Origin of the sequence: Demequina pilifera (assembly GCF_048814985.1) — a bacterium.
Taxonomy (GTDB): Bacteria; Actinomycetota; Actinomycetes; order Actinomycetales; family Demequinaceae; genus Demequina.
In genome coordinates this window covers 277,984-374,789 of the sequence record NZ_JBMDTW010000002.1, presented here as the reverse complement: position 1 = coordinate 374,789, position 96,806 = coordinate 277,984, and the positions used below count along the sequence as shown (strand labels likewise).

The following is a 96,806-nucleotide window of genomic DNA, read 5'->3' as shown; positions in this document are numbered from 1 at the left end:
CCCCCCCCCCCCCCCCCCCCCCCCCCCCCCCCCCCCCGCGTTGATGCTCATCGGTGCGAGCAACCTTGCTACCGGAGTGAGATCGGTGAACATCGCCGATACAGCCTGTATGCCGCAGGTGCCCCTGATCGCGCCGTTCGGCGTCCACCTCGATCTGTTGGTCGAGTCCGAGCTGTGCCCAGAGCACAGCTACCTGCCAGGGCTGAACTTCGGACGCTTCGCACAGTCCTTCATGGTGCTCTCAGCAACCACCTTGATCGCCGGCCTGGTCGTTCTGCTGCTCGGGCTCGGCGTGGGACTCTACGCCCGCCAGGCAGCAAAGACGGCCCGCGACTGGTTCCGGACACGCCTAAGTGATGCCAGGCCGGCGACCCTTACCGTGCCTACCCACGTTGCCGTCACGGCCCTCGTGGTGGCCACCCCCGGACGTCGCCCCTATCACCCGCTTCAACGCCGAGGCCCACCCGCCCTGTCCTGCTGATCGACTCAACTCGCACCCGTGCGCAGACGAGCGCCCTTTCGGTGAACGCCGAGGTCCTGGTGCTCGGCGCGGCGCTGCGGTGCGTCCGAACGACGACAGACAGGTCCAACCACCTTGACCACATCAGACGACCTTTTGGAGCGCATCCACCGTTTCAGACAGACCGACAGGTGGATCTTCTCCACCATGCTCTTCTCGGCCTGCCTCAGCCTGTACGCCTCCTTCGTCCTGTCAACCGACGCCATCCGGCTAGCGGCCAACCCCAAAGTCGGACTCCCATGCAACCTCAACGAGGTCATCAACTGCAGCGCAGTCGCCAGATCCTGGCAGGCCGGACTGTTCGGATTCCCGAACGCGTTCCTCGGCCTGATGGCCGAGCCCGTAGTCATCACCATCGCGGTCGCCAGCCTCGCCGGCGTCAGGTTTCCGCGAGGCTTCATGCTCGCCGCCCAGATCGTCTATGGCCTGGGCTTCGTGTTCGCCTACTGGCTGTTCTTTGAGTCCACTTTTGTCATCGGGGCGCTGTGCCCCTGGTGCCTGTTGGTGACTGTGTCCACCACCTTGGTGTTCGCATCACTCACCCACGTCAACCTGCGCGACAACAACCTGTTCCTCCCAACGAGCCTGCACAAGACCTTGACCAAAGGGCTTCGCCTGGGAGTCGACAACCTGCTCGTCGTGCTCTGGCTCGGAGCGATCACCACCTTGGTGCTCGCCAAATACGGTCCAGCCCTCTTCGGGTAAGGACCCCAACCAAACGACCTGCCCACACACCGCGTCGCCGCCAGTCAGCACGCGTCCTACCCACATCTTCCGGCAAGGAGCCCTACATGCCCAGCAATCAGAAGCCCAAGAAGCCAATCGTCGACGAACGCCCCGAACCAGGGGAACGTGGCGCCCGAAGAACCATCATCTTGATCTGCGCGGTGCTGGTGATCTCGGTGGTCATCTTCGGCATCATCCAAGCCAGTCGCCAGCCCGCCGCCGTCGTCGAGCCGTCCACACCCGTCCCCACCGAAACCTCCGGCGCGCTCGTGGTACGCGAAGACTCCCGCCGACTCAACGACGTGCCAGATGCCACTGTGACCTTCGTAGAGTTCCTGGACTTCGAGTGCGAGGCCTGCGCCGCGGTCTTCCCGGCGATCGAGCAACTCCGGCAGACCTACGGCGATCGAGTGTCCTTTGTCATCCGGTACTTCCCGCTACCCAGCCACTTCAACAGCGAACGCGCGGCCAGAGCGGTCGAAGCCGCCGCTCAGCAAGGAGAACTTGAAGCGATGTACACCAAGATGTACCAGACCCAGACCGAGTGGGGTGAACAGCAGATACCCAAAGACGACCTGTTCCGCCAGTACGCCCAAGAACTCGGCCTCGACCTTGAGCAATGGGACGCCGCGTACAACTCTGAGGCCACGCTCCAGTTCATCCGCAACGACTTCAACGACGGTGTGGCCCTGGGCGTGACTGGTACGCCAACCTTCTTCCTCAATGCAGAGTTGATCAGTCCTGAGACCCTTGATGACCTCACCACCATGCTCGACCAGGCGCTCGCTGAGTAGACCGCTGCGGGTGCGGTACTGCCTACATGTCTGAGCCACTGCGGGTCGGCAGCGACTACTGGCCGGTTTGGGCATGCACGTACGCCGGCTCTCGCCCCATCGGCCCCGCGGCTCTCGATTGTGTCAGAGTCATCGTGATCCGTAGTGGTAGCGCACTCCTCGTTGGCGAGTTGGGGCAAAGGCTTGTGAAGACGGGGGATGTGGTCCTCCTTGCAGCAAACGTCCTGTGCGGAAGCGAGCCTGAGGGCCACATCACCTTGACCACGATCCATGCGGATACGGACTATGTGATCGATCAGGTCTACTGGCAGCACGCTGGGCTCGTGCGGGATCGGCTTGATGCTCAGGACTTCGCGGCGACCATCTACGCCGAGCCAGCGCAGGTTCTCAGCCTCGGTGAAAGGCAGGCCGAGACACTCACAACTTGGCTCGACGAGATGGTCGCGCTGAGCGCCGAGCGGCCCGTTGCTCGCTACTTCTTCCGGATGCAGGCCCTGTGGTTTTCCATAGCACACGTCATTGCCCCGTTCATCAAGGCGTCCCCGGTGCGGATATCAGCCGCCCGGCCGAGTCATGTCCGGCCAACCTTGCCGAGGGAACGACGGTTCGCTCCCATCAGGGAGGAGGCCCGCAGAGTTGCTGAGCTGTTGCGGACATCACCCGAGCGGCGATGGACTCTCGCCGCTTTGGCCATGGAAGTACACCTGTCGCCTGCTCAGCTAGGCAGGGTGTTCGTCGACGCCTTTGGCAAGACACCGCTCGCGTTCCTAACGATGGTGCGAGCCGAACGCTTGGCAAGGTACCTGCGCGAGACGGACCTCACTGTCACCGAGGCAATGTGGCGGGTCGGATGGCGCAGCCGAAGTCACGGCACGGAACTGTTCCGTCAGTACGTCGGACTGACGCCGGGTGCCTACCGACGACGCCAAGGGTCGTGTGGGCGCAACTGATGTACCCGATCTCGTCGTGTTCAGTGCCCGATTTCGGGACGTCTGTCTTCCCTGGGCCTCTCATAGCCGGTCGGTGATGTAGTCCGGTAGGGACTCGTCAGGTTCGTGTTGTCGCCTGGCGGTCTTGGTCGCACCCCTGGCCCGCCGTGCTTCTTGATGTTCCTGGCGTACCTCACGGTCACCGACGATCGGGTGATCTCGGCGGAGGGAAGGTCCAGGATGACTGCGACGGAGGAAGTACGAGCCAAGCGGGACGCGAAGCTCGATGAGCTGCACGAGAAGCTGACTGGCGCGGTGGAGACGCTGGTCTCCGGGCGGGACTGGGCCCGCGCGTTGGCGTTCGCGGCCCGGTTCCGATCGCGCTCGTTCAACAACGCGCTGCTGATCTGGGTTCAGCACGAGGCTGCGTTCGAGGCTGGCCGGGTGCCCGGGCCGGTGCCGTCGTATGTGGCTGGGTATCGGCAGTGGCAGCAGCTTGGCCAGCAGGTGCAGAAGGGCCAGCCGGGTTACATGATCTTCGCTCCGGTGACCGGCCGGTTCGCCTCGTCGAATCCTGGTGATCCGTCGTCGTGGCGTCGTTTGGGTCCGCGCGAGAAGCACAAGGTCAACGAGGTAGTGCGCACGAAGATGGTGGGCGCTCGGCCCGCCTATGTGTGGGACGTGACGCAGACCGAGGGCGATCCGATCCCTGAGCCACTCGCACCGAAGCTGCTGGACGGCGAAGCCCCGCAGGGACTGTGGGATGGCCTGGCCATGCAGGTCGAAGCGTTGGGGTTCGAGGTGCTGCGTGTCCCGGATGACGGGCGGATCGGCGGCGCGGACGGCCTGACCGACTACGTCGCTCGGCAGGTATCGGTGCGTACCGATGTGACGGAGGTCAATCAGATCGCCACGTTGGCGCACGAGCTGGCGCATGTGCTGATGCACGACCCCAAGGATGAGGACGCTCGCCAGCATCGGGGTGTTCGTGAGGTGGAGGCCGAGAGCGTGGCGTTGATGGTCGGTGCTGCGCACGGGTTGGATACCAGTGGTTACACGATTCCGTATGTGGCGGGGTGGGCGTCGTCGGTCAAGGACGCTGAACCTGTGGAGGTCGTCAAGGCGACCGGTGAGCGGGTGCGGAGGACGGCGCTGGGCATCCTCGACCAGCTGGACACGTTCCAGGTCGCCGATGGCACGCCGCCTGGTCTTGCGCGTGATGTTCCCACTGCTGAGCCGAAGGCGCTGCATGTGCCGCCGCAGTCGGATCATCGGCCGGCGGTGAGGGTGCCGGTGGTGGCGGGTCGGGGGTTGTGATGCCCGCGCGTGCCGACTTCACCAGGGCGTTGCTGCGTGCCAGCGGTGCTTCGACGCTGGCGGCGTCGGCCCGGCATCTCGCGCAGGCGGGGGTGCCGGTGTTCCCCTGCCAGCCGAGTGGGAAGCGTCCGCTCACGACGCGGGGGTTCCACGATGCCACCACCGACATCGGCCGGGTCGAGGCGTGGTGGTCGCGGACGCCGGAGGCGAACCTGGGTGTCCCGACTGGTGCGGTGTCGGGGATGGTCGTGGTGGATGTGGACGTGCATGGCCCGGTGGATGGGCGGCAAGCGTTCGCCCGCGCCGAGCGAGCCGGGCTCGTCGATGGCTGGGGTCTGCTGGTGGAGACCCCGACGGGTGGCCTGCACGCCTACTTCGCTGCGACGGTGGGGGTCGAGCAGCGGTCATGGCAGGCCGCTCGCGCGGGGGTGGACTTCCGGGGTGATGGCGGCTACATCATCGTGTCGCCCTCGGTTCGCATCGTCGGCGGTGTCCCGATCCGCTACGAGGTCGCCAACGTCGGCGACCAGCCTGCCGCCGCGCTGGACTCGCGTCGGCTGCGGGACTTCCTCGATCCACGCCCCGGACCAGTGCGGCAGGGTCGTGGGTTGGTGCGGTTGGCGGATATGAACCGGCTGGCGTCCTGGGTCGCTGGGCGTGGTGAGGGTGAGCGGAACCGGGGACTGTTCTGGGCCGCGTGCCGCTTGGCCGAGAGTGACGTCTCTGCCTCGGATGCGCTCGATGTCCTCAGCGCAGCCGCCAGCCAGGCCGGGCTGGGCGAACGCGAGATCGCCACCACGGTGCGCTCCGCCTACCGGATCGCGCACCCCGCGCCCGAAGCCGGTGGCCCCGGCCTCGGTGGCGGCGCCTGGTTCGAGCGAGCCAACGCCCCGAACCCAGGCATGGGTGGGCGGAGGCTGTGATGAAGACGACCGGTAGGCAGTGGGCGGGGCGCACCGCAGTGGTGGGGACGGTGTTCATCGCGCTGGGTGCGTTCTGGCTGAGCTTTACCGCGCTCGCCGATCTGGCGGCGCGTTCCGGGGTCGACCGGGGACAGGCGTGGGCGTGGCCGTTGATCGTTGATGGGATCATCGTGGTGGCGACGGTCGCGGTGGTGGCGCTGGCTGGGCAACGCTCAGCCTGGTATCCCTGGTCGCTGCTGGTCGGCGGGGCGCTGGTGTCGGTGACGGCGAATGCGATCCACGCTGTGGTCGCTGCGGACGCCGATGTGCCCGGCCTGCTGGCTGCCTCGGTGGCCGCGGTACCGCCGGTGGTGCTGCTGGCGATCACCCATCTCACCGTGATCCTCACCCGCACCTTCCCACAGGAGTTGCCGGGGCAGCCTGAGGTGTTGTCCGAGATCCCGGAGATGCTGTCCGAGGTGTATGCCGGACCGCAGGGTGTTGTCCACTCAAAGTCGTTGTTGTCCGTTGCCTCTGAACCTCTGGCCGATGAGCGGGAGTTGTCCTTAGCCTCGGATGAAACCCCTGGTCGTTCTGATCGCCGGGCTCGTGCTGCGGCGTTGCGGGCCGCGGGCTGGTCGAACAAGCGGATTGCCCGCGAGGTGCAGGTGCATCCGGCAACTGTGGGGAGATGGTTCGCCGCCGCGCACCTTCCCGACACCAATGATGACGCCGCCGGCGAGCGGGAGGAGACGCGTCAGCGCCAGCCCTCCCCTGACGACGCCGACGGCCCCCGCCCAGCACCGGCATTCGTCGAATGGCTCATGGGCCTGCCGACTGGATGGGTCACCGATAGCGGCGGCCTGACGCAGAATCAACAGATCACCGCCCTCGGCAACGGATTGCTACCCCTCCAGGCTGTGTCCGCGCTGTCACTGCTCGCCGCGTGAACGTGGGCTACGAGAGAGCGGCGTCCTCCGGTGCTCCCGGTGTCGTTCCCAGAGCGGCGAGCAGGCGGACCCGGACTCGCTGCTTGCGCTGCTCGAAGAACGAGGTGAAGTCGGCCAAGTCGAGCGGAAGGCCGTCGAGGTCGTCCTCGGCAAGGTACGTAGCTCGCTTGTCCTTCGCTCGGGAAGGCGGTGTCCATCCACTCCGCAGGCAGTCCATCCTGCTTCTCGATGTTGGCGGCCCCACTCAGCAACTGAAGGTTCGGCAGCAGGCATGCGGCGGCCAAGTAGTCGTCGACCTTAATCGAGCGGGACGCCGGCACGGAGGAACGGGACATATTCTCCACGACGGATCTTCGAGCACTTCGCCACGCTCGCTGGTAGGGAGCTGTCAACTGACTCGCCGCTCATGAGGACACCTGGCGCCGACTGTACGTCGTACAGTGTATAGTCATCGTATGCTGACTATTTCCGATCGACTCGACGTGATGAACCGGCTCGGCCGAGCTATGGCCGACCCGACCCGCTCCCGCATTCTGCTGACCCTGCTGGCCGGGCCGAGCTACCCGGCGGTGCTGTCCCGCGAGCTGGGGTTGTCGCGCTCGAACGTGTCGAACCATCTGACATGCCTGCGCGGGTGCGGGATCGTGGTGGCCGAGCCCGAGGGCCGACAGACCCGCTACGAGGTGGCAGACCCGCACCTGGCCCGCGCGCTGACGGCGCTGGTGGATGTCACGCTCGCGGTCGACGAGAGCGTGCCGTGCATGGACCCGGACTGCGGGGTCGAGGGTTGCCAGGCGGGGGAGGTGCGGGCGTGAGCGCGGTCACGGGTTCGCAGGTCGAGCATGTCGACCTCGACGACCACGATGATGACGATGACCGGCCGTGGTATCGGAGCCCGAGCGTTCTGATCCCGATCGCCTCCGGCGTCGCGTTCGCCGCCGGCCTGGTGTGCGAGTGGACCGGCGCGGAGACCGCGGGCCTGGTGCTGTTCTGGATCGGCCTGCTGCTGGGCGCGTACACGTTCGTGCCGGGCGCGCTGCGCAAGCTGTTCACCAAGGGCAAGCTCGGCATCGGGCTGCTGATGACGATCAGCGCGACCGGCGCGGTGATCCTCGGCTACGTCGAGGAGGCCGCCGCGCTGGCATTCCTGTACTCCATCGCGGAGGCGCTGGAGGACAAGGCGATGGACCGCGCCCGCGCAGGGTTGCGGGCGCTGTTGAAGCTCGTGCCCGAAACCGCACTCGTCAAGCGCGGCGACGCCACCGCCGAGGTCGAGGCGAAGGAGCTGCGCGTCGGGGATGTCCTGGTGGTCCGGCCGGGCGAACGGATCGCCACCGACGGCACCGTGCGGGCCGGGCGGAGCAGCCTGGACACGTCCGCGATCACGGGTGAATCGATCCCGGTCGAGGTCGAACCGGGCACCGACGTCTCGGCCGGGTCGATCAACACCACCGGCGTGCTCGAGGTCGAGGCCACCGCCGCCGGCACCGACAACTCGCTCACCACCATCGTGGAGCTGGTCGAGCAGGCGCAGGCCGAGAAGGGCGACCGTGCCCGCCTGGCCGACCGGATCGCCCGCCCGCTGGTGCCCGGCGTGATGATCCTCGCCGTGCTGGTCGGCGTGCTTGGGTCGCTGTTGAGCGGCGACCCTGAGCTGTGGATCACCCGCGCTCTGGTGGTGCTGGTCGCAGCCTCGCCGTGCGCGCTGGCGATCGCCGTCCCGGTCACCGTTGTTTCCGCGATCGGCGCGGCGTCGAAGTTCGGTGTGGTCGTGAAGTCCGGGGCCGCGTTCGAGCGGTTCGGCGGCATCCGCCACGTCGCCGTCGACAAGACCGGCACGCTGACCCGCAACGAGCCCACGGTGACCCGCGTCGTCACCACCGGCGCGACCGAGAATGAGGTGCTGGCGTGGGCGGCGAGCCTGGAAGGTCACAGCACGCACCCGCTGGCCGCCGCGATCACGAAGGCCGTCCCCGACGCCCCGACCGCGCACGACGTCACCGAGACCGCCGGGCGCGGCATCACCGGCACGCTCGGTAGTGCCCGTCTCGCCGTCGGTAGCCCCCGCTGGCTGGACGCCGGCACGCTGGCCGACCAGGTGCAGGTGATGGAATCCGAGGGGATGACCGTCGTCATCGTCCACCGCGGCGACCGGCCGGCTGGCGCGATCGGGGTGCGTGACGAACTGCGCCCAGAGGTTCCCGAGGTCATCGCCACGCTGAACCGCCGCGGGATCGGGGTGACGATGCTCACCGGCGACAACGCCCGCACCGCCGCAGCGCTGGCCGGCCAGGCCGGCATCATGGACGTGCGCGCCGAGCTGCGCCCCGAGGACAAGGCCACCGCCGTCGCGGAGTTGTCGAAGTCTCAGCCCACTGCCATGATCGGGGACGGCATCAACGACGCTCCCGCGCTGGCGGCCGCGGATGTGGGGATCGCGATGGGAGCCAAGGGCGCCGATGCTGCGATCGAGTCGGCCGACGTCGCGTTCACCGGCCACGACCTGCGCCTCATCCCACAGGCCCTCGCCCACGCCCGCCGCGGCCGCAACATAATCAACCAGAACGTCGTGTTGTCGATCGCGATCATCGTGGTGCTGCTGCCGCTGGCGATTACCGGAGTCCTCGGGCTCGCCGCGGTCGTGCTTGTACACGAGGTCGCTGAAGTCGTCGTCATCCTCAACGGGCTCCGCGCGGCGCGGCGCACGAAGGCATGACCGATCCCCTTGACGGCTCCGCTCCCTCCCCGGGAAAAGCGGATGCCGTGGAAGCGAGTTCTGTCGGCCCGGCGGCGGCGCGCGTCCGGCTCCGCTGGTTCCTGCTCGCGTGCGCCGTCGCCGCTGGCGCGGTGCTGATCGATCAAGGCAGCAAGGCACTCGCCCTCGCTCAGCTCAGCGAGGATGACCGTATTCCGCTCTTGGGAGACTGGCTCGGCTTGCAGCTCGCGTTCAACCCCGGCACCGTGATGTCCCTCGGAGCCGGCGCAACCTGGCTGCTCACCGTCATCGCCGCGGCGGCCTCTGTCGCTCTACTCGTCGCCGCAACCCGCGCCCGCACCGTCGGGTGGGCGGTCGCGATCGGCCTGGTGTGGGGAGGCGCGGTCGGCAACCTGCTGGACCGGCTGTTCGCCCCTCCCGAGTTTGGCCGCGGTCACGTCACCGACTTCCTCGCCTACGGCAACCTGTTCATCGGCAACCTTGCCGACGTCATCCTCGGTTTCGGCGTCGCCCTGGGCGTCCTGCTTTACCTCCGAGGCCCACACCACACCAGGAACGGACAATGATGGTCGCAGAGTATCAACGGCACGCGGCTGCCGGAACCGCTGGGTCGCCAGGCGGCTGTAACGCGGCGGTGGGCGCATGATCCTGTCCTCCGTCCTGCAGGCGATCGGCCTATTCATCGCCACGAACATCGATGACATCATCGTGCTCTCACTGTTCTTCGCCCGAGGCGCGGGCCAGCGCGGGACCACCGCCCGAATCCTGGTCGGACAGTACCTCGGGTTCGCTGGCATCCTGGGCGCTTCCGTGCTGGTGACGCTCGGGGCGGGAGCGTTCCTGCCGCCAGAGGTCATCCCCTACTTCGGACTCATTCCGCTGGGGTTGGGACTTTGGGCTGCGTGGCAAGCCTGGCGCAACCGCGGTGCCGACGATGACGATGAGGCAAAGGTCGAGGGCAAGAAGGTTGGGGTGTGGACGGTGGCCGGGGTGACCTTCGCCAACGGCGGGGACAACATCGGCGTCTACGTCCCGGTCTTCCTCAGCGTGGGCCCAGCGGCCGTGGTGGCGTACTGCATCGTGTTCCTCGCCCTGGTCGCCGCCCTCGTCGGCCTGGGCAAGTTCGTCGCCACCCGCCGACCGATCGCCGAACTCCTGGAACGCTGGGAACACATCCTGTTCCCGATCGTGCTCATCGGCCTGGGCATCTTCATCCTCGTCAGTGGTGGTGCCTTCGGCCTCTGAACTCGTAGCCGACTGCGTAGATGGCAGCGTGCTGTGGTTGCTACCTGGCGGCTGAGTGTCCCGGTGCGCTGCGCGTGTGAGCGGCCCAGACGACGTGCTCGGCGCCGCTGCCTCAACTGAGCCCACGCTGACCGCGTAGGCGTCGATCACGCGGTCGGTGCCGGTGTTGAAGGCGTCGCGGATATCACTTGGATCACCACATCGCTGGGCCCGGCTCTTGTGTCAGGCGCAGCAGGAGGTGGGGAGTTCGTTGCGGAAGAGGTTCGCGGTGAGGCGGATGCCTTCGGCCATGGTGAGGTAGGGGGCCCAGGTGTCGGCGAGTTGGGTGACGGTGAATCCGGCGGTGATGGCGTAGGTTGCGGCGAGCATCATCTCCCCAGCGGTGTCGGCGAGGGCGTGGATACCGAGGACTTTGCCGGTGTCGGCGTCGGCGACGACCTTGATGCCGCCGCGTGTGTCGTGGTTGGCGATGGCCCTGGGCACGTCGGAAAGTCGTAGGAATCGGCAGGCGCACCGGTATCCGGCGGCGATGGCGCTGGCTTCGGTGATCCCGGCGGAGGCCAGTTGGGGTGAGGTGAACAGCACAGACGGCAACCCGGTGTAGTCGACTCGCTCGTCGTGACCCAGGGCGTTGTGCGCGGCGATCTTCCCAGTCCTCGCGGCGACGTACACGTACTGGGGCACGTCAGTGACGTCACCGGCGGCGAACACAGCCGGGTTCGTGGTCCGCTGCTGCTCGTCTACGATGACGAAGCCGCGCTCGTCGGTCGCGATACCCGCAGCAGGAAGGTTGAGCCCTTCGGTGCGCGGGGTGCGACCGGTGGCAACGAGGACACGTTCACCGGTCGCGTCCTTCCCGTTGCGGGTCGTCACCTGGACCAGGCCCTCGTGCTGGGTGATCGTGGCTGCGCGGTCGCCGATGACGCTGATCCCCTCGGCCAGGAAGGCCTTGCGGAGCTCGGATGACAGTTCCGGTTCGGCGTGCGGGGCGAGCCGACCGATGACGGTGACCTCTACTCCGAGCCGGGCGAACAGCTGCGCCTGTTCCAGGCCGACGAAGCCACCGCCGATCACCACGAGCGACGCGGGCAGTTCCGTCAGTTCCATCGCTGTGGTCGACGTGAGGTAATCAACCTGCTCAAGCCCAGGGATTGCCGGCACGTGCGGCTCGGCGCCGGTGGCGACGAGATACGACTTCGCGCGCACCGGTCGTCCATCCACGAGCAGGGTTCCCGCGTCTGTGAACGTTGCAGTGCCCGGGAGGATGTCAAACCCGTAGGCAGCGGCGATGTCGGCGTACTTGGTCTGGCGGAGCATCCCAACCAGATCATCCTTCTGCTCGATGAGCGCGCTGAGATCGACCATCCCAGCAGAGCTGGGGACGCCTGAGAACCGGTTCGTGAGGGCGGAGTGCCGGGTGTGCGCGGCCGCGAGAAGCGTCTTGGACGGCACACAACCCACGTTCACGCAGGTACCGCCGAGGGTTCCCGATTCGATGGCGACCACGCTGGCCCCCTCGAGGCGCGCGTGGATCGCTGCGGACATCGCCGCCCCGCCCGTCCCGATCACCACGAGATCAACCTCCGTGTGCCATGTCACGATGCCTCCTCCAGTTCGAACCGGCCACTCATGCGGCCACTCCTGAAAGAATGGACCTTAAAGTATGCTTGAAGGTCAAGTCGGTGGCCGAGGTGACGATGCGGATCGGAGAACTCGCGGGGAAGGCGAAGACGAGGGCGTCCACGCTGCGGTACTACGAGGAGCGCGGGCTGCTCCAACCGCCGGAGCGCACCCCGGCCGGGTACCGCAACTACGGCGACGAGGCGGTGCAGCGGCTCGAATTCATCGACCGGGCCCGCGCAGCAGGGCTCACCCTCGCGCAAACCGCCGAGATCCTCGAAGTACGTGACGCGGGCGGGTCGCCGTGCGGTCATGTTCGAGACCTCCTCGACCGGCGACTGGTCGAGATCGACGAGCAGCTCGAGCAGCTCCGCCTGCTCCGTACCAGCGTCGCCGAGCTCCGCGCGAACGCAGCACAGACGCCGCCGGAGGCCTGCACACCCGAGTCGATCTGCCGGTACCTCTGACCAATCGGCTGAAGGGTCTTGCTGCCCGGAGGGAACCGTTGTCTTGTCCGCGTAAGGTTGTCGCGCTCGCGGTAGTTCGTCAGGAACTCGTAGAACGTGTACGACTGCGCGGTCTCGGGCTTGAAGTTCCAGAGCAGGAAGGAGCCGACAGGGTATCCGTGCCTCAGACAAATTCACGATGGATAGCTGGCATCAGATACTCGCGCTTGCGGATGGCGGTGAGCATCTCCTCGATGCTGCACGGGGTCTAGAAGTACATGCGGCTCTCTCGATTCGGGCTGACGGGTGGTCAGACTGCGGTCTCGTCGTTGACGGCGACGACGGTGTCGTAGAGGCCGTAGCGGCGCAGGCCCTTGTGGGACTCGATGCCGGTGTAGGACAAGGAGGAGTCCTCGTAGCGGCGGAAGGCGAAGACGGCCTGGTTCATATGGGTGGCGTTAAAGACGCCGAGATTCACGAGGAGGTGGAAGTCCTCGACGGTCAGTCCGGTGACGGTGCGGAACAAGCCGGGTTCGAGCTTGGTGATGACGTCGGTAAGAGTGTTCTCACGGAAGTCGGTCAGGTACATGAACGCAGGGACGCGGGTGGCGAACTTGACCAGCTTCTCCTGAATCTGCGTCCGCTTGGACTTGTACTCCTTCTCCTCCTCCGTCAACTCCTTCTTCTCCGCCGGAGTAATGTCGTCGCCCTTCTCCTTCTTCGCCTTCTTCACGGCGTCGCTCTTGTTCACGACGGTCTCGAAAATGTCGCTGCCGAGCGCGCGGAAGCCTTCGATGTTCATGACGGCGTTGAGGGCGTCGGGGTTGTTCATGATCTTGCGCAGGGTGTCGTTGTCGACGTTGACGAGGATTGCGGACTCCCACTTGCGGGCCAGGAGGGTCGCGGAGGTGCCCGACATGGCGATGTCGAGGATGCCGCCGGCATCGACCTGGGTCATATTCGACCCGTCGTACGCCAACACGGGCAGGAACTTCACGAGCTCCTCGACGGCTTGCTCAGGGTTCGGCGTCTCCGGCGAGAGACCGGCGCCGTAGTCGGCGATCTGACGCAGCGCGCGAGTGGGCGCGAAGTCGAACACGAAGCACACAGGCTTGAGGACTGCTTCGGCGCTCGGGTTGTCTCCGTCGGGATTCTTGATCGACCACGGTGACTGTACGCGGAACGCTGCCTGAAAGTAGGTCTCGGGTGAGTTGAGGTTGCGCAACATCAGGATCGAGGACCACTGCTTGACGGTGACGCCCGTGGTGAGCTTGCCGCACGACAGGGTGATCGTCTTGGTGTCGTGGCCGTCGCCGATCGCCGCCCGCACTGGCGGGAGAGCATCCAGCCCGATGCCCGCGCCGGGACCCGCGACGACGAGGACCTTGTAGTCGTGCCAGAACACGTTCTGCTTCTCCGCGAGCAGGTTCGACATTGCCTCGCAGGCAGCAACGTTGGGCAGGAACCAGAACGAGTGCTGAAGGTACGGCAGGAGTCGGACATCGGAGTACGGGAATGGCGGGCGGGTGCCCATCCGCATCGCGTCGACCTGGGTGGGAAGGTGAGCGCCGCGGACGAGATCGAGCCACTTCTGCACGTCGGTCTTGTGGGTGAACTCGGCGTCCTTACCGATGCCCTTTGCCTCGAAGAACTCGTTGAGGTCGAACTCGTCGAACTCTCCCTGATTCGCAACGGCAATCAACTCGTCAGGCATCTGGTACGTGAACAGACGCATCTCCGGGAGCGACCCGTACGGGTTCCAGGCGTCCGGTTGCGCGACGGCGTACTCGGCCTTGGCGCGCTGCTCATCGGTGTAGGTCCAGTTGAAGATTTGCTCCTCGATGAACTCACCGGTTGCCAGCGCCTTGAATGGCGTGCCCGACAGGTACAGGTAGGCGCGGGTGGTGATCGGCAGGAAGTCGTCCTCGTCGTTGCCGAGTTCGTCAAGCTCCTCGTCGAAGGCCACGAGGCCGTCGTTGTACTCCGCGGCCAGTTCCTTCTGCTTGACTTTCTCGTCCTCGCCCTCGAACAGCTCCTTGGCGGACTCTCGCCACGCACCGAAGTGGTATTCATCGAAGATGACGAGGTCCCAGTTGGTGGTGTGGACCCACTCGTTCTTCGCCTTGATGAGGCCGGTCTTCCGATCTCGCCCGAGCAGGTCCTGGAACGATCCGAAGTAGACCAGTGGCCGAGTCTTGTCCGCCTCATCTGGGCTGCCCCCGGTGGCCGAGGAGAGGTACTGCCAGCCGTCGAAGTCGGCGTGAGACTCCAGGTCGGTCTGCCAGGCGTCCTCCACTGCGGGCTTGAAGGTGACCACGAGGATGCGTTTGGCGCCGAGCCGCTTCGCGAGTTGGTAGGAGGCGAAGGTCTTCCCGAAGCGCATCTTGGCGTTCCACAGGAACCGTGGCACCGCGTGAGAGTCCTCGGCCCAGATGGACTTGTAGTAGCCCTCGGCCTTGTCCACGGCGCTGGCTTGCTCCGGGCGCATCGGAAACTTCTCATGATGGGTTCCACTGAGCTTCACGCCTGTGCGAAGCTCAGTGATCGCCGTGCGCACATCGTCTGGGGTGCACCACATCCACTCTCGCGCTGAGCCGAAGATCGGGTTCTCGAAGCCCTTGTCGATCAGCCGTTGGCGCACATCTGAGTCGCGAAACACCGTCCCGTCGCCTCGTTCGGCGAGCTCATCAACGTGCAGCGTGTATGCCTGCTGCATCTGCCCCTGAGACTCGCGGATGCGCGCGTTCACATCCGCCTTCGTCGTCTGGCCCACCTTGAGAAGCCCCGCGTAGCCGACTGGTGGATCGTTCGGCGACCATGCGTAGATTCGCAGTCGCGCCTCGGGCTTCTTGGGGAGGAGTTCGTCAATCTCCCGCTTCACTCGTCCGCCTCCATCGGGCGAACGATCCGCTCGACGAAGTCGATCTCGTCTTCCGAGAGTCCGTACTTCTCGTAAAGATCATGATCGTTCCAGTCTCGCGTCCAATCCTGGGTCGGAACGAAGGCATAGACCTTCCGCGTGGTGTCTTGCGAGGGCTTGTGAAGGAGGATGAGAAAGCGCGTCAGACGGCAGCGGAGGTACGACAGCGCGCTCTCCGCCTCTCCTCGTGTATCGAAGGTTCCGATGCAGAGGTACGTCTCGGAGGAGATGCTCCCGCTCTCGCCAAGGAAGGGAGTGCTGATGATCCGATGGGGATAGGTGTCCTTATTTCCCGTGCCGGGCGCGGCGCGGCCAACGTAAACCTTCCAGCCATCGATGAGGTGAGCGCCCGAAGGGATCGATGCTCGGTCCACATACCCAGTCCCACCGTTCTGGTAGATGAGCACGTCGCCAGGCGCCTTTGACGCTCTGCCCTTGAACGTGGTCTCAAATCCAAAGGGCTTACGGGAGCTGACCAGCCTTTCGAAGCGCTTGCTCTCCGGCAGTGCCAGCGAGTGCTCCTGCCCGGTGAATTGGCCTGGGTTTCGTTCCGTCTGATCGACAAGGATGGAACCCATGACTCGATACACGCCGGAGATGCGTGAGCGTGCCCTGCGGATGCTCGCTGAAGCGCTTCCGGATCACCCGAACCTCACCAGCGCCACGCGGCACGTGGCCGGGATGCTGGGGATGAGCCCCGAGACCCTGCGGCTGTGGCAACGCCAGATGGAGGCCAACACGGGAGGCAAGGTCGCGAACGTCAGCGAGGCTGCGGCGGAGATCAAGCGTCTCAAGCGCGAGAACGCCGAGCTTCGCAAGGCCAACGAGATATTGAAGGCTGCGAGCGTGTTTTTCGCCAAGGAGCTCGACCGGCCCTGACCGAGATGATCCGCTTCATCGATGAGCACAAGGATCGCTTCGGGGTCGAGCCCATCTGCCGTGTCTTGCGTCCGGCAGTCCAGGGATTCCTCACCTCTCGCGGCTATCGCGGTGCGAAGACCAAGACGCCATCGGCACGCGCGCTGCGTGACGACCTGCTCGTGCCGGAGATCGCTCGCCTGCATGCGGAGAACTACGGCGTCTACGGACGGCGCAAGATGCATGCGCTGATGCGCCGTCAGGGCTGGGACATAGGACGTGACCAGACGGAGCGGCTGATGCGGCTCGCGGGCGTGCGCGGGGTGAAGAAGTCCAAGCGGGTCTTCACGACGAAGTCCGACCCGGCCGCGGCGCTGCCGAAGGACCTCGTGAAGCGCCACTTCAGGACCGACGCCCCGCGCCGGCTGTGGGTGTGCGACATCACGTACGTCGCGACGTGGTCCGGATTCGCTTACGTCGCCTTCGTGACCGACGTCTTCTCACGTCGGATCGTGGGCTGGAACGTCGCCTCGACGCTGAAGGCCGAGATCCTGCCCCTGCAGGCCCTCGACATGGCTGCCTGGGACGCCGGCGGTGACCTCGACGGATTGATCCATCATGCCGATCACGGGTCGAACTATCAGGCGATGGTCTACACCGACCGCGTCGTCGAGCTCGGCGCGAAACCGTCGACCGGAACCGTCGGCGACTCCTATGACAATGCCCTCGCGGAGGCGATCAACAACCTCTACAAGACCGAACTGATCCGCCAACGCGGCCCCTGGCGCACCGTCGAGCAGGTCGAGCTCGCGACCCTCGAATACGTCTGGTGGTGGAACCATCAGCGCCTTCACGGCGAGCTCGGCATGCGCACTCCCGAGGAGGTCGAAGCCGAGTACTACGCTGACCTCGCAGCCGCCCAAGTGGCGTCTGTCGGACAAAGAAACTGAGCGGAACGAAACTCAGGCCAGTTCACGGTCTCGACGGCAATCACCTTGCGCAAGATTGACAGAGCCTCGTTGAACCGGATGAAGACATCCGCGCCTGGTTCGAGCAAAGAGCGAGTGGCCGTGGTCGTCGGCCAATCCTTGAAGTGGGTGGTGACCTCGCAGAGTCCGGGGTGGTCGCGATCCCAGAGGAAGTAGCACACCCCGCCCTTTAGTCCGACGCCTGGGAACACGTCCGAAGCGCTCAGGTAATCGTTGATTGCCCGCACGCGGCTGTCGGTCAGCATTGACTCCCTGAACTCATCGAGGCCTTTTCCTCCCGCAAACCAACGCGAGGGAACGATCATGGACAAGAAACGCGGGTCGAGTTTCTTGGCCTGCTCTACGAAGAGTTGATAGATCGGGGCGGCGCTGGTCCCATGACCGCCGTCGCTGAGCTGGTAGGGCGGGTTGCCGATGATGACGTCGAACTGCATGGTGTCTCCGAACAGCTCCGCGATGCGGGCTTTGATGTCGTCGGTGTGGATGAAGGCGTAGGCGTGAGTCTCAAGGTCGTCACCACGGGCGTAGTCATCCTCGCCTGCGCCGCAGTAGATGCACTTGCGGTTGGTATAGACGGCGACTTCCTCGCTGGTCAGTGGATCAGCACGGAACTCCCGCTTCCCGCCGCCCCAGGTGTGCTCGGTGCGCTCGAACCAGATGTTGCCGTCCTCGGTCGTGAATGACCTAGCGATCGAGTGCGGGCCGTTGGCGAACTTCGAGCAGTAGACGCTCCGGCGCGCGAGCAGCGCCGTGAGCTGGGTGATCCCGATGCCGAACACTTGGTGGGTGAGGATGTGATCGACGCGTTCGGTGAGGTCGGGGATCGTCAGGATCAGGCCGTCGGTGAGTCGGCGCACGATCTCGCGGAGGAACACACCAGACTTGGTGAACGGATCGAGGAACGTGACATCGGGGTTGGCCCAGATGTCGGCGCCGTCGTTGGCGTCTGCCCACGCGGCGGCAAGCGTGTCGAGCATCTGGTTCGCGAACTCCGGCGGGGTGAAGACCTCATCGTTGGAGAGGTTCGCGATGCAGGTCAAGACATCCGGGTTGTGCCCTCGGAGAGTCAAAGGTGCAAGGGTCACGCGGCGGCCTCGGCGATCTGAATGACGGTCATCGTCGGGTAAGTCTGCGCGGGGACGAACAGGTCCTCGTCATCGAGCTCGCCGAATAGGGTTCCCTCGTACGAGGCGCGCTGAGTGAGGTCGTCGTAGCGAAAGTCGCGCCTCTGGAACTTGCCTTTGCCGAGGTAGCCCCACTCAGGAAAGGTGATCGGCTGGCCGCTTGGCACGGTCATGGTCAAGGCATCGCCCTGGACGATGTTCACGGTGAGAACCGCGCGGGCCGCTCGTGCCCACTGGTCATCGTTGCCGATACCCAAGAACGTGTTGAACACCTCGGCGAGATTGTGACGGCACTCTTCGGCGTTGTCTGCGAGAAGTTCGATACCGTAGGTGCACATGAGCGCGAACAATGCGTAGTGGCGCTTCTCGAACTCGCTCTTGCCGTGCCGAAGCTCGACCGTGGCGAGCTTGCGAGCCAGGACGGGGATGAGGAAGTTGCCCGAGCCGCAGGCGGGTTCGAGTACGCGGGAGTCGATCCGCTCAGACTCGTGCTTAACGAGGTCGAGCATGTCCTCGACCATCCACGCCGGCGTGAACACCTCGCCGTGGTCCGCAACGCGTTGCTTGGACTTCACCAAGCGCTGGGCGTCTTTCAGGTTCATCTTCCCCCCTCCCGGTGCTCGTCGTTGTCATGAGCGTAGGAGCGTCCACCGACACCGGGATGGGCTACGTGGAGCTCTTGGTCACTGGCCGCCGCACCCGCGCGCACCCAGTCGTCTATCTCGCTGGCTTGGAACTTCCAGAGGCGTCCGACCTTGTGGGCGGGCATGGCCTTCTCGGCGATCCAGGTGTAGACGGTGTCTTTGGTGACCCCGAGGTGGGCGGCGATGTCGTCTGCGGACAGCCACGGCTCAGCCACGTTGGTCCTCCCTCGCTCAATGGCCCAGGCAGGCCAACACCCACGATGATACCGGCTGAGGTACGGCTTGAGTTGGGTTTCTCCGGGCGTGGCCGAACGAGACGGGTTTCGAGAGTGGCCGCTGCGTTCTGCCGATCAGCGTGGGATGCGCACCTTGAGCCAGGCGGTCACCGTGTTCCGCCAGCGGTCCAGATCGCTGTTCCAGCAGAGGGTGTGGCCGGCATCGAAGGTCTCAAGCTCAACGAGGTCCGGGCGAGCGTCTCGGAGTGCTTGTGAGAGCCGGATCGGCACGGAGTCGTCTCGGGTGCCGTGGAGGATCAGGGTCGGCGTGTTGAGCTCTACGGCTCGGGATGTCCAGTCGAAGGTGGGAAGTGGGATGCGTCCTGGCAGGCCGACTGTGCGTGCCAGTGGGTCGAGGGTGAGCCACGGGATCGCGAGGTGCCCGGCTGCTGCAGGCCATCCGCTGCGGGCGCAGTTGGACTTGATGACTTCGGTCCAGTTGAGGACTGGGGAGTCGAGTACGAGCGCGGCGATCAGTCCCGGATGTCGCGGGTGGTCGGCGAGCTGGAGAGCGACAGCGGCACCCATCGACCAGCCGAAGATCACGACCTGTTCGGCTCCTCGTCGGACGGCGTACCCGATGGCCTCGTCAACGTCGCTCGTCTCTGCGTAGCCGAAGGTCGTCCGGCCGGTGCCAACTCGCGGCCCTTCTGCTGTGTTGCGGTAGCTGACGACGAGGGAGGTGTAGCCGAGTTCGGTTGCGGCGAGGACGCCGCGGAGGGTGCCGGCGCGGGTGCTGCCGAGGCCGTGGATGTGGATGGCCCAGGTCGCGAGGTCGCCGTCGATGCGCCAGGCCGGGCATGGTCCTGCGGGGGTCGTGATGGTGATGTCGCGTGTGTGGAGTCCGGCGTCGGCTGGGGTGGCGTAGTAGATGCCGCTCCAGGAGGCGCAATCGCCGGTCTTCGGAGTGAAACCCGATGTGGTGCCCGTGATCCTGCGAGCGACGCGGGTGGGTCCTCGATCGACGCTATCTGTGGCGAGCTGCGCCCAGCCGCCGTGCTCGAACCAGAGATTGTAGATGCCTGGCGCGGCGGCCTGGTCGGTGCGGTCGAGCACGATCAGGTCGCCGTCGTCGGTGTACTCGACGCCTCGAACGGTGAGGTCGAACATTCGTGGGCCGACGGGTGCGGTGAGCCGCCGCGCGATGGCCCACCCGACCCCGGCAACCGCTGCCGCCGCGGCCCCAGCGCCGAGAGCGATGCGGCCTATCACGACTCCCGCTCCTCGACGTAGGGAACGGGCGAGGTCGTCGCGAGGGCACTGTCGCTTCCGACGAGGTGGCTCTCGGCGCGTTCGAGCAGGTCGCGGTCGTCGGTGCTGATGTCGAAGGTGATGCGAGGGTCGATCATCGCGTCGCGGATTTCGACGATCACTCGGTGGAGGTGCCCTTCGGGGTCTTCGCTACTGGCGGCGAGTGGGTCGGCCTGGCTCAGCCCGGGCCGTGCGCGCGTCGCCTGGTGCCAAAGCGACTCCAGCTGCGCTGTGAGGGCGACGGTCTGCCTCTGCCGGGCGCGGTGCTGAGCGCGACGGACGGCAGGCTGGATCGCGAACCCGGCACAGAGGAACACGAAGGTCAGGACGGAGAGCGGATCGTAGGCGGACTGGATAGTGTGCATGAGGTCGAGGTGGCCCGTGGCGTGGGCAACGTCCATGACGATCACGGCGAGGCAGAGCGCGACGCCGAACGCCGACCCCAGGCTCAACAGTGCCGCGGGGAGGTGCTGGATGCCGGTGTTGTGCCGGTACTGCCTTATGGCGAGGACGAGCATCGCCACGACAATGACGAGGCAGTAGGTGAAGTTGATGATCGAGTAGACCGCCGCCGCTGGCTGTGCGCCGAGGTCGATCATAAATCGTGTGGTAGTGGTGCCGCGGTCGATGAGCAGGAACGATGCGGTGATCGCGAGCAGCGCGACGAGCAGGACGGGGATGCTGACGGCGGCTCGGACGAGCCTGGGCCGGTACTCGCCGGTCTTCATGACGCCGCGGCCGAGGAAGAACAGCCCGGTCATCAGGAGCGCGTCCGCGATCAGGGTGGCGAGGTTGGTGCCACCGAGCAGTCGATCGACGGCGCTGTAGGCGGCATCCACGTTGAGCGTCATCGCGATGGCGATGGTGAGGGCGGCGTAGGTGATGCTTCGGTCGGTGCGTTTGCGTCGGAAGATGAGCAGGCTCGCCACGAGCGCCCACATGAGCGTTGCGACGAGCGTCTGGATCATCCGAATATCTCCGAGTATCTGGACTCTGCGAACACCGACCCTCGGATGCCGGCGGCGAGCCGGTCGGCGAGGGACTCGGCGGCGATCTCGGTTTCGCTGTCGAGGTCTTGCCGCCTGAGCAGGCGACCTCTGGTGTACGGCGGGATGTTGGGCAGCAGTACCTCCCCGACTGCACAGCCGTCGCCTTCGCCGTGGCCAAGGATCATGTGGGCGAGCTCGTGGAGCACGAACTGCTGGCGATGCAGCGCGGAGTCGCTGCGGGCGTGAAGCACGACGTCTTCGGCATCGGTGGAGAGCCAGAGCGCGCAGAGGCCGTCGTGGGTGTCGAGGTCTGCGAGTTCGACGACGCGGAGCCTACGGTGCCGCCGGTCTTGGACGGTGTGGAGGAGATCGTCAAGGGCGAAGGTATTGCCGAGCTCAAGGCCCGCGACGGCCGCCGATACGGTCTGTTCGATCTTCACGGTTCGCCCCTTCTCTGTAGGGAGCAGGGACCGGTGGCGGCTCCATCGTGCGGTACCGGTCAGTGCTCGGGCATGTGTGTCATTTCCTCGTCCAGGAACTTGGTGATGGCGTGGAGTGCTTTCGGCGAGATATCGCCGAGGGTGCGGGCAGCGTAGGACTTCACCTTCGCGGCACGCATGGACCGAACCAGGTCGAGCTGCGCAGAGACCTTCTCGGGAGTGGCAGCACCGTCCTCGCCGAGCAGGAACGCGGCGTCCACGTCGAAGAACTCCGCGAGCCCTTCGAAGACGGCGGGGTCTTGGACGTAGCGGTGGCCGTTGACCATGTACGTCCAGCGCGACCGCGACAGGTTGGTGCCTCGTTCTTGGAGGTAGCCGGCGATCTGCGAGTAGGTCGGCTCCGTGCCGGACTCGGCGACGGCGACATCCATCAGGAGCCGCAGACGTTTGGCGAGGTCTTCGGCCGCAGCCTGGCTCTCGTCTTCGGTCATGACGGTGACCCCCTTCCCTTCGCAACGGGCAAGGCATCGATGTAGTCCACCCAGAAGGTGGTTGTGCATGCTCAACCGTACTCGTTGAGCATGCACAAATCAAGGCTTGCGCATGCTCAACGGTCAGTGTTAGAACAGGACTCCGGGGCATTTTGAGCATGCTCAATGTTGCGTCCCGGTCTCGGCTCGGGCTGCCTCAAGGAGGTGAACGATGTCCAGCTCACGGTCTGGGCGCGGGTGTTCGCGCCTACCTGCCAGGTGTACCGCCGCGCGCAGCCGCGTCGCGGCCCGCCGAAGAGGAGGCCGGAGCATGGCATCGAACGAGGACGCCCGCGCGGCGCGAGAGGCGAAGCTCGACGAGCTGCACGAGAAGCTGACCGGCGCGGTCGAGTCGCTGGTCTCGGGTGACGACTGGCGCCAGGCGCTCGCCTTCGCGGCGCGGTTCCGGTCGCGGTCGTTCAACAACACGATGCTGATCTGGGTGCAGCACGAAGCCGCGTTCGAGGCAGGCCGCGTGCCCGAACCCTTCCCCACCCTGGTTGCCGGGTACCGGCAGTGGCAGGGGCTCGGTCGGCAGGTGATGAAGGGCCAGCCGGGCTACATGATCTTCGCGCCCGTGACGGGCCGGTTCGCCACCGCGACCCCTGCCGATGCGGGCTCGTGGCGGCGGCTCGGGCCGAGGGAGACGCCGAAGGCCGGCGAGGTGGTGCGCTCGCGGATGGTCGGAGCCCGGCCGGCCTACGTGTGGGATGCCTCCCAGACCGACGGAGAACCATTGCCAGTTCCGCCCGCTCCGACGCTGCTGGAAGGCGAAGCACCCTCGGGGCTGTGGGACGGGCTGGCCGGGCAGATTCGCGGCGCGGGGTTCGAGGTGCTGCGGGTGCCACACGAGGGGATGATCTCCGGCGCGAACGGCATGACCGACTATGAGGAGCGCACGGTAGCGGTGCGGGAGAACATGGACCCTGCTGCGCAGGTCAAGACGCTCGCGCACGAGCTGGCGCACGTGCTGATGCACGATCCCGACGACGAGGAAGCACGTCAGCATCGCGGCATCCGCGAGGTCGAAGCCGAGTCCGTCGCGCTGATGATCGGTGCCGCGCACGGCATGGACACCACCGGGTACACGATCCCGTACGTCTCGACCTGGGCCGCCCGCGTGGACGGCCAAGAGCCCGTCCAGGTGGTGCAGTCCACCGGCGAGCGGGTGCGGAAGACCGCGCTGGCGATCCTCGACCAGCTCGACACGCTCCAGGTCGGCGACGGCACCCCGCCCGGACTCGAACGCGACGCTCCCAGTCCGCGCACCTCCCGTACGGCTGCGAACTCGGTGGAGACCGATCGTCCGCGTGCTGCGTCGGCGCCAGCGCTGGCAGGGCGGAGGCTGTGATGCCCGAAGCATTCGATGTCCTGGCGGCGCTCATTCGCGTGGATCGTTCACCGAGCCTGGGGCTCGCGGCGCGGAGCCTCGCGGCGGCTGGCGTGCCCGTGTTTCCGTGCGTCGTCGAGGGGAAGCGTCCGCTGACCCGCCGTGGGTTCCTCGATGCGCGCAGCGACCCGGAACAGGTTGCCGCGTGGTGGTCGCGCACACCGAACGCGAACATCGGCATCCCGACCGGCGCTCCATCCGGCGTTGTCGTCGTCGATGTCGATGTCCACGGCCCCCACGACGGCCGCGCGGCGTTCCAGCGCGCCACCGACGCGGGGCTCGTCGATGGCGCGGGTCTGCTCGTGCGCACACCCACCGGAGGCGCGCACGTGTACTTCCCGGCGACCCCGGGCCGCGAGCAGCGGTCGTGGCAGGCAGCCACCGCGGGCGTCGACTTCCGGGGCGACGGCGGCTACATCATCGCTCCTCCCTCCCGGCGAATCATCGACGGCAGTGTGTGCCGCTACGAGGTCGCGGACATCGCCGCGCACTCGGTCGGTCATGTGGACGCGGCCCGTCTGCGGGACTTCCTCGACCCGCGCCCCGTCGCTCCACTACGCGCCAGCAGCGGCTCGATGGATGAGGATGCTGAGCGGTTGGCGACGTGGGTCGCTGGGCGGGGTGAGGGCGAGCGGAACCGAGGCCTGTTCTGGGCTGCCTGCCGCCTCGCAGAGAACGGCGTCTCGCCCGCCGAGGCGCTCGATGCGCTGGGTGCTGCGGCACAGTCGGCGGGTCTGGGTGATCGCGAGATCACCACGACCGTGCGCTCCGCCTACCGAGCCACCCAGCCCGCATCCGAAGTGACGCCCGGCGGCCGGAGCCAGAGCGCGGGTCGGTGGTTCGGTCGCTCGGCGAGCCCACCGTCCGCAGCCTTGGGGAGGGCTGGGCTGTGAGGCGTGAATCGGGAGGGCGGCGCTGGGCCGCGATGACGGCGGTCGCGGGGACGGTGTTCATCGCCGCCGGGGCGTTCTGGCTGTCGTTCACGTCGTTGGCCGATCTGGCTGCTCGCTCCGGGATCGGGGCTGGGCAGGCGTGGGCGTGGCCGCTGATCGTGGACGGCATCATCGTCGTCGCCACGGTTGCCGTCGTCGCGCTCGCCGGGCAGCGCTCGGCCTGGTATCCGTGGGCGCTGCTGGTAGGCGGCGCGCTCGTGTCGGTGACGGCGAACGCCATTCATGCTGTCGTCGCCGCGGACGCCGACGTGCCAAGGATGCTCGCGGCCTCGGTCGCCGCGGTGCCGCCCGTCGTGCTGCTGGCCATCACGCACCTGACCGTGATTCTCACCCGCACCACCGACCCCCATGCGGAACCCGCCACTGCCGACTCGTTCTCGACGAACACCGCGGATTCGATGCCTGCGCTGCCGCCTGGCGAGATGGAGGCCAACCGTCGCGATGAGGGTGTGGCGGATCGGCGGGCGCTGGGGTGGGAGCTGCGCGAGGCGGGCTGGTCGAACAAGCGGATCGCCCGCGAACTCGGGGTGCATCCCTCGACCGTGGGCCGCTGGTTCGCCGTCGCGCACCTCACTGACACCACTGACACCGCCGACGAGCGGGAGGAGACGATCCCATGAACACCACTGAGAACCCCCAGCGCAACGATTCCGCGAGGCCCGATCCCGCACGGCTGGTGCCCGAGGAGCCGCGGGAGCGCCCCGAGTCGGTCGAAGTGATGAGTACGCCGGAGGCGGTGCGGGCCGCGCCGGTCGCCCGCGACGACAAGCGGCACGCGCTCGTTCGTGGGCGAGGCGTGGAGTGGGTGCGCCCCACTGACTTGATCGCCCGGCACTCGGCGCACGCGGCCGGGCGGGGTCTCGACTTCCAGGCCGAGCTGGCACGCCGCACCCGCACCCCGCTCGGTGCAGGTGTTCGTCGTCTCGGGGATCGCGCCCGGCGGTTGCCGCCGATCTCGGCGTTCGGGTGCAGCACCGCACCTGCCTCGCAGGTGTCCCGCTCCGGGGTCTCGATGAGTTGACGGTGGTGACAGGTCATGGCTGCGACGGCATCGGCATGCAGGACGCGCTCGTGGGAGCGAGTGCGCACCTGCCTGCCAGGAGGTGCCGACACCATGACCAGACCAACCAGCACCAGCACCGAGCAGACGGCCGACGGGGCTGAGGACTTCACCACCGGCGAGGGCCTGCGTGCCCTGCTCAATCGCCTCGCCGAGGGCGGCGAGGATGCCTGGGTTCACGACCCGGTGGCCCGCGACCTGATGGAGTTCGCCGCCGACAAGTACCGCGCTCTCGCGAGGAAACACAGGCTCGACACCTGGGAAGCGGTGACGGCGGCGTTCGACGCGATGCAGTACCGCTCGACCCGCGAGGCCAACGATCCGTGGGCGATCATCACCCACGCCGTGCGGATCACCTGCGTCTACGAGGAACGCGCCCAAGGCCTGCTCTGCTCGGTGCACCAGGCTCGTCGCGCGCACGTTTCGGCGTTCCACGATCCTGAACGGTTCTCCGAACGCGACACCGCGCTGGCCGACTATCATCCCGCGTTCCACACCACCGACCTGCGTCCCAGCGACCTCGAACCGGAACCGCGCGACAGTCTCGGGTCAGCGCAAGCGTGCATGTCCGCTGGATCGGCGGCCGAGGACGCCATCGCGATGCTGTGCCTGCTCGACTGGCCCGCCGACACCGCACGGGCCGCGGTCGAGCACGTCTGCGGGGCGTTGACGAAAGCCGGCACCCGCCAGTCCGCCTACGAGACGCTGCGCCGCGACCGGCACGCGCGGGCACTGCTCGACCTCCCGCGCCGCTCCTGGGCCGCACTGCTGAAGGCGCTGCTCGGGAACCCGCACCCGGCCTACGTCGCCACCAGCAGCGGTCGCGGCATCCTGCTCCGGCTGCTGCTGGGCGAAACGCTCGACCTACTGCTCCGCGACGACGATCTGATCCTCGCGCTCGCTCTGGCCGCTCCGAGTGGTGGAGGCGGTGAGTCGTCGTGACCGAGCCACAGATCGGCAGCATCCAGCTCGACCGCACCGTCGAGTCGATCCTCGTCGGCACCCGGCACCGCGCCGACCTCGGCGACATCGACGCCCTCGCGGCATCCATCGGGCGCGACGGATTGCTGCAACCACTCACCATCACGATCGACGGCGTACTGGTGTGCGGGGCACGACGCCTGGCCGCGATCAAGAAGCTCGGCTGGCGCACCGTCAACGTGTGGGTGCGCAGCGGCCTGTCCGACCGGCTCGGGCAGCTCCTCGCCGAGCAGGACGACAACATGCTCCACAAGCCCTACACCCAGCTCGAAGCCGCCGGCCTCTACCGCGAGATCAAGCAGGTCATGGCCGAAGACGCCGCCCGTCGCAAGAGCGCGACCCAGTTCAGCAGCGAGAACCAGCCAGGAAACGACGGTGGTGCAAAATTTGCACCACCGTCGAGCGGGCCGCTTGGGAAGGCCCGGGAGCAGGCGGCGGCGATGATTCCGGGTGGCGCGTCGCACACGACGCTGGAGAAGATCGGCTACCTCGAAGACATCGCTGGCAACCCTGCTCTGCCAGAGACTCTGCGCGCCGAGGCCGCCGCCGGGTTGGGTCGGATCGAGGCCGGTGACGCGGTGCATCCGATCTATCAAGCGATCCGCGATGCCGACACCGCTGCGCGGGAGCGGCGCGAGGCAGAGATGCACGCTCGCGCCGAAGCAGCCGTGGCCCAGGCGAAGTCGATCAAGAAGGGCAAGCGCACCCCACCCAAGCCGTTGCCGCTCGTCACCGGCGACGGCCAACCCGTCCGCTACCCGCTTCGCGCGTTCGTGCAGACCTGGGGCGAGCTCACCAACTGGTGGACCCACTACGACGCCGACACACTCGCCGCCGAGTTAACCGACGAGCAGTTCGAGAACTTCCTCACCACCACCGACGGCACCGTCCGGTTCGCCGACGCCCTCCGTGCCGCACGCGAAGACGCGGTGGAGCGGCCACGACTCCGCGCGCTCTGACCGCTGGCATGGGTGTCGGATGTGCACCTGCTCGGCATGAGCCCTGCACCCACCGATCCCCGGAACCGCCGCCGACTCGTCGCCCTCATCGCCGCCGGCATCGTCCTGCTGCTCCTCGCCAGTGTCGGCGTCTACGGACTCCTCACCGGCCCCCGCACCAGCACCAGCACCGATCCCGGCCCGGAGCCTGGCCCGACCACGACGGCACCGCCGACCGTGGCACCGAGCACGCCCCGGACACCACGGGTTCCAGCGGTTCCGCGTTCGGTAGACCCCGAGACCTTCGCTCGCGGCGTCGCGTCCACGCTGTTCGCGTGGGACACCGCCTCGGGGCTGTGGCCGCTGGACTACAGCCCGACGATCCTCGCGGTCGGTGACCCCAGCGGGGACGAACAGGCGGGGCTGGCCTCCGACGTAGCCGTCTACCTGCCGACCCGAGACGCCTGGATCGAGCTGCGGCAATACGCCACCCGCCAACACCTCACCATCGAGGCCGCGTACGTCCCCGACGGCTGGGCCGACGCAGCAGCGCAGGCCCAGCCGGGGCAGCTCGCGGCAGGAACGACGGCCGTCACGATCGAGGGCACCCGCTACCGTGCCGGGGTCTGGAACGGGCAACCGGTCACCAGCGAGCATCCGGTCGCGTTCACCGTGTTCGTCGTCTGCGCCCCGACCTACCCGACCTGTCATCTGCTGCGGCTCTCGCAGCTCGACAACCCGCTGCGCTGAAGGGCTGGCGTCGTGTTCCGCAAAGCCACCATCGCAGCGCTGGCACTGCTGTTCTTCGCCCCCGCCGCCACGCTCCTCGGGATCGGGGTGCTGATGAACCCCGCCGCTGCGTACTGCGCCACACCTGCCGGGAGCGTGAACCTCGGACCGATCCCGGACGCGCTCACCGTGACCACCGCGAACGACGAGACCTTCACGCTGAATCGTCAGCAGCTCACGCACGCGGCCACGATCATCACGGTCGGCAACGGCATCACCAACGTGGGCAGGCCGGGAATCAAGATCGCGCTGATGGCCGCGCTCACCGAGTCCACGCTGCGGATGCTCACCAACACCGGCACCTACCCCGACTCGGCGAACTACCCGAACGACGGCAACGGCGGCGACCACGACTCCCTCGGCCTGTTCCAGATGCGCCCCCAATCCGGGTGGGGCACCGTCGCCGAGTTGATGGACCCGAACTATCAGGCGCAGGCGTTCTTCGGCGGGCCGACCGGCCCGAACTACCCCTCGCCGCGCGGGCTGCTCGACATCCCCGGCTGGCAACAGATGGACCCTGGCGAAGCCGCCCAAGCCGTCGAGGTCTCCGCCTTCCCCGACGGCTACCGCAACTACGCGCCCGTCGCCGACAGCATCCTCGCCGCCCTCACCACAGGCGGCGGTGCCGCTAGCGGCGCGGGCGGCCCGGCGGTCTTGTCGTCGCGGGTGGTGTTCCCGCTGCCCGAGGGCACCTGGGTGCTGACCTCGCCGTTCGGGATGCGAGTGCACCCGATCACGGGCGAACGGAAGATGCACACCGGCACCGACTTCGCCGCGCCCGACGGCACGCCGATCCTCGCCGCCGCGGATGGCACCGTGACCGTCGCGGAGTTCTCCGGTGGGTACGGCGGCCTCATCGTCATCGAGCACACCATCGACGGCCAGACCGTCGCCACGGCCTACGCGCACATGTGGCAGAGCGGCATCCACGTCCGTCCCGGTGACCGCGTGAACGCAGGGCAGCACATCGGCGATGTCGGCTCCTCGGGCATGAGCACCGGCGCACATCTGCACTTCGAGGTCCGGCCCGGCGGCACGAACGGGGAAGCCATCGACGCCGCCGCCTGGCTCAATGAGCACGGGGCTGCGAACCTGCCGACAGCGACCAGCGGATCACCCGCCGCCTGCAACAACACCACTGCGGGCACGCCGACCGGCGTCGATGGAGACCCCGACCGGCTCGTCGACGATCCCACCAGCTCGGGCAAGATCACCGCCCGCATGCTCCACCTCTACCAGCAGACCCTCGCAGCGTTCCCCGACACCGGCTGGGGCTGCTACTCACCACGCCCCGGCACCAAGTCCGAGCATCCCCTCGGCAGGGCTTGCGACATCACCTTCGGCAACCGCATCGGCCAGCGACCCACCCCGGCACAACTCGACGCCGGCTGGAAGGTCACCAACTGGATGAAGGACAACGCCGACGTGCTCGGCGTCGAGTACCTGATCTGGCAAGGCCAAATCTGGTCCGTCGCCCGCGACGCCGAGGGCTGGCGGCCATACAACGGCGGAGGCATGCACGACCCCGCCTCCATCACCGGCGGCCACTACGACCACCTCCACCTCACCGTCAAGGCAGGGTGACCTGCAATGGGTGTCTTCCCCGACTTCGACGGACTCGGCGGCATCGGCGACCTCCGCGCCGTGGTCGGCGCGCTCCTGACGTTCGTCCTGATCGTGGCCGTCCTCATGCTCATCGTCTCCGCGATCGTCTGGGCGATCGCGACGGCCCACGGAAACTACGCGACCGCCAGCAAAGGCCGCATCGGTGTCCTCGTCTCCGTCGGCGCGGCCGTCCTCGCCGGAGGCGGCGTGGCCTGGATGAACTGGCTACTCACAGTCGGTTCAAGTTTGTAGCTGCGGCTTCGCGGTCATCGGTCTGATTCCTCCGCGTCGGCGCTCGCTGTCTCGCACTGGTCGAGCAGGCGCGCGAGGTAACTGTATGCCGCGAGGCGCTCCATCGCTTCCTGCTCGGACAGTTCGGTGCGCGTGTGCGTCGTCACGTTGCGGACCGTGAGGTTCAGACCAGTGGCCAGCGCGTTGAGGGCCTTAGCGAGCGGTTCAAGACCGCCGCGCATGCTCTTCACCGTCTTGTCATCCGACCCTCCCGGCCAGGTGAGCTTCGGCTTGCCCGGTTCAGGAGCGCCCGACGATAACGTCTGCTGCCAGAAGACCGTGTCATCGACATCGTTCCGGCCGAGACGTTCCTTCCAGTGGACCGTGAGGCCTTCGGCTGCTTCACGAACTGCAACTCGGTACTGATGCGTCGTCCAATGGGCGGAAGCACCAGCCCAGACCACGGGGTGAAACTGTGCGGGAGCGAAGGTCGGAAGGTCAGAGTCGGTACGTGACTCGGCGTCGACGATCATCGCGTCGAGCCTGCCCTTGACGTTGGCGGTCGTAGTCCGAATATCCCGAGGCGCGATGGGGGCCTTGGGCGCAGACATAAATGACCAGTTAGAGATCGGGTCGATCGCTCCGAGACCAGCGATCCCAATGTAGGCACCGGTCACTGACACAGCGCTCGCCGCCAGGCCAGCAGCCTCCGCGACACCGAGTTCGAGCCGTTGAACCTCGCTCTGGTCCTGGCCTTCCTTTGTCCACACAGTAGGAAAGAGGCCGCGCGCCGACATGTGATCCGACTCAACCTGAGTGCTCATCCAGGCGTCGAACGCTTCCTCGAACTTCTCAACAGCGGCACGCAACCGCTGGAGGTAATCCACCCCGTACTGACTCATGTTCCTTGCACCTCTCGTCCGGCGGTCCCGTGCGGGCGAGCGACGCACAGATACTCCAAGGCTACGGGCGGCCACCGACAGGGACGGCGACGAGCGCGCACCTGTCGCGTGTACCCCGTCTGCGAGTTCGTGGGCGGGCCGCCCGTCGCCAAGGAGACCTACCGTGTTCGATCTGCTCGCCAACGTCATGTCCGCGCCGCTGCTGGTGCCAATGGACATCAACATCGACCCCAACACCAACGGCCTGCCGGGGATCAACCAACTGCGCACCATCGTCGGCGCGGTGATGACCATCGGCCTCATCCTGTCCGTGCTCGCGCTGATCGTGTCCGCGATCGTGTGGGGCTTCGGCGCGAACTCCTCCAACCCACACCTCGCCTCGCGCGGGAAGATCGGCGTCCTCGTCTCCTGCGGCGCTGCGGTGATCTGCGGCTCGAGCGTGACGCTCATCAACTTCTTCTGGAACGTCGGCCAGTCCGTCTGACCCGCCCCATCGTCGTCGAGAGCTGGTGTTCGTGATGGGCGTGTGCGACGTTCCCGTGATCTCCTCGGTGTGCGATGCCGTCGGCGAAGGAGCCGCGTCGTTGGTCGCGGCCCCGTTCGACTGGCTCGCGCAGGCGATGGGTGCCGCCGCCGGGTGGCTGTTCGAGGCGGTCTGGTCGGTCTTCGACACCACGACGCTGGTGGATGTCACCAAGCCCGGCTACATCGCCGTCTACAACCTGCTGTTCGGCATCGCCGTCTTCGTGATGCTGATCTTCTTCTGCCTCCAACTCATCACCGGGCTGATCCGCCGCGACCCCACCGCCCTGACCCGCGCCGCGCTCGGCCTGGCGAAGTCCGTCCTCGGATCGTTTGTCGTCATCACGCTCACGGCACTGCTGCTGGAAGTCGTCGATCAACTGTGCATCGGGATCGTGCAAGCCGCCGGAGAGACCACCGAGTCGATGGGCGACAAGATCGCCCTCCTCGCCGCAGGGCTGGTCGGCATCAACATCGCCGCTCCCGGTGTCGGCGCCATCATCACGATCTTCATGGCTGGCCTCGCGATCACCGCCGCCGCGATCGTGTGGCTGTCCCTCCTCGTCCGGAAAGCGCTCCTGCTGGTGGCGGTCGTGTTCGCGCCGCTCGCGTTCAGCGGTGCCTCGTGGGACGCCTCGCGGGGGTGGATCGGGAAGTGGGCGATGTTCGTCGTCGCGCTGATCTGCTCCAAGCTCGTGCTCGTCGTGATGTTCCTCGTCGCGATCACCCAGGTCTCCGCACCGATCGACGCCGACCTCGCCTCGGTCAGCGATCCCATCGCGGGGATCGTGCTGATGGCGATGGCCGCGTTCGCCCCGTATCTCACGTACAAGTTCATCGCGTTCGTCGGGTTCGACATGTACCACGCGATCGGCTCCGAGCAGGACGCCAAGAGCGCACTCAACCGCCCGATCCCCGTCCCGACCAAGCCGCAAGGAGGCGGCGATCGGAAGAAGGTGCTCGACGGGAGCAGCAGTGGCGGCGGGAACGCGGGCGGAGGCTCCGGTGGAGGAAGTAGCACACCGCCACCGCCGAAGACCCCGGCACCGGCACCCGCCGCGGGTGGTGGAGGTGCCGCCGCAGGCGGGGGCGGCGCGGCCGCGGCCGGCCCCGTGGCCGCAGGGGTGGTGGTCGGGGCGAGTGTCGCCAAGGGTGCCGCGACCGCCGGGCCGAAGGCCGGAACGGCGCTGGGAACCCAGGGCGAGCACGCCGCCGACGCAGCCGCGCAGACAACGCCACCGCCCGCCGCCTCACCTGCGGCACCGCCGTCAATCTCGGCACCACGACCGCCGAGCACCGACCCGTCACCGCCGCCGAAGCAGCCCCCGCCGCCCGCGCCACGCCCACCAAAGGAGTAGATGATGAGCAGCACGAACCAGGACCGGCCCACTGCGGGTGAACTCGTGCCGGTGAAGTTCTCCCGCCTCACCCGCCGCGGCGTCCTCCTCGGCCTGTCGCTGACCCAGCTCATCACACTCGCCATCGGCGGAGCCACACTCATCGGCGCGTTCTACGCCGGAGGTGGGATGCTGCTCGCCTACAGTGCCCCGATCTGGGTACTCGCCGCCGCGCTGACTTGGATACCGATCGCGGGCCGGCCGATCGTGGAGTGGCTGCCCATCGCCTGCTGGTGGCTGTGGCGTACCACCGGCGGACAACTGCTGTACCGGCGCAGGATCGTCGTCCCGCGCCCCGTCGGCACCCTCGCACTGCCCGGCGACATGGCGCGACTGCGCGAGTACACCGACCCCGACACCGGAGCGGGGATGATCCACGACCCCCACGCCGCCACGTTGACCGTGGTGTGCGAGGTCACCCATCCCGCGTTCGTGCTCCTCGATCCCGGCGAGCAGGAACGCCGCGTCAGCTCCTGGGGCCGGGTGCTGGCCACCGTCTGCCGCTCCGGGCGGATCGCGACTCTTCAGGTCTTGGAGCGGACTCTGCCGGACTCCGGCACCGGACTGGCCGAATGGTGGGCCACCCACGGCACCCCGGACGGATCATGGGCGGCCGACACCTACGCAGAACTCATCGACCGTGCCGGACCCGCCGGCGAACGCCACGCCACCACCCTCTCGCTGTCACTGGACATGAAGACCAGCGCTCGGCAGATCAGGACCGCGGGCGCCGGGATGCGCGGTGCTGCCGCCGTGCTGCGCCAAGAGATGAACACTCTCATCGCGGCGCTTCGCTCCGCCGACCTCTCGCCGTCGGGATGGCTGACACCAGGGCACATCGCGGTGATGCTGCGTTCCGCCTACGACCCAGCGATCGCCGCCACGCTGGAACGGCACGGCAGGCTCGGCCAGTCCCTCGCGACCGCAGGGCCGGTTGCGGTCACCGAGACCTGGGGCAAGCTGCGCACCGACTCCGCCCACCACGCGGTGCTCTGGGTCAGCGAGTGGCCCAGGTCGCTCGTCTATCCGGGATTCCTGTCGCCCGTGCTGCTGTCCACCGGCATCCAGCGGTCGTTCTCGCTGATCTGCACCCCGATGCGCTCCGATGCCGCTGCTCGCGACATCCGCAGGAAGAAGGTCGAGCACATCTCCGACCAGGCCCAGCGCGCGAAGATCGGCCAGATCGAGGACGCCTCGCAGACCGCCGAGTATCACGACGTGCTCCAGCAAGAAGCCGACCTCACCGCCGGCCACGGCATCCTCCGCTACACCGGCCTCATCGCCGTCTCTGCGCCCACCGGCGAAGAGCTCGATGCCGCCGTCGCCGCGATCGAGCAGGCCGCGATCCAAGCCTCCTGTGAGACGCGGCTGCTCGTCGGCCAGCAAGCCGCCGCCTTCACCGCCGCCGCGCTCCCGCTCTGCCGGCGGGTCTGAGTTCAGCCTTCAGGGCTGACGAGGATCGTGGCTGATGGATCGACATCGGGTGCCCAAGCAAGGGTCGGCAGGTCAGCGCTTTCCAGTCCCGCGAGTTCGAGCGCAGCCTGTCCCGACAGATGCGAAGAGATGATGGACTGCCCGTTTGCGACTGCCGCGTAGAACTGTGCGGCGTAGTTGATCGCATCGGCGTCTTCGATGCTGTCGGCCATCCCGATCGCGAACGGCACGACTCGAGCCACCAGGTCGTCGATCTGGGCTGCGGAGCGACACGAGTTCAGCAGGACGAGGAGCGGAGGATCGTCGGTTGCGCTGATCGCGCGTGCGAAGGCTAGCGCCGTCACGATCACTCCCTCGTGGGGTTCGTCTGCTTCATCCTCAAAGACGATCAGGTCGTCGTTGCTGTGGCCCGAGAAGTGGACCACGTGAGGACGGAACTTCGTGATGCCGTCCAGTAGGTCAGCCGTAGTTGCTGCTGGCCGCACATCGAGTTCGATCTGGTCACGGTGCAAAGCCGACTCGACCGCTGCCCGGATGCGCTTCTGCTCCCTTCCAACGCGGAGGTCACCTTCGGCCGAAGCACCCAGCATGAGCACTCGGAGCTTCTCCGGCTTGGGCGCTGGGAGCTGACGCAGCGCGTGACTGACGGCTACCTCGGCACCGCTGATCCGCGATTCAAGCTGGGCACGTTCAGCCGCCGCCCGCCGGTCGGCACGCTGCTGCTCGCTCTTTCGGCGTCTCTCGGCGGCATCGGCCTCCGACTGTTCGGCACGGGAGAGCTTGGTCTGTAGCGCGGCCTCGTCCTTCGCGTAGCCGGCTGCCCGGGTCTGCCAGCGGCTGGCCTCCTTGCCCGCAGTCTCCGCTTCCTTCTCGCGGCGCTCGGCGTCCCGCAACTTGCTGCTGCGGGTGGAACTGCTCGTCGTCTTTGCGGCAGCCTGCCGCGCCTTGGCGGCATCGGCTCGCTTCGAGGACTCCTTCGACCGGTACTCACCCGCCTTCTTGTCCGCGTCGATCCGCTGTTTGCGCTTGCGGTCAAGCTGTCCTCGGTACTGACTTGCGCTCACTCTGTCGGGCTCCTGCCTCGTTTGCCCTCGTGTCATCTACAACGCTAGGCCGCACCACCGACATTTTCCGTTCGCTGGTGCGCACCTCCCCGTCATACGGCACCAGGAGGTCACCATGCCTACGTTCTTCGATTCGACTGCCGACGCCGCCGAGGCGTCCGAAGCCTTGCGCGGCCTCGCGCACGCGAGCCGGGGCTTCGATCAGCCCGCCGAGATGTACGGGGTGATCGGTGATCTGTCCTCGGGCATGCGCTCGCTGCGGCAGGCGCTCGACCAGATCGCCGATGTTCACGAGCGCAAGGCCGCGCACGCGTTCAACGACGCCGGAAGCCACGAGGCAGGCGTGCGGGAGGCGCTCGCTGCTGCGGAAGAGTTGCGTCAGGCCGCGAACCTCGTCGACCGGGCCCACGACCGGCTCGCGGAAGGCTTCATCGCCGCGGGGCGGATCGCCTGGCACCCCGAGCCCGCCGTCGAGGAGGTCATGCCGTCGCGGTGGGTCAGCGTGGTGTTCCTCCAGGGCGAGGAGGCCGACCGGCCGTTGCACATCCTGGGCGAGCTGGGACACGTGGATGCGGTGGACTTCCTCGCGCAGTGGGACTACGGCGACGAGACCACGCAGGCCGCGCTGGAGAACGGGTATGTCTACGACAAGCCCGGCGAGGGCACCAACGATCGGGTTGCGCTCTCGGGCGACTACGCGCTGGTCGTCAACCCGCATATCGGCTACGTCTCGCTGCTGCGCCGCTACACCGAACCAGAGGCCGAGCCCCAGGATGCCGAGCTGGTCGAACCGGCTCCGGTGCAGCCGGGGCCGGAGCTTCTGGTGTCGTACTCGTCGCCGGGCGCTCCGAAGCGAGCCGACCCGCCGACCCCGAAGCGGGATGGGTCGTGGTTCGAGCCGGCCAAGATCACGGCGGTCAAGCAGTCGCGGGGGCTGGTGCGGTGACCGAGGATCGCGCGCGGCTGCATACCGCTGTCCTGGTGGCACCGTCGAAGGAGCGGCGGAAGCTCCGCAAGCAGCGCCGCAAGGCCGAGGCCCGACTCCACGCCGAGCAGCGAAGGACCGCGCTCGCCGCCGCGAAGGCAAAGGCCGAGGAGGAGCGTGCCGAGCGCCGCGCGACGGTCTACCTGCCGAAGGCAGGCGAGTCCGGCGCTGCGCGGCTGCGCACTCCGGGCCGGTTCCATCTGACGCGGCATCAGGACACGTCGGCGACGCTGGCGGGTGCGTACCCGTTCGTCGCCGAGGGCGGTCTCGGCGCCGATGGCGTGTTCGTCGGCCAAGACCTCTACTCGGGCGGGAGTTTCGTCTACGACCCGTGGGTGCTCTACGCACGCGGCATCATCACCGCACCCAACGTGGTGCTGGCCGGGATCGTCGGCTCCGGCAAGTCATCGCTGGCCAAGTCCCTCTACACGCGCTCGCTACCGTTCGGACGGCGCGTATACGTGCCCGGCGACCCGAAGGGCGAACACACCGCCGTCGCCAACGCCGTCGGTGGACGTGCCATCGTCCTCGGTCACGGACTCAACACTCGCCTGAATCCGCTCGATGAAGGCCACCGGCCCAGCGGTCTCTCGGATGAGCAATGGGCGTCCACTGTCGCAGCCCGACGGCGTGACCTGATCGGCGCACTCGCGGAGACCGTGCTCGCGCGGGGATTGTCGCCGTTGGAGCACACCGCGATCGACATCGCCCTGACCCAGACCGTGCGGGAGAACGATGTGCCGATCCTGCCGATGGTCGTTGACCGCATCCTCGCCCCGAGCGCGGATGCCGACGGCCGGTTGGCCGAGGACGGCAGGCTCGTCGGCCACGCGCTGCGCCGTCTCGTGGCCGGCGACCTGGCCGGACTGTTCGACGGGCCTTCGACGGTCGCGTTCGACCCGTCGCTGCCGATGATCTCGCTCGACCTCTCGCGCGTCACCGAGAACTCGACGCTCATTTCGGTGTTGATGACGTGCTCGTCGGCGTGGATGGAGTCCGCGCTGCTCGACCCGAACGGTGGACAGCGGTGGGTGATCTACGACGAGGCCTGGCGGCTCATGTCCCATCCAGCGCTGCTGCGGCGGATGGATGCGCACTGGCGACTCGCGCGGCACTACGGGATCGCGAACATGCTGATCTTCCACAAGCTCACCGACCTCGACAACGTGGGCGACCAAGGCTCAGCCATGCGCTCCCTGGCGAACTCACTACTCGCGAACGCGGAAACGCGGATCGTGTACCGGCAGGAGTCCGACCAGCTCGGACCGACCGCGACCGCCCTCGGTCTGACCGGCACGGAGCAGCAGCTCTTGCCGAACCTTGGCGTCGGCCAAGGGCTGTGGCGGATCAAGGCCAGGAGCTTCGTCTGCCAGCACCAACTCCACCCCGACGAACTCGCCCTGTTCGACACCAGCAGCCGCGCCGCAGGAGGACACCGATGAACCTCACCGGCCCGCGCCGATCCACCCCGAACGAAGACGATGCCACGGCTCCCGTCGAGCTGCCGCACGTCCTCGTCACCGTCGCTGCAGACGGCACCCTCACCGCCACGGTCGATGGAACACCGTTCGCGTCGCCGGACGCGGGCGACTGGACGCGCGCGACGTTCGGGCCGCTCATGGATGCCATCACCAACGACCGCACCATCGCAGTCCGAGTCGAGGTGCGCGAGAACGACGGCAGCGTCTTCACCGACATCCTCCGCACCCGCAAACCCCGACGCGCAGTCGCACCGTCCGAGACCCCTGCGCCGGAAACTCGTCGAAGTCGCCACGCCCGACGGGTGCCGCGCTTGGCTGAGGTCACCGCGGGCGGGTTCGTGCCTGGCGAGGATGTCGCTGTCGCGACGATCGTCTCCCACACCGACGCTACCGGGACCGGCGAAGCCCGGACGCTCATCGACCTCGACGACCTACCCGACGGCACACACGAGGTGATCCTGTTCGGGCGCATCTCGGGCACGCTCGCGGTGCGGCGGCTGACATGAACCAGCGGCAGGCCGGGGGCATGGGCGACGAACTCACCAATGCCGCCCTCATTGGGCTGATCGGCATGTTCGGGATCGCCCTCGTTCTCCGCGCCGGTGGCAGTGTCGCCGCGTTCCTCACCGGCACACCCCAGCCAGACGCCGGCGCAGCGGCGGGACTCGCCGTGCTGTTCAACCCCGGCGACCCGGCAACCGCGCTCGGTGCCGACGGTCTCAACCCGGTCGCCTACTGGCTCGTCAGCGCGGCACTGCTCGGCGGACTCGCCACCGGGATCGTCTGGGTGTGGATCGTGCTGCGCCGCCACACGCGGAAGACCGAGACCGACCCGCACCGCCTTGCCGGGATCGCGACCAGCCATGAAGTCAAGACCGCAGCATCCGCGAAGGCACTGCTGCACCGCGCGGCCACACTGCGCCCCTCCTTGGAATCACCAGCCCCGCAGGATGTCGGCTACCTCCTCGGTGCCAGTCGCGGGACGGAGGTCTGGGCATCTGTCGAAGACTCGATCCTGCTGATCGGCCCACCCCGCTCAGGCAAGGGCCTACATGTCGTCATCAACGCGATCCTCGACGCACCCGGAGCGGTCGTCACCACCAGCACCAGGCCCGACAACCTCACCGCGACCCTCCGCGCCCGACGCCGCAGGGGCGGACCGGTCGCGGTGTTCGACCCGCAACACCTCGCCGAAGGCATCCCCGCCGGGCTGCGCTGGTCGCCCATTCGCGGCTGTGACGATCCGCTGACCGCGATGATCCGCGCTAACGGCCTCGCAGCCGCCACAGGACTCAGCGCCGGAGGGGTCGAGTCCGGCGGGTTCTGGGAAGGCAAAACCCGCACCGCACTCCAAAGCCTGCTGCATGCCGCCGCGCTCGACGGCCGCCAGCCAGCCGAGCTGTTCAGATGGACCCTCGACCCCAGCGCCGCGTCCGAAGCCGTCGCCATCCTCAACTCACACCCGAACGCGGCGATGGGCTGGGACGACTCCCTGGCCGCGATGATCGACGCCGACCCCAAGACCCGCGACAGCATCTGGCAAGGCGTCTCCCTCGCACTGGCCGCACTGGCCGACCCGCGCGTGCTCGATGCCGTCACGCCAGGCCCGCACGAGCACTTCGACCCCGAGACCTTCCTCACCGAACAAGGCACCCTGTACCTGCTCGCCACCGGAGCAGGAGCAGGAGCCTCGGCATCGCTGGTCGCGGCGTTCGTCGAAGACCTCATCGAAACCGCCCGCCGACTTGCCGCCCGCTCGCCCGGAGCACGGCTCGACCCGCCGCTACTGCTCGCGCTCGACGAGATCGGGAATCTCGCACCGCTGCCGTCACTGCCGACGCTCATGGCCGAAGGCGGTGGCACCGGGATCACGACCATGCCGGTCTTGCAGTCCCTCGCACAGGCTCGCGACAGGTGGAGTGAACACCAGGCCGGCGCGATCTGGGACGCTAGCATCGTCAAGATCATCCTCGGCGGCGCATCCAACAGCCGCGACCTCCAAGACCTCTCCACGCTCATCGGAGAGCGCGACGAGTACACCGACAGCGTGACACTCGGCGACCACGGCACCCGCTCCAACCAGCGCTCGATCCGCCGCGTCCCGATCCTGCCGCCAGACCGCATCCGCACCCTGCCATTCGGCACCGGCATTGCGATGCTGCGCTCCGCGCCGCCCATCGTCACCGACCTCCGCGCCTGGCCGACTCGCCCCGATGCCGCGCAACTCCGCAGCGACCGCGACGAACTCGAAACACTGCTGCGCCACCGCCCCGTCACCTGACGCTGCGTCTGGGTGCCGAAGCGCACCTGCCTGACACAGCGGCCACACACGGCTGGTCGCCCGAGTTCAGGAGGACGCCATCATGGCCATTCGTACCCACCAGTCCATCTCCGGCTTTGTCGCCTCGGACCCGCAGCTCAGCTACACCGACCGCGGCGACGCACGGCTCTACATGAAGGTCGGCATCGAGCATTACCGCAAGGAGCCCGACAACTCCTTCACGCAACTGGAGACGACGTTCCACGACCTCATTGCGTATCGCGGTGCTGCCGAGCAGGGAGCCGAGCGGCTCGCCAAGGGCGACAACATCATCGCCGACGGACGGGTGCGCGACTACTCCTACGAGCGCAACGGCCAGCGGTACGAGGGCGAGGAGTTCATCGCGACGCGCATCGGACACGACCTCGCCCGCACCCGCTACGAGGTGGATCGCAGCGAACGCACTTCCGGCCGAGACGCCGCGGCGTTCACCGGACCTCAGCAGGCCGCGCCGTCCACCGCGGCTGCCATCGGAATGTGAGCGATCCCGCCATGAGCGATCAGTTCCACCCTGAGCACGACGACATGCCACCCGAGGCAGGTCTCGCGTCCCCGCGTTTCGACGTGCCCGAGCCGCCGCATCCGGTCAACTGGAATCTGCTGACCGCCAACGATCTCGAAGCCGAGTTGCTCGAACTGAACCGTTGGGTGGACTGGCTTCGCCACACCTACGGACTTCCGGCCAGCGTCGTTCCGCCCTACTGGCACCGTCACCCCGAGCTCCTCTGGGAACTGTCGGCGCTGCACCTGCACTGGCTGTGCGCATACGACCCCGAGCAGAATGGGTCGGCACCGCTCGGCTGGCACCGCGACTTCGCCGATGCCCGTGCCCGCCTTCGTGATTGGGTGTCGGCCTGCGGTACGCGGCTCGACCGAGACCGCCCGACTCGCCAGACGAGCTGGCCCGGTGAAGACCCCACTCAGCCCATCGAGGACTCACCGATCACGGATCGCGACGAAGACTTCGTTCGGTTCGTGATCGACATGGTGGATGCGCGCCAGGAAGCAGAGGATGCCTTCTTCGCGGGCATCGACCCGGAGACGGGCGAGGTGTGAATCGTGGCGCGCCGCTATGAACGGAAGACCGGGCAGCGTCAACAGAGCGAGCGCGAGCTGACGATCCGCGCCGAGTTCCACGAGCCGCCCGACCTGGACAAGCTCTGCGAGCTGCTGATCCGCCTGGCGCTCCAACAGTCGGGAGCGTGCCGTTCGGAGGGATCGACGCGACCGAAGCGCCCTCGTGCCTCCGCGAGCGCGTCGTCGTAGAATGGAGGCATCCGTCGCGGATGGCGGATGTTGTGGTCCTAGCGCTTCGCCGCCACGGCGAGGCAAAGTAAACGTGGCCGACTCGGCCTAGTCCTACAGCCTTCGGGCTCTTCTCACGATCAACATCCGCTCTCACAAGTCCGCGTCGGCAGGACCAGTGACTGTGGAGAAGAGCCATGACGATCATCGACGCGGACCGAACCGCGATAGACAGCCTCGTAGCGCCCACCCCGTTCCCCGGATCATTCGCCGTCTCCTACCTACGGGTCTCCACGAAGGAGCAGGCGGAGAAGGGCGGCCAGGCGGAGGGCTTCTCGATCCCGGCCCAGCGCGAGGCGAACCAGCGCAAGGCCGACCAGCTCGGAGCAACGATCATCGAGGAGTTCGTCGACGCGGGCGAGTCCGCGCGCAAGGCCGACCGGCCCGAACTGATGCGGATGATCCAGTACGTCGCGAAGCACAAGACGAACTACTGCATCGTCCACAAGGTCGACCGGCTCGCCCGCAACCGAGCCGACGACGTGACCATCCACCTCGCCCTCAAGGACGCCGGCGTCACGCTGGTGTCGGCCACGGAGAACATCGACGAGACCCCGTCCGGGATGCTGCTGCACGGCATCATGTCCTCGATCGCGGAGTTCTACTCCCGCAACCTCGCCACCGAGGTCGTCAAGGGTCTGTCGCAGAAGGCCGCGCAGGGCGGCACCGTGACGAAGGCACCCATCGGCTACCGCAACGTCGGCGTGCGCGACGAGTTCGGGCGGGAAGTACGCACCGTCGAGATCGACGAGGAGCGAGCCCCGTTGGTGCGGTGGGCGTTCCAGGTGTTCGCATCCGGCGACTGGACGACGAGCCAGCTTCACCAGGAGCTCGTAGCGCGCGGGCTCACGACAGCGGCGTCGCCGCGGCGACCGTCCCGACCCATCGGGAAGTCGTCGGTGCATCGGATGCTGACGAACCCGTACTACAAGGGCAGCGTCCGCTACCAGGGCGTGACCTATGCCGGAGCGCACGAGGCCATCGTCCCCAACGAGGTGTGGGACCAGGTGCAGACCGTGCTCGGCACGCACCGCTCGGCAGCAGATGCAACGCAAGTCCACGAGCACTACTTGAAGGGGACGGTGTTCTGCGGCCAGTGCGGCTCGCGGCTACTGGTGTGCAACGCCAAGAGCAGCCAGGGCACGATCTACCCGTACTTCGTGTGCGCGAGCAGGCATGGTGGCAGAGGCGACTGCACCCGGCAGGCGATGCTCATCGAGCAGGTCGAACGGCTCATCGAGCGCTTCTATGCCAAGGTGCAGCTCGATCCCGAGACGACGCAGGCGGTCTCGGCGATGATCCATGCCCGGTTCGACGAGATGATGGCCGAAGGAGCCGCCGAACTTGCCGACCTCGCGTCCCGGAGAACCCAACTCGAAGGCGAGCAGCAGAAGTTGCTGCAAGCCCACTACGCCGGAGCCATCCCGCTCGACCTGCTCAAGAAGGAGCAGGACCGGATCACCGCGTCGTTGGAGACCATCGAGCACCGGATCACCGCTCACCACGGCCACTATGCCGACGCGCGGGCGAACCTCGACGACTCGCTGAAACTGCTGTCCAACGCAGCCGACCTCTACGAGCACGCCGACGACGCGAACCGCCGACTGTGCAACCAAGCACTGTTCAGGGCGATCTACATCGACGAGGACAACGACGTGCGCGTCGGCTACCGGAACCCGTATGACGGACTGAGCCTCTCCGGCCTCCACGCCGACGCCCTGAGCTGGGCCGCCGAGGCGAAGAAAATGGGCCAGGCGCGAACCGCGACCAAGGGTGGCCCCTTGGTCGCAAGTTCACACCTGACCCGTTTGGGGTGGCTAACGGGACTTGAACCCGCGACCCCCTCGACCACAACGAGGTGCTCTACCACCTGAGCTATAGCCACCATCGGCCCACGATGTGAGCCAGCGAAGATCATACCTTGCCGGCATGCCTCGAGTCGACGCGCCCCTATTCGGCGGCGGGGGAGACCTTTGCCGCCGCGGCCTTGGCCGCATCGGAGTCGGGGCCGGGCAGCTCCACCAGCACCGTCTCCCGGTAGTAGCGCAGCTCGCGGATCGAATCCTGGATGTCGCCCAGCGCACGGTGCCCGCCGGTCTTGGCCGGGGCGTTGAAGAACACGCGGGGGTACCAGCGGCGCACGAGCTCCTTGAGGGAGCTGACATCCACCACGCGGTAGTGCAGGTGCTCCATCAGGTCAGGCATGTCTCGCTCGAGAAAGAGGCGGTCCATGCCCACGGTGTTGCCGGCCAGCGGCGACTTGCCCGCGACCGGCACGAACTCGCGAACGTATTCGAGCACCTGGCGCTGCGCCTCGGCCATCGTCGTGCCGCCGGCGAGCTCGGGCAGCAGCCCGGACTCGACGTGCATGTTCCGGACGAAGTCGTTCATCTGCGCCAGCGCCGCGTCGGAGGGCTTGATCACCACCTGCACACCGTCGCCGAGCACGTTGAGCTCGGAATCGGTCACCAGGCACGCGACCTCGACCAGGGCGTCGGCCTTGGTGTCGAGACCCGTCATCTCGCAGTCGATCCAGACCAGGGGAGTGTCAGCCATGGCGCCCACTCTACGGCGCGAGTCCGACTGACCAGGCACGACGGCCGATGCGTGGGTGGGGTTGACAGAACACGCGGCACATGGTTGGTTAGTTGGTGAAGTAACTAACCAGTAGGCATGGACCGAGTGGAGGGCGACGACAGTGGACGACGGACGGCCGATCTTCCTGCAGATCGCGGAGAGCCTCGAGGCGCAGATCCTCGAGGGCTCGATGCCGGAGGAGTCGCAGGTGCCGTCCATCAACGAGCTCGCGCAGTTCCACCGCATCAACCCGGCCACCGCGCTCAAGGGCGTGAACCTGCTGGTGGACGCGGGGGTCCTGTATAAGCGCCGCGGCATCGGGATGTTCGTGGCCGAGGGTGCGCGGGCGCGCCTCCTGGAGGACAGGCGAGCGGAGTTCGCCGAGCTGCACGTGCGTCCCTTGGCGGACCGGGCTCGGGGACTGGGCATCAGTGTGAAGGACGTGCAGGACATGATCGGAAAGGAGATGGGGCGATGACAGCCATCGTTCAGGCCCAGGGGCTCACCAAGAGGTTCGGGAAGGTTCACGCCGTCGACGACGCGACGTTCTCTCTCGAGGAGGGCGGGATCCACGGGCTGCTCGGCCGCAACGGCGCCGGCAAGACCACCATGATGCAGCTGCTCACGGGGCAGGAGTTCGCCACCTCGGGAGACGTGCGCATCTTCGGTCAGTCCCCGGTGGAGAACGCGCCAGCGCTGCGCCGGGTGTGCTTCATCAAGGAGTCGCAGGTGTACCCGGACGGATTCAAGGGCAAGCACGTGCTGCGCTCGGCGCCGTGGTTCTTCGACCGCTGGGATGCTGACTTCGCGCAGCGGCTGGTGCGTGCGTTCGACGCACCGCTCGACCGTCCGATGAAGAAGATGTCGCGCGGCCAGCGCAGCGCGATCGGCGTGATCGTCGGTCTCGCGTCGCGTGCGGAGCTGACGTTCCTCGACGAGCCCTACGCGGGTCTCGACGCCGTGGCCCGGCAGCGGTTCTACGACCTGCTGCTCGAGGACTACAGCGCCCACCCACGCACGGTGGTGCTGTCGACGCACCTCATCGACGAGGCCGCCAACCTGCTTCAGCGGGTGCTGGTCATCGACGAGGGCCGGATCGTGATCGACGCGGATGCGGACGAGCTCCGAGCCTCGGCGACCACGCTCGTGGGTCGCGCCGCCGACGTCGATGAGTTCGCGGCCGGTCGGGAGGTGCTCGACCGCACCAACCTTGGCGGGATCGCCTCGATCACCGTCGCGGGACTGAGCGGCGAGGACCGCCGCGCCGCCGCATCGGCCGGGCTCGAGGCGAGCCCGGTGTCACTGCAGGGTCTTGTCGTCAGCCGCACCGGTGGGGCGACCGAGTCCGAGGAGAAGAGCGCATGACCGTCAAAGCACTGGCCCCCGCCCCGTCCGGCGCGAGCGCGCCGGCACGCATCTGGGACGTGGTGAGGCTGCACGTCGCCAATCCCTGGAACACCCTGGTGGTGCCATGGGTCATCACGTTCGCGATCTTCGGCCTCAACCTCGCGATCTGGCTGATGGTCGCCTCCGCGGCCGGGGGAGTCGAGAACCTCGAGCCCGACGCCTTCGCCTACAACGGCGGCATCTCGTGGCTCGCGGTATTCATGATGGTGGTCGCCGTGCAGGCGATGAACCTCACGTTCAAGTTCGCTCTCGGGTTCTCCGTGACCCGCCGCGACTACTACCTGGGCTCGGTGCTGTACTTCGTGCTGCTGTCGCTGCTGTACGCGACCGGGGTCACGGCGATCGCGGCCGTGGAGCGCGCGACCGACGGCTGGGGTCTGGGCGCCGCGTTCTTCGCGCCCTGGGGACTCCCGGGCGAGCCCATCGCGACCATCTGGTTCCTGTACCTGATGGTGCTGCTGCTGTTCTTCTTCCTGGGCGCCGCCGTCGCCACGGTGTGGGTGAGGTGGGGGCCCAACGGTCTGTATGCGTTCTTCATCGGTCTTGCTGCGCTGGTGGTGGGCGCGGGCTGGTTCGTGACCACCACGGACTCGTGGCCGGCGGTGGGCGAGTTCTTCACGAGCAGGTCGCTGGTGGAGCTGGCCGCATGGACGTTGCCGCTGTCGATCGCGTGCGGGGTCGTGGGTCACCTGTTCCTGCGACGGTCGACGCCGAGGTCGTGAAGCGGCCGCACACTGACACGACCGAACGGGGGTCGGGGCGATTCGCCTCGGCCCCCGTTCTGCGCATCCGGGTGGGTGGGCGCCCCATGCGACGTCGTGGAAATCAGGGTCATCCCCTATAGACACCCAGGGTATACACCCAAGGTATAGTGTCCACATGGACAGATCACTCGCCCTCTTGGGGCTCATGAGCACCGGGCCCACGCACGGGTACGACCTCAAGACCCGGTACGACTCGATCTTCGGCTCCGCGAAGGCGATCGCCTTCGGTCAGATCTACTCGACTCTTGCGCGGATGATTCGCGACGGGCTCATCGAGCAGTTGGGGCAGGAGCCCGGCTCGGGTCCGGATCGCAAGCGCTACGCGGTCACGCAGGCGGGACGTGATCGTCTCGCCGAGTGGCTGCGCGAGCCCGACACCCCGTCGCCCACGCTGCAGTCCAACCTGTTCGCCAAGACCGTCCTCGCGCTGGTGCTCCACGACGATGCCGACGCGCTGCTCGACATCCAGCGGCACGCGCACCTGGCGCGCATGCGCGAGCTCACCGCCGCGAAGGCCGGCGCGCCGCTGCTCGACCGTCTCGCCATCGACCATGCGCTCTTTCAGATCGAGGCCGACCTGCGGTGGATCGACCTGACGAGCGCTCGCCTCACCGACATCGACAAGGAGATCCACCGCCATGGCTGATCCCATCATCACCGCCACTGGTCTCACCAAGTCCTTCGGCCCCACCCACGCCCTGCGCGGCATCGACCTGGTGGTCGAGCGCGGAGAGGTGCTCGCCGTCATGGGCCCCTCCGGATCGGGAAAGTCCACGCTCGTGCACTGCCTCGCCGGGGTCATCGCGCCCGATGCCGGCACCGTCGATCTTGACGGCACCGAGCTGACCGCGCTGAGCCCCGACGAGCGGGCCAAGGTGCGCCTGCAGCGCATCGGCTTCGTGTTCCAATTCGGCCAGCTGCTTCCGGACCTCACCGCGACCGACAACGTCGCCCTGCCGCTGCTCATGGCGGGCCGCTCGCGGCGCGCCGCGAATGCCCAGGCGGTCGCGTGGCTCGACAGGCTCGGCCTGGCCGACCAGGCCGACAAGTCTCCGGGTGCGATGTCCGGCGGCCAGGCGCAGCGGGTGGCGATCGCCCGAGCGCTGGTCACGCGTCCCGCGGTGCTGTTCGCCGACGAGCCCACCGGCTCGTTGGACTCCGTCAGCTCGGAAAGCGTGCTCGAGGCGATGCTCGACGTGGTGCGGGAGTCCGGCACCACCGTCGTGCTCATCACCCACGACGCGCGCACGGCCGCATACGCCGACCGCGAGGTCATCGTGCGCGACGGCCTGCTGTCCGGCATGAGTGCGCGGGTGCACACGTGAGGCCCGCCGCTGCGCGCCTGCTGGTGCTGCACGGCGGGGGAGCATATCGACGGCTTGCGGGCATCGTCGGGGGAGTGGCGCTCGGAGTGGGGATGTTGCTGATCCTGCTCGGCGGCTTTCTTCACATGCCGGACCGGGACGCCCGTTCAGCGTGGACGAGCCCCGGCGGCGAGTGGATCGAGGTCACGGACGCGGGCGAGCACATTGTGCCAGAGCCCACGCCCAGCACGATGCTGATGTTCTCGACGAACGACTACTTCGAGGGAGAGACGATCTCCGTCGTGACGACGGCCGCGTCCCCCGACACTGAGGTGACGATGCCCGGCGGACTGACGCCGCCCGCACCGGGCGAGTACTACGCCTCGCCCGCCATGGCCGAGATCATCGACGCGACGCCCCCCGACATGCTCGAACAGCGCTACGGGACGCGCGTCGCGGTGCTGCCTGACGAGATGCTGGCGGGGCCCAGCCAGCGCGCAGTTCTCACGGGAGACGACTGGGACTCGGTCGCGGTCAAGCCGGGGGCACGCCTCATGGACGGGTTCCCCTCCGCGAGCGCGTACAACACGTCGGCCACCTACCGGCTGATCCTTGCGTTGGGAGCGATCGCGATCCTGGTGCCGATCGTGCTGCTCATCTCCATCGTCGGTCAGCTCGGCGCCGCCGAGCGTCGCGACCGCCTCGCGACCGTGCGCCTGATCGGGGCCGGTCGCGGTGCAGTCGCGGCCCTCGCGGCCTGGGAGATGGCAGCAGCGACGGCACTGGGAAGCCTGCTGGGCGTCGGGGTCGCGGCTCTCGTGCGGCCCGGCGCCAGCGTGCTCGTGCTGAACGGCTCGACGTCCTTCGCGGCCGATCTCACCGCCTCGTGGGGATGGACGTTCGCCGTGGTGCTGGCCGTGACCGCGCTGGGCGCGCTCACGGCAGGCTGGCGCGCGTTCTCCGACGATGTCGGGGCACCCGGAGCCACCCGCGAACGCGCAGAGAAGCCCGTGACCGCATGGCGCACGACGACCTTGGTGCTGGGGATCGTGCTGTTCGCGGGATCCGCGTTCGTCGCCATGGAGAGCTCCGCGTGGGCCGAGGTCGCGTCGTACACCTTCCTGCTGGGCTTCGCCATGACGGCCTTCGGGATCGTGATCGCGGGTCCGTGGCTCACCGGGGTGGTGAGCGCCGGCTTCCGCACTGTCGCGTCCAGCGCGCCAGCTGTGGTCGCGGCGGGACGCCTCGCCCGGCACCCGCGCTCGACGTTCCGGTCGGTCGCCGGACTCGTGGTGGCCGTGTTCATCGTCAGCGTCTTCGCGGGTTCCGCCAGCGCCATCGACGAGCTCGTCGAGCCGCGTGACCGGCCTGGGCTGCTGGACCCCCATGCCGTGATGGCGTCGGTCGGACCCGGAGTGGACGCGGCCCAGGTGCGCGAGACGTTGAGCGCAGTGGAGGGCGTCGAGCACGTCGCGATCGGCTTCGCGGCCGAGGGCGAGGACCGCGGAGTCCTCATGAACGTCACGGATGCGCGGGCGATCGGTGCCGTCGACCTGCCCGGGTCGGGCGGAGTGATCCTCGACCTCTTCGGCATGCTCAGCGACACCGGCCTGAGCGGCGTCAGCGTCGATCCCCCTCGCGATGCCCCCGGTCTCGTGCCGGAGCGCGTCACGTCCGTGATTGCCGTGACGGACGGCGCCTCCGCCGCGATCGAACGGGCCCGCACGGCATTGATCGCTCATGCGAACACCGATCTGGCCCCGACCACTCGGGCCGACTACGGGCGCGTGGGCACCGAGGAGCTCACCGACGAGCTCGCGGTGATGGCCTACCTGGGCATGGGCATCGCGATCGGCATCGCGGCGGTATCGCTGGCGGTGGCCACGGCCGCGGCCGCGCTCGACCGTCGGCGCACGTTCGGCCTGCTGCGCCTCGCGGGCATGTCGGTGAGACAGCTGCGGGCGACCATCTCGATCGAGGCCACCGTGCCGCTGCTGGCGACTCTTGTGGCATCGGCCGGTCTCGGGTTCGCGGTGGCGTGGACGCTCATCGAGACGCTCGGCGAAGGTGCGACCGTGGGCTGGCCCGATGAGCGCTACTGGATCGCCATCGCGGCGGCTCTCGCCATCGCGGCCATCGCGGTGACGGGCTCGTTCGGCACGGTCCGCCGCTCGACGGAGATGGCGTCGACCCGCTTCGAGTGAGCCACGACGCGGATGCCCGGCGGTCGCCATCACCGCCGGGCATCCGCATGCGTGGGCTCAGGCGGGTCGGTCGGCGAACGTGCCGCGCTCGTACTGCACCGGCCAGTAGTCAAGCGGCACCGACAGCTCGTGCGCCGCGCGGAGCGCGAAGTGGGGATCGCGCAGGAACTCGCGCCCGGCCATCACCGCATCGGCCTGGCCGGTGGCGACGATGTGCTGAGCGAGCTCCGGATCGGTCACCAGGCCGACCGCGCTCGTCGGGACGTCTGCGCGCTCGCGCACCTCGGCCGCGAACGGCACCTGGTAGCCGGGACCGACGGTGATGCGGGCATTCGGCACGTTGCCACCGGAGGACACGTCGATGAGGTCGGCGCCCGCCTCGCGCAGCCACCGCGACACCGTGACGGTGTCCTCGAGCGTCCAGCCCTCGGGCTCCATCCAGTCCGTGGCGGACAGGCGCACCAGCACCGGCACGTCCTCACCGGCGACCCGCCGCACCTCGGCGAGCACCTCGAGAACGATCCGGGCGCGGTTCTCGAGCGAGCCGCCGTACTCGTCGGTGCGGTCGTTGCTGAGGGGCGACAGGAACTCGTGCAGCAGGTAGCCGTGCGCGGCGTGCACCTCGAGGACCTCGAAGCCGGCGTCGAGCGCGCGGCGAGCCGTCGCGCCGAAGGCGGCGACCGCATCGGCGATCTGGCTGTGCGTCATGGGCTCGGGGTCCGCGAGCCCGGCGAAGGGCAGCGGCGACGGCCCGAGCGGGGTCCAGCCGCCCTCCTCGGGGGTCACCGCGCCGTCGCCCTCACGGCCGCGGTGGGTGGACGCCTTGCGCCCCGCGTGGGCGAGCTGAATGCCGGCCGCGGAGCCCTGGGAGTGGATGAAGGTCACGATCCGCGCCCATGCGTCGCGCTGCTCGTCGTTCCACAGCCCGGTGTCCCACGGTGAGATTCGCCCTTCCGGCAGCACCGCCGTGGCCTCCGCCATCACCAGCCCGGCCCCGCCGCGGGCCATTCCGCCCAGGTGGACCAGGTGCCAGTCGGTGGGCACGCCGTCGCGCTCCTCGACGGAGTACTGGCACATGGGGGCGACCCAGAGGCGGTTGCGGAGGGTGGTGCCGCGCAGGGTCAGCGGCGAGAACAGGGAAGGGGGCGTCATCGATGGCCTTTCGTGTGAATCAGACGTCGACTAAACGCGTGTCTCGCGCAAGGGATTCCTGGGCGGTCTGCTGGGCGGGGGAGGCGGGGCCGGTGCGGTGACGCCGGGACACGTGTCCCGGCAGTCGGGTGAGGGCTCACACGTGAGCCTTCACATTGTGCAAGCGCTATCGCGCCGCAGCTCGCCTCCCTGTTCGTGCGGCGCGAGGCCTTCGTTACGCAATCGTGACGCATCACGGTTGCGGCGGCCCCGAATGTGAGCGCTAATATTCACAACACGGGCCGCATCGCGGCACGCAGGGAAACTACCCCATCCGGCACTGACGCCGGACCAGAACGAGGAGGTTCTTGGTATGAGGAAAAAGTTCTTGTCCACCATCGCATTCGCAGGTGCTGCGGCGCTGACCATGGCCGGCTGCTCGAGCGACGGTGACACCGAGGCGCCCGATGACGCTGCCAACGGCGGCGACACCGGCGGCGACACCACCGAGATGATCACGGTCGGCTTCGCGCAGACCGGTGCTGAGTCGGGCTGGCGTTCGGCCAACACCGAGGCCATGCAGGCGGCGTTCTCCGAGGAGAACGGCTTCGAGCTGGTCTTCAACGCGGCCGACAACGACCCGGCCGCGCAGATCTCGGCCGTGCGTAACTTCATCAACCAGGGCGTCGACGCGATCGTCATCGCCCCCGTGGTGGAGGACGGCTGGGACGACGTGCTCCAGGAGGCACAGGACGCCGACATCCCGGTGATCCTCGAGGACCGCACCGTGACGGCTTCCGAGGACCTGTACGCGGCCTGGGTCGGCCTGGACTTCAAGGCTGAGGGCGTCAAGGCAGGCGAGTGGGTCGTCGACGAGCTCGCTGGCGACGGACCCGTCCGTACGGTCGTGCTGGAAGGCACCACCGGTTCGGCTCCGGCCAACGACCGCGCGGAGGGCTTCAACGAGGCCATCGACGGGTCGAGCGTCGAGATCATCGACTCGCAGACTGGTGACTTCACTCGCGACGGCGGCCGTTCCGTCATGGAGGGCTACATCTCCAACTACGGCGTCGACGGCATCGACCTCGTCTACGCACACAACGACGACATGGGCCTGGGTGCCATCGAGGCGATCGAGGCCGCGGGCGCAGTGCCCGGCGAGGACATCAAGATCGTCACGATCGACGCGGTCAAGGACGGCATGCAGGCGCTGGTCGACGGCAAGATCAACTTCATCGTCGAGTGCAACCCGATGCTGGGTGAGAAGGCTGCCGAGCTGGTCAAGGCAGTCCTGAACGGCGAAGAGGTCCAGCAGGTCAACTACGTCGAGGACCAGTCCTTCACGCAGGAGCAGGCCGCCGAGGTCATCGACGAGCGCACCTACTGATCGCACGGAACCCGTCCGGTGACTGACGTCATCTGACAGCATGTTCCTGTGATTCCCGTCGGGGGGCTGGCTAGTGCCGGTCCCCCGACGGGCCCCACCCACGAGATGTATGAGACGAAGAGGTCCTAACGCATGCCTGCGGACACCGAGGTCCAGCCCATCGTCGAGATGCGCGGCATCACCATCGCATTCCCTGGAGTGCTGGCGCTCGACAGCGTCGACTTCCGGCTCCTCCCCGGCGAGGTGCACTCGCTCATGGGTGAGAACGGGGCCGGCAAATCCACCCTCATCAAAGCCCTCACCGGCGTCTACGCGATTGACAGCGGCACTATCGTCGTCAGCGGTAGCAAGCGCCGGTTCGAGGCCACGGCCGATGCCCAAGAAGCAGGCATCTCGACCGTGTACCAAGAGGTCAACCTCTGCGCCAACCTGTCCGTGGGCGAGAACGTCATGCTCGGCCACGAGAAGCGCGGCCGCACCGGCATCGACTGGCGCGGCACGCACGCGGAGGCAGAGAGGCACCTGAGCAATCTCGGCCTGAAGCTCGACTCGCGGGCGGAGCTCGCCAGCCACTCGATCGCCATTCAGCAGCTCATCGCGATCGCGCGCGCGATGGTGCTCGACGCCAAGGTGCTCATCCTGGATGAGCCCACGTCCAGCCTCGACCGCGGTGAGGTCGAGCAGCTCTTCGGCGTCATCCGGGACCTGCGCGACCGCGGCGTGGCCATTCTGTTCGTCAGCCACTTCCTGGAGCAGGTCTACGAGATCTCCGACCGCATCACGGTGCTGCGCAACGGCCAGCTGGTGGGAGAGCACCTCGTGGCGGACCTGCCCAAGGACGCGCTGGTGGCGGAGATGATCGGTCGCGAGCTGGACGACTTGGCCGCGATCTCCGACCGCGCCGACCGTCAGGTGGACCGCAGCGGCACCCCGGTCGTCAAGGCGACGGGGCTCGGCAAGCGCGGCATGCTCTCGCCTGCCGATCTCGAGGTGTACGACGGCGAGGTCGTGGGCCTCGCCGGTCTGCTCGGCTCGGGACGCACCGAACTCGTGCGACTGCTCTATGGCGCCGACCGCGCCGAGACCGGTGAGGTCTCGGTCAATGGCAAGGTTGCGCGCATTCACAAGCCCCGCAACGCCATCGACCACGGCATCGCCTTCTCCTCCGAGGACCGGCGCGCCGAGGGCGTGGTCGCGGACCTGACGGTCGCGGAGAACATGATCCTCGGCATCCAGGCGCGGCGTGGCTGGCTCAAGCGCGTGTCGAAGGCGGAGCAGGACGCCGTCGTGGGCGAGTACATGGAAGCCCTCGGTGTGCGTCCCGCGAACCCGAACGTGCCGATCGGCAATCTGTCCGGCGGCAACCAGCAGAAGGTGCTCCTCGCCCGCTGGCTCGCGACCGCCCCCGAACTGCTGATCCTCGACGAGCCCACTCGCGGCATCGACGTGGGCGCGAAGGCGGACATCCAGCGCAAGGTCGCCGAGCTGTCCGAAAAGGGACTGTCGGTCATCTTCATCTCATCCGAACTCGAAGAGGTGCTGCGCATCGCCCAGCGAGTCGTGGTGCTCCGTGACCGCAAGGCCATCGGTGAGCTTGACGCTCACGACACCGACTTCGACGGCCTCGTCAACTACATCGCCAACTCCGGCGAAGGGAGGGTCTCGAAGTGAGCATCTTCAAGCACCGCCTGTTCTGGCCCGCCGCAGCGCTCATCACGCTGGTGATCGTCAACACCATTGCGAACCCGAACTTCATTCGCATGCGTTTCCAGGACGGTCAGCTGTACGGCAACCCCATCAACATCCTGCGCGAGAGCGCTCCGCTGATGCTGGTTGCCCTGGGCATGACGCTGGTGATCGCCACCCGCGGAATCGACCTGTCCGTGGGCGCCATCATGGCGGTCTCGGGTGCGGTCGCCCTCACCATCCTCGACGAGTCCGGGGACCCCGGCAGCCTCGGCACGGTGATGATCGCCGTGCTCGTGGCCGTACTGGTGGGTCTGGTGCTCGGGGCGTGGAACGGCTTCCTCGTCTCCGTTCTCGGGATTCAACCCATCATCGCGACGCTGGTGCTGATGCTCGCGGGTCGCGGAGTCGCGCTGCTCATCACCGGCGGCTTCATCACCACCGTCAACAGCGCGCCGTACAAGTTCATCTCGAACGGCTACCTGGTGATCTTGCCCATCGCCTTCTTCATCTGGCTCGCGGCGGTCATCATCGTGAGTGTGCTCGAGCGCCGCACCGCGCTGGGCATGCTCACTGAGTCGGTGGGCATCAACCCCGAGGCCAGCCGGCTTGCTGGTGTGCAGTCCCGCGGCATCATCTGGGGCGCATACATCGCGTCCGGCCTGCTGGCGGGCATCGCGGGCGTGATCTACGCGTCCAACACGATGGCCGCCGATGCCAATTCCGCGGGCTATCTCATCGAGCTCTACGCGATCCTCGCGGTCGTGCTCGGCGGGACGTCCCTCATGGGAGGCAAGTTCTCGATCGCCGGCACGGTGATCGGCGTGCTCACCGTGGAGGCGCTGGACTCGGCGATCCTGTTCCTCGGCGTGCCGCCTGCCCAGAGCCCGGTGTTCTTCGCGGCGGTGGTGATCCTCGTGGTGCTGCTGCAGGCGCCCCGCGTCCACAAGTTCGGGCGCTCGCTCGGTCAACGATTCGGACGGGGCTCCAAGCAGAGCTCCGACGACCGGAAGGAGGTCGCGGCATGAGCGCCACCGACACCACCACCACGGAGGACACGGCTCCCAAGGGCCTCATCGGCACGTTCACGAGCCGCTACGCGTCGGTGCTGCCCACCTTCGCGGCCATTGCGATCCTGATCGCGCTGCTGGTGGGCGCGGAGATCTACTTCGGCAACTTCCTGACGCCGCGCAACATGTCCGCGCTGCTCCTGGACAACGCCTACCTGATGGTCCTCGCCGTCGGCATGACGTTCGTCATCGTCACCGCGGGAATCGACCTCTCGGTTGGTTCGGTCATGGCCTTCACCGGCATCTTCGGCGCAAGCCTCATCGCGGGCGGCGTGCCCGTCGTGATCGCGGTACCGGCGATGCTGGTCTCCGGTGCGGCGATCGGTCTGCTCATCGGAGTGCTGATCCAGTACTTCAACGTGCAGCCCTTCATCGCCTCCCTCGCGGGACTGTTCCTGGGCCGCGGGCTGGCCTACGTGGTGAGCCTGTCATCGATCCGCGTTGAGGACCCGGTCCTGAAGTGGCTCGGGACACAACTCCCCATCGGTGAGTTCTACATCACTCCCACCGGCATCATCGCGTTGCTGACGGTCGCCATCGGAGCGCTCGTGATGCACTTCACGCGCTTTGGCCGCACGGTCTACGCGGTGGGTGGCTCGGAGCAGTCCGCTCGCCTGATGGGCCTCAACGTCGCGCGCACCAAGGTCATGGTGTACGTCATCAGCGGCCTCTGCGGCGGTCTCGCCGGCCTTGTGCTCACCGCTTACACCAACGCCGGATACCCGCGCAACGGCATCGGCACCGAGCTCGACGTGATCGCCATCGTGGTCATCGGCGGCACGCTCCTCAGCGGTGGCCGGGGCTACGTTCTCGGATCGATGATCGGTGTGTTCGTCTTTGGCACCATCAAGACGATCATTTCGTTCATGGGAGCGGAGCAGTCGTGGACCCACATCATCGTGGGCGCTCTGCTGCTGCTGTTCATCGTGGTCCAGCGCGCCATCGTCGCCCGTTCCGACAAATCTAGGTGACGCCTGACCGCATTCCTTCAGGCGATGTGCTTTCGCCCCGTCCGCCGTGCCAGGATGGCTCCGTGGACGGGGCGAAGCCGCTCGTGGAGCTGGAGGGTGCGACGGTGCGCTTTGGCGCGTTCGCGGCCCTTCGCGGCGTCGACTTCCGCATGTACCCCGGCGAGGTGCATTCCCTCATGGGCGAGAACGGCGCTGGCAAGTCCACGCTGATCAAGGCCATCACCGGAGTGCTGCCGCTCGACGAGGGCGCGCTGACGCTCGCGGGCGAGCACGTGTCCTTCGACAACCCCCGGGCCGCCCAGGCGGCAGGGATCTCCACCGTGTATCAAGAGGTGGACCTGCTCGGGAACGTATCGGTCGCGGAGAACATCTGGCTGGGGCGCGAGCCGCGTCGCCACGGACTGATCGACAACAAGGCCATGCGGCGCCAGGCGGCGGAGGTGCTCGACTCCCTCAGCCTCGACATCGACCCCGCCTCGATCCTCGGCAGCCACTCCCTCGCGGTGCAGCAGCTGGTGGCGATTGCGCGCGCGATCTCCACGGATGTGCGCGTGCTCGTGCTCGACGAGCCGACGTCGAGCCTCGATACGGACGAGGTGGCCGAGCTCTTCCGCGTGATCCGCGACCTCAAGCAGCGCGGCGTCGCGATCCTGTTCGTCAGTCACTTCCTCGACCAGGTGTACGAGATCTGCGATCGCGTCACCGTGCTGAGGGACGGCGCGCTGGTGGGGGAATACCGCACCACGGACCTGCTGCGGATCGATCTGGTTCAGAAGATGCTCGGGCGGGACATCGCGGACTTCGCGGCCCGTGAGCGAGTGCTCGAGCCGGACCTGCCGCCCGATCCGTTCCTCAGCGCACGAGGCGTCACCAACGCGCCCGGCATCTCCGAGGCGGACGTCGACGTCGCGGCCGGGGAGGTGCTGGGGATCGCGGGACTGCTGGGCTCCGGGCGGACCGAGCTGTCGCGGGCTCTCACCGGCATGGACCGCCCCCAGGCGGGGGTCATCAGGATCGAGAACCGCGACGTCCGAATCGACTCTCCGCGTCGCGCACTGCAGCTCGGGGTCGTCTACTCGTCCGAGAACCGTCGTACCGAGGGCCTGCTGCCGGAGTTGTCCATCCTGGAGAACATCGTTCTCGCCGTGCAGGCGCAACGAGGCGCGATGCGCCGCATCCCTCCCACACGCCAGCGCGAGCTCGCGATCAGCTGGATCGAGGCGCTGGGCATCCGTCCCGCGGATCCGGACAGGCTGGTGAAGACGCTGAGCGGCGGCAATCAGCAGAAGGTGATGCTCGCGCGGCTGCTTGCGCTCTCTCCGCGGGTACTCGTCCTGGACGAGCCGACCAGGGGAATCGACGTGGGCGCCAAGGTTGAGGTGCAGAACCTCGTGGGAGAGCTTGCGGACAATGGGCTCGCGGTGATGTTCATCTCGGCCGAGCTGGAAGAGGTGCTGCGTGTGGGCGACCGCGTCGCGGTCCTCCGGGAGGGCCGCATCGCCGAGACGGTCGCCGCCGACACCCTCAACGCCGATTCTCTGCTGGCGCTGGTCGCACAGCCGGATCTGCCGGAAGCCTGAGGGGATACACGTGGCGCAAGAGAAACCGGCCCGCGCGGCGAACATCTTCGATGTCGCCCGTCTCGCTGGCGTGTCCCATCAGACGGTGTCGCGTGTGATCAATGGGCTGCCGAATGTCCGCCCCGCCACCAAAGAGCGCGTCGAGCAGGCGATGAAGCAGCTGCGGTACAGCCCCTCGCCTGCCGCGCGGGCGCTCGTGACCCGGCGTACGCGCACCATCGGCCTCATCACCTCGGGCTCGGTCGACTACGGCCCCAGCTCGATCGCGATGCACTTCAACAGGGCAGCTCGCGACGCTCGCTACAGCGTCGACACCGTGTCGACGGGTGAGCGCGACCCCGAGACCGCCAAGAGGGCGGTGGAGGCGCTGCTGCGCCAGCGGGTCGACGCGGTGGTGGCGGTCGTCAACGACGCCGAGGTGCTCGAGATGGTGCGCGCTCTCGACATCGGTGTGCCGCTCGTCGTCGCGGCGTCTGCGGCGCGACGCGGTCCGCAGTTCGTCTCCATCGACCAGTACCGCGGCGCCAGGGCTGCCGTCCGCCACCTGGCCGAACTGGGGCACTCCCGGATCCTGCACCTTGCCGGGCCGGAGCAGTCGACGGACGCGATCGAGCGCGTGCGCGGTTGGCGCGACGAGCTGGCTGCCCGCCGTCTCGAGGCGGGGGAGGTTCCCCACGGGGACTGGACGGCGGAGTCGGGCTTCGTGATCGGCGCCGACCTGGACGTGACCAGCGGCTCATCTGTGTTCGTGGGGAACGACCAGATGGCGATCGGGCTCATGTCGGCACTGCGTCGCCGCGGCCTGCTCGTGCCGGACGACGTGAGCATCGTGGGGTTCGATGACATTCCCGAGGCGGCGTACCTCGACCCGCCGCTCACCACCGTGCGCCAGGACTTCGCGTCGCTGGGTCAGATGATGATGCAGAAGGTGCTGGTCGCGTTGGAAGAGGGCACTGACCAGTCCTCGGACACACCGCTGCCGACGACGCTGCTGGTGCGCGAGTCGACCCGCGAACTCACGCACGACTGACCCTGTCCGGCACTCATGGTCGCCTTGGCGCCGTGTTCGCCCCGTGTCCGGCACTCAGTGTCGCGTCCTCGCTCAGCTGCACCGGCATCGGCCGCACCTCGTCCCGGAGCGTGCCCATGCGCTCGTCGAGGGTCGCGGCCAGGCGCGCCGCATCCGCGAGTTCGTCGGCGAGCGCCTGAGGCATGTCGTCGCGGTACTTGTAGAAGAGCTTGTGCTCGATGCTCGCCCAGAAGTCCATCGCCATGGTGCGGATCTGCAGCTCGACGGTGATGTGCTCCGTCGTGGCGGACAGGAACACGGGGACCTGCACGATCAGGTGGAGCGATCGGTAGCCGTTGGGCTTGGGCCGTGCGACGTAGTCCTTGATGGTCACCACGGTCAGGTCCGGTTGGTGGGCGAGCATGTCCGCGACCCAGTACAGGTCCGAGACGAACGTCGCCGTGATGCGGATGCCCGCGATGTCCGCGAGGGTCGCCCGCACCTCATCGACGGTGGGTTCGCAGCCGAGCCTCTCGGCCTTGGCGATGATGCTGTCGACGCTCTTGAGGCGCGAGCGCACGTGCTCGATGGGGCTGTAGTCGTGACTGCGCTCGAACTCGCGTCGCAGGATGTCGACCTTGGTGAGCACCTCGTCGATGCCGAACTGATAGAGGTCGCGCAGGTGCGCGAGGTCCTCGCGCGCCTGGGGCGTGGTGTTCAGCGCGCTGTCCGCGCCCTCGCCTGAATCGACGTCTCCGGCACCGTGCACGGGTCCTGCCTCCAGTCTGGGGACGTGGGATTGTCGGGGAGCTGTTCGGTCAACGTGCGGCGGGCCGGCAACGTCCCAGCGTCGAGCGCGTGGCGAGGGTCTCCATCCTCACCGTGGCAGACCCGTCACCGGGCGCAGCACGCGGCCTCCCCCTCGGGGGTGCTCGCCGCCAGGGTGGCGAGCAGCTGCACCGGCGCCGCGACGGACTCGCAGCACAACGTGTAGACGTTCGACCGCCCGCGCGGCGTGACGGTCACGAGCCCGTGCTCCCGCAGCGGGGCGAGGTGATGGCTCACCAGCGTCTGGCTGAGCCCGGTCGCATCCGTGAGTTCGCGGACCGTATGCGGCTCGTCGGCGAGCAGCAGCGCCAACTGCAGTCGCGTGGGATCGCCGAGGGCGCGCAGCACCGGGGCCAGCGCGCGGGCGCGCTCGACCAGCTGCTCGGTTCCGGAATCCTGCTGGAGCGCTACCCCGATCATCGTGTCCATCGCCCCAGTATGCCATGCTCCTCTTGCTATCAACAGCGGATGCTGTTATTAATAACTCAGTTGCTCACAAAGGAGAAGAAGAGATGACAGCACTGGACTCGACCACCGCGCAGGGCCTGCCTGTGGTGATCATCGGCGCCGGGCCTGTGGGGCTCGCGGCAGCCGCTCACGCGATCGAGCGCGGCCTCGACCCGATCGTGCTCGAGTCGGGACGGCACGCAGGGTCCTCGGTGCGCGAATGGGCGCACATCTCCCTGTTCTCTCCGTGGCGATTCGACACGGATGCCGCCGCCCGGCGACTGCTCGCGCGTCACGGATGGGACGAGCCCGCGGGCGACGAGGTGCCCACCGGCGGTGACCTGGTGGAGCGCTATCTGCAGCCGCTGTCCGAGGTGCCCGAGCTCGCGGGACGCATCCGCTACGGAGCGCGGGTGCTCAGCGTCTCGCGGGCCGGCATCGACAAGACCCGCTCGATCGGGCGCGAGCAGCACCCGTTCGTGGTGCGGGTGCAGACGGCTGTCGGTGTCGAGGACGTGTTCGCTCGGGCGGTCATCGACGCCTCAGGCACCTGGCACACGCCAAGCCCGCTGGGCGCGATGGGCATCCCTGCCGCCGGCGAGAGCGAGGCCTCCGAGTGGCTGGTCGGCGGGTTGCCGGACGTGCTGGGCGAGGACCGCGCTCGTTTCGCAGGCAAGCGCACGCTGGTGGTGGGGCTCGGACACTCCGCGGCGAACACCCTGCTCGCGCTCGTGGACCTCGCTCACGAGGCTCCTGGAACCGAGATCGTCTGGGCGATACGAGGGGACTCGCCCCAGCGTCTGTACGGCGCGGGAGCGGCCGACGAGCTCCCCGAGCGCGGCGCTCTCGGCACGCGGCTCGAGTCGGCGGTCGAGGCCGGCGACATCAGGCTGCTTCGCCGCTTCGAAGTCGCGTCTCTCACGACCGCCCCCGGCGGCCGCGTCGCGGTGACGGCGACCGGGCCGGAGGGCGACCAGACCGTGACGGTCGATGCGGTCGCGGCGGCCACCGGCTTCCGGCCGGATCTCGACATGACTCGTGAGCTCCAGCTCGACCTGGATTCGACGACCGAGTCGCCCTCCCGCCTCGCGCCTCTCATCGACCCGAACTTCCACAGTTGCGGCACGGTCGAGCCGCACGGCGCCGACGTGCTGGCTCACCCGGAGAAGGATTTCTATGTGGTCGGGATGAAGAGCTACGGGCGCGCGCCCACCTTCCTGCTGGCCACGGGGTACGAGCAGGTCCGTTCCGTGGTGGCGGCGATCGCGGGCGACCACGAGGCGGCGGGCCGCGTCGAGCTCGCGCTGCCCGAGACAGGCGTGTGCTGCTCGACGCCGGGCGCCAGCCAGCCTGCGCTGACGTCCGGATTTGCCACCGGAATGGCGCACGGTCGCAGCGGAGAGGGCCAGGACGCACCGGTCGCGATTCCGGCCGCAGCCACCCTTCTTCAGGTGCGTGAGGTGACCGCGTCGCAGGACGCGTGCTGCAGCTAGGCGAACCGTCGACGGTACGTGGCCGTGGCCGCCACGATCGCGATTGCGAGCAACCCCCCGCACCAGGCCAGAGCGACGGCGAGGTCCATGCCGAGCGGCTGCTCGTCGAGCAGCGCGCGCACGGCGTCGACGATCGCGGTCACGGGCTGGTGCTCCGCGAACGCGCGAACGGGTCCCGGCATCGTCTCCGTGGGCACGAACGCGGAACTCAGGAACGGCAGGAAGATCAGGGGATAGGCGAAAGCGCTCGCGCCGTCGACGGTGCTCGCGGTCAGTCCGGGGATGACCGCGAGCCACGTCAGCGCGAGGGTGAGAAGCACGAGCAAACCGGCGACGGCCAGCCAGGCAGCGAGCCCTGCGGTGGAGCGAAAGCCCAGCCCCACGGCCACGCCGACCACGACCGCGAGAGAGATAGCGGTCGAGACCACCGAGGTCAGCACGTGCGCCCACAGCACGGACGACCGCGCGATGGGCATGGACCGGAACCGCTCCACGATGCCGTTGCTCATGTCCATGAACAGCCGGAACGCCGTGTAGCTGATGCCCGTGGCGATGGTTACGACCATCACGCCGGGAAGCAAGTAGTCGACGTACGGTTCCGTGCCGGCGTCGATCGCGCCGCCGAACACGTAGACGAAGAGCAGCAGGAAGGCGATGGGCATCAGCGCCGTCGTGATGATGGTGTCCGGGCTGCGCCACACGTGGCGCAGCGAGCGCCCCAGCAGCACGCCGGTGTCGGCGAGCAAGTGGCGGTTCATGGCTGCTCCCTCTGGGACGGGCCGGTGTCGCCGACGATGGCGAGGAATACCTCTTCGAGAGTGGGCTGCTTCTCGACGTATTCCACGGTCGCGGCCGGCAGCAGCCGCTTGACCTCGGCGAGAGTGCCGTCGACCACGATGCGGCCGTGATGGAGGATGGCGATGCGGTCCGCGAGCCGCTCGGCCTCCTCGAGGTGCTGCGTGGTGAGCAGCACCGTCGTGCCCCGCTTCGCGAGGGCCTCGATGGCCTCCCACACCTCGATCCGGGCGTGCGGGTCGAGGCCCGTGGTCGGCTCGTCCAATACGATCACCGGCGGGTCGCCGACGAGGCTCATGGCGAGGTCGAGCCGGCGTCGCATCCCTCCGGAGTACGTCGACACCGCCCTGGAGCCCGCGTCCGTGAGCGAGAACCGCTCGAGCAGGCCATCGGCGACCGTGCCGGGGCCGTCCAGGTGACGCAGCCGCGCGATCATCACCAGGTTCTCGCGCCCGGTGAGAATCTCGTCCACCGCCGCGAACTGGCCGGTGAGGCTGATCGACTCGCGCACGCCGCCCGGCTGCGACGAGACGTCGAACCCGTGCACGGTGGCTGTGCCCGCATCGGCCGTCAGCAGGGTGGAGACGATGCGCACGAGGGTGGTCTTGCCCGCCCCGTTCGAGCCGAGCAAGGCGACGATGCTCCCGCCCGCCACGTCGAGGTCGACGCCGCGCAGCACGGCAAGCTTGCCGTAGGACTTCTCCACTCCCCGCAGGTGGATCGCCGGGGGAGCATTCACCGGGGCCGGCGCGGCGCTCACGGCTCCTCGCTCTCGGCCTGCTCGATCGCCGCCGCGAGCCGCTCCCGCTCCTTGCGAATCCAGCCCCCCCCGCCGTAGTTCTCCATGAACGTCTCGACGAAGTCGACCGGGTCCGCGCCCACGACGTCGCGGATGGGAGTGCCCGCATCCGCGCTCATCTCGAGCAGGTCCGCGAGGTCATGCAGCATCGTCACCAGGCTCTTGCCGTCCCCCGTGGGGCCGATGTTCATGAGGTATCTCTCGAGTGCGAGAGCCGTGTGTCGATACCCGGCGGGCAGCTGCTTGACGCGCTGTCGGTACTCGCGGTACCGCTTCTTGTCGCCGAGATCCCCGGTGACCTTCTCAATCCATCGTGCGGCCATGATCACTTCCCTTCGTTGTGGAGCTGTGCGAGCCGGTCCGAGAGGAAGCTCCACGTCCTCCAGAAGTCCTCGAGGTACTCGGCGCCTCGAGCGTTGAGCGAGTACACCTTGCGCGGCGGGCCCTTCTCCGAGGGCACCTTGTCGACGTCGACGAGGCCGCGCTGCTCGACCCTGACCAGCAGGGCGTACACGGTGCCCTCGGCGATGTCGGTGAAGCCCTGCTCACGCAGGCGGGCGGTGATCTCGTATCCGTAGGCCGAGTTCACGGCCAGAATCGCGAGCACGATTCCCTCGAGCGTGCCCTTGAGCATCTCCGTCATCTGCTTGCCCATGGCCGCCTCTCGTTGCTACTCAGCGTTACTTACTACCAGTACATAGTAACGCTGAATAGCGGGTGCGCAAGGGGGGGATGTGCGCGGGTCCTGTGGAGCGGTAGACGTCCATGAGTGCCGGACAGGGGGCCGATGCGCGTCACAGGGGTCCATGAGTGCCGGACAGGAGGGGTGGGCGGGGCAGGGACGAGTGCCCCCGGCAGGACTCGAACCTGCAACCTACGGATTAGAAGGCCGTTGCTCTATCCATTGAGCTACGGGGGCGGGGCGCGGTTACCCAGCGTAATGGCACTCGCGCGCGTCCCGGCGGCAACCCGGCCCGCGCATCGGCCCGCGAAGCCCGCGCAGCGGGGTGCAACCAGGGCCGACGATGCGGGGGTCGGGACGCTGGCACGGTAGCCTGATCCATGCGCTTGCGGCACGCCTGCGCAAGGAGGAGGGACCGTACCGGCATGACGATCCGGCCAATCAAGACATGGTCGCATCCCGGCGCGCTCCTCGACGCTCTGGTGGATACGCGAAACGTTGTCGCAGGGCTCGAACTGCCGATCCCGCTGGGTGACGCCGAGAGCACGCGCGAGCTGCGCGCACACATGCTCGATCAGCTCGACCACCACCTGATCCCGCGCGTGCGCGAGGAGGCCTCGCCCGCCATCGTCGTGGTCGCGGGCTCGACAGGAGCGGGGAAGTCCACCGTGGTGAATGCGCTGCTCGACGAGCAGCTGACCGCATCCGGGGTGCTGCGGCCGACCACCAAGGTGCCGCACGTGTTCCACCACCCCCTCGACGCCGACGTGCTGAGCTCGATCGCCCACGAGGCCAAGGTGATCTCCACGGAGGCGGTGCCGCGCGGGCTGGCGCTCATCGACTCTCCCGACCTGGACTCGGTGCGCGGCGAGAACCGCGACGTCGCGGAGCAGCTGCTCGAGGCCGCGGACCTGTGGATCTTCGTCACCACCGCGGCCCGCTACGGCGACGCCGTCCCGTGGGAGGCGCTGCGCCGCGGCGCCGAGCGGGGCGCGTCGATCGCGATGGTGCTCAACCGCGTGACCGTCGACGTCGCCGCGCAGGTGCGCCGTGAGCTCGTGGACAGGCTCGCGAACGAGTCGCTCGAGTCGCTGCCGCTGTTCGTCATCCCCGAGGACACCGAGGGCGGCGCGCGACTGCCCAAGGACGTCGTGGGCGGGCTGGGCCGGTGGCTCGAGGGCGTGGCCGCCGCCTCCGCGTCGGCCATCGTGGAGCGCACCATGCACGGCGCCACCGAGTCGCTCAAGGAGTGGCTCGAGACCCTCGCCGAGCGCATGGACGACCAAGCCGCCGCGGCCAAGGAGGTGCGATCCGAGGTGCGCCGGTGCGCGGCCCGCGCCGAGGCCGCGGGTGGGGACGCCTGGTACGAGGCCATCCCCACCGGATCGCTCGAGGCGCGCTGGGAGACGGCGTGCGACGAGGGCGGTCCGCTGCACAAGCTGCGCAACAGCGCCTGGGTCAAGCGCCGCAGCGCGCGGGAGCAGCGCGACGAGGCGCTGCGCGTCATCGAGCTCGAGGTCATCGAGGCCGTCGAGGCCACCCTCGCCCGCGCCGCGGACTCCGCGTCGGAGCGGATGGTCGAGGCGCTGTCCCACGGCGAGGAGTCGCCCGGACGGTGGCTCGCGCAGCAGCGCGATCCGCGCGACTCTCGTGTCAGGCGCGAGCGCCGCGCGGCCGACGCCACCCGGGCGTGGCTCGCCAAGGTCCGCGAACAGGTGACGCGCCTGCCCGGCGCCTCGCGTGGCGCCGAGGTCATCGGCGAGGACGGGCTGGCGGTGACCCTCGCATCGGCCGCCTTGGGCGTCGAGCCCGCCCGCATGCTGCTGGGCGTGCTCGTGACGCCCAGCCTCAGCGACGCGCTGCACCTCGCGCGCGCCGAGCTCACGGGCGCCCGCCGGTACTGCATCAACCGCGAGGCGCTGGACATGATGCGCCCCACCGACGTGACGTCGCTGCTGCCGGAGGCGTCCTCCGCGGTGCGCCTGCGCCGCGCCGAGCTCAGGGGACTGATGTGAGCGTCCAGTTCGAGCACGTCGAGGCCCCGTCCGAGACCACGGTCCTCCTCGAGCGCGTGGCGCGGCTGAGGTCGTCGATGGAGTGGGCCTCCGAGGCGATCCCGCGCTCGGTGCGCGAAGCGGTCCACGCGACCATCGAGCGCTGCGATCAGCGGCTCGCGATGGGGGTGGACCACACGGTGGTCGCGCTCGCGGGCGGCACCGGATCCGGGAAGTCCAGCCTCTTCAACTCGATCGTGGGCTGGGAGTTCGCGGTGCCGGGAGTGGCCCGCCCCACGACGTCTCACGTGAGCGCAGCGGTGTGGGGCGACTCGGCGAATGCCCTGCTGGACTGGCTCGAGGTCGCCCCCGACCGTCGGCTGCGGCGAGAGATCGACCAGCTCGACTCGGACGACGAGGTGACGCTGTCGGGGATGGTGCTGCTCGACCTGCCCGACCACGACTCGATCAACGCCGCGAATCGCGCGATCGTGGACCGGGTCGTGCCGATGGCGGACCTGCTGCTGTGGGTCGTCGACCCGCAGAAGTACGCCGACCACGCGCTTCACCAGTTCTACCTGCGGGCGGCCTCCGAGCGTGACCGGCCGTCGCTGGTGGTGCTCAACCACGTGGACAGGCTGTCGACCGAGGACGCGTGGGCGGTCGCGCGGGACCTGCAGCGCCTGCTCGCGGTCGACGGGATGACTCAGGTGCCGGTGATGCCCGTGTCCGCTCGCACGGGGCAGGGCCTCGACATCCTGCGCGCCGAACTGGCGGGCGCCGTGTCGGCGCGCACCGTGGCCGCGGAGGCTGTGCGTTCGGATCTCGTGAGCGCGGGCCGCGCGCTGGCGGGAGCGCTCGCGAAGGATGCCGAGCCGCAGCTGCCCGACGTCGACGAGCTGGTGGAGGCGCTGGCGCGCGCGGCGGGCGTCGATGCGAGGGCCGATGCGGCAGCGGCGCGGGCGCGGGGCGCTCACGGCGAGCTGGTGTCCGAATGGCGCGCCCCCGTGCACACCGTCGAGCGCGAACGGCTGGACTGGATCGACGCGGCGACGGACGGTCTGCCGGCCGCGTGGAGGCAGGTCGTGTCCGAGGCCGTCGAGGACGCGGAGGACCTGGCGCGCCGCATCGAGGAGGCGCTCACGGACGCGCAGTGGCCGGCGGTCGAACCGGTGCACGGCTGGCGTGCGGTGTTCGGAAAGCCGGCTGCCGCATCGGCCGCGCGCAAGCGCACGCTCGAGACGGGCCGCGACGCGGTGCGCCGCGAGGTGCTGCCCGCGGTGCTCGAGCCGACCGAGACGATTCACCAGGCCTATCGGGCCCTCGATGAGCTCACCGAACTGGATCAGGAGAGCCACGCGTGAGTAACGCCGCCCGGGTGATCGCGGTGCTGGGCGCGGGAAACATGGCGGGCGCGCTGGCCCGTCGGTGGGCCGCGGCGGAGCCCGCCGCGCAGCTGAGGCTCACGACGGGCTCGTCGCGGCCTTCGTGGGCCATGGCCATCCCTCATGTGTCGCACGCCGCCGTCTCCGACCACGCCACCGCGAACGCGGACGCCGTCGCCGGCGCGGACGTGGTGATCCTGGGGGTGAAGCCGCACGCGATCGTGGCGCTCGCCCGCGATATCGCCGATGCGGTCGCGCCGGGGGCGCTCGTCGTGTCCGTCGCGGGCGGGGTTCGGTTGGCGGACCTTGCGGCGGCACTGCCTGCTCGCGTCGCGGTGGTGCGGGGGATGCCCAACACGCCGGTGGCCATCGGGCGGGGCGTGACCGCCTTCGCCGTGGCGCCCGGGGCCCCGGACGGTACCTCCGCGAGGCTGCGCGACCTGTTCGCTCCGACGGGCGTGGTCGAAGAGATGGACGAGGGGCTGATCGACGCGTTCTCCGCCGTGATCGGGTCCGGGCCCGCGTACGTGTACGCGGTGGTCGAGGCGCTGTCCGCCGCGGCCGTCGAGCAGGGGCTGCCGGCGGATCAGGCCGCGCGCATGGTGCCCGCGATGATCGGCGGCGCGGTGGCGTACCTCGAGGCGACGGGGCGCCACTCCGGGGATCTGCGCGACGAGGTCACCAGCCCCGGCGGATCCACCGCCGCGGCGCTCGCGGCCTTCTCGGCGCACGGCCTGGACGATGCGCTTGCCGCCGGGGTGCGCGCCGCGACGGCTCGCGCGGGGGAGCTGGGCCGGGGCTGAGCGGCCTGCTCGGCGGCGCGCCTCTGGGCCCGCGTGGTCGGATGGCCGTCCGTCCCCAGGCCGGTGTGCGCGTGCGTTCTGCACCGAACGGTCGGTGTGCGGATGCGCGCCCTCGTCGACGGGCGTGAGCCTGGGCTCAGCCGCAGACGGCGGCACGAGTCGAGGAGGCAGCATGAGAGACCTGACGATGACGGTGACCGGATGGGTCGCCACCGACCCGCGATACGTCGTGACACGAGACGGCGAGGGCACACCGATGTGCACCTTCCGTCTCGCGCAGACGTCCCGGTACTTCGACCGCAGCGCCAACGCCTGGACCGATGCGCAGACCGAGTGGTTCACGGTGCGCGTGTTCCGCGACGCGGCGAAGCTCGTCGCCGAGTCCGTCCGGACCGGACAGCCGGTGATCGTCGAGGGGCGGCTGCGCACCAATGAGTGGACGGATGCGCAGGACGTGGCCCACTGGGGCCTGCAGCTCGACGCCACGTGCGTGGGGCACGACCTCACGAAGGGGATCGCGTCCTTCCACCGTGCCACGGTCGTGGGCGGTGAGGGGGAGCAGGCGGAGGGTGCCGCGGACGACGCGGAGGATGTCGAGGGTCTGGACGAGTCCGAGGAGCTGCGCGAGCCGGACGCCGGCGCTGCGGAGGACCCGGACGAGGCGGACGAGCTCGACGACAGGCCCGCCGCGCTGGTGTGACGGGCCGCCCCGCGCGTCGGCACCCCTCGCCGGCGCGCGGGGCACGTCCCGCTGATGGGGTGCCGAACTCCGTGAGACCCCAGGCCCATACCGCGTAGGCTGGGAGCGGTATGTCAGCAGGCGCTTCAGCGCCGCCCCACAACCTCACGGAGTAGCAGTGGCAGAGTTCATCTACACGATGTACAAGACGCGCAAGGCGCACGGCGACAAGGTCATCCTCGATGACGTGACGATGTCGTTCTACCCGGGCGCGAAGATCGGCATGGTCGGCCCCAATGGTGCTGGTAAGTCGACGATCCTCAAGATCATGGCCGGACTCGAGCAGCCCTCCAACGGAGAGGCGAAGCTGAGCCCCGGCTACACGGTGGGCATCCTGCTCCAGGAGCCGCCGCTGAACGAAGAGAAGACGGTCCTCGGCAATGTCGAGGAGGGCGTGGCCGAGATCAAGGGCAAGCTGGACCGCTTCAACCAGATCTCCGAGGAGATGGCCAACCCCGATGCGGACTACGACACGCTGCTGACCGAGATGGGCACGCTGCAAGAAGAGCTCGACCATGCCGATGCGTGGGACCTCGACAGCCAGCTCGAGCAGGCGATGGACGCCCTTCGGTGCCCGCCGCCCGACGCCGACGTGTCCGTGCTCTCCGGTGGTGAGCGCCGCCGCGTCGCGCTGTGCAAGCTGCTGCTGGAGAAGCCGGACCTGCTGCTGCTCGACGAGCCCACCAACCACCTCGACGCCGAGTCCGTTCTGTGGCTCGAGCAGCACCTCGCCAAGTACGCCGGCGCAGTGCTGGCCGTCACTCACGACCGTTACTTCCTCGACCACGTCGCGCAGTGGATCTGCGAGGTCGACCGCGGCCACCTGTACCCGTACGAGGGCAACTACTCGACGTATCTCGAGAAGAAGCAGGAGCGCCTGGCGGTTCAGGGCAAGAAGGACGCGAAGCTGTCCAAGCGACTCAAGGAAGAGCTGGAGTGGGTCCGCTCGAATGCCAAGGGCAAGCGCACCAAGTCCAAGGCCCGCCTGAGCCGCTACGAGGAGATGGCCGCCGAGGCCGAGCGCACCAAGAAGCTCGATTTCGAAGAGATCCAGATTCCCCCGGGCCCGCGGCTGGGCAACGTGGTGCTGGAGGCCAAGGATCTCAAGAAGGGGTTCGGCGACCGCACGCTCATCGACGGCCTGTCGTTCACGCTGCCGCGCAACGGCATCGTGGGCGTCATCGGCCCCAACGGCGTGGGAAAGACCACGCTGTTCAAGACCATCGTCGGCTTGGAGCCGTTGGACGACGGCGATCTCAAGATCGGCGAGACGGTCAAGGTCAGCTACGTCGACCAGTCGCGCGGTGGCATCGACCCCGACAAGTCGCTGTTCGAGGTCGTCTCCGACGGTCTCGACTTCATCCAGGTGGGCAATGTCGAGATGCCTTCTCGCGCTTACGTCGGCGCGTTCGGCTTCAAGGGCCCCGACCAGCAGAAGGCCGCCGGGGTCCTCTCCGGAGGCGAGCGCAACCGCCTGAACCTCGCGCTCACGCTGAAGGAGGGCGGCAACGTCCTGCTCCTGGATGAGCCCACCAACGACCTGGACGTCGAGACGCTCGGCTCGCTCGAGAACGCGCTGCTCGAGTTCCCCGGCTGCGCCGTGGTGGTCTCGCACGACAGGTGGTTCCTCGACCGCGTCGCGACCCACATCCTGGCGTACGAAGGCACGGACGAGAACCCCTCGAAGTGGTACTGGTTCGAGGGCAACTTCGAGGAGTACGAGGCGAACAAGGTCGAGCGCCTGGGCGCCGATGCGGCCCGCCCACACCGTGTCACCTACCGCAAGCTCACGCGCGACTAGAGCGGAATCGACAGCCCCCGGTGCCTAACGGTGCCGGGGGCTTCGTCGTCCCCACCCCCGCCCGCCCTCTCTCCGCCTTAGCGCCGTGGCGGGCGGTGAGTGTCGGTTCTTGTGGCTCGTCGCATCCTGGCGGTCGCTCAGTGTCGGTCAGCCGCTACCGTGGCGCCATGAGTCGCATTCACGTCCCCATCTCGCTGCGCTGGTCCGACCTCGACGCCTACGGTCACGTGAACAACGCCGAGATGCTGCGACTTCTCGAGGAGGCGCGCATTCGGGTGTTCTGGGCCGATGCGGGGACTGGGGAAGGTGGAGACGTCGCCTCCACTGCGGTGATCGACGGCGGGCCGGGGGCGGACACCATCACGCTCATCGCCGGTTTGCAGATCGAGTACCTCGCGCCGGTGCCGTTCGAGCGCCGTCCGCTCGACGTCCAGCTGTGGATCGGGCGGCTCGGTGGGGCGAGTATCGAGATCTGCTACGAAGTGCGCTCGCCATTGGGGATGGGGGAGCAGCAGGTGTTTGCACGCGCATCGACCACGCTGGTGCTGATCGACGCCGAGACGGAGCGTCCGCGCCGCCTGACGGAGGACGAGCGCGCCGCCTGGGCGCCGCACCTCGAGGACCCGGTGCAGTTCCGCACGCGCTGAACCCGCGCATCGGCCGGAGGGCTGGGGTCAGGCGACACTCACGGCCCTGCAGGATTCACGGATCGCCTCACGGCGACACTGAGTGCCCTCTAGGGCGCTAAGGCGGAGAGGGGGGAGGGGGGAGGGGAACGCAAAAGCGCCGGCCACCCCGAAGGGCAGCCGGCGCTTTTGGTGAAGCAGGTGAGACTTACGCGGTGAGCGAGTCGACCCACTCCTGGTTGTCGGCGATCCACTCGTCGACGACCATCTCGTAGTCGCCCTCGTCTGCAGCAACGAGCAGGTTCTCGAGGTCGTAGAGCGCGTCGGCTTCCATCGTGAAGCTGCCGAACCACTCGGCGACCTGCGGGAACTCCTCGGTGATGCCGGTGCGACCATAGGTCACGAGCTCTTCAGCCTCACCCATGGCGCCCTCGGGGTCCTCGAGGTTCTTGATGTCGTATGCGCCGTAGGCCCAGTGCGGCTCCCACAGCGTGGCGATGATGTTCTCGCCGTTGTCGAGCGCGGTCTCCAGCTCCTGGAGCATGGCCGGCGTGGAGGACGTGATGAACTCCATGCCGTCGAGGCCGTACTGCGGGATGGCCGCGTCCTGCATGGTTGCGGTCAGACCGGCACCAGGCTCGATGCCGACGATCCGGTTGCCGAACGCGTCGGCGTTGTCGGCAAGCTCGTCGAGCGAGTCGATCGGCGCGTCAGCGTTGGTGACAACGGTCAGTGCCGCAGTGTCGAACCATGCGCCCAGACGCTCCATGTCGTCGCCGAACTCTTCGAGGTAGGACGCGTGCGTGAGCGGCAGCCAGACATCGGTGACGATGTCGTAGTCGCCGTCCGCGACGCCCTGGAAGACGACAGCGGGGTCGGCGTACTCGAGCGTGACGTCGTAGCCCTCATCCTCGAGCACGGCCTCCCACAGCAGCGAGGTCGCGAGCGACTCGTCCCAGCCGTTGAAGACGGCCAGGGTGAGCTCGCCACCGGCCTCAGGTGCGTCGGTCGTCTCGCCCGCGGCGGTCGAGCCGGCAGTGGACTCCTCGGTGGCGTCGTCGTCGGCCGACGCGCAGCCGGCGAGGACGAGGCCCGAAGCTGCAGTCACCGCAAAAGCGGCGGAAGTGCGCTTGTACATGTCTATCCTTTCCCGGCGTGCGGTGTCTCCGCCGCCGTGAGCATCCCTGGCCGTTTGGTACGGCCCGATGCGCGCGACCGTGGGTAACGGTCGCGAGGTCTTAGTGTTCGCGTCGGCATCTCGCCGATGCGCGGGTTCAGTCAGGCGGCGCTGGCGCCCGTGGCGCGGCGTCCGCCGACAGTTTCGTGTGCGGCGTCGAGCTGAGCCTGCTCGTCGGCGGCCCGCTTGTCGTCGCGGCGCTTGCTCCACCGTGCGTACAGGCCCATGCGCTGACCGAACGATGCGGTGAAGCGGTCGAGCAGAATCGCGAGCACCACGACGGAGAGGCCGGCTTCGAAGCCGAGTCCCACGTTGAGCGCCGAGATCGCCTGGGCGACGTCGCCACCGAGGCCACCAGCTCCGACAAGGCCGGCGATGACCACCATCGACAGTGACAACATGATGATCTGATTGATTCCCGCCATGATCGACGGCATCGCGAGCGGGATCTGGATCTGGCGGAGGATGCGGCGCGGGGACGCGCCGAAGGCCTGACCGGCCTCGACCACTTCCTTGTCGACACCGCGGATTCCGAGCTCGGTGAGCCGCACTCCGGGGGCGAGCGCGAAGACCAGCGTGGCGAAGATTCCGGGAGCGACGCCGATCCTGAACAGCGCGAGCGCCGGGATCAGGTAGACGAAGGCCGGCAGCGTCTGCAGGAAGTCCATGATGGGCTTGAGGATCGCGGAGACGACGTCATTGCGCGCCGCCCAGATTCCCAGCGGGATCGAGATCGCGACCGCGAGCAGCGCTGCGACCACGACCAGCGCGAGCGAGTCGATCGCGTTCTCCCACTGGTTGACGCTCAGGATGAACAGCAGACCGATCGCGGCTCCAGCGCCGAACTTCCAGCCACGCGCCAGCACCCCAAGGGCCGCGATGACGATGACGATGATGATCGGCCCCGGCGTCGCGAAGATCCAGTCGACGGCGTCGAACATCCAGATGAACAGCTGGCGCAGGGCTTCGAACAGCCACGAGAAGGTGTCTTCTACCCAATCGAAGAAGCCGTCGATCCAGTTGCCTACGGGGATGCGGAATTCCATCAGACGCCACCCTTCTCCGTGGACGAGTCAAGGGCCTTGTCGACCACCTCGGTGGGGAGCGGATCCACACGGGCGATCGCGGACGTCGCAGCTTCAGGCTCGCCGCCCAAGGTGGCCAGCAGCGTGACACGCGGAACCACGCCCACGAGCCGGCCCTTGTCGTCCGTCACGGCGAGGGGGAGTGCCGCCTCCAGAGACGGGATGAACAGCTCCGCCAGTGCCGTGTCCTTCGACATCGCACCGTGGTCCGTCTGAATCGCGCTCGTCAGCGACTTCTCGCCCTTGCGCACCAGGTCGAGCACGTCACGGTCGGTGACCCAGCCCACGAGCGAGCGGTCGCGCTTGATGACGTAGGCCGCGGACATCTGCTCGTCGCGCATCGTGGACAGCGCGGCGTGCGGACCAGAGCCATCGTGGATGACGGCGCGCGGCTTGCGCATGACCGACTCCGCGGTGAGCACCTTGGTGCGGTCCACGTCCTGGACGAACTGCTCGACGTACTCGTTCGCCGGGCTGGTGAGGATCTCCTCGGGGGTGCCGATCTGCACGATGCGGCCGTCGCGCATGACTGCGATCCGATCACCGATGTACATGGCCTCGTTGAGGTCGTGAGTGATGAAGACGATCGTCTTCTCCAGTTGATCCTGGAGCTCAAGCAGCTGGTCCTGCATCTCGCGGCGAATCAGCGGGTCGAGAGCGGAGAACGCCTCGTCCATGAGCAGCACCTCGGTGTCGGCAGCGAGGGCGCGGGCCAGGCCCACGCGCTGCTGCATGCCGCCCGAGAGCTGCGAGGGGTGCTTCTCCTCCCAGCCTGAGAGCCCGACCACCTTGGTGATCTCGGCGGCGCGGGCGAGCCGCTCGTCCTTGGACTTGCCCTGGATCTCGAGACCGTAGGCGACGTTATCGATCACCGTGCGGTGGGGAAGCAGCGCGAAGTGCTGGAACACCATCGAGACTCGGTGACGTCGCAGGTCGCGCAACTGCGAGGTGCTCGCGCCCGTCACGGAGTCACCGCCGATCTCGACGGTGCCTGCAGTCGCGGGCTGGAGGCCGTTGAGCGCGCGGATCAGGGTGGACTTTCCGGAGCCGGACAGCCCCATGACGACGAAGATCTCGCCGCGCTTCACCTCGAAGGAGGCGTCGATCACTGCGGCAGTCGCGCCGCCGAGATCGTCACGCGATGAGCCGTCGCGAAGGCGGCGCACGGCGTCGTCGGCGTTCTTTCCGAACACCTTGTACAAACCGTCAGCGCGCAAGGCGATGCTGTCGTTCACTGGTTACCTCAGCTCCCCGTGCATGTCGCGGGAGTAGATTGCGGACTCAATGCGACGAGGGGACTCGCAGCCGTCGGACGGCAGTCACGGGCCCGCATGGCTTCGACGTGGTGCCGTCGCCATGGCTCGCCACTAAGGCGCGCTCCTCGAAAGGGCGCAGCCAAGAGGCCTGGGCTGGTCATTGGCGCCACGGTCGCGACTGACGCGGACCCCGAAGCGGCTACTCGAAGGTACCAACCCCTGGGGGGCATCACAAGGTCGCAGGCTTCCGCGAGCCCGCCAGACGCCGCCGCGTCTCAACATCGCCCCTGCTAGATGGGCGACCGGGCGGACTGCGTCACGATTAGGTAAAGGTGGCGTCTCATCGCCACCATGGACCTATGTTAGGGGCCTGATCAGCCTGTTGGCCACCAGGTCGTCGACGCCCGTATAGCGCGACGTCGATGCCGAGACGAACGGTGTCGAATCGATGTCCGAGTACGCAGAATATTCGGCCGTGTGCCGAGCCGCGTTCGCGGGGTCTTGGAACTTCACCGCGTTGATCGACGTGAACTTGAAGTGCAGCAGCGCACCCTCGAGGTGCTCGGACTGGCGATTCAGTGAACGGGGGATCAGGCGGTGCGATGACTGCGAGAACGCGTACCAGCGCTTCCAGCGAACGAGCGGGGTCTTGTTGAGCGCGGGGCCATCGTGGACATCGTCGAAGAACAAGCGTGCGCGCACGCCGCCCTTGATCCAGGTCGTGAGCGATACCGGGTCGAAGAACCCCTGGTAGCCGGCGGTGTCGTAGAGAGAGCACGTTTGGAGGGGATCGGCGCCGCGCTCGACGGTGTTCCGCGACGCCGGGCCGTCGCTGTACATGTCGACCAGCACGGTGTGGAGCGAACGCCTTCCCCGCCGCTCGAGCGCGTCGCAGACGCTCGTCAGGTCGCGATGCGGCCCGGCGACCACCAGGAGCTCGTCGGCGTCGACATAGAGCACCCACTTGCCGCTGCAGTGGCGCCCCGCGACGTGATTGATCCAGTCGTTTCCGTAGCGGGCGCGGCCGTACGAGCCGCGGGCGGCATAGACCGTCACATCATCCTCGTGCGCGAGGTCCTCGACGAGCCCGTCGGTCGACTCGTTGTCGATGATGATGAAGTGCTCGACGCCCGCCCGGCGGTAGTACTCGAGCAGGTACGGCAGCCGCGGCGCCTCGTCGTGGACGACGAGCAGCGCCACCAGGCGGGCGCGCGCCAAGGACGGGCGGACGCGGACCGCCGTCAGCTCTCGCGACTTCCACAGGCGTCGCGCCGTCGCGGACGCGAACTCGAGCAGGTGATGGCGGACCACTCGTGCCACGGGGGCGCGCGCGGACGTGTCTTCCCGCGCGTCGGTCTGCAGGCTCCCCCCCATGGCGATCAATGTACGGGCCACGGCGGCGGTTCGCCACGGATGCGGGGCGCACCGTGATGACAGCCGTTCCCCTCGCCCGCCGCGCGAGCGCTCGCTAATGTGAGCACAGTGGTGCGTTCGTCGCGCACCGTGTGCACCGCCTGAGTGGGGGACCGGGAGGTAGGCGCTCGTGCATCCAATCGTCTTCGTCAGCCCGTTCTCGAATACCGAGAACCCGTACATCGCGCGTCAGCAGGAGCTGCTGAGGGGCCTCGGCTGCGAGGTCCGGCCGCTGTCCCTCGGATCGCTCGTCAAGGGCCGATGCTGGGGACTCGCCAGTCCTCGCAACGTGGTTCTCGTCCACTGGCTCGAGAACCGGCTCTTCAAGAAGGGGCGCGCACAGCGCCGGCCCAGCGTGACGGGTGCGGCGCAGTTCTGCGCCTACGTGACGACGCTCGTCATCGCTCGTGCGCGCGTGGTATACGTCGTCCACGACCACGACGTGCACGACGTCCAGGACTCGTGGCGGTGGCTGTCCACCCGGGCCATCCGCCTGCTGCGTCGCGTGGCCGATTCTCGCGTGGTCCACGACCCCAGCTTCGCCGAACTCTACGACGCCACGTACCTGCCTCACCCGCTGTACGAGGAGCCCACCACTTCGCCGCCCGTGTCCTCGCATGGCGTGCCGAGGTTCGCCGCGATGGGCGCGATCCGTCCCTACAAGTGCCTGGATGCGGTGCTTGAGTCGTGGCCGCCCGATGCGCCGCTGCTCATCGCGGGCACCGGGGATCCCGCATACATGGCGCGGCTGCGCGAGATCGTCTCTCGCCGCGGCCTCGAGGGGGCGGTGACCATCGACGACCGCTTTCTGTCCGACGATGAGTTCTTCGCCACGCTCGGGCGTCAGGACGTGCTGCTGCTCCCGCATCGCGCAGGCGCGAACCTGGTCAGCGGCGCCTTCTTCGCCGGCGTGGGCCACGTGCGCCTGGTCCTCGCGCGACGGACGCCGTTCATCGCGTGGGCGCAGCAGCACGTGCCTGGCATCGAGTCGTTCACGGACGATGCGGAGATAGGACCCGTGGTGCGCCGGCTGGTCGACGAGTGGGCCTCGACGCGCGAGGTCGATCTCACGCCGCAGGCCGTGGCCGCGTTCGGCGAATCAGCCTGCCGCGAGGCGTACGGGACGTTCCTTGGACTTCCCGCCCACGGGGCGAGTCGGGTCGCTGCGGACGCGAGCCATGAAGAGCGGATCTGACATGACCGATCACTTGTCGAGGTATCAGGAGCGAGACTGGGAGGTCGTCGACTACCGGTTGTACCAGGAGCCGCGCTCGGAACTGTGGTTTCGCGGCCCCGAGCCGGCGGCGCTCGCGCCCGGGGGGTACGTGGTGTGCTTGGGCGCGGCGCAGACCTTCGGGTGCTTCTGCGAGCGGCCGTACCCCGCTCTGCTCGAGGAGGAGCTGGGCATGCCGGTGGTCAACCTCGGCTACGGGGGTGCGGGGCCGCGGTTCTTCGCGCGGCACCCCGAGCTGCTGACGCTCATCAACGGCGCCGCGCTGGTGGTGGTCCAGGTGATGTCCGCGCGCAGCGAGGACAACTCGCGCTTCGCCAGCGGCGGGCTCGAGCTGCTCACTGATCGGGCGACGGGGGAGCGGGTCTCGGCCGCGAACGCCTACGCCTCTCTGCTCGCCGAAGGGGATGCGCGGCTCACGGCGCTGCCGCGGGCAGTCCGCAAGGGCGTGCGGATCGTCAAGGGCGCCCCCGAGGTCAGGAGGGTGCTCGCGCAGACGCGGCGCAACTGGATCGACAGCTACCGGGTCCTGTTCGACGGCATCACGGCGCCGACCGTGCTGCTGTGGATGTCTCGACGCCGGCCCGGACTGCACCGCACGGACCGGGCGCGATGGTGGTGGCAGCGCTACGACGACGTCAACGCGATGTTCGGTGACTACCCGCAACTCGTCAACAGGTCGATGGTGAGCGCGATTCGCCCGCTCGCGGACGGCTACGTGGACTGCACGACGCGTCGCGGTTCGCCCCAGCCGCTGTTCAGCAGATTCACCGGCGAGCGCGTCGCCGTCGACTTCGGGCGTGACCGCGAGGACCTCGCCGAGCAGCGATCGGAGAACGCCTACTACCCATCGCCCGAGATGCACGAGGACGCCGCCCACGCGCTCGCGGAACCGCTGCGCCGGATGCTGGCCCGCGCATCGGCCCCCCGGTCGCGGCCGAACCCGCGGGAGGTCGCGTGACCGCGGGCGGGGCGGGCCGGCCCATCGTCGTCACCGGGTGCCCGCGCTCGGGCACCACATGGGTCGGGTCGACAGTGGGCAGCTCTCGCGAGGTCTTCTATCTCTACGAGCCCTTCAACGACGAGGCGCCACACCCTCTCGACGTGCCCGAGCGGTACGTCTACGTGGATCCCGCCGCCCCCGCCGACGCGATCCCCGACGTGTCCGCCCTGGTCGCGATGGGCGCGCTGCGCCATCGCGTGCGGGCGAGCGCCAGGGCCGTGCGCCTGGGAACCGGCTTCCGGGCCGAGCTGCCCGCGCACCTGGCGGCGCACGAGGCCGCGACATCGCCGATGCGCTACCTGAGCGCGCGGCGCACGCTCGTCAAGGATCCGTTGGCCTTCTTCGCCGCGGAATGGCTCGCGGCGCGGCACGACGCGCTCGTGGTGATGATGCTCCGCCACCCGGCGGGAATGATCAGCAGCTACCTCAAGCTGGGGTGGCCGCACGAGGTCGACAGCCTGCTGCGGCAGCCCGGTCTGTGCGAGCGCTTCACCGGGCCGCTCGAGAGCGAGATCGCGAGGTTCCGAGCTCATCCGGACGACCGCCTGGGCGCCCTCATCCTGCAGTGGACGATCTTTGCGCAGGCCGCGATGGTGCTGCGCGAGGAGCACCCGGACTGGCTGTACCTGTCGCACGAGAACGTCTGCGGCGATCCCATCCCGCAGTTCACGGCGCTGTTCGGCTACCTGGGACTCGAGTGGACGACGGCGATCGAACGCAAGGTCGTGGCGGACTCCACCGGCGGACAGGTCGACCCCGCGCAGCATCGTCAGCACGCTCTCCAGCGCGACAGCCGGGCGGTGGCCGGCGCATGGCGGCAGCGGCTCGACCCTCACGACGCGGACCGGATCGAGGCCGAAGCCGGTCCGTGGTGGGACAGGCTCTCGGCACTCGCGTGGGCGCCGCCGCGACCACTGCCGCGACCACTGCCGAGCGCGCTGCCAGCACGCTGACGACGCGCGGGCCTAGCGGCGGCGCCGCACGCGCCTCACGAGGTGCCCGAGCTCGTGCCAGCACCTCACGACGTCCGCGCGCCGAGGAATCAGGAAGTCCACCGCGGGCACGTGCATGACTCGTGACGCCGCGACGACGGCGACCGCGGTGAGCGCGCTGGTGCTGGCAATGCCGGCCCACGCCGCACCGATGGCCCCGAGCGCCGGCACCAAGAGCAGGAACGTGCCGACGTTCACGACGAGCGACGCGATCAGCGCGGCCGACCGGAGGCCGGGCCGGCCCCATGCGCCGAGCCCGCTCGACGCCATCAGGCCGGGGATCATGATGAGCGCGCTCACGAGCAGCATGATGGTCGGGACCGTCGCGTCGACGAACCCCTCCCCGAACAGCGGTCCCAGCCACAGCGGCAGCGACGCCGCGATCACGGCGCAACCGGCGGCGCCGATGATCAGCGTCAGGCGCGCGGTCGTCGTGACGCGCGTCGGATCCGTGGTCTTGCTGCTCACCCCGAAGAGCGTCCCCTGGATCGCCATCGCCACCAGGAGCGGAACGTCGGCGATCGTGGTCGCGACCGCGTACAGGCCCAGCTGCTCCGCGTCCGACAGGGGCAGCATCAGCAGCGCGGCCAACCGGCCGATCACCATGGTGGCGATGCCGCCCACCCACACCACGGCTCCGTAGCGGAACAGCGGAGCGACCACGCGCCCGTCCTCGACGTCCTGGTCCTGGTCGTGAGGAGGCCGCGTCAGCAGGCCCACGTACACCAGCCCCGACAGGATGGGCATGGCGATGCTCACGATCACCGCGGTCTCCACCGTCAGCCGGCCGGTCCCGAGCAGCGCCACGAGCGCCCCCACTCGCAGCACCGTCATCGCGACGCGTTCCCACGCGACGACTCCCCACATCTGCCGGCCGACCGCGGCGCCGCGCAGCAGGCCGACGACCAGGGCCGGGATGTTCCAGATCGTCGCGAGCAGGATCAGCCGCGCGAGCTGCGGGTCACCGGCGGAGAGGAAGGGCAGCGCCCACCACACGACGAGGACGCTCAGGGCGCCGAGGACCACGGTGGCCAGCGAGCTCCACAGCAGCGCACGGCGAGTGATGCTCGGCCGCTTGGCGAGGGAGTACGTGAGCGCCTCGGGCAGGCCCAGGGTCGCGACCCCGATGATGAGCGATGCGGGAGCGAGGGCGGCCGCGAACTCGCCGCGACCGTCGGTGCCGAGGCCCTGGGCGAGAACCGGGGCGGAGACGAGGCCGCCGATCGGGACGAGCAGGCTCGTCGCCGTCATCATGTACGTGGCCCGCCGGTAGCTCGGCCCAGCCTCAGAGACTGTCGTCACCACTGCCCGCCCTCCCCGCGCATCGGTATCTTCACCCTAGGCCTCCCATCGAAGACGGGGCCGGAATAGACTGCGTGCACGGTGGCCCGTGGTGCCGTTCGGTGCGTGCGGGCGCGGTCCGTTCACCATCGAGGGGGGCCCGATGCGTCGACTCAGCGTGGTCATGCCGAACTACAACTACGAGGCGTTCGTGGGGGCCGCCATCGACAGCGCCCTCGCGATCCGCTGGCCGGACGTCGAGGTGGTGGTGGTCGACGACGGCTCCACCGACGGCTCGCGCGCCATCATCGAGAGCTATGGCGACCGCATCACCGCGATCTTCCAGGACAACGCCGGACCGCGGGCGGCGTGCAACACCGGATTCGCGGCGACGACGGGCGACGTGGTGATCTTCCTGGACTCCGACGACGTCCTCGAGCCCTCGATCGCGGAGCACGTGGCCGATGCGTGGGGTCCGGGGATCAGCAAGGTCCAGTTTCCGATGACGCGCATCGATCGTCACGGCGCACCTGTTGGCGGTGTGTTCCCCACGTTCGATCCCGTGCCGACCCCCGAACAGATCCGCACCTGGATGCGCGCGACGGCCGCCTATCCGACACCCCCGGGCTCCGGCAACGCGTACTCGCGCGCCTTCCTCGAGCGCCTGTTTCCGCTGGACGGGCGGTGCGGAGAGGACACGGACGCGTCGACTCTCGCCGCCGCCCCCTTCCTTGGCGACGTGGTCACCCTTCCCACGCCGCTCGTGCGCTACCGACAGCACGGCGAGAACCGCAGCTTCCTGCTGTCGGACGAGGGGCGCTTCGCGGAGCAGATCGATCAGGCGTACCGGCGCCACCTGTTCGCACTCGAGGTCTCGGGATCGCCGCTGAACGACCTGCGGCCGCTGTTCCGGGGGCGACACCTCCTGCAGCTGCGCGTGGCTCATCATCGCCTCCGCCCGCACGAGCGGCCTATTCCCACGGACTCGGGTGCGCGGATGCTCCGCAACGCGCTCGCCGCCCCGTTCGCTCCCGGGCCCGAGGGAGTGGCGCATCGGCTGATGGTCTCGGGCTGGGCGCTCGCGACTCTGGCCTCGCCCCGGCCGGTCGCGCGACGACTCATCGCCGCCCGGTTCCGACAGGGCGGGACCGGGATCCTGCGCCGCGCGTCCTCTCCGGCCGCCGGCTGATGCGCCCCGCTCACGAGTACACCCGCACCCAGTCGACGTACAGGTCCGCCGTGCCGCCCGTGGGGTCGAGCATGATCGGCCAGCCTCCGTCGAGGGCGAGGTTGACCATGAAGTAGTACGGCAGCGCATCCCGCAGCAGTCCCTCCTCGGACTTGATGTGCTCGCCGTCCACGAAGAAGTCCGCGCCGCCTGGTCGGATTTTCACGCCGAAGGTGTGCCACTCGAGCGCCCAATCGCGTGCGCCGCTGCTCGCGGAGCAGTGCGGGCCCGCGGTCTCGCGCTCGACGACGGGCCAATTGTGGAGCGTGTGGCACGTGATGCGGGTGTCGTGGCCGTACAGCTCGACGGCGTCCACCTCTCCGGACGGGCCCTCCGGACGGATCGCGGACTCCGTGTCGAGCATCCAGAATGCCGGCCAGGTGCCACGACCGCCGGGGCCCAACATGCGTGCCTCGAAGTATCCGTACTGGGCGGAGAATCCGGCGCCGCCCACGCGGGTCGAGGACAGCATGCCGCTTGCGAAGGAGCGGTCCCAGCCCCACGGATCCATGCCATCGAGCGGCTCGGCGCGGATCCTCAGGTGCCCGTCGAGCGTGGCGAGGAGCTCGCGTCCGTTGGCCGGGTCCAGGAACACCGCGCCGCCGAACTCCGAGCCGCTCGCGCCCGCCGGCTTGGTCCCGGCGTAGCGAGCGCTGCGCCCGTTCCACGACACCGAGAGCGGATCGTCGAAGTCATCCTCGAACTGGAGGGTCATGCCCTCGGGAGCGTGGCCGCCGGATGGTGCATCGACTCCGGCCGTGTTGAACAGCTGCACGTAGAGCGGCACGTCGAATCCCGGGACGTCGAGCCGGATGGCGAACGGGCCCGCCAGCAGTCGTGTCGTGTCGAGATCGAAGCGGGCGAGGCCGTCGTCACCGATGACGAGCCTGTCGATCTCCTCGACACCCCCGCCGCCCTCGTCGTCCGCGACCCACGCGGAGGCCGTCACGATCTGACCCGAGGGGCCGCTGACGACGACCGCCCCCCGCGGTCCCACCTGAGTGCCGGTGGCCGGGCACACCAGTGCGAGGGCGGAATCCTGCGGAGAGCCGACGGGGCTGCTCGTGTCCCCACACGCGTCTGGCTGCGGCGGCGTGGCCGCGACGCCCCCGTCCGACGGCCACACGGGGGGCGTCGAGCCGGGGCCGTACACACGAAACTCCGAGACTGCCGTGGCCACCGAGTCCAACTCGAGCCGCACCCACGACACCGTGCGTGGCGTGAACGCCACGGTCGTCACCGGCTGCAGACCCGGACCGATGCCGGCGATGGGCACCACGCTGCCGTCACTGAACACGAGGGTCGCGGGGGATGGCAGGCCGTACACCGCCCCCGCCACCTGAGCGCTCGACACCGCGACCGGGCGCTCCCAGGTGTGTCCGAGCCATGCCGGCGACTCGTGCGGCCGCCACGTGGCGCCGGCATCGCCAGCCGCGATATCCCCGTCGGTGACGTCGGAGTGTGGTCCGCTGCCCGCAGACCCGGTCACGTCAGCAGCGTCCGGCGCAGCGACGTCCGCCCCGGAGCCGTCGACGAGGAACGCCGCCAGCGCAACCGCATCCGCGCTGTCGGGCACCTCGACGAACGTGAGCGTCGCGTGGGCTGTCGTGCGCTCGGGCACGTCGACCAGGACGTTGCCTGCGCCATCCGGCGTGAGGAACACGCTGCTGCCGTCGTCGAACGTGACGATGGCGGAGGAGAAGCCGCTCTCGGCGCCGTCGACTCGGATGCGGTTGACCGGGGTCGGGGAGTCCCAGGTGAGCCTCACCCAGGCGCCCGCGGCCTCACCATCGGAGCGCCAGGCGGCCTCCGCCTGCGCTGCGGCACTCGCGTCTTCGTGGGCGGCGGGAGCGGCGGCCGGATCCACGTCGCGGGCGCCCGCGGGCGTGGGCGGCGGCGTCGCGTGGGCGGCGTCGACGAGGTCGGCGGCGCTCGTACCGGCGTCCGTCGACGATGCGGTCGCGCTGACATCGGGCACCGGCGCCGGCGCGGGCTCGGCCCGGGTGAGGACGAAGGCGGCGCCGCTGAGTGCGGCGACCACCGCCACTGTGGTCGCTGCCACCGCGATTCGCCGTCTCATGATCCTGCTGCCCGCCCTGTTCACAGCTCGACGATCCGCTCAGGGGTGATGCGCCCGCGCACGGCATCGCGGAACGCGAGCGCGTTTCCCCGCACCCGTTCACGTCGCCAGGGCGCTTGGGCGCCACCGGCGGCGAGCGCCAGGTTCCTCGCGACGGGTCGGAAGATCTCCCACGCCGACAGCCACACCGGGAAGCTTCCGGCGCGGGCAAGGTAGACCGGGTTCATGAACTGGGAGTATCCGAGCCGGACGTGGTTGGTGCGCCCACCGGACGTGGCGCCCCGGTGGACGATCACGCAGTCGTCCGCTCGGACGAGCGTGCCGTGCCGCTGCAGGCGGCGCGCGAAGTCGTGGTCCTCGAGCCAGGAGTACAGCGGGAGCCGGTCGTCGAAGCGCAGCTCTTGAGCGAGCGATCGACTCACGGCGAAGTTGCAGCCGTAGAGCGTGCGACGTGGCGAGGTGGCGCCCGTGAGCGGCGCCTCCCACGACGCGGCGAGCGCAGCGTTCGCATCTTGCACCGACACCTCTCCGGCCGAATGTGCGGCTCCATCCAGCAGCACGCGCCCGGTGAGCCCGACGACGGCGGGTGCGTTCTCGAAGACGTCGAGAGCGCGCGCAACATAGTCCGCGCGCACCACGGCGTCGTCGTCGAAGAACAGCACCACGTCGATGTCCCGCTCCACGGCGTCGAGCCCCGCGTTGCGTTGAGCGGCGAGACCGCGAGTGCCGATCACCGCGGTCCACCCGGAGGTATCGCCGGGAAGGCTGGCGGCGTCGGGGACCGACAGGATGCGCTGCGCCGGCTGATGCGTCTGGGCGTCGACGTCCCTCATCGCGGCCGCCAGCAGGGCCGGCCGGCCGGCCGATGCGAGCACGACGGCCGCGCTCAGCGCGCTCACCGTGCGGCTCCCGAGAGCTCGCACGCCTGCGCGACCACGGCCGCGGAGGCGTCCCAGTCGAAGCGCGATCCGTCGATGCCTATCGCGGGGACCTCGCCGTCGACAGCCGCACGCAGTCCACGAGAGATCGACTCGACGGACGTGGGGTCGACGTACTCGGCACCGTCACCGCAGATCCACCGAAAGACCGGGATGTCCGAGATCACCAGCGCTCGCGCTCCCGCCGCGGCGGCCTCCACGAGCGGCAGGCCGAAGCCTTCCGCGAGCGACGGGAACACCACCGCCCTGGACTCCCGATAGAGGCTGGCCAGCTCGTCGTCCGAGACGTACCCGGCGCTCGTCATCCCGCCGGGTGGGTCGAAGTCGGAGGAGCGGTAGATCGCCGCGCCCGCGCCCACCACGACCAGGGGCATCACTGCCCTCTCCGGGGCTGGCAGCCGCTCGTATGCCGCGGCGAGCCTCGCAAGGTTCTTGCGCGGGTCGAGGCTTCCGACCGTGAGCAGGTACCGACCCGGCGAGATGCCGAGCCTGCCGAGGACCGCGTCGCCCGTGCGGCCGCGCTCGCGGAACACCCTGCTGGGGGCGTTGGGGGCGACGACGACGTCGACGCCGAACCGGTCCCTGACCTGCTGCGCCGCGGGCTCGCTGACGGCGATGACGGTCGTGGCCGCACGGATCTGAGCCCGAAGTGCCGGAGCGTGGGTGGCGACGTAGCGGCGCGAGTACCACTCCGGGTGCGTGAGGACGAACAGGTCGTGGACCGCCAGCACCTGCTTGACGCCGAGCGGTGCGCGCGAGGTCAGTGACACGAGCGTCGAGTGGCGCGCGAGGCGCGGCAGCCGCGTCAGGGTCCACGCCCACTCCCGTCCGGCAGAGCCCGCCCATCGGCCCTCCGGCCTGGCCTCCGCCACGCCCGGGCCCGCGACCAGCCGGTCGGCGATCTCCGTCGCATACCGCTGCTGGCCGGTCACGCGCTGTGCGCGGAACGCGCCGTTGACCATCACCGGTGTCACCGTCCCACCCACTGCCTGATGTCGGCATCGAACCGCGCGCGAGAGAAGCGCAGCGCGTGGGCGCGCGCCGCCGAACGCTCGACGGCCATGGCGGCGGACACCGCCTGGGCGATCTCGGCATCGCTCGCGAAGGTCGTGAGTGCTCCGGAGACGCCTGGCACGACGCTCTCGGCGGCGCCCCCGATGCGCTGGGCCACCACCGGCGTCCCCGCCGCCATCGCCTCGACGGGCATGATGCCGAAGTCCTCGATCGCGGGAAACACGAACAGGCGCGCGCGGGCATAGAGGGCGCGCAGCAGGGCATCGGATGGGGCGATCACGAACCTCACGTCGACGGCGGCCGCCAGCGCCCTGCGTCGCAGCCTGTCGTATTCCGGGCCCTTGCCCGCGAGCACCACAGGCAGGCCGGCGACCTCGCCCGTCCTGATCACGAGGTCGAGCCGCTTGTAGGGGATGAATCGCGAGGCGCCGAGCACGAACGACTCCGGCAGCGAGTCCAGAACCACACGCTCCTGCGTGTCGAGAGTCTCCGCCCAGTCCCGGGACTGGATGACCTCGACTTCGACGGGCGGATGAATCACCCGAGCATCGACGCCCCAGGACTGCGCGATCCGCTTGCGCACGAACTCGCTGTTCGCGGCGAAGCGTGCGCCATCGTGGGCGCGCCGACGGTCGATGCGCTTGAACGGTGCGGATGCCACGCGCGCCGGGAGACCGGCACCTCTCGCGTCGAGTTCGGGGCTCCAGATGTATCGCGCGGGGGTGTGGACGTAGACGAATCGCTCGAGCTCGGGCTCCGCCGAGTACGCGTGGTGGGCGAACAGGTGCGAACTGATCAGTGCCCACTCGTGCTCCGCGGGCCTCAGTCGTCTCCACGTCGCAGGCATGAGCGGGAGGGCGGCCGCCTTGCTGCGACGCAGTGGAGTGCGTGCGAGCCAGGTCTCGTGGAGCCGGTGCGGGGGGAACCGGTCGCGCGAGTCGTTCCACAGGCACACGATGTCGGCGTCAGGGTAGATCGTGCTCATCGCCTCGAGGACGTTCTCGCTCCCGCCCGACTGGGCGATCCACTCGTGCACGAGGACGCCGTTCATCGCGGCACCTCGCCCATGCATGCGGCACGGGTGCTGTGAGCGTACATGACAGTCCCCCCATTTCCCCCACCCCATCCCCCGGGGTCGCGTTCGGGCCAAGCGCGGCCGTCTCGCGTAGATCGACGCTACCCGAGCATGGTGTCCTTTGTGTTGCGACGAGGACGCTTTTTGGCGACGCCGCCTGCGCGCTTGCGCGGCCGTGCGGCGCCGACGCCGATCGCTATCGCGAGGCCGGCGCACAGGCCGAGGGCGATGCCGATCACGAGCACTCCCTGAGTGTTCGGCGAGAAGGGCGCGGCGGGGGCCGCGGCGGGGCGGATCACCTCGATGATGACGGGCAGCTTTCCCGCCTCGCCGTCGTCGCCGAGCATCTCGGGGACGATCTCGCTGGCGCTGGAGGCGATGCCGTTCGCGACCGACGCGGCGCGATCCGGATCCGTCGACTGAACGACGATGTCGATCGATGACGTCTGCGGCGGGACCTCTGCGGTGGTCATGTCGGCGAGCTCGGAGACCGACAGCGAGTCGGTGCTCACGGACTCGAGGACCGCGGGGGAGTCGATGATCGTGGCCACGGTGTTGGCGAGCTGTGCGCTCATGTTGACGCCCTGCTCCGCCTCGGTGATCGACTGGGGGCCATTCGCCAGCACGACCACGGCGGCACTCGCTTGATACACGGCGGGAGTGGACCAGAGGTACGCGACCGCGAGGCCGGCACCCAGCGCCACGCAGAGCACGATCCACGTCCACCCGGCCACCGCGAAACGGGTCAGATCCCTCAGATCCATCGTCACCTCCCGACGATTCAGGCCCCGCGAACCCCGACCGGATGCCTGGTGTGCACGCTACCGTACCGATCATGGCCTTCCTCATGGTCACGACCGCGATCGTCGTCGTCTACGGGATCATCAGCGGCCGCTACGAGCGGGCGTTGGCCATCGGCGCGATCACTCCCGCCGGAGCGGCGATCGTCGCGGGCGGCGAGTCCTTGCCCACCTTCTACGCCGTCGCTCTCGTGGGTGCGGCTCTGCTTGCCCTACAGTGGATCGCGCGCTCGGGTCGTCCCGGCAGCCCCCGCCTCGGCGAGATCCCCGGTGTGAGCCTGCTGCTCGCGCTGTTCGGCTGGTCGGCGTTGGTCGTGCTGCTCGCACCTCTCGCCTTTCCGGGGATGCAGACGGTGACGGAGGGGCGCTGGAATCTCGTTCCCGGCGTGCTCAACTCATCCAACATCGCCCAACTGCTGTACCTCGGGCTCGGCGTGGTGATCATCGTGATTCTTGCGCGCTCGCGGACGACGGCGCCGTCGCTGCTGGCGATCCCCCTGGCGGCAGGGGTGATCCTGTCGCTCTGGCGGTACCTGTCGATCTCCGCGGGAGTGCCGTTCCCCGAAGGAGCCTTCGCCAACTCGCCGTCGTTCCACTACATCGAGCAGGCGGCGGGCGGAGTTCCACGGTTCCGGGGAATCCACTCCGAGCCCGCCGGCCTCGCCGGGACGTCGATCGCTGCGGCCGCATTCGGCATGTCGATGGCGGCGCACACTCGCGGGGGCCGTCGCATCGCCGCCATCGCGCTCGCGGCCGGAGGGATCTTCCTGGGAATCGTCTCCACGTCGACCACCTTCCTGGTGGCAGGCGCCGTGCTGCTGGCGCTCGCCGGCGTCGTCATGGTCTGGCGCCTGGTGCGTTTGGATCTGCGGGTCTCGAGTGCGGGCGCAGTGTCGGCGCTGGCGGTCGCCGCCATCGCCATCGTGGCCCTGCCCTCGCTGGCCACGCTCTTCACAGCAGAGGTCGACGAGAAACTCGAGTCGGATTCCTTCGATCACCGGTCGACGGCCGATGCCCGGTCCTTCGATCTCTTCACCCGGACCTGGGGGATGGGAATCGGCCTGGGCTCGGTGCGGGCGTCCTCCCTCGTCTTCACCTTGCTGGGCGCCGTCGGCGTGGTGGGTGTGATCCTGCTGGTGGCGGCCGTGCTCGCGATCGTGCTTCCGTCCCTGCGTCTGCGCGCGCATGCACCGGTGGTGTGGGCGCTCGTCGCGGCGTTGACCGGAAAGGTCATCGCGAGCCCCGATCTTGCGGACTCGTCCGGAATCCTGTGGCTGAGCCTGGGGATCCTCGCGCACGGAATCGTGACGGCGCGTGGGGCGCCCTTGGCCGCTGCCGCGGGGCGCCGGCGCTCAGTCCGGGGGCTGGCCCGGTCGGCGCGCGCGGCGTTGGCTCGTGCTCGCGGTGATGAGCCGCGCGGTTCACGTCGCCGCCGCACGAGCGTCGCCGACATTTAACTTGCGCGAAACTCGCGACGTAGTAGCGTCTGAACCATATTCCCGGTTTGTGACATAGGTCACAGAGGGGCGCGTTGCGGCTTTTAGTCATCGAGGCCGCCATGTGGGGGGACATGATGCGAGAAGAGAGTGCGTCCGGGGGGGCGGAGATCACGGCGGTCCAGCCGGGTGAGCCCGGCGCCGCCCAAGCCCGCGCCGGTCGCCCCCTGCGCGTGGTCCACGCTCTCAAGCATGGCAAGCGCGGCAACGGCAGCGTGCACGTGGCGGTGGATCTCGCGTGCTCTCAGTCCGATGCCGGTCATCAGGTGTGGTTCGCGGCGGCGCCCGGGTCCTATGACGACCTCATGCGCGAGCACGGCGTGCACGTGGTGGTGCAGCCCGAGCTGACCTCGGCAAGGTCGTTCGCGCGCGGCGCGAGTGGCCTGCTGGCGCTCGTGCGGTCGATCGATGCGGACGTGATCCACGCCCACATGATGTCCTCCGCCGCCACCGCGTGGGCCGTCAGCCGCGTGACGGGGGCCACGACGGTCACCACGCTGCACAACTCCTTCGACCGGCACTGGTGGCTGATGAGGGCTGGCAAGGTGATGGTCGCGGTGAGCGAGGCAGAGCGCGCTCTTCTGCGGGACAGGGGCGTTCCCCCTCGCAAGGTGCGGGTGGTGCTCAATGGCGCCATCGGCTCCGCGCGCGAAGAACTGCCGCCTGACGATGTGGGACCGCTGCAGCGCCCCGGCATCATCGCCGTCTCGGGCCTCCACGGGCGCAAGGGCGTCGACGACCTGATCCGCGCCTTTGCCCTCGTCAGCGACGACTTCCCACAGTGGCACCTCAACGTCGTGGGCTGGGGACCGGATCGCGAGGCGCTCGAGGCGCAGGTGGCGGACGCGGGCCTCGCGGGCTCGGTCCACTTCCTGGGCCCATCTCTGACGCCCTGGGTGCAGCTCGAACAGTCCGAGATCTTCGCCAGCGCTGCGCTGGACGAGCCGTTCGGCCTCAACGTTGCGGAAGCGCGCGCCGCCGGGTGCGCCATCGTGGCCACGTCGGTGGGCGGGGTGCCCGAGATCCTCGAGCACGGCCGCGCCGGCCAGCTGGTTCCACCGCACGATGCCGCCGCGATGGCCGCGGCACTGCGCAATCTCATGTCAGACCCTGCGGAGCTTGCGCGGGCGCGGCACCGGTCCGCGTCCGGCACCGAGTGGCTCGCGGCATCGCGCATGGCCGCCGACTACGAAGCGGTGTACCGCGAGGTGATTCCGTCACGGCGTGCGCGCTCTCTCGCCGCGCCGCCCAGGACCGTCCACCGGGGGGCCGCTCGGCGCACGCGCCGCGCGGCGCAACGAGTGAAGGAGGCGGATAGCACTCTCTGATCGTTCGTCGCTCGCCTCGCCACCAGGGCGAAGGCGGCAAGTGTCACATCACAGCTGGGGGGGGATAGCCACGTGACCACGACAGAACCCATCCGTCCATTCGACGCGGGGATCGAGCGCAGGAGTGCGGCCCGCGTCGCGGTTGCTCGACCTGGACTCGAGGAGCGCCGTCGCGGCACGGACTCCGATCCCGGAGTCGGGCCCGGCCTGGGGCGCACCACAGCCGGGGTGCCGCATTGGAGCCGCCGATACAAGCGCATCCTTCAGATGACCGACTCGGCCGTGGTCACCGCCAGCGTGATCGGCGCCATCGTGGCATCGACGGCCCCGGTGGATTTGCGCACAGTGGCGGTGAGCCTGGCACTGATCGTGGTGTGGCTCATGGGACTCACGATGGAGGACACTCGCAGCGACCGCGTCACGGGCGCGGGCGCGACCGAGTTCAGGCGGATGTGGCAGGCGACGGTCACGGTCGTCGCCGTGCTCGCAGTGGTGGCGGTGTTCCTGCCGCACCCGTCGATCAAGGCGCTGATCGCGGTCGCCATGCCCGTCGGCTTCGCGGGCCTGTTCCTGGAGCGCGCGCTGTGGCGCCAGTGGCTGAAGGCGCAGCGCCGCAAAGGGGGATGGAGCACCCACGTGCTTCTCGTGGGCTCGGAGGCGTCGGTCCGTCAGATCCATGGAGAGCTCGAGAGAGCTCCCGGGGCCGGCTACCGCGTGGTCGGCGCGTGCATTCCGACCGGCAGGTCCCACTCCCTGGTGGCGGACGTCCGCTCGGCGATGGTCTCGTGCGGCGCCGACACGGTCATCGTGACCGGGACGGACGATCTGTCGCCGGAGCGGGTCAAGGAGATCAGCTGGAGCCTCGAACCGCGGCGCGAGCATCTCATGCTGGCCCCGAACATCACGGACGTGGCCGGTCCCCGCATCCGCACCCGTCCCGCGGCGGGGCTGCCCCTGATCCACGTCGAGACTCCACGTCTCAGCCGCAACGCACGGCTCATCAAGCGGGTGTTCGACATCATCGCGTCGGCCGTGCTGATCGTCCTGTTCTCGCCGGTGCTGGTGGCCGTCGCCGTCGTCGTGCGCTCGACGAGCCCGGGGCCCGTGCTGTACCGGCAGGAGCGGATCGGCTTCTTCGGCTCGACGTTCCAGATGCTGAAGTTCCGGTCGATGCGGGTCGGCGCCGACGCGGAGCTCGCCGAACTCCTCGTCAAGCAGGGGACGCACGCCCAGCCGCTGTTCAAGGTCAAGGACGATCCGCGGATCACGCCCGTGGGCCGCGTGCTCCGCAAGTACTCGCTGGACGAGCTCCCGCAGCTGTTCAACGTGCTCGGTGGCTCGATGAGCCTCGTCGGCCCGCGTCCGCAGATCGCCGCCGAGGTGGCGCTCTACACGAACTCGGCACGCAGGCGGCTGTTGGCCCGACCCGGGATGACCGGCCTGTGGCAGGTGAGCGGCCGCAGCTCCCTCGACTGGGACCAATCCGTGCGCCTGGACCTGTACTACGTGGAGAACTGGTCGTTGATGTCCGACGTCATCATCCTGCTGCGGACGATCAAGGCGGTGGTCGCTCCCGGCGACAGCGCCGGTTGACGGGCGTGTGGCGGCTCAACGGACAGGGCCCTCTCACGCGGCGACGCCGCCGTCCTGCCCTCAGGAGGGCATGCGGATCATGCCCTCCTGAGAGGCGGACGCGACGAGCCGCCCGTCCTCGGAGAACACCCACGTGCCGCCCAGGCCACGACCGCCCTGCGCCGTCGGCGCGTCCTGGACGTACAGCAGCCACTCGTCCGCCCGTGCGGGCCGGTGCCACCACATCGCGTGGTCCAGGCTGGCGAAGTTGAGTCCAGGCGTCATCCACGAGGCGCCGTGGCGGCGCAGCAGCGGCTCGAGCATCACCTGGTCGCACTGGAACGCCAGCAGGGCGCGGTGCAGCAGGTCAGTGCCCTCCACGGGCCGCCGCAGCCGGATCCACGTGGTCTGGTACTGCTTGGGACGCTTGTCGGGCTGGAGCAGCAGCGAGCCTTCGACGTGGCGCAGGTCGAACGGTGTGCGCCGCAGCCAGTAGTCGGCACGGGCGTCTCCCTCGAAGGGCGCGAGGATGTCGATCGACGAGGCCACCGCATCGGGCCCTGGCACCTCGGGCATGGTCACCGAGTGTTCGGGGCCCTCCTGCGGCAGCTGGAACGATGCGATCATCGACAGGATCGGCTTGCCGTCCTGAAAGGCGTGCGTGCGGCGCGCGGAGAACGAACGGCCGTCCCGCAGGTTCTCGACCTCGAACGTGATGGGCCGGGACGCGTCGCCCGGGCGCAGGAAGTAGCCGTGCATCGAGTGCATGGCCCGCTCGTCGGCCACCGTGTGTCCGGCGGCGAGCAGCGCCTGAGCCAGGACCTGACCCCCATATGCCCGGCCACCTGGCATGGGCAGGGAGTCTCCCTCGAACTCGTTGTCTCTCAGCCGGCGCAGGTCGAGCACCGCCATCCCCGATGCGACGGCCTCGTCGGCCCAGACGTCCTCGGCGTGCTCCATGCGTGGCTCCTCGGGTTCGGTATCGGATCTGCGTGCGGGTCGGGCTCAGTCCTCAGGAGTGGGCTCGAACGTGTTGACCATCGAGTGCGCCGCGCGCTCGAGATAGTCCATCAGCGTGACCGCGTGGAGCGGCGCGAGGTCGGCGGATGCGACGGCGTCCCGCATGAGCGCGATCCAGTGGTCGCGGGCCTCGGGGTTCACGTGGAAGGGCTGGTGCCGCATGCGCAGCCGCGGGTGCCCGCGCTGCTCCGAGTACGTGGTGGGCCCGCCCCAGTACTGCTCGAGGAACATCGTGAGTCGCTGGGTGGCGCCTTCCATGTCCTCCTCCGGGTACATCGGGCCGAGCACGGGGTCCTCGGCGACCCCCGCGTAGAAGCGGCGGACGATCCGCTCGAAGGTGGCGTGGCCGCCGACGGCGTCGTAGAAGCTCTGGCCCTCGGCCTGAGGGGCGCCGGAGCCGACGTTCATCCCTGGCGTGGTCATGTCAGTCCTCGTCGTTCGCGGGCGGAAGGGGACGGCCCACGTCGTCCGTGGGCGCCGTCTCCGATGCGGGCCGCGCCGAATCGTGCAGCTCCACCTTGTCGCGCTTGGCCTTGGTGTCGAAGACCATCGCCTCGCCCGGCACGGCGAGCGAGATGTCGCGCTCGGCGAAGAGCCGGCGCATCTCGCGGCGCACCTCGCGCTGCACGTCCCACTGGGTCGCGGGGTTCACCTGGCACATGAGCCGCAGCATGACGGCGTTGTACTCGAGGGACTCGATGCCCGCGACCTCGGGCTCGCCGAGCACTGCGGCGGCGACCTCCTCGCGCGCCTCCTTGGCCGCCTCGACGGCGTCGATCATGGCCTGGCGCGCCGCTTCGATGTCGGTGTCGTACGCGAACCGCACCTCGACCATCACCCGGCTCCACATGCGCGTCATGTTGCCCACCCGGCGGATCTCCCCGTTGGGGACGTACCAGACGGTGCCGTCGAGGGCGCGCAGCCGGGTCGACCGCAGGCCCACCTCCTCGACCGCGCCGATCGCCTCTCCCAGGTCGACGACGTCGCCCACGCCGTACTGGTCCTCCATGAGCATGAAGGTGCCGGACAGGACGTCCTTGACCAGCGACTGCGCGCCGAAGCCCAGGGCGACACCAAGGATTCCGGCGGAGGCGATCATTGGCCCCACCGGCACTCCCAGGACGGCGAGCCCCGTCATCACGATGATCACGATGAGGACCACGGCCAGCGCCGACTTCAGCACCTTGCGCAGAGTGCCGGCGCGCTGGCGGCGGCGTTCCGCCTCGAGGCGCTCCTCGACGGTGTTGGGGTCGGGAAGCCTGATGCGCGCCTTGGACAGCGCGCGGCGGGCGCGTGCGTCGGACAGCGGCGCGCCGCGCTCCATCGCCCGGGTGAAGGCGTTGATCGCGGCACGTCCCGCAAACCACAGGACGAGCACGACGATCAGCATCACGCCGAAGCCGAGGAGGTTGGTCGAAACGTTGTCGACCCAGTCCCCGACCTCCTCGCTCGAGGGAAGCTCGGCGATGGGAGAGGTGGGAGAGGGAGACGGAGAGGGGGAGGTCGTGAGGTGCAGCACGCCTCCCAGGGTAACCATCGCGCGGCCCCCAGGTGAGCGCATCGGCCCGGCCGTGCCTTCATGCTCGCCCGGCGACCTGGCAGGATGGGCCACGTGACTGACGCCGACCGCCCGCTGCCCACGCCAGCCCTCGCCGCGCTCGCGCGTGCGTGCGGGATCTCGGTCGACTACACGGCGTGGAACGGGGCGCGCGTGCCGTGCTCCGCGCCGGCCATCCGCGCCGCGCTCGCGTCGATGGGGGTGGACGCCCGCGACGACGGCGCGTGCGAGCGCTCGCTCGCGGACCTCGAGGACCTGCCGTGGCGGCGCATGGTGCCGCCCATCACGGTCCTCACCGAGGGCGAAGCGGTCGAGGTCCCCATCCACGTGCCGCACGGCGAGCCCGTGGCCGCGAGCCTGGTGCTCGAGAGCGGTGAGACGCGCGACGTGTCGCAGCTCGACGTCTACGTGGCCCCGCGGCGCATTGACAACCAGGACGTGGGACGCGCGACCATGTGCATCCCCGCGGACCTGCCGCTCGGCTGGCACCGGCTGAACGCCGCCACCACGGGGCGTCGTGGTCGCGGCTGGGTGGTCGTCACTCCCGAGCGCATCTCCGTGCCGGACCAGGTGCGGCGGGACCGCCCGTGGGGTCTCGCGGCGCAGCTGTACTCGGTGCGCTCGGAGCGGTCCTGGGGAATCGGCGACTTCGCCGACCTGGGCGACCTGTGCGCGCTCGCGGCGATCCGCGAGGGCGCGGACTTCATGCTCATCAACCCGCTCCACGCCGGCGAGCCGGTGCCGCCCATGGAGCCCTCGCCGTACCTGCCGACCTCGAGGCGGTTCCTCAACCCCCTCTACATCCGGATCGAGGACATCCCTGAGGTCGCGTACGTGCCGTCGCAGCAGCGCGCGGTCATCGAGTGGGAGTCCGAGCGGCCTCGCCGTGCCAACGCCGAGGTCGACATGCTGGACCGGGACGCGTCGTGGCGTGCCAAGGCCCCGGCGCTCGAGCAGGTCTTCGAAGCTCCGCGCTCGGCAGCGCGCCAAGCGCGCTTCGAGGCGTTCTGCCTGCGCGAGGGCGCGGCCCTCGAGGAGTTCGCGACCTGGTGCGCGATCTCCGAGGCCCACAAGGGGCTGCCATGGCCCGCCGAGTTCTCGAATCCGCGCTCGTCCCACGTCGAGGCGTGGCGCGAGGAGAACAGCGAGCGGGTGCTGTTCTATGCGTGGCTGCAGTGGGTCGCCGACGAGCAGCTGGCGCGCGCGCAGGCGGATGCCGTCGGAGCCGGGATGTCCATTGGCATCATGACCGACCTCGCCGTGGGCGTGCACCCGCACGGCGCGGACTCCTGGTCGCTGGGTCGCGTGCTCGCGACCGGCATGAACGTGGGCGCCCCGCCGGACATGTACAACCAGCACGGCCAGAACTGGTCGCAGCCGCCGTGGCAGCCGCGCGCCCTCGAGGCCGCCGCCTACCTGCCGTTCCGCGACGTGGTCCGGGCGGCGGTGCGCCACGCGGGTGCGCTGCGCGTGGACCACATCCTGGGGCTGTTCCGCCAGTGGTGGATCCCCGACGGCCACGGCCCCGACGACGGGGTGTACGTCAACTTCGACCACGAGGCGCTGATCGGCATCCTCGCCCTCGAGGCGCACCGCGCGGGCACCATCGTCATCGGCGAGGACCTGGGCACTCTCGAGCCGTGGGTGTCCGACTACCTCAACCACCACGGCCTGCTCGGCACGGTCGTGGCGCTGTTCGAGAAGCAGGACGACGGCTCTCCCACGGCCCCCGAGAACTATCGCGCCGATGCGCTCGTGTCCGTCACCGTCCACGACCTGCCGCCCACGGCCGCGTTCCTCGCGGGCGAGCATATCGAGGTGCGGCGCAGGCTCGGCCTGCTGGCGGGCGACGCGGACCAGGAGAAGGCTGAGTCCGACGGTCAGCGGGACGCGCTGGTGCGCTACCTGCGCGAGCGCGACTGGATGATCGAGGACTGGAACGAGGACGATCTCGTGGCGGGCGTGCACCGCATGGCGATGCACTCGCCGGCGCTGCTCACCGCCGTGTCGCTGGCCGACGCGGTGGGGGAGCGACGCTCCCAGAACCACCCCGGCACGCACACGGAGTACCCCAACTGGCAGGTGCCGCTGGCGGACTCCAACGGCGAGTCAGTGCTGCTGGACGACCTGTTCGAGCACCCGCGACTGCGGCGACTGCTCGAGGCCGTGCGGAGTGCGCGCGGCTAGTGCTCGGCGCCCGCCGTCACCGCCTCCTAGAGAGCGGTGGCGGCCTGA

At 68.7% G+C, this 96,806-nt stretch carries 94 protein-coding genes, 2 tRNA genes and 1 pseudogene (1 of these 97 running past the window's edge); 60 read left to right on the top strand and 37 right to left on the bottom strand.

Features of this window, described 5'->3' with window-relative positions; genetic code table 11:
* Positions 1-85 precede the first annotated feature (85 nt).
* From ACNI14_RS04495 to ACNI14_RS04445, 11 genes are all read left to right on the top strand, one after another.
* The gene (locus ACNI14_RS04495; RefSeq protein WP_420518748.1) at positions 86-481 is read left to right on the top strand and encodes a hypothetical protein; all 396 of its coding nucleotides are present in this window, start codon (positions 86-88) and stop codon (positions 479-481) included.
* Positions 482-595: 114 nt separating this feature from the next.
* The gene (locus ACNI14_RS04490; RefSeq protein ID WP_026926293.1) at positions 596-1,225 is read left to right on the top strand and encodes a vitamin K epoxide reductase family protein; all 630 of its coding nucleotides are present in this window, start codon (positions 596-598) and stop codon (positions 1,223-1,225) included.
* Positions 1,226-1,311: 86 nt separating this feature from the next.
* A complete protein-coding gene (locus ACNI14_RS04485; RefSeq protein ID WP_077684797.1) occupies positions 1,312-2,040 on the top strand; it encodes a DsbA family protein in 729 nt (242 codons plus the stop codon).
* 26 nt (positions 2,041-2,066) lie between these two features.
* Positions 2,067-2,990: a helix-turn-helix domain-containing protein gene (locus ACNI14_RS04480; protein ID WP_077684798.1), complete on the top strand. Its 924-nt coding sequence runs from the start codon at positions 2,067-2,069 to the stop codon at positions 2,988-2,990.
* Positions 2,991-3,209: 219 nt separating this feature from the next.
* Positions 3,210-4,286, top strand: a complete 1,077-nt coding sequence (locus tag ACNI14_RS04475; protein ID WP_026926290.1) for an ArdC-like ssDNA-binding domain-containing protein — start codon at positions 3,210-3,212, stop codon at positions 4,284-4,286.
* The gene (locus tag ACNI14_RS04470; protein WP_026926289.1) at positions 4,286-5,209 is read left to right on the top strand and encodes a bifunctional DNA primase/polymerase; all 924 of its coding nucleotides are present in this window, start codon (positions 4,286-4,288) and stop codon (positions 5,207-5,209) included. The genes ACNI14_RS04475 and ACNI14_RS04470 overlap by 1 nt, the downstream gene beginning before the upstream one ends.
* Positions 5,209-6,138, top strand: coding sequence for a DUF2637 domain-containing protein (locus tag ACNI14_RS04465; protein ID WP_073186140.1), 930 nt, complete (start codon positions 5,209-5,211; stop codon positions 6,136-6,138). Before ACNI14_RS04470 ends, ACNI14_RS04465 begins: the two co-directional genes overlap by 1 nt.
* A gap of 455 nt (positions 6,139-6,593) precedes the next feature.
* Positions 6,594-6,953 (top strand): Cd(II)/Pb(II)-sensing metalloregulatory transcriptional regulator CmtR, encoded by a 360-nt coding sequence (gene cmtR, locus ACNI14_RS04460; RefSeq protein WP_026926287.1) that lies wholly within the window; start codon positions 6,594-6,596, stop codon positions 6,951-6,953.
* Positions 6,950-8,854, top strand: coding sequence for a heavy metal translocating P-type ATPase (locus tag ACNI14_RS04455; RefSeq protein ID WP_145952683.1), 1,905 nt, complete (start codon positions 6,950-6,952; stop codon positions 8,852-8,854). Before cmtR ends, ACNI14_RS04455 begins: the two co-directional genes overlap by 4 nt.
* Positions 8,851-9,420: a signal peptidase II gene (locus ACNI14_RS04450; protein WP_420518746.1), complete on the top strand. Its 570-nt coding sequence runs from the start codon at positions 8,851-8,853 to the stop codon at positions 9,418-9,420. Before ACNI14_RS04455 ends, ACNI14_RS04450 begins: the two co-directional genes overlap by 4 nt.
* Positions 9,421-9,496: 76 nt before the next feature.
* Positions 9,497-10,099 carry a cadmium resistance transporter gene (locus tag ACNI14_RS04445; RefSeq protein ID WP_026926284.1) on the top strand — a complete coding sequence of 201 codons (603 nt, stop codon included), beginning with the start codon at positions 9,497-9,499 and terminating at the stop codon, positions 10,097-10,099.
* A 222-nt stretch (positions 10,100-10,321) separates the two neighbouring features.
* On the opposite strand, the gene merA is transcribed toward ACNI14_RS04445, so the two are convergent.
* Positions 10,322-11,644, bottom strand: a complete 1,323-nt coding sequence (gene merA / locus ACNI14_RS04440; protein ID WP_051215021.1) for a mercury(II) reductase — start codon at positions 11,642-11,644, stop codon at positions 10,322-10,324.
* A 152-nt stretch (positions 11,645-11,796) separates the two neighbouring features.
* Between merA and ACNI14_RS04435 the strand changes: the two genes are divergently transcribed.
* The gene (locus tag ACNI14_RS04435) at positions 11,797-12,186 is read left to right on the top strand and encodes a heavy metal-responsive transcriptional regulator (RefSeq protein WP_026926282.1); all 390 of its coding nucleotides are present in this window, start codon (positions 11,797-11,799) and stop codon (positions 12,184-12,186) included.
* Between the two features lie 289 nt (positions 12,187-12,475).
* Here the strand turns inward: ACNI14_RS04435 and ACNI14_RS04430 are convergent, their stop codons facing one another.
* Entirely contained in the window at positions 12,476-15,046 is a 2,571-nt protein-coding gene (locus ACNI14_RS04430) for a DEAD/DEAH box helicase family protein (protein WP_026926281.1), read from the bottom strand.
* On the bottom strand, positions 15,043-15,663 hold the full coding sequence (locus ACNI14_RS04425; RefSeq protein WP_420518744.1) for a hypothetical protein: 621 nt from the start codon (positions 15,661-15,663) through the stop codon (positions 15,043-15,045). Before ACNI14_RS04425 ends, ACNI14_RS04430 begins: the two co-directional genes overlap by 4 nt.
* On the opposite strand from ACNI14_RS04425, the gene ACNI14_RS04420 reads away from it, so the two are divergent.
* A protein-coding gene (locus ACNI14_RS04420) for an IS3 family transposase (protein WP_420518742.1) occupies positions 15,653-16,893 on the top strand; the annotation gives its coding sequence in 2 pieces (ribosomal slippage) (positions 15,653-15,938 and positions 15,938-16,893; 1,242 coding nt in all). The genes ACNI14_RS04425 and ACNI14_RS04420 overlap by 11 nt on opposite strands.
* Here the strand turns inward: ACNI14_RS04420 and ACNI14_RS04415 are convergent.
* The 7 genes from ACNI14_RS04415 to ACNI14_RS04385 all read right to left on the bottom strand — a co-directional run bounded on the left by ACNI14_RS04415 (position 16,842) and on the right by ACNI14_RS04385 (position 22,146).
* Positions 16,842-18,017, bottom strand: coding sequence for an Eco57I restriction-modification methylase domain-containing protein (locus ACNI14_RS04415; protein WP_420518740.1), 1,176 nt, complete (start codon positions 18,015-18,017; stop codon positions 16,842-16,844). The genes ACNI14_RS04420 and ACNI14_RS04415 overlap by 52 nt on opposite strands.
* A complete protein-coding gene (locus ACNI14_RS04410; protein ID WP_026926279.1) occupies positions 18,014-18,658 on the bottom strand; it encodes an N-6 DNA methylase in 645 nt (214 codons plus the stop codon). Before ACNI14_RS04410 ends, ACNI14_RS04415 begins: the two co-directional genes overlap by 4 nt.
* Entirely contained in the window at positions 18,655-18,915 is a 261-nt protein-coding gene (locus ACNI14_RS04405; protein WP_035757278.1) for a helix-turn-helix domain-containing protein, read from the bottom strand. Before ACNI14_RS04405 ends, ACNI14_RS04410 begins: the two co-directional genes overlap by 4 nt.
* Before the next feature lie 135 nt (positions 18,916-19,050).
* Positions 19,051-20,187, bottom strand: coding sequence for an alpha/beta hydrolase (locus tag ACNI14_RS04400; protein ID WP_026926278.1), 1,137 nt, complete (start codon positions 20,185-20,187; stop codon positions 19,051-19,053).
* On the bottom strand, positions 20,184-21,194 hold the full coding sequence (locus ACNI14_RS04395) for an MAB_1171c family putative transporter (RefSeq protein WP_026926277.1): 1,011 nt from the start codon (positions 21,192-21,194) through the stop codon (positions 20,184-20,186). Before ACNI14_RS04395 ends, ACNI14_RS04400 begins: the two co-directional genes overlap by 4 nt.
* A complete protein-coding gene (locus ACNI14_RS04390) occupies positions 21,191-21,655 on the bottom strand; it encodes a hypothetical protein (RefSeq protein ID WP_013601295.1) in 465 nt (154 codons plus the stop codon). The genes ACNI14_RS04395 and ACNI14_RS04390 overlap by 4 nt, the downstream gene beginning before the upstream one ends.
* Before the next feature lie 59 nt (positions 21,656-21,714).
* Positions 21,715-22,146: a hypothetical protein gene (locus ACNI14_RS04385; RefSeq protein ID WP_013601296.1), complete on the bottom strand. Its 432-nt coding sequence runs from the start codon at positions 22,144-22,146 to the stop codon at positions 21,715-21,717.
* 310 nt (positions 22,147-22,456) lie between these two features.
* On the opposite strand from ACNI14_RS04385, the gene ACNI14_RS04380 reads away from it, so the two are divergent.
* The 9 genes from ACNI14_RS04380 to ACNI14_RS04340 all read left to right on the top strand — a co-directional run bounded on the left by ACNI14_RS04380 (position 22,457) and on the right by ACNI14_RS04340 (position 30,153).
* The gene (locus ACNI14_RS04380) at positions 22,457-23,536 is read left to right on the top strand and encodes an ArdC-like ssDNA-binding domain-containing protein (protein ID WP_026926276.1); all 1,080 of its coding nucleotides are present in this window, start codon (positions 22,457-22,459) and stop codon (positions 23,534-23,536) included.
* A complete protein-coding gene (locus ACNI14_RS04375; RefSeq protein WP_420518739.1) occupies positions 23,536-24,468 on the top strand; it encodes a bifunctional DNA primase/polymerase in 933 nt (310 codons plus the stop codon). Before ACNI14_RS04380 ends, ACNI14_RS04375 begins: the two co-directional genes overlap by 1 nt.
* Before the next feature lie 32 nt (positions 24,469-24,500).
* Positions 24,501-25,148, top strand: coding sequence for a DUF2637 domain-containing protein (locus ACNI14_RS04370; RefSeq protein WP_013601299.1), 648 nt, complete (start codon positions 24,501-24,503; stop codon positions 25,146-25,148).
* Positions 25,145-25,549 carry a hypothetical protein gene (locus tag ACNI14_RS04365; RefSeq protein WP_077684802.1) on the top strand — a complete coding sequence of 135 codons (405 nt, stop codon included), beginning with the start codon at positions 25,145-25,147 and terminating at the stop codon, positions 25,547-25,549. The genes ACNI14_RS04370 and ACNI14_RS04365 overlap by 4 nt, the downstream gene beginning before the upstream one ends.
* Positions 25,550-25,642: 93 nt before the next feature.
* Complete coding sequence (locus ACNI14_RS04360; RefSeq protein ID WP_026926274.1) at positions 25,643-26,530, top strand: hypothetical protein; 888 nt, start codon at positions 25,643-25,645, stop codon at positions 26,528-26,530.
* A complete protein-coding gene (locus ACNI14_RS04355; protein ID WP_077684803.1) occupies positions 26,527-27,528 on the top strand; it encodes a ParB N-terminal domain-containing protein in 1,002 nt (333 codons plus the stop codon). The genes ACNI14_RS04360 and ACNI14_RS04355 overlap by 4 nt, the downstream gene beginning before the upstream one ends.
* Before the next feature lie 36 nt (positions 27,529-27,564).
* Positions 27,565-28,257 (top strand): hypothetical protein, encoded by a 693-nt coding sequence (locus tag ACNI14_RS04350; RefSeq protein WP_026926272.1) that lies wholly within the window; start codon positions 27,565-27,567, stop codon positions 28,255-28,257.
* A gap of 12 nt (positions 28,258-28,269) precedes the next feature.
* A complete protein-coding gene (locus ACNI14_RS04345) occupies positions 28,270-29,880 on the top strand; it encodes a M23 family metallopeptidase (protein WP_026926271.1) in 1,611 nt (536 codons plus the stop codon).
* A gap of 6 nt (positions 29,881-29,886) precedes the next feature.
* Complete coding sequence (locus ACNI14_RS04340) at positions 29,887-30,153, top strand: DUF6112 family protein (protein ID WP_026926270.1); 267 nt, start codon at positions 29,887-29,889, stop codon at positions 30,151-30,153.
* Between the two features lie 14 nt (positions 30,154-30,167).
* Here the strand turns inward: ACNI14_RS04340 and ACNI14_RS04335 are convergent, their stop codons facing one another.
* A complete protein-coding gene (locus ACNI14_RS04335) occupies positions 30,168-31,034 on the bottom strand; it encodes a TIGR02391 family protein (protein WP_026926269.1) in 867 nt (288 codons plus the stop codon).
* A 187-nt stretch (positions 31,035-31,221) separates the two neighbouring features.
* Between ACNI14_RS04335 and ACNI14_RS04330 the strand changes: the two genes are divergently transcribed.
* The 3 genes from ACNI14_RS04330 to ACNI14_RS04320 are packed head-to-tail and all read left to right on the top strand — an operon-like array spanning position 31,222 to position 34,387.
* Positions 31,222-31,518 carry a DUF6112 family protein gene (locus ACNI14_RS04330; protein ID WP_206080060.1) on the top strand — a complete coding sequence of 99 codons (297 nt, stop codon included), beginning with the start codon at positions 31,222-31,224 and terminating at the stop codon, positions 31,516-31,518.
* Between the two features lie 34 nt (positions 31,519-31,552).
* Positions 31,553-32,914, top strand: coding sequence for a hypothetical protein (locus ACNI14_RS04325; protein WP_026926267.1), 1,362 nt, complete (start codon positions 31,553-31,555; stop codon positions 32,912-32,914).
* Positions 32,915-32,917: 3 nt separating this feature from the next.
* Complete coding sequence (locus ACNI14_RS04320; RefSeq protein ID WP_026926266.1) at positions 32,918-34,387, top strand: PrgI family protein; 1,470 nt, start codon at positions 32,918-32,920, stop codon at positions 34,385-34,387.
* Between the two features lie 2 nt (positions 34,388-34,389).
* Here ACNI14_RS04320 and ACNI14_RS04315 read toward each other — a convergent pair whose 3' ends face one another.
* Positions 34,390-35,451 carry a CHAT domain-containing protein gene (locus ACNI14_RS04315; protein WP_026926265.1) on the bottom strand — a complete coding sequence of 354 codons (1,062 nt, stop codon included), beginning with the start codon at positions 35,449-35,451 and terminating at the stop codon, positions 34,390-34,392.
* Between the two features lie 115 nt (positions 35,452-35,566).
* Here ACNI14_RS04315 and ACNI14_RS04310 point away from each other — a divergent pair, with 115 nt between their 5' ends.
* The 8 genes and pseudogenes from ACNI14_RS04310 to ACNI14_RS04275 form a co-directional block, all read left to right on the top strand.
* Positions 35,567-36,397 carry a hypothetical protein gene (locus ACNI14_RS04310; RefSeq protein ID WP_026926264.1) on the top strand — a complete coding sequence of 277 codons (831 nt, stop codon included), beginning with the start codon at positions 35,567-35,569 and terminating at the stop codon, positions 36,395-36,397.
* Positions 36,394-37,878, top strand: coding sequence for a putative type IV secretion/conjugal transfer ATPase (locus ACNI14_RS04305; RefSeq protein ID WP_026926263.1), 1,485 nt, complete (start codon positions 36,394-36,396; stop codon positions 37,876-37,878). The genes ACNI14_RS04310 and ACNI14_RS04305 overlap by 4 nt, the downstream gene beginning before the upstream one ends.
* Complete coding sequence (locus ACNI14_RS04300) at positions 37,875-38,423, top strand: hypothetical protein (protein ID WP_026926262.1); 549 nt, start codon at positions 37,875-37,877, stop codon at positions 38,421-38,423. The genes ACNI14_RS04305 and ACNI14_RS04300 overlap by 4 nt, the downstream gene beginning before the upstream one ends.
* Positions 38,420-40,198, top strand: coding sequence for a type IV secretory system conjugative DNA transfer family protein (locus ACNI14_RS04295; protein ID WP_026926261.1), 1,779 nt, complete (start codon positions 38,420-38,422; stop codon positions 40,196-40,198). Before ACNI14_RS04300 ends, ACNI14_RS04295 begins: the two co-directional genes overlap by 4 nt.
* Positions 40,199-40,280: 82 nt before the next feature.
* A complete protein-coding gene (locus ACNI14_RS04290) occupies positions 40,281-40,718 on the top strand; it encodes a single-stranded DNA-binding protein (protein WP_026926260.1) in 438 nt (145 codons plus the stop codon).
* A 44-nt stretch (positions 40,719-40,762) separates the two neighbouring features.
* A complete protein-coding gene (locus ACNI14_RS04285) occupies positions 40,763-41,293 on the top strand; it encodes a DUF4913 domain-containing protein (RefSeq protein ID WP_232711231.1) in 531 nt (176 codons plus the stop codon).
* 3 nt (positions 41,294-41,296) lie between these two features.
* Positions 41,297-41,503, top strand: coding sequence for a hypothetical protein (locus ACNI14_RS04280; protein WP_026926258.1), 207 nt, complete (start codon positions 41,297-41,299; stop codon positions 41,501-41,503).
* Positions 41,504-41,679: 176 nt separating this feature from the next.
* Positions 41,680-42,726 (top strand): annotated as a pseudogene (locus tag ACNI14_RS04275) (recombinase family protein); the annotation flags it as partial.
* Here ACNI14_RS04275 and ACNI14_RS04270 read toward each other — a convergent pair.
* From ACNI14_RS04270 to orn, 3 genes are all read right to left on the bottom strand, one after another.
* On the bottom strand, positions 42,652-43,251 hold the full coding sequence (locus ACNI14_RS04270; RefSeq protein ID WP_035757263.1) for a hypothetical protein: 600 nt from the start codon (positions 43,249-43,251) through the stop codon (positions 42,652-42,654). The pseudogene ACNI14_RS04275 and the gene ACNI14_RS04270 overlap by 75 nt on opposite strands.
* A 100-nt stretch (positions 43,252-43,351) precedes the next feature.
* Positions 43,352-43,427 (bottom strand) — tRNA-His (locus ACNI14_RS04265).
* A gap of 65 nt (positions 43,428-43,492) precedes the next feature.
* A complete protein-coding gene (gene orn, locus ACNI14_RS04260) occupies positions 43,493-44,098 on the bottom strand; it encodes an oligoribonuclease (protein ID WP_420518737.1) in 606 nt (201 codons plus the stop codon).
* A gap of 142 nt (positions 44,099-44,240) precedes the next feature.
* On the opposite strand from orn, the gene ACNI14_RS04255 reads away from it, so the two are divergent.
* The 6 genes from ACNI14_RS04255 (at position 44,241) to ACNI14_RS04230 (ending at position 49,798) form a co-directional block, all read left to right on the top strand.
* Complete coding sequence (locus tag ACNI14_RS04255) at positions 44,241-44,597, top strand: GntR family transcriptional regulator (protein ID WP_420518736.1); 357 nt, start codon at positions 44,241-44,243, stop codon at positions 44,595-44,597.
* Positions 44,594-45,484 (top strand): ABC transporter ATP-binding protein, encoded by an 891-nt coding sequence (locus tag ACNI14_RS04250; RefSeq protein ID WP_420518735.1) that lies wholly within the window; start codon positions 44,594-44,596, stop codon positions 45,482-45,484. The genes ACNI14_RS04255 and ACNI14_RS04250 overlap by 4 nt, the downstream gene beginning before the upstream one ends.
* Positions 45,481-46,248, top strand: coding sequence for an ABC transporter permease (locus ACNI14_RS04245; RefSeq protein WP_420518733.1), 768 nt, complete (start codon positions 45,481-45,483; stop codon positions 46,246-46,248). Before ACNI14_RS04250 ends, ACNI14_RS04245 begins: the two co-directional genes overlap by 4 nt.
* A 157-nt stretch (positions 46,249-46,405) precedes the next feature.
* A complete protein-coding gene (locus ACNI14_RS04240; RefSeq protein WP_420518732.1) occupies positions 46,406-46,936 on the top strand; it encodes a PadR family transcriptional regulator in 531 nt (176 codons plus the stop codon).
* Complete coding sequence (locus ACNI14_RS04235) at positions 46,929-47,615, top strand: ABC transporter ATP-binding protein (protein ID WP_420518731.1); 687 nt, start codon at positions 46,929-46,931, stop codon at positions 47,613-47,615. Before ACNI14_RS04240 ends, ACNI14_RS04235 begins: the two co-directional genes overlap by 8 nt.
* The gene (locus tag ACNI14_RS04230) at positions 47,612-49,798 is read left to right on the top strand and encodes an ABC transporter permease (protein ID WP_420518730.1); all 2,187 of its coding nucleotides are present in this window, start codon (positions 47,612-47,614) and stop codon (positions 49,796-49,798) included. The genes ACNI14_RS04235 and ACNI14_RS04230 overlap by 4 nt, the downstream gene beginning before the upstream one ends.
* A gap of 57 nt (positions 49,799-49,855) precedes the next feature.
* Here ACNI14_RS04230 and ACNI14_RS04225 read toward each other — a convergent pair whose 3' ends face one another.
* On the bottom strand, positions 49,856-50,950 hold the full coding sequence (locus tag ACNI14_RS04225; RefSeq protein ID WP_420518728.1) for an NADH:flavin oxidoreductase/NADH oxidase: 1,095 nt from the start codon (positions 50,948-50,950) through the stop codon (positions 49,856-49,858).
* Between the two features lie 352 nt (positions 50,951-51,302).
* On the opposite strand from ACNI14_RS04225, the gene ACNI14_RS04220 reads away from it, so the two are divergent.
* From ACNI14_RS04220 to ACNI14_RS04195, 6 genes are all read left to right on the top strand, one after another.
* Complete coding sequence (locus tag ACNI14_RS04220) at positions 51,303-52,316, top strand: ABC transporter substrate-binding protein (RefSeq protein ID WP_420518727.1); 1,014 nt, start codon at positions 51,303-51,305, stop codon at positions 52,314-52,316.
* 132 nt (positions 52,317-52,448) lie between these two features.
* Positions 52,449-53,987 (top strand): sugar ABC transporter ATP-binding protein, encoded by a 1,539-nt coding sequence (locus ACNI14_RS04215; RefSeq protein WP_420518726.1) that lies wholly within the window; start codon positions 52,449-52,451, stop codon positions 53,985-53,987.
* A complete protein-coding gene (locus ACNI14_RS04210; protein WP_420518724.1) occupies positions 53,984-55,030 on the top strand; it encodes an ABC transporter permease in 1,047 nt (348 codons plus the stop codon). Before ACNI14_RS04215 ends, ACNI14_RS04210 begins: the two co-directional genes overlap by 4 nt.
* On the top strand, positions 55,027-56,043 hold the full coding sequence (locus ACNI14_RS04205; RefSeq protein ID WP_420518722.1) for an ABC transporter permease subunit: 1,017 nt from the start codon (positions 55,027-55,029) through the stop codon (positions 56,041-56,043). The genes ACNI14_RS04210 and ACNI14_RS04205 overlap by 4 nt, the downstream gene beginning before the upstream one ends.
* A gap of 62 nt (positions 56,044-56,105) precedes the next feature.
* Entirely contained in the window at positions 56,106-57,623 is a 1,518-nt protein-coding gene (locus ACNI14_RS04200) for a sugar ABC transporter ATP-binding protein (RefSeq protein WP_420518721.1), read from the top strand.
* Positions 57,624-57,633: 10 nt separating this feature from the next.
* Positions 57,634-58,653, top strand: coding sequence for a LacI family DNA-binding transcriptional regulator (locus tag ACNI14_RS04195; protein ID WP_420518720.1), 1,020 nt, complete (start codon positions 57,634-57,636; stop codon positions 58,651-58,653).
* A gap of 13 nt (positions 58,654-58,666) precedes the next feature.
* On the opposite strand, the gene ACNI14_RS04190 is transcribed toward ACNI14_RS04195, so the two are convergent.
* The gene (locus tag ACNI14_RS04190) at positions 58,667-59,401 is read right to left on the bottom strand and encodes a GTP pyrophosphokinase (RefSeq protein ID WP_420518719.1); all 735 of its coding nucleotides are present in this window, start codon (positions 59,399-59,401) and stop codon (positions 58,667-58,669) included.
* A gap of 125 nt (positions 59,402-59,526) precedes the next feature.
* On the bottom strand, positions 59,527-59,889 hold the full coding sequence (locus ACNI14_RS04185; protein ID WP_420518717.1) for an ArsR/SmtB family transcription factor: 363 nt from the start codon (positions 59,887-59,889) through the stop codon (positions 59,527-59,529).
* A gap of 83 nt (positions 59,890-59,972) precedes the next feature.
* On the opposite strand from ACNI14_RS04185, the gene ACNI14_RS04180 reads away from it, so the two are divergent.
* Positions 59,973-61,400, top strand: coding sequence for an FAD-dependent oxidoreductase (locus tag ACNI14_RS04180; protein ID WP_420518716.1), 1,428 nt, complete (start codon positions 59,973-59,975; stop codon positions 61,398-61,400).
* On the opposite strand, the gene ACNI14_RS04175 is transcribed toward ACNI14_RS04180, so the two are convergent.
* The 5 genes from ACNI14_RS04175 to ACNI14_RS04155 all read right to left on the bottom strand — a co-directional run bounded on the left by ACNI14_RS04175 (position 61,397) and on the right by ACNI14_RS04155 (position 63,913).
* Positions 61,397-62,158, bottom strand: coding sequence for an ABC transporter permease (locus ACNI14_RS04175; RefSeq protein WP_420518715.1), 762 nt, complete (start codon positions 62,156-62,158; stop codon positions 61,397-61,399). The two genes, ACNI14_RS04180 and ACNI14_RS04175, sit on opposite strands and share 4 nt — an antisense overlap.
* Positions 62,155-62,955 (bottom strand): ABC transporter ATP-binding protein, encoded by an 801-nt coding sequence (locus tag ACNI14_RS04170; RefSeq protein WP_420518713.1) that lies wholly within the window; start codon positions 62,953-62,955, stop codon positions 62,155-62,157. Before ACNI14_RS04170 ends, ACNI14_RS04175 begins: the two co-directional genes overlap by 4 nt.
* Entirely contained in the window at positions 62,952-63,317 is a 366-nt protein-coding gene (locus ACNI14_RS04165) for a DUF1048 domain-containing protein (RefSeq protein ID WP_420518712.1), read from the bottom strand. The genes ACNI14_RS04170 and ACNI14_RS04165 overlap by 4 nt, the downstream gene beginning before the upstream one ends.
* Positions 63,318-63,319: 2 nt before the next feature.
* Positions 63,320-63,649: a PadR family transcriptional regulator gene (locus ACNI14_RS04160; protein ID WP_420518711.1), complete on the bottom strand. Its 330-nt coding sequence runs from the start codon at positions 63,647-63,649 to the stop codon at positions 63,320-63,322.
* 191 nt (positions 63,650-63,840) lie between these two features.
* Positions 63,841-63,913, bottom strand: a tRNA-Arg gene (locus tag ACNI14_RS04155).
* 188 nt (positions 63,914-64,101) lie between these two features.
* Here ACNI14_RS04155 and ACNI14_RS04150 point away from each other — a divergent pair.
* From ACNI14_RS04150 to ACNI14_RS04125, 6 genes are all read left to right on the top strand, one after another.
* Complete coding sequence (locus tag ACNI14_RS04150) at positions 64,102-65,691, top strand: zeta toxin family protein (RefSeq protein ID WP_420518710.1); 1,590 nt, start codon at positions 64,102-64,104, stop codon at positions 65,689-65,691.
* Positions 65,688-67,034, top strand: coding sequence for a GTPase (locus ACNI14_RS04145; RefSeq protein ID WP_420518709.1), 1,347 nt, complete (start codon positions 65,688-65,690; stop codon positions 67,032-67,034). Before ACNI14_RS04150 ends, ACNI14_RS04145 begins: the two co-directional genes overlap by 4 nt.
* Positions 67,031-67,858 carry a pyrroline-5-carboxylate reductase gene (gene proC, locus ACNI14_RS04140; protein WP_420518708.1) on the top strand — a complete coding sequence of 276 codons (828 nt, stop codon included), beginning with the start codon at positions 67,031-67,033 and terminating at the stop codon, positions 67,856-67,858. The genes ACNI14_RS04145 and proC overlap by 4 nt, the downstream gene beginning before the upstream one ends.
* Positions 67,859-68,030: 172 nt before the next feature.
* On the top strand, positions 68,031-68,558 hold the full coding sequence (locus ACNI14_RS04135; RefSeq protein WP_420518707.1) for a single-stranded DNA-binding protein: 528 nt from the start codon (positions 68,031-68,033) through the stop codon (positions 68,556-68,558).
* Between the two features lie 157 nt (positions 68,559-68,715).
* Complete coding sequence (gene ettA, locus ACNI14_RS04130) at positions 68,716-70,398, top strand: energy-dependent translational throttle protein EttA (RefSeq protein ID WP_420518706.1); 1,683 nt, start codon at positions 68,716-68,718, stop codon at positions 70,396-70,398.
* 167 nt (positions 70,399-70,565) lie between these two features.
* Positions 70,566-71,045, top strand: coding sequence for an acyl-CoA thioesterase (locus ACNI14_RS04125; RefSeq protein ID WP_420518705.1), 480 nt, complete (start codon positions 70,566-70,568; stop codon positions 71,043-71,045).
* Between the two features lie 187 nt (positions 71,046-71,232).
* Here ACNI14_RS04125 and ACNI14_RS04120 read toward each other — a convergent pair whose 3' ends face one another.
* The 4 genes from ACNI14_RS04120 to ACNI14_RS04105 form a co-directional block, all read right to left on the bottom strand.
* Positions 71,233-72,162 (bottom strand): glycine betaine ABC transporter substrate-binding protein, encoded by a 930-nt coding sequence (locus ACNI14_RS04120; RefSeq protein ID WP_420518704.1) that lies wholly within the window; start codon positions 72,160-72,162, stop codon positions 71,233-71,235.
* Between the two features lie 140 nt (positions 72,163-72,302).
* Complete coding sequence (locus ACNI14_RS04115) at positions 72,303-73,247, bottom strand: ABC transporter permease (RefSeq protein WP_420518702.1); 945 nt, start codon at positions 73,245-73,247, stop codon at positions 72,303-72,305.
* Positions 73,247-74,521 carry a quaternary amine ABC transporter ATP-binding protein gene (locus tag ACNI14_RS04110; RefSeq protein ID WP_420518701.1) on the bottom strand — a complete coding sequence of 425 codons (1,275 nt, stop codon included), beginning with the start codon at positions 74,519-74,521 and terminating at the stop codon, positions 73,247-73,249. Before ACNI14_RS04110 ends, ACNI14_RS04115 begins: the two co-directional genes overlap by 1 nt.
* A 378-nt stretch (positions 74,522-74,899) precedes the next feature.
* Positions 74,900-75,916: a glycosyltransferase family 2 protein gene (locus ACNI14_RS04105; RefSeq protein ID WP_420518700.1), complete on the bottom strand. Its 1,017-nt coding sequence runs from the start codon at positions 75,914-75,916 to the stop codon at positions 74,900-74,902.
* Between the two features lie 169 nt (positions 75,917-76,085).
* Here ACNI14_RS04105 and ACNI14_RS04100 point away from each other — a divergent pair, with 169 nt between their 5' ends.
* The 3 genes from ACNI14_RS04100 to ACNI14_RS04090 are packed head-to-tail and all read left to right on the top strand — an operon-like array spanning position 76,086 to position 79,142.
* Positions 76,086-77,150, top strand: coding sequence for a glycosyltransferase family protein (locus ACNI14_RS04100; protein ID WP_420518699.1), 1,065 nt, complete (start codon positions 76,086-76,088; stop codon positions 77,148-77,150).
* 1 nt (position 77,151) lies between these two features.
* Positions 77,152-78,147, top strand: coding sequence for a DUF6473 family protein (locus tag ACNI14_RS04095; protein ID WP_420518698.1), 996 nt, complete (start codon positions 77,152-77,154; stop codon positions 78,145-78,147).
* On the top strand, positions 78,144-79,142 hold the full coding sequence (locus ACNI14_RS04090; RefSeq protein WP_420518697.1) for a sulfotransferase: 999 nt from the start codon (positions 78,144-78,146) through the stop codon (positions 79,140-79,142). Before ACNI14_RS04095 ends, ACNI14_RS04090 begins: the two co-directional genes overlap by 4 nt.
* A 12-nt stretch (positions 79,143-79,154) precedes the next feature.
* Here ACNI14_RS04090 and ACNI14_RS04085 read toward each other — a convergent pair whose 3' ends face one another.
* Positions 79,155-80,483: a lipopolysaccharide biosynthesis protein gene (locus ACNI14_RS04085; protein ID WP_420518696.1), complete on the bottom strand. Its 1,329-nt coding sequence runs from the start codon at positions 80,481-80,483 to the stop codon at positions 79,155-79,157.
* Positions 80,484-80,625: 142 nt separating this feature from the next.
* On the opposite strand from ACNI14_RS04085, the gene ACNI14_RS04080 reads away from it, so the two are divergent.
* Positions 80,626-81,651, top strand: coding sequence for a glycosyltransferase family 2 protein (locus ACNI14_RS04080; protein ID WP_420518695.1), 1,026 nt, complete (start codon positions 80,626-80,628; stop codon positions 81,649-81,651).
* Between the two features lie 10 nt (positions 81,652-81,661).
* Here the strand turns inward: ACNI14_RS04080 and ACNI14_RS04075 are convergent, their stop codons facing one another.
* The 5 genes from ACNI14_RS04075 to ACNI14_RS04055 form a co-directional block, all read right to left on the bottom strand.
* Positions 81,662-83,770 (bottom strand): DUF7402 domain-containing protein, encoded by a 2,109-nt coding sequence (locus ACNI14_RS04075; protein WP_420518693.1) that lies wholly within the window; start codon positions 83,768-83,770, stop codon positions 81,662-81,664.
* A 20-nt stretch (positions 83,771-83,790) separates the two neighbouring features.
* Positions 83,791-84,669, bottom strand: a complete 879-nt coding sequence (locus ACNI14_RS04070; RefSeq protein WP_420518692.1) for a glycosyltransferase family 2 protein — start codon at positions 84,667-84,669, stop codon at positions 83,791-83,793.
* A complete protein-coding gene (locus ACNI14_RS04065; RefSeq protein ID WP_420518690.1) occupies positions 84,666-85,682 on the bottom strand; it encodes a glycosyltransferase family 4 protein in 1,017 nt (338 codons plus the stop codon). Before ACNI14_RS04065 ends, ACNI14_RS04070 begins: the two co-directional genes overlap by 4 nt.
* Positions 85,679-86,773, bottom strand: a complete 1,095-nt coding sequence (locus ACNI14_RS04060) for a glycosyltransferase (protein WP_420518689.1) — start codon at positions 86,771-86,773, stop codon at positions 85,679-85,681. The genes ACNI14_RS04065 and ACNI14_RS04060 overlap by 4 nt, the downstream gene beginning before the upstream one ends.
* Positions 86,774-86,898: 125 nt before the next feature.
* Complete coding sequence (locus ACNI14_RS04055) at positions 86,899-87,561, bottom strand: YveK family protein (RefSeq protein WP_420518688.1); 663 nt, start codon at positions 87,559-87,561, stop codon at positions 86,899-86,901.
* 71 nt (positions 87,562-87,632) lie between these two features.
* On the opposite strand from ACNI14_RS04055, the gene ACNI14_RS04050 reads away from it, so the two are divergent.
* From ACNI14_RS04050 to ACNI14_RS04040, 3 genes are all read left to right on the top strand, one after another.
* Positions 87,633-89,054 (top strand): hypothetical protein, encoded by a 1,422-nt coding sequence (locus ACNI14_RS04050; RefSeq protein ID WP_420518687.1) that lies wholly within the window; start codon positions 87,633-87,635, stop codon positions 89,052-89,054.
* 113 nt (positions 89,055-89,167) lie between these two features.
* Positions 89,168-90,421 carry a glycosyltransferase family 4 protein gene (locus ACNI14_RS04045; protein ID WP_420518686.1) on the top strand — a complete coding sequence of 418 codons (1,254 nt, stop codon included), beginning with the start codon at positions 89,168-89,170 and terminating at the stop codon, positions 90,419-90,421.
* A gap of 72 nt (positions 90,422-90,493) precedes the next feature.
* A complete protein-coding gene (locus tag ACNI14_RS04040; RefSeq protein WP_420518685.1) occupies positions 90,494-92,014 on the top strand; it encodes a sugar transferase in 1,521 nt (506 codons plus the stop codon).
* A gap of 60 nt (positions 92,015-92,074) precedes the next feature.
* On the opposite strand, the gene ACNI14_RS04035 is transcribed toward ACNI14_RS04040, so the two are convergent.
* Genes ACNI14_RS04035 through ACNI14_RS04025 form a run of 3 tightly spaced genes read right to left on the bottom strand, consistent with a single transcriptional unit; the run spans position 92,075 to position 94,532 of the window.
* Positions 92,075-92,953: an acyl-CoA thioesterase gene (locus ACNI14_RS04035; protein WP_420518684.1), complete on the bottom strand. Its 879-nt coding sequence runs from the start codon at positions 92,951-92,953 to the stop codon at positions 92,075-92,077.
* A gap of 45 nt (positions 92,954-92,998) precedes the next feature.
* Positions 92,999-93,436 (bottom strand): globin, encoded by a 438-nt coding sequence (locus ACNI14_RS04030; RefSeq protein ID WP_420518683.1) that lies wholly within the window; start codon positions 93,434-93,436, stop codon positions 92,999-93,001.
* A gap of 1 nt (position 93,437) precedes the next feature.
* A complete protein-coding gene (locus ACNI14_RS04025; protein WP_420518682.1) occupies positions 93,438-94,532 on the bottom strand; it encodes a mechanosensitive ion channel family protein in 1,095 nt (364 codons plus the stop codon).
* Between the two features lie 84 nt (positions 94,533-94,616).
* On the opposite strand from ACNI14_RS04025, the gene malQ reads away from it, so the two are divergent.
* On the top strand, positions 94,617-96,758 hold the full coding sequence (malQ, locus tag ACNI14_RS04020; RefSeq protein ID WP_420518681.1) for a 4-alpha-glucanotransferase: 2,142 nt from the start codon (positions 94,617-94,619) through the stop codon (positions 96,756-96,758).
* 26 nt (positions 96,759-96,784) lie between these two features.
* Here malQ and pepN read toward each other — a convergent pair whose 3' ends face one another.
* A protein-coding gene (gene pepN, locus ACNI14_RS04015) for an aminopeptidase N (RefSeq protein WP_420518680.1) crosses the window boundary here: on the bottom strand, positions 96,785-96,806 show its end. The gene runs 2,525 nt beyond the window's last position; 22 of the gene's 2,547 nt are visible here — the last part of the coding sequence; its start codon lies off the right edge, out of view — the gene reads right to left on this strand; its stop codon occupies positions 96,785-96,787.

Bases quoted from the DNA above. Each gene is read 5' to 3' on its own strand.
- ACNI14_RS04205 (WP_420518722.1), top strand. From the start codon at position 55,027: ATGAGCGCCACCGACACCACCACCACGGAGGACACGGCTCCCAAGGGC.
- ACNI14_RS04385 (WP_013601296.1), bottom strand. From the start codon at position 22,146: ATGACCGAAGACGAGAGCCAGGCTGCGGCCGAAGACCTCGCCAAACGT.
- ACNI14_RS04035 (WP_420518684.1), bottom strand. From the start codon at position 92,953: ATGGAGCACGCCGAGGACGTCTGGGCCGACGAGGCCGTCGCATCGGGG.
- ACNI14_RS04185 (WP_420518717.1), bottom strand. From the start codon at position 59,889: ATGGACACGATGATCGGGGTAGCGCTCCAGCAGGATTCCGGAACCGAG.
- ACNI14_RS04080 (WP_420518695.1), top strand. From the start codon at position 80,626: ATGCGTCGACTCAGCGTGGTCATGCCGAACTACAACTACGAGGCGTTC.
- ACNI14_RS04435 (WP_026926282.1), top strand. From the start codon at position 11,797: ATGCGGATCGGAGAACTCGCGGGGAAGGCGAAGACGAGGGCGTCCACG.
- ACNI14_RS04325 (WP_026926267.1), top strand. From the start codon at position 31,553: ATGGGCGTGTGCGACGTTCCCGTGATCTCCTCGGTGTGCGATGCCGTC.
- ACNI14_RS04240 (WP_420518732.1), top strand. From the start codon at position 46,406: ATGGACAGATCACTCGCCCTCTTGGGGCTCATGAGCACCGGGCCCACG.
- ACNI14_RS04465 (WP_073186140.1), top strand. From the start codon at position 5,209: ATGAAGACGACCGGTAGGCAGTGGGCGGGGCGCACCGCAGTGGTGGGG.
- ACNI14_RS04075 (WP_420518693.1), bottom strand. From the start codon at position 83,770: ATGAGACGGCGAATCGCGGTGGCAGCGACCACAGTGGCGGTGGTCGCC.
- ACNI14_RS04095 (WP_420518698.1), top strand. From the start codon at position 77,152: ATGACCGATCACTTGTCGAGGTATCAGGAGCGAGACTGGGAGGTCGTC.
- ACNI14_RS04225 (WP_420518728.1), bottom strand. From the start codon at position 50,950: ATGACGCCCCCTTCCCTGTTCTCGCCGCTGACCCTGCGCGGCACCACC.
- ACNI14_RS04055 (WP_420518688.1), bottom strand. From the start codon at position 87,561: ATGGATCTGAGGGATCTGACCCGTTTCGCGGTGGCCGGGTGGACGTGG.
- ACNI14_RS04160 (WP_420518711.1), bottom strand. From the start codon at position 63,649: ATGGGCAAGCAGATGACGGAGATGCTCAAGGGCACGCTCGAGGGAATC.
- ACNI14_RS04120 (WP_420518704.1), bottom strand. From the start codon at position 72,162: ATGTACAAGCGCACTTCCGCCGCTTTTGCGGTGACTGCAGCTTCGGGC.
- ACNI14_RS04395 (WP_026926277.1), bottom strand. From the start codon at position 21,194: ATGATCCAGACGCTCGTCGCAACGCTCATGTGGGCGCTCGTGGCGAGC.
- ACNI14_RS04360 (WP_026926274.1), top strand. From the start codon at position 25,643: ATGACCAGACCAACCAGCACCAGCACCGAGCAGACGGCCGACGGGGCT.
- ACNI14_RS04135 (WP_420518707.1), top strand. From the start codon at position 68,031: ATGAGAGACCTGACGATGACGGTGACCGGATGGGTCGCCACCGACCCG.
- ACNI14_RS04215 (WP_420518726.1), top strand. From the start codon at position 52,449: ATGCCTGCGGACACCGAGGTCCAGCCCATCGTCGAGATGCGCGGCATC.
- ACNI14_RS04175 (WP_420518715.1), bottom strand. From the start codon at position 62,158: ATGAACCGCCACTTGCTCGCCGACACCGGCGTGCTGCTGGGGCGCTCG.
- ACNI14_RS04285 (WP_232711231.1), top strand. From the start codon at position 40,763: ATGCCACCCGAGGCAGGTCTCGCGTCCCCGCGTTTCGACGTGCCCGAG.
- ACNI14_RS04180 (WP_420518716.1), top strand. From the start codon at position 59,973: ATGACAGCACTGGACTCGACCACCGCGCAGGGCCTGCCTGTGGTGATC.
- ACNI14_RS04375 (WP_420518739.1), top strand. From the start codon at position 23,536: ATGCCCGAAGCATTCGATGTCCTGGCGGCGCTCATTCGCGTGGATCGT.
- ACNI14_RS04250 (WP_420518735.1), top strand. From the start codon at position 44,594: ATGACAGCCATCGTTCAGGCCCAGGGGCTCACCAAGAGGTTCGGGAAG.
- ACNI14_RS04340 (WP_026926270.1), top strand. From the start codon at position 29,887: ATGGGTGTCTTCCCCGACTTCGACGGACTCGGCGGCATCGGCGACCTC.
- ACNI14_RS04105 (WP_420518700.1), bottom strand. From the start codon at position 75,916: ATGGGGGGGAGCCTGCAGACCGACGCGCGGGAAGACACGTCCGCGCGC.
- ACNI14_RS04220 (WP_420518727.1), top strand. From the start codon at position 51,303: ATGAGGAAAAAGTTCTTGTCCACCATCGCATTCGCAGGTGCTGCGGCG.
- ACNI14_RS04410 (WP_026926279.1), bottom strand. From the start codon at position 18,658: ATGAACCTGAAAGACGCCCAGCGCTTGGTGAAGTCCAAGCAACGCGTT.
- ACNI14_RS04060 (WP_420518689.1), bottom strand. From the start codon at position 86,773: ATGAACGGCGTCCTCGTGCACGAGTGGATCGCCCAGTCGGGCGGGAGC.
- ACNI14_RS04045 (WP_420518686.1), top strand. From the start codon at position 89,168: ATGATGCGAGAAGAGAGTGCGTCCGGGGGGGCGGAGATCACGGCGGTC.
- ACNI14_RS04125 (WP_420518705.1), top strand. From the start codon at position 70,566: ATGAGTCGCATTCACGTCCCCATCTCGCTGCGCTGGTCCGACCTCGAC.
- ACNI14_RS04115 (WP_420518702.1), bottom strand. From the start codon at position 73,247: ATGGAATTCCGCATCCCCGTAGGCAACTGGATCGACGGCTTCTTCGAT.
- ACNI14_RS04485 (WP_077684797.1), top strand. From the start codon at position 1,312: ATGCCCAGCAATCAGAAGCCCAAGAAGCCAATCGTCGACGAACGCCCC.
- ACNI14_RS04365 (WP_077684802.1), top strand. From the start codon at position 25,145: ATGAACACCACTGAGAACCCCCAGCGCAACGATTCCGCGAGGCCCGAT.
- ACNI14_RS04030 (WP_420518683.1), bottom strand. From the start codon at position 93,436: ATGACCACGCCAGGGATGAACGTCGGCTCCGGCGCCCCTCAGGCCGAG.
- ACNI14_RS04350 (WP_026926272.1), top strand. From the start codon at position 27,565: ATGAGCCCTGCACCCACCGATCCCCGGAACCGCCGCCGACTCGTCGCC.
- ACNI14_RS04370 (WP_013601299.1), top strand. From the start codon at position 24,501: ATGACGGCGGTCGCGGGGACGGTGTTCATCGCCGCCGGGGCGTTCTGG.
- ACNI14_RS04475 (WP_026926290.1), top strand. From the start codon at position 3,210: ATGACTGCGACGGAGGAAGTACGAGCCAAGCGGGACGCGAAGCTCGAT.
- ACNI14_RS04235 (WP_420518731.1), top strand. From the start codon at position 46,929: ATGGCTGATCCCATCATCACCGCCACTGGTCTCACCAAGTCCTTCGGC.
- ACNI14_RS04050 (WP_420518687.1), top strand. From the start codon at position 87,633: ATGGCCTTCCTCATGGTCACGACCGCGATCGTCGTCGTCTACGGGATC.
- ACNI14_RS04310 (WP_026926264.1), top strand. From the start codon at position 35,567: ATGCCTACGTTCTTCGATTCGACTGCCGACGCCGCCGAGGCGTCCGAA.
- ACNI14_RS04245 (WP_420518733.1), top strand. From the start codon at position 45,481: ATGACCGTCAAAGCACTGGCCCCCGCCCCGTCCGGCGCGAGCGCGCCG.
- ACNI14_RS04470 (WP_026926289.1), top strand. From the start codon at position 4,286: ATGCCCGCGCGTGCCGACTTCACCAGGGCGTTGCTGCGTGCCAGCGGT.
- ACNI14_RS04445 (WP_026926284.1), top strand. From the start codon at position 9,497: ATGATCCTGTCCTCCGTCCTGCAGGCGATCGGCCTATTCATCGCCACG.
- ACNI14_RS04150 (WP_420518710.1), top strand. From the start codon at position 64,102: ATGACGATCCGGCCAATCAAGACATGGTCGCATCCCGGCGCGCTCCTC.
- ACNI14_RS04295 (WP_026926261.1), top strand. From the start codon at position 38,420: ATGAACCAGCGGCAGGCCGGGGGCATGGGCGACGAACTCACCAATGCC.
- ACNI14_RS04335 (WP_026926269.1), bottom strand. From the start codon at position 31,034: ATGAGTCAGTACGGGGTGGATTACCTCCAGCGGTTGCGTGCCGCTGTT.
- ACNI14_RS04330 (WP_206080060.1), top strand. From the start codon at position 31,222: ATGTCCGCGCCGCTGCTGGTGCCAATGGACATCAACATCGACCCCAAC.
- ACNI14_RS04450 (WP_420518746.1), top strand. From the start codon at position 8,851: ATGACCGATCCCCTTGACGGCTCCGCTCCCTCCCCGGGAAAAGCGGAT.
- ACNI14_RS04425 (WP_420518744.1), bottom strand. From the start codon at position 15,663: ATGGGTTCCATCCTTGTCGATCAGACGGAACGAAACCCAGGCCAATTC.
- ACNI14_RS04290 (WP_026926260.1), top strand. From the start codon at position 40,281: ATGGCCATTCGTACCCACCAGTCCATCTCCGGCTTTGTCGCCTCGGAC.
- ACNI14_RS04165 (WP_420518712.1), bottom strand. From the start codon at position 63,317: ATGGCCGCACGATGGATTGAGAAGGTCACCGGGGATCTCGGCGACAAG.
- ACNI14_RS04300 (WP_026926262.1), top strand. From the start codon at position 37,875: ATGAACCTCACCGGCCCGCGCCGATCCACCCCGAACGAAGACGATGCC.
- malQ (WP_420518681.1), top strand. From the start codon at position 94,617: ATGGGCCACGTGACTGACGCCGACCGCCCGCTGCCCACGCCAGCCCTC.
- ACNI14_RS04320 (WP_026926266.1), top strand. From the start codon at position 32,918: ATGAGCAGCACGAACCAGGACCGGCCCACTGCGGGTGAACTCGTGCCG.
- orn (WP_420518737.1), bottom strand. From the start codon at position 44,098: ATGGCTGACACTCCCCTGGTCTGGATCGACTGCGAGATGACGGGTCTC.
- ACNI14_RS04480 (WP_077684798.1), top strand. From the start codon at position 2,067: ATGTCTGAGCCACTGCGGGTCGGCAGCGACTACTGGCCGGTTTGGGCA.
- cmtR (WP_026926287.1), top strand. From the start codon at position 6,594: ATGCTGACTATTTCCGATCGACTCGACGTGATGAACCGGCTCGGCCGA.
- merA (WP_051215021.1), bottom strand. From the start codon at position 11,644: ATGTCCGCAGCGATCCACGCGCGCCTCGAGGGGGCCAGCGTGGTCGCC.
- ACNI14_RS04380 (WP_026926276.1), top strand. From the start codon at position 22,457: ATGGCATCGAACGAGGACGCCCGCGCGGCGCGAGAGGCGAAGCTCGAC.